Raw genomic sequence first — 115,343 nt, 5'->3', positions numbered from 1 at the left:
GCTGCAGGCGTCACAGCTTTCATCTTCGCTGAGCATGGTTTCCGCGGGCGGCGGATTCGCGCTGGTGCCAAAATCGATGGCGGCCATTTCTCCACCGAATGTCACCTATCATGCGTTGAACTCACCGGAACTTTATACCGATATCGCGCTCTGCTGGCGTCGGTTTGAGCGTTCGCGGACGGTGAAGCGGTTTTTGACGATGATGAGTGAGGGGTAGCGGCAGCGCGGCTGTGCCCGGCGGCGCTGCGCTTGCACGGGCCTACGGTTCGTGTCGGGGTGGGGTATTTTGGTTTTTGGTTTTGTAGGCCGGGTAAGGCGTAGCCGCCACCCGGCAATGCCCTTCTGGAAGCCGCCTCGCAAACCTGCAAGCAACCTTATGTAATTCATGGGCATCCCCTTTTCATCCCTTCTTCACGGTCGTAAAGTGCCTGCGTTGCGGCACATCCGTAACCGGGCGTAGGAACCCGTTAGCATAACATGACGTTTTTTTGCACATAGAGGATGCTAAATGGCGACTACCCCTGGATTTTCTTATGCGCTTTCTGAAGAAAGTGTTGTTCATCATCTCATCAATAACCCAATTCCCGATTCTGTGGATCTTTTCGCACTGGCAGATGCTTGTGCCGCCTATGTGAGCGTGCTTGTTGAAACTGACGACTCGGTAACGTTTGCCACGCTCTGTAAGCGATTGCTGGCTGCGCTTAAGCAACTACGGGAATGCTGTGAAGCTGAACTTCCAACGTATCTCGTTGAACAGTTGATTGCGGGAGAAAAGATTAACTCCTGCGTGCCGGACTGCTGGCAGGAGACGACGCTACAGGTGGACTATGCCGTGGCGTTAACGCTGGCGGTTATGGGTGGGACGTTGCCTGCGAACGTGGCGAAAGAACTCACAGGGCTACTGCATGATATGGTCTGGCTGCTGGCGGAGTTTGTGAAAGAGCCTTATATTACGGCGCACTGAGGCAGGTGATGAAGGGCCGGGTTCTGCTTGATGAAAAACAGGATGTCGTCCTTACGCAAAATGCAATTTTGTTTGTTGAATGTCTGATAAGAGCGAGGAGCGGATATAACTGTCAATGTATTCGCCAGTTACTCCCACGTAAAGTGTGCTTAAATCAAAAGGATCCATCTAATAAAGCATATTGATGGCATGATTCGTTAGGAGATAAAGTTGATAATTCAAACAAATCGATTGTACCTTCGGCCTGTAATCTCATCAGATGTAAACGATCTATTCAAAATTTACGGTGATCCCGCTACTAACACGTTTAATCCTGCGGGACCATATCCGGACATTGGTCATGCACAAATGGTTATGAATCGCTGGCTCGACCATTGGCAAGCTCATGGGTTTGGAAACTGGGCAATTTCACTTCTTACTAATCCTGATCAAATTATCGGTTTTGGCGGGCTGGGGATTCGTAATTATGACGATATTGTTATCAATAATCTTGGATATCGCTTATCTACAGAGGCTTGGGGTAAAGGCCTGGCCACAGAATTTGCCCTATACGCGATAAAATTTGGATTTGATAGTATTAAATTAACCGAGATTTCAGCTGTTGTTCGAGAGAATCATATGGCGTCACAGAAAGTGCTCCAGAAGTCGGGGTTAAAATATGTCAAAGAGATTCATGATGTTAAAGATGCACCTCCAAGCCTTCTGTATTCGATATCAGTGAATGAGTGGTTAAGACACTCAGAAGTGAACGCATCCGTTTAACATTCACTTTCTGATGCATTAGAGGATTTAACATACAGATATGGACTTGTCCGCTTCTGGCACAAAGCGGGCATATCTTTCACAGTCACCTCATACTGTGTTTGTACTCACGCCACCAGACAATTTCCAAATCAAGCAGTCGCCGCAAACGATCTTTATCGGGTACTAAAAATGGAGCACTACCGACACCAGACTATATGCGAAAGCGCTTCTCCAACCTGGACAGGATGAAGTATCGGGAAAACGGGCAGGTCATCGATATAGGTGGCTGGCCTTTACGGATAATGTTTTTGCTGATTTTGAGCGGGGAAAGATCGTCATCAAACACATCAGCACACACGCAGAGTGTGACAAGCTCACGGACCTCTACCGCAGAACGAAAGAATGAATTATGCAGCAGCCATCAAAGCGGCAAATGATCTGACAAACGAGCTCCCTTTCCTGGGATCAAGCCCGTCGCGACAAGATTATGAGGATGCGCTGACACTTGTGGAGTATCTAATTGAGCATGACCCCGATAGCCCGCTGGTAGAATTGCTCACCGCCAAAATCGATAAATACAAAAACGAGTCTGCGGAGTTTGCAGAATTTAACGCGCGCTTTGCCAGCATTCCATCTGGAGTTGCACTGCTGAGAACGCTGATGGATCAGTACCAACTCACTCAGAGCGACTTTGAGAATGAGATTGGCAAGAAGTCTTTGGTGAGTCGGATCCTCAACGGACAGCGCACGTTAACGCTGGATCATATGCGCGCGCTGGCGAAGCGTTTTGGATTGCCAGTGAGTGCGTTTGTGGGGAATTGAGCGAAAGCAGGTTAAGGTGACAGGGAATTAATGATGACATCGTAACGCTTTCCCCACTCCCTTTTCCTGGTAATTGTCTACGGCACACCATCTGTTGCTCTGGCTGAACTCAAGGAATGACAAGGATAAGAGATGCTGAACCCAGGATTCGTTACCCGCAAAGCGCTTGCTAACTGGCAGGATGTTCCCGCTTTTCTCCCCCAGTTCCAGTTTCATGAAAAACACCAAACGGTCATCCACACTTCCCACCCTGAAAATATTCTGCCGTTGATTGCAAACTTTGACATCCGTCAGGATGCCGTGATTCGGCGGTTAATGTCTTTGCGGCAAATACCGAAAAAATTATTACGGAATAAACAGGCCGGGTCGATGAGCAACTTTGGGTTGCACAGTTTTACCCTTTTGACCCAATCAGCGTCAGAGATCTGTTACGGGTTAAGAGGACAATTCTGGCGTACAGATTTCAACCTTGAAAACATGCCAGATGCCAGCGCTTTTCAGACGCCAGTCGCTGCGGGTAAAGCAAAGCTGCTGCTGCGCTATCAGGTAACGGAACGCGCACCAGGCCATCATGAGCTCTCCACGGAAACCTTTGTTTATTGTCCCGACAGAAGCACTCAGCTAAAAATGACAGCTTACTGGCTGGTCATTCGGGCAGGCAGCGGCTGGATCCGTAAAAGAACGCTGAAGGCAGTTAAGTCGAATATTGAAGGGCTGGAGTGAGATGCTAACGAAAACGTTACAGCGTTAATCAGCAACGCTAATGCCATTTGGTCTCAAACCGCCAGCTGATTGTAAATAACCTTCTTATACGTTGAGCTCATCACAGATGGCATGTATCGTTTGCGCCTTAAGCCAATTGTGTACAATACGTTATGGAAGATACTGATAATGGATTTTAGATTTAGATTAATTACAGCAGAAGATCGCCCTTTTATGGTGCAGATGCTTTATGAGGCAACGATAGCCTCTGAACAAACATTTGACATAGATAATATTGAAAATTTTCCCCATTCATATGCATATATAGAAAATTTCCCTGAGGCGGGCGAGGTGGGTATTATTGCGGAATTCACAGACGGAACTCCAGCAGGGGCTGCCTGGCTCAGGAATTTCCCCGAAGGGGACAAACCTGGGATTTCGGGTCCTGAGTTAACGATTGCTATTGCTCCGTCATATCGCCGACAACACCTGGCTAAACGTATAATGGCGCAACTTTATCAGGCAGCCAATGCGTTAAATATTAAAACGCTGAAGCTGGGTGTTTATCAAAAAAATGTGCCTGCCTTTGCGTTTTATAAAAACGATGGCTGGGAGCCAGATGTTATCTTTGGCGATTACGTGATGATGAAGCGCGCTATTTAATCGGCGCTTATTAAAAAGAATTCCGTCGAGGTAATGCCCACTGTCGAGCACGACCCCGACATTAACGCTGGAGCATATGCGCGAGCTGGCGAAGCGTTTTGGAGTGCCGGTAGGGACATTTGTGGGGAATTGATTAGGATGGAATTCAACCAGGTGTTAAGTAAAAAAGTGACGCAGCTATTCTGTTCGCCGTTGAAGTTGGCTCAACAATTGTGCCCTCTGCACGAAACGGCTCTGCATAACCATAAATAATATTAGGTTATGCATCAGTTCTTTGAGGCAAAGCTGTTATCGGATATGAAAATTTAATAGTTACCATACCCTATTAATAAAGCCGGCATCATCCGGGTTATAAATCTAGAAACTCTTAAATTAATGACTGAACTTAAATATTTAAGCCAGACTCTGACTTTGAGCTTTCAAAAAGACAACCTCACCACCGATAATTTTAGAAACAGCCTCTTTACTTTCATGCAAATAATTCTTCTAAAATTCCGAGAACGAATCAGCGACCAACTCAACCTCTTTATCATCCATCAGAAAAATAAACACCTTCCCTAATGAATCATCAGATTTGAGAGATAATAGAAAAGTGTTCCCACCGTCATCATAAGCAAAAGGAACCATATTCTTTAACTCGCCAAACGACTCGATAAGATCATGATAGAGTTGCTCAATTGGCAGGTCACCATATTTTATAGGGTTAAAACCGCCAAGCATAAAAGGATTACCCTCTTCATTATCATGAGGATACCCACCATTATTTTTAAGATAAAAATCAAGAAATGATGCGGGAAGATGGTGATCAAAGTACGCATTGAACGCGTTTATTTCGTCTACAGTCAGTTTATTTTCTGAATCAGTAAGATACATTAGCATTTTCCTCCAACGGTTCTGCGGGCACGGTTTCTAGCTGGATGAGTATAGGCATTTCCAGTGGCAGCCTTGTACTGACTAACGCCACCAGTATGCGAAATTCCCTGATGAGCACTTTGTTTAACCAACTGCATAGTCCCTTTGTTAGTTTCAGGATTATAATCATCAAGATGGTGCCAGACATAAACACTTGGCGTAGTTTTTTGATTCAATCCAGCCTCTATATTTCCAACATGGAAATCTTGCAAATAATCTCCGGTATATTCAATAGAAACAACAGGATTAATGCCAGCTTTATTATACAAGTCATTACTTCCCGAATAATCCAACCCACCTGTAGGGATTTGATCAACAGTACTGTATCCACGCTCACTAAGCTTAGCGATTGGATCGATGGCAAGACCCAGCAGCTCAATCCATCCCCACGGATTAGCCGCATAATGATAAAGGTTTCAACCACCATTCAACCAAAACTGATCCTGTACAATAAACCGACCGCCCTGTAGGTCATAGCAGCGAAACAGGTTATAGTACGGTCCAGATTCACCGTCAGCTTATAGCCCGGCATAGCGAAACGGCTGATGTGTTTCACAATCCGTGAAAATCCTTTGCTCTGATGATGTACCTCGCAGCATTCGCCAGTTATCACGAAATCGATTTGGCCTCTTAGGGAAGTAAGAGGTTGAAAAGAGTTGTAGTTACAGCGTGATTCTAAGATGAATATTGATTTTATCTGGAATCGGTCTTTTCATCCTTTAGTTATGCGTCTATTCACTATGTCATTCACATAATGTTCAATCGAAATATTGTGCTCCCGATTAATCTGAGAAATGAATGCGCTAAGATGCTCTTGCGATGCATGAAGGGTAGTGGCAATAAGGTTATCAAAATCGTTCTGAGTAAATCGTTTGTGTCCCTTCAACGTCGAGTGCTGAAGCAGAGTGTGTGCGGTCACTTCCATGACGGCCCGCCGGTAATGATCGGACAGCAGGACGTCAAGATCGGTCTGACGAATATCAAACTCAAAATAAAAGCTGACAAATCCAGATTCAACAGGTAATGAATAAATCAGTTTGTCGCCTAATTGCTCAACGTAAGGTTCATATCCTTCTCCCATTACTCGCGTAGTCTGCATAGAATCCCTCTCCTTTCATTCATGATGATTAATTCAATTAAATAAATACACAGCATAACCATTTTAATTCTTGCATAAAATATCTGTAAGAATCAGAGAGAGCACCCCTTTGAAAAAAAATAATATTATCGCTGACTCTCTTTTGAACGAAAACAATTTACCCATAAAAATAATTATAAAACGCATTAAAACTTTCATTACCGATAAGAGGCACAATTCTTTTCCGCAACTCATCAATAAAATCATCTTTTACTTCGTCATTATCATCTGCTATATCAAAGATATCATATTGACCATATACCAAATCAATAAGCTCAGCCAATGAAAATATAAATCCAGAGAGACTACAAGCTATTTTAAATGGTTCAATTACATCATAACTTGCATAAATAGGGGTATTCCCTTCATCGACAACCGCAATTATAGGTTTACCTCCACCTAAATCATCACCAATAACAAGGTAATTTTTTAGTAAGTACTCATAACCATTTTGAGCCTTTAAGAGCTCACTGACTGAGTGAAGCTTAATTGGCGCGAAGCCTGTTTCAATCTTTAATTTTTCAGGATTATAATTTTCATATAAAAATTCCACCTCTGTCGAACGAGGTAAGTTGGACGGGAAGGCATTGTCCAGATCATTGACGGTTCTGAAACTCCCTGACAGCGAGTATTTATTGCAAATGACAATAAGTTGTTTAAATGCTTTTTCAATCTCATCCACCATTGTCTCAAACGCACAATCTTTGAGGTTTATTTTTTATACTTTGCAAAGCAAGTAGTTAATGATAAAATAATATATCCCATTGAACTTTAATTTAAATGAATTATTATAATCCGGGAAAATATTTCCCCGGACCATTTTGGCTAATTTAAATCATACTCACATTAATAAATAGGGTCTGCAAAATCTATTCCTTTCACATTACTCTTAGAAAGGAACTCTTTAAATTCATTTGAAATAATTATGCAAGATTTATATTCACTACATCTTGCCATACTAAAATCTTCAATAACATTTTCTTTGAAGACTATTTTACTAAACTTCCTTGGACCATGAGGTAAATAACTTAATATAGGTTGACTTTCTGAAGCTTCCATATCAATGCATGAAACCTCTCTTAGTATATTAATTATTTTATACCCTTGATATTGGGTTTCATTTATAGATACAGTTGCGTCAATAAGTTGAACATCAGTCCGAAAAACATCGTGGCAAGAAATTAGTGATGCTAGTCTGGGTGATATGAATATAGGCCCATCACTATAATAAAAATCATATGCAAGCAGTGCCTTCTCACTCACCTTAGATTTTAATTTAAAAAAATACCCCTCGTTAATTTCAATTGATTTACATTGCGAGAAAGCACTTCCAGATATGTCAGGGTGCTGGTATTCAAACCAATAACTATTGGGGTAATCAGAAGCAATTCGTAGTTCATACATACTTAGCACCTCGCTTTTCTAACCGAGTTTTTGTTAAGAATAGTTTTTCCACCGCGTAAATCGGCACGTTCATTTTTTATAATTTCACTAACAGCTTGTTTATACTCTGCTTGTTTCCAGCCGTTTTCCTTCCCATATTCATATATAGCATCCATCTGGTCACCTATATTTTTTGTATAAACAGGGTGAGACCCACTATGGATTGTTCTTGTCGGATGGTAATCAGCTGACTTAGGTAAATAAATAACATTTTTAATATCATGGATATTAAAATCAGCCGCTTTTATTAAATCATGGCCTTTTAACTGTTGTGGAATAATATGATGCTTTTGGAAACCAGTAATACTCGGCATCGTGTTATAGGTCAGCAATCCCAGCGGATCGATCCACCCCAACGGATTCGGCGCATACTGATAAAGGTTCCACCCGCCATTCAGCCCAATCGGATCCTGCACAATAAACCGCCCGACCTGCGGGTCGTAGTAGCGGAACAGGTTATAATGCAGCCCCGTTTCACCGTCAGCATACTGCCCGGCATAGCGAAGCGGCTGATGCGCCATCGCCGTGCGATTCACAAGCCGTGAGAACCCTTCGCTCTGATGACGTACCTCGCCAAAGCTGCCGTACTGGCCGCTCCAGCGCACCGCGCCGCGCTCGTCGGTCACTTCCAGCGGCGCGCCGTTCAGGTCGGTGTTGAACCAGTAAATCTCACCGCTGTTCTGGTCACGAAGATGATCCACCCGCGCCAGCGGGCTCCAGGCTTCATTCGGGTCGTAGATATAGGTGTTACACAGCCCGCTCTCCTGCTGCTCCTGCAGCAGGCGGTAGCCCTGCCACAGGAAGCGCGTTTCGGTGGTGCCGTGCGTCGTAGTGACGATTTTACGCGTGCGGCGGCCCAGCGCGTCGTAGTGATAGCGCGCCTCAAACCGCCCTTCCGGGCCGGTTCCGCGGGCGGATACCAACCGGTTCTCGGCGTCATACGCATAATGGTGTTCATACAGCCCGTTGCGGCGGCTGACCAGGTTGCCCCAGTGGTCGTATTTCATAAACAGCGCCTGCCAGTGCTGCAGGCGGTTATCCGTGACCGGTACCGCATCATCATTGGCGGCGAGGTTATCCGCGGCGTCATAGCTGAACTGCGCGCGGCTGTGCCCCTGTCGGGCCTCGTAGTGCTTCAGCAGACGACCTTCGGCGTCGTAGCCGTAATCTACCTCACCGCGCAGGGTGTCGCTGACGCCGGAAAGCTCACCGCGCGCGGTGTAGCGATACAGCCGTTCCAGGAGCGCCTTCTCCGGCAGGGTCACGTCCGTGTTCAGCTCACTGCGCTGAAGGGTCCGTCTGCCGAGGCTGTCATACTGACGGAGCTGCTCGCGCGCGCCCTGGGTGCGGCGCACCTCGCGGTGCAGGCGGTCGCGGGTGAACTCGGTCACCAGCTGCTGCCCGAAGCGGATGGCGCTGACGTGGCCGGATCCGTAGTGCAACCAGGCCAGCTTTTGCTCGCCGGGCAGCGTCAGGCCGGTCAGGTTGCTCAGGGCATCCCATTCGTAGCCCACCGCGCCGTTAATACCGGATTCGCTCAGCACGCGCCCGTTGGCGTCATGCCGGTAAACAATCTCATCGCTTTCGATACCCAGGGCAACGCCTTCTGCGGTTGGCGTGCGGCGGATGCGGGTAATCTGGCCGCTCAGGTCGCGGAAGTAGCGGTACTCCGCGTGGCGCTGAGTGCGCCCGATCAGCAGCCCGCTGTCGTCATAGCTGAACTGCTGGACGCGACGGGCGATGCCGCCGTCGGCGGCAGGCCGGCCGTTCTCTTCAAGCGCGCAGAGGAACCCTCGCGCGTCCCATTCCATATGGCGCACGGTATCGTCCGGGCGCGTTTCGCTGAGCGGGCGGCCCACGGCGTCGTAGGTGAAGCGGTATTCCGCCCCGTTGCCGTTATCGAGTCGCAAAAGGTTACCGCGCGGGTCATAGCGCCACTGGCGCACGCGGCCAATTCGGTCGGTAAGGCTGACCGGGAGGCCGAGTGCGTTATAGACCCAGCTCACTTCGCTTTCCAGCGGGTCGCGCCAGCCCGTGAGCTGGCCGCGTTCGTTCCACACCAGCGACTCACGGCTGCCGTCCGGGTGGATCACGGCGCTCAGCAGCCCGGCACGGCTCCATTCCCGGCGCGTAATATTCCCTTCCGCATCCTCGCTGGCAATCAGCTGCCCGAATCGGTCGTAGGTAAAGCGGGTCACGCTGCCGGAGCAATCGGTGCGCTGCGTCAGTAGCCCCTGGTGGTTCCAGACCAGACGCACCACGCCGCCAATGGCGTCGGTGATGCTCTCCGGCAGGTTTTCTTGATCGTCGGGATAGTCATACGCGGTGGCGTTACCGGCCGGATCCGTTTCCGACAGCAGGCGACCGCGAAGGTCGTACATGGCCTGCGATGAGGTACCGTCCGGATACACTGTCCGGGTGATGCGGTCGGTCAGGCGATACCAGTGATACTCCGTACGGCGGCCCGCCGGGTCCGTCTCGCTGGTCATGCGGCCGTATTTGTCCCACGTGCTGCGGCGCATCGCGCCGCCGGGGAGAATGACGTCGCAGAGTTCGCCGTCGCGGTAAACAAACGTCGTCTGACGACCGTCGTAATCCATGAAGCGCGCAACGTTGTCGTCGTCGTCCACCAGCCAGTGCGCCTGCGCGCCGTCATCGCGGGTCGCACGGCGGGTGCCGTTATCAAAATCGTATTCGAACGTCAGCTGTTCGCCGCCGCTGTGGCGGAAGCCGACCACGCGCGGCAGGCCATCAATCTCCTGCCAGCGGTATTCGCTCAGCAGGCCGTTGGCGTCCTCATGGGCGCTCATCAGCCCGTCCTGCCAGCGGAAGCGTCGGCGCACGCTACCGCCCCGGCCGGTCACACAGACCAGCTGGCGCTGTTCATCATAAGCGTAACTGACCAGGCAGATCTCGTCATCCAGCCAGGCACCGGCAAGCCTGTCATTGTCGTAGCGACAGACTACGCGCTGGCCCGCGCTGTCGGTCAGGGCATGCAGGGTATTATTCGCATTCCACTCGAAGAGGATAGCGTTGCCGCAGGGTTCAGAGATGCGCTGGAGCAGCGACGGGGCATCATCCTTAAGCGGCGCATAGTGCCAGCGCTCGCCGCTGACGTCATAGACCGACCAGCTGTCGTCAGAGTGGTGCTCAAGCCAGTTTTTTTCGCTTTCGCAGTAGGTGCGCATCCCTTTCGGGACATTCGGGAAGGCGATGTAATCACCGGACGGCGCACGCCACACCAGCCCGTCCTGATACGGCTCCAGGCGGCTTTCCCAGAACAGGCTCCACCCGCGGCCCAGAACGCTGTCGCCGGGGTTGCCGCTGCGCCAGTAGCGCTGCCAGCGCACCGGCAGACGGGAAGGCAGGACGAAGTCCAGCTCATCATTCCCGCTGAGAAACTTCTGGCCGCTGACGATATCCACCGGGCGGGCGATGATCCCCGCGGCGGCAACGCCGGTCATCAGCGTGCCGGCGCGGCAGGCGATACGGGCCAGCTTATTGATACCGGGAATTTTCCCAAGCAGCTTAGACAGCGCCCCAACTTTGCCAGCGGCACCGCCCCACCCGCCGAGCAGGCCGGCGAACAGCAGGGTAAGATCGGAGACTTTATACAGCCACTCGGGGACTTCAGACTGAATGGGCAGGGTTTGCTGCGGGTCGCCGCCGATGATGACGTTGTCCGAACCGGTCATCACCTTCGCGTCGCAGGTGGTACGATCCCCGATGCGGGACGCAGGCTGGCTGTTAATGAAGACTCGCTTAGAGCCTTCGGCCATCTGCTGCGAGCCGTCGTCAGAACAGTCGACGGTGCTATCGGTGGCAAGCGCGGCGGGTTTACCGTTGATAAACACATTGGGCGAGCCGGAAGTGATGACGCCTTTCTTCGTCATACTGGATGCCCCGGCGTCCGCGATGCTGTCGCGGGCGGCGGTCGCCAGCTCCCCGGTGTAGTACCCCACGGCCAGGCTCGCGCCGACAAGCAGGACGCCCACGCCCAGGCAGGATGCGCCAAGTCCGGCAATAAACATCGCCCCCGCCAGAATGCCCCCGGCGGCGGCAATCAGGCCGCCGACAATCGTTCCGGCAATCATCCCGGCAAGCGCACCGGAGTGGCCGATATCATCACCTACGCGTGCAGCTTCAAACATAACAACGGTCCCTGATGTTAATGGTGGAAGCGAAAGCTCCTGAGAAGATCGCCAAACAGCGCGCGATCAGCATCGCCCGGCGCGCGGGTGCAGGTCATGGTGAAGACCAGAATTTTATTGCCGTCGACGTTAAACACGGCCTGCTGCTGCCAGATGCGTTTGCCGTCGCGCAGGTAGCTGGCATGGACGGTTTCACCCTGTGAAAGGCCGTCACCCAGCGTAGCGGCGCTACGCTCCCCCTGCTTCCATCCCTTGATGTGTTTTTCCATCAGGGCGAGCTGGCGATCGATGTACGCGGCAAGCGCTTCGCCAGCGTTGAGGGCATCACGGGAGAGGTTGAACGCTGGCGCGTCCGCTGCGGGCGGCGCGAAGACGTTGACGGTACGATCCTGATAACCTTCAGGAAAATCGATCAGACCTTCACTGAAAAGGCACTGCGAAGTTGGTTCTGACATTGAGCGGGTCCCACCACATATTTTCAGAAGCGGTAAGTTTCGCATATGTGTTTAAGGCTGACTATCCCCAGATTTTCGCCCCACCGCCACGCTCGCCGACAGCCCCGCCACCAGCTCAACCCCCTCCGGCAACCTGTCGATATGAATACGCACCGGCACGCGCTGTGCCAGCCGCACCCAGCTAAAGGTGGGTTCGACGTCGGGCAGCCCCAGCCCGCCCGTTTCGTCGTTGCTGTCCCCGATCCCACGCCCGATGCTCTCCACGTGCCCCGTGATGACCGGATCGTATCCCATCAGCACTATCTGCGCGGCATCCCCGACGCGAATATGGCGCAGTTTAGTCTCCTCAAAATACCCCACCACCCAGAAGCTGTGGGCATCGACGATGGCGACCTTTGTCTCCCCCGCCGTCGCGTAGTCTCCGGGTCGAAGCCGCAGGTGCGTAACGTACCCCGAGACCGGCGCACGCACGGTGGCGTGCGCCAGATTCAGCTCTGCCAGATCCAGCGCGGCCAGCGCGCCGTGATAATTGGCCGCCGCGACGTTCGCCGCGCTGCCGGTTTGCTGCACATCCTCGCTCGAAATGGCGTTTTTAATCAGCGTGCGGCGATGGGCCGCGTCCTGGCGCATCAGCATCTCATGGCGTTTCGATTCCACATCCGCCTGCGCGCTGGCCACCGCCAGCCTGAGCCAGCGCGGATCGATGGCGTAGAGCACATCGCCCCGGTTCACCCACTGGTTGTCCCGCACGGCCACGCTGATGACGGGCCCGGAGACGTCCGGCGCAATCTGCACCACGTCCGCCCGCACGCGGCCGTCGCGGGTCCACGGCGTTTGCGCGTAGTGTTTCCACATCATAAACGCCAGCAGCGTGGCCGCTGCGACGGCGCTTAACGTCAGCGCATAGCGAGCCAGTAAAGAGAGCAGTGATTTCATGACAATAACCCCAACGCGATCAGGCCCTGCATCAGCAGGTAAAAGATGACAATCCAGATTGAAACATCCATCAGCGGGCGAAACGGCAAGCGCCGGTAGACCCTGCTGAGAGAGAAAAGCGCGACGAGGCTCAGCGTGCAGACCAGCGTCGCGAGGGCGGCCATCAGCAGCCCCGGAATAAAAACGCCGCCGATATTAATATCGTTAACCATGGTCTGGCCCCCGTAATGCACAGTGAAGATCCACCAGCCTGAAGACAAACTGGCGCGTAGGTTCATCTGCGGCAGGCAGGTTTTGCTCGATGATGGCGGTAATGCGTTCGCCTAAGGCGTGGCGGTCCGCGGCGTTTATCCGATGAAATAGCGCGTCAACCTCCCTGCCGGGCGGTGTGTCACTGCGGCGTATATGCATGACTGAAAGCCCCAGGCGCAGCGCGTGCAAAAGCCTTTCAAGCGCCTGCTCTGGCGCACGCTCGCTGCGCTGCAAACGCGGCAGCAACAGGGCGGTTCGGTCCATCATCAGGTTGATCCAGTGCGTTTCGTCGACCCGCAGCGTGCCTTTCACGCTGCGGCGAATGTCGCGCTGGCAGAGGTTCAGCAGACGCGTGATGGCGGCGTCCGCCTGCACGGTTTGCATCAGGCTCATGCTGATGACGGCAAAGCCGGTCGCTGCAAAGAGCGCGATGGCGGTGTTAGCCGCAACGGCGAAGTCGCCGCTGTAGTGCGCGCCCAGCTCGCACAGAATGGGCAGCGTCAGGGTGATGCCCATCGCCATAAACGTGGTAGGCGGGCGCGCCTGAAGCGACCCGGCCAGCAGATACGCCGGAGCAAGCACCGCCACCAGCACCGGGAAATCGCTTACCTGCGGCAGCAGCGCAAAGCTGTAGAGCAGGCTAATCACCACGCCCCAGAACGAGCCAATGATGTATTTCACGATGTGGGGCGCCGGCGTGTCGAAACTGCCAAACAGCGTGCAGCAGACGCCAAGGATAGAGACCGCCGTACCGCCATCCGGCCACGCAGAGAAAATCCAGACCAGACAACCGCTCATAATGATGACGAAAGCCCCCAGCGCCGTGCGGGCGGCGGTAAGCGGATCGCGGTGGAAAACGTAGCCTTTTGCCGCGCGGGTTTGCATCTCCCCAAACGCAGGTTTTGCGTGGTGGATAGCCCCGGAAAGACGCTCGCACTGCTCCAGAAGCGCGATAGCCTCTGAGAGGTAGCGAATAAAACTGACCTGCAGCGCGTCGTCAATCGTCTGCGCATGCGCGGCATACCGATCGATAAGAAGCGTACAGCGGAGCCGCAACGCCTCAGCCGCGCTGCTGGCCCCCGCGTCTTCAGCGGCAAGCCAGGCCTGAACATCCTCCCGCAATGCCTGCATGTCGGCGGGCAGAATTCCGGGCGTCAGCAAGCGATCGTGTAGTTCACAGTTGACGATCGCGAGCCGTGCCAGCCGATCGTGAATCGCTTTTCTGGCCTGCCGCACCGGAGCGGACAGGGCAAAATCATACGGAACATGGTGGCTTATCCCCTGCAGGAACTGCAGCGCCAGGGCCAGATGCAGGGGGCCGGAAGCCGCGCCGGGTTTACCCGCCAGGGTGTCCGCCACCCGACCGCGCGCGGCCTGTAGCGTCTGGGATAATTTCGCGTTGAATAGCCCTGATACGCGTGCGGGCAGCACGTAGCGGTGAATCAGCCCCGCACAGAAAATCCCAATTGCGATCTCCTGCACGCGGACGAGGGCAACGTTAAAAATGCCACCCGGATCGGATACCGCGGGAAAACCAATCAGGCTCGCGGTGTAACCGGCCAGCACGAAGGCATATGCCCGGGGCGTGCGCTCCAGCAGGGAGAGCCACAGGCAGAACGTGATCCAGCCCGTCAGCACCACGCTGCACAGGATCGGCATATTCGCGAAGATGGGCACGATCACAACGGTCGCGCTGGCCCCCGCCACGGTCCCGGCCAGCCGGTAGAGGCTCCTGCTCAGCGACGCCCCGACCGACGTCTGCGATACGATGTAAACCGTAATAATGGCCCATGAGGGACGTTCGAGACCTATCGACAGCGCGAGGTAGTAAGCCAGCATCGCCGCGGCAAAACTCTTCGCGGAGTAGATCAGCGCGCCCGCATCGTTTCGCAATGTGGCGGGGAGACGCACGTGATGAGAGAAGATTTTATTCATGCCGGGATTATTACCGGCTTGCAGACCCGCTTAAATACTCTATTCTGTCAAAAAATACCTAAATGTTGCCAGAATCATGAAGCCGCAATCCGCTAATACGCTGTATGACCCTGACTCTACCGCCTCTCCTGCCGTGGCGCGTCATCTGGACTTTGTGGACTACGCTGCGGAAGTGCCGGTGCATACCCATCGCAAGGGCCAGCTGATTATTGCCCGTTACGGCGCGGTCAGCTGTTACGCGGAGAATGACATCTGGATCGTGCCGCCAGACTGCGCAGTCTGGATCCCCGGCGGGATCCCGCACAGCGCGAAAGCGACGTGGAACGCGCATCTGAACTATTTGTTTATTGAGCCCGGCGCGGCGGCGCTGCCGGAGAGGTGCTGCACCCTGGCGATCTCGCCGTTGATTACGGAGCTGGTAGACCGCCTGACGCGCGAAGGCGTGGATTATCCTCCCGACAGCCACGCCGCCAGACTGACCCGGGTCACGCTGGATGAGCTCGCCAGCATGCCGCAGCAGAAGCTCAGCCTGCCGGTCTCGACCGACCCGAAAATTCGCGCCATGGCCGACGCGCTGGTCAGCCGCCCTGAGGACAGAAGCACCCTGAAAGACTGGGCGAAACGGCTCGCCCTCAGCGAGCGCTCGTTTGCGCGCCTGATGCAACGCGAGACCGGGTTGAGCTTCGGACGTTGGCGCCAGCAGCTGCATTTGATTATTGCCCTGCGGGAGCTGGCCAGCGGCGTACCTGTCCAGAACGTGGCGGCAACGCTTGGGTATGAATCCGTGAATGCGTTTATCACCATGTTCAGAAAAGCGATGGGCAGCACACCCGCGCATTATTTTGCCGAACGGAAAAACAGCGGCCGTTAACCCGGCCCCTCGCTCCCCGCTGCCAGCAGCGGCACCACCACGTCGCTGATGGGCACCGCAATCCCGTGTTTGCGGCCATAACGCGGGATCACGCCGTTGCGGATATCCCACTCCATTGGACGGTTGGCCTGACGATCGGCCAGGATCGACGTGCCCAGGTCTTCAGGCGCACGCTGAAAGTTCGCCAGGATCTCCCCGGCCACCGCATCGTCAAGCTTCGCCCCCTCGGCGCGGGCAACGGTAAGCCCCTCGCGCAGATAGGCCAGCGCAAGTTCGCTGATGTCCTCACGCCTGAACATCCCGGCGCGGCGGTTAGCCAGCACCATCAGCCCGGCGACCGCGTTTTGCAGCAGCTTGCGCCAGGCGACCGTGGCGAAATCTGCCGAGAGTTCCACTTCACAGCGCGTACCGCGAAGCGCATCCACCACCCGCTGCGCCTGCGGCACCTCCGGCAGCGTCAGGCGCGGTTTGGCACGCAGCCACACGGAGGCATCCGGCTCGCGCTGTGCCGGGAACCAGACCACCGACGGCAGCACCGTTGCGCCGTTGACCCACGGCTCAAGCTGGGCTTTCTGCTCCACGCCGTTTTGCAGGGCGCAGACCACGGTGTTTTCATCGCACAGCGCGTGCAGCCATCCGGCGCTGTCGGCATTTTGCGTCGTTTTTACCGCGATAAAAACCAGATCGGCGGGACGCGTAATGACGGCAGGATCGGTTAAGACCGGACCGGGTACCACCGTTTCGCCCTCGTCATAACGCAGGCGTAATTCCGGATGTGCGGTACGTCCGCACAACACCGGCGTGCGGCCCACATCATGCAGCACCGCGGCAATGGTGGTCCCAATCGCACCGGGACCTATCAGCGCAATCACTGGATTGTCAGACATGATTAACTCCCCTTTTCGCTAAGCCTGCTAACAGTTATACCACCCTGAAAAGTGAGCGCCACGTCGTTGTCTATACTCAACACACAACTGACAACGGAGTGCGCCATGCCTTTACCCGATTTCACGTCCTCTGAACCGTTCACCCTCGGCATCGAACTCGAACTGCAGGTGGTTAATCCGCCCGGGTACGATCTGAGCCAGGACTCTTCCGCGCTGATCGCCGCCGTCAAAGACGACATCAAAGGCGGAGAAGTGAAGCACGACATCACCGAAAGCATGCTCGAAATCGCCACCGGCGTATGCCAGACCATCGACCAGGCAGCGGCCCAGTTCTCGGTGATGCAACAGAGTATTCTGCGCGCGGCGGCGGAGCAGCATATCCAGATCTGCGGCGGCGGGACGCATCCGTTCCAGAAATGGCAGCGCCAGGAGGTGTGCGATGACGAGCGCTATAACGTCACGCTGGAGCGCTTTGGCTACCTGATATTGCAGGCCACGGTGTTCGGCCAGCACGTACACGTCGGCTGTCGGACCGGGGACGATGCCATTTACCTGCTGCACGGTCTGTCGCGCTTTGTGCCGCACTTTATCGCCCTCGCCGCCGCGTCACCCTACATGCAGGGCACGGACACGAAGTTCGCCTCATCGCGTCTGAATATTTTTTCGGGATTTCCGGATAACGGCCAGATGCCGTGGGTCAACAACTGGCAGGCGTTCGAGGGGCTGTTCCGCCGCCTGAGCGCCACCAGCATGATCGACAGCATTAAAGACCTGCACTGGGACATTCGCCCCAGCCCGCACTTTGGTACCGTGGAAGTGCGGGTGATGGATACGCCGCTGACGCTCGGCCACGCGATAAACATTGCCGGGCTGATCCAGGCAACCTCCCACTGGCTGCTGACCACGCGGCCCTATAAGCATCAGGAGAAGGATTTTCTGCTGTACCGATTTAACCGTTTTCAGGCCTGTCGCTACGGGCTGGAGGGGATTCTGACGGACGTGCATACCGGCGAACAGAAAACCGTGGCGGAAGATATCGCCTGGCTGCTGGAACAGGTTGCGCCATCGGCCGAGAAGCTCGGCGCGACAAGCGCAATCACTGAAATTGCCCTGCTGTTAAAGCAGGGCAAGAGCGAGGCGCAGCGCATGCGGGACTTTATTGCCGACGGCGGCTCGCTTATTTCTCTGGTTCAGAAGCACTGCGAGCTGTGGGCGACGAGTCCGTAAGGCCGTGGCCCCACTCACGCAGACGCTGGAATAGCACGAACAGCGCGGGGATGAACACGATCCCCACGACGGTCGCCACCAGCATACCGCTGAACACCGTGGTGCCAATGATGCGACGGCTCTGGGCACCCGCCCCGGTCGCCAGCATCATTGGCATGACGCCGATAATAAACGACACGGCGGTCATCATCACCGCGCGGAAGCGGCGCGATGCCCCTTCCCTCGCCGCATCGACAATCGTCATTCCGTCCATGCGCCGGGCGCGGGCGAACTCCACGATAAGAATCGCGTTTTTGGCCGCCAGCGCGATCAGCAATACCAGACCAATTTGCACGTAGACATCGTTGGCGTAGCCCGCCATCCACAGCCAGACCAGCGCCCCGCCGAGGGCGAAGAGCACCGAGAGCATCACGCTCGCCGGGAGCGTCCAGCTCTCATACTGGGCGACGAGAAACAGCCACGCCATCACCACCGCCGCCAGCACAATCCATATCGCCTGATTGCCGGTCTGCTGCTCCTGATACGACATGCCGCTCCAGGCATAGTCGTATCCGGCAGGCAGGATCTCTGCCAGAATTTCGCTCATCACCGCCATCGCGGTGCTGCTGCTCACCCCTTCCGCCGCCGAGCCGCTCACCGACACGGACGGAAACTGGTTGTACTGCTGCAGGAACGGCGCGCCAATGCCCGGCGTGATGGTGACGAGGTTGCTCAGGCGCACCCGCTCGCCGCTGTTGCTGCGCACAAACAGCTCGCTGATTTGCTCAGCGCGCTCGCGCCACTGCATTTCGTTCTGCATGACAACGTGGTAGACGCGGTTGTTGATGCTGAAATCCCCGGCGCGCGTGCCGCCAAAGGCGGTTTGCAGGCTACTGAAGATGCGCGATACCGGCACGTCGAGACGGGCCGCACGCTCGCGATCGACGGTCAGCGTCAGCTGCGGGACGTTGCTGCTCCAGGTGGTGAACACACGGCTTAGCTGCGGGTGCTGATTGGCTTTCATCAGCACCCCGCTCGTCACGCGCTCCAGCTCCGCCGGGCTTTGCCCCGTCTGCGCCTGTATGCGCAGATCGAAGCCGGAGGCGTTGCCCAGCCCCGGCAGGGTCGGCGGCGCGAAGGTCATGATGGTCGCTTCCGGCAGGGCCAGCAGCTGACGCTGCAGGGTAGCCATCACCTCGTCCAGCGGCGGGCGCTCGCTCCAGTCTTTGAGCATGATGGAGATAAACCCGCCGTTGGAAGCGCTGGTGCCGTTAAGAATGTTAAAGCCGGAGACCTGAATCACGTCTTCCACCGCCGGATTTTTAGCGATTAATTCGCGTGCGGTGGTCATTACCGCTTCGGTGCGCTCCAGCGAGGCGGCTTCCGGCAGCTGAACGCTGGCAAAGAAGTAGCCCTGGTCCTCCTGTGGCAGGAAGCCTTTTGGCATCGACGTAAAGCTGAACGCCACCACGGCCGCCGCGACTGCGGTGGCCAGCAGCGCCAGCCACGGGCGCAGGGTAAATACGCTTACGATCCGGGTATAGCGATTGCGCGTGGCATCCAGCCCGCGGTTGAATCCGCGAAAAATCGCAGCGGGCTGTGCCGGACGCGGGCGCAGCAGCATTGCACAGAGCGCGGGCGTCAGGGTCAGCGCCACCAGGCTTGAGAGCGTGACCGCCGTGGAAAGCGTGACCGCGAACTGGCGGTAAAGCTCACCGACAATCCCCGGCAGCAGCGCCACCGGCACAAATACCGCCAGCAGCACCAGCGTCGTGGCTATCACCGGCCCGGCAATCTGGCGCAGCGCCAGCGCGGTCGCCGCCGTGCGGCTCTGCCCTTCGGCCATCAGCGTTTCGACGCTCTCCACCACCACGATGGCATCATCCACCACCATCGTCAGCGCCAGAATGATGGCGAACAGGCTGAGCGTGTTGGCGGAGTAGCCCAGCATGTACAGCACCGCAAACGTGCCCACCAGCGACACCGGAATGGCGAGCGCAACAATCAGCGTCGCGCGCCAGCTTTGCAGGAACAGGGATACAACAACAACGACCGCCAGCATCGTCAGCGCCAGCGAGACGCCGATCTCCTTGATGGTGGCGGCCACAAAGGAGGTGGTATCGAATTTCACCTCGTAGACCAGGTCGTCCGGGAAGCGCGACGCGAGGCGCTCCAGCTCGGCGCGCACCGCGTCGGCCACGCGCAGGGCGTTGGCGGACGGTGTCGGGTAGATGCCGAGGTAGGCGGAGTCGTGTCCGTTCAGCTGCGCGCCGGAGCTGTAGCTACGCGAGCCAAGCTCGATGGTGGCGACGTCCTTCAGGCGCACCAGTTGGCCCATCTCGCCGGCGCGGATAATGATGTCAGCAAAATCATCAGCCTGGTTCAGGCGCCCCAGCCCGTTGATGGTCAGGGTCTGCTGCTGGCCGTTAAACACCGGCGGCGTGCCGACCTGGCCCGCCGCTCCCTGCACGTTCTGCTCGCGCAGCGCCTGCGCCACGTCGTCCGTGGTAACGTTCAGGGCGTTCATGCGGTCCGGACGCAGCCAGATGCGCATGCTGTAGTCGCGCGCGCCAAACATCTGCACCTGACCGACGCCCGGCAGGCGCGACAGCGCCTCACGCACCTGGGTGCTGGCGTAGTTACTGACGAACAGCGGCGTGTGGGTATTGTCAGGTGAGTAAAGACTTACCCCCATCATCAGATTGGTGGCGCGTTTGCGCACCTGCACGCCGTTTTGCTGCGCCTCCGCTGGCAGTTGCGCCACGGCCTGCGCCACGCGGTTTTGCACGTCGATGGCGGCTAAATCCGGATCGGTCCCCGCGGCAAAGGTGATGTTAAGGCTGTAGGTGCCTTCATCCGAACTCGTGGACTCCATGTACAGCATGTGATCCACGCCGTTAAGCTGCGTCTCCAGCGGCGTGGCGATAGCCTCCGCCACGTCAGCCGAACTGGCCCCCGGCCAGCTGGCAGAGACATTCACCACCGGCGGCGTGATCTGCGGATACTGCTCCACCGGGATAATCTTCAGCGCGATGGCCCCCAGCAGGGTAATGACCAGCGCTATCACCATCGCAAAGCGCGGGCGTTTGATGAAAAACGTCAGCATGATGGCTCCTTAATTCAGTATCTGGACGGCAGCACCGGGCTGTACACGCTGTGCACCGTCAGTGATCGCTCGCTCACCAGGCTTAACACCGGAAGCAATCTGGAACTGCTGCCCAACCTGCCCGGCAATTTTTAGCGGGCGTTTTTCGGCGTTTCCGTCGGCACTCACCACCCAGGCAAAGAATCCATCGCCATTCTGCTGGACCGCAGCGGCAGGGAGCGTCAGTACCGGCTGCTCGCTGGCCGGGCGCAGCGTCACATTTACGTTGCCGCCGGGCAACAGCTGATGGCGCGGGTTGGCAAACCCGGCGCGCAGCATCACGCTGGCGGTGCGCGGGTCGATGCGGTTATCCACCGAGGTCAGTTCACCCCGGATACGCTGTCCGTTGCTGTCAATGAATACCTGCCACGCCTGTTTCATGGCGCTGATATCTGCATGCTGTCCGGCTTTGGTGGCAAAGGCGCCCTCTTCCAGCGCAAAAGCGATGCGGATCGGATCAAGCTGTACTACCTCCACCAGCACGCCGCTTGCGGGGTTGACCAGGCTACCTGCGTGGAAGTTGCTGTGCCCCACGCGACCGTCAATCGGCGAGGTGATGCGGGTGTAGTTCAGGGTGACGTTGCGTGCGTCGAGCCGGGCTTTGGCCTGCTCCAGCGCGGCGCGGGCGACGTCGCGCTGCATACGCGCGTTGTCCACGTCATGACGGCTGATGGCCTTGCTGCTGCCCAGGCTTTCAAAGCGGGAAAGCTGCTGCTGCGCCTGGCGCAGCGTGGCTTCAGCGCTGTTGACTTCGGCCTGCGCCAGACGCACGGCGGCACGCGGCTCGGCATCGTCCAGCTCAAACAGCACATCCCCTTTTTTCACATACTGCCCGTCGCGAAAGTGGATTTTAGTGATAACACCTTCCGTGCGGGCGCGCAGCTCAACGGTGTGGATGGCTTCAATGCGCCCCGGGATCTGACGCTCGGCGGCATGGGCGGTCTGCTCCACGGTGGCGACGCGCACGGGAGTGGCGGCGAAGACGGGTTGCAGGGTGCAGGCAAGGAGTGCGAACAGGAGTGGGAATTTCATGGAAGTACCTCAGCGTGATTTCCCCCTCACCCCGCCCCTCTCCCCAAAGGGGCGAGGGAGAAAACCGAGCGCCCCTTCCCCCTCAAAGCCGAGGGAGAAAACCGGACGGTCCCCTCTCCCCTATGGGGAGAGGGTTAGGGTGAGGGGTAAGGTTTCAGTTATGCAGCCTTACGGAACCTGCGGGTCAGTCGCTTCTCGATTTCGACGACGAAGAACATTCCCATTGCAACCGCCAGCGTCACAAACCAGTAGCGGAGCGGCAGCGCTTCGGTGCCAAACAGCATCTGCATAAACGGCAGGTAGATGATGGCGGCCTGGAGCAGGAACAGCACGCCCGTGACCAGCCAGATGCCCTTATTCGCCAGCAGACCACGGTTCAGGGAGAACCCTTCAGTGTTGCGGCAGTTAATCATGTACACCCACTGGGCGCAGACCAGCATCTGCAGCAGCACGGTGCGGATGAACTCCGCGCTGTGGCCGCGCGGGGCCAGCCAGGCCTCCAGCGCAAAGGCGGCAATGGCAATCATGGTGCCGACAAAGGCCACGCGCCACACCGCGTAGGCGTCCATCACGTGCTGCCCGGTCTGACGTGGTGGACGGCGCATGATATTGCGCTCGGCGGCTTCAAAGGCCAGACCGAAGGAGAGTGTGGCAGAGGTCGCCATGTTCATCCACAGAATCAGCACCGGCGTCAGCGGAATGATGTTCCCCGCCAGCAGCGCAATCACAATCAGCAGCCCCTGCGCCAGGTTGGTCGGCATGATGAACAGGATGGTCTTCTTCAGGTTGTCGTAAACGCGACGCCCCTCTTTCACCGCGCTGGCGATGGTGGCGAAGTTATCGTCCGTCAGGACCATGTCCGCCGCCTCTTTGGTCACTTCCGTGCCTTTGATGCCCATTGCGATGCCGACATCCGCCTGACGCAGCGCCGGGGCATCGTTCACGCCGTCGCCGGTCATACCGACGATTTCACCTTTCTCCTGCAGCGCTTTCACCAGGCGCAGCTTATGCTCCGGGCTGGTACGGGCGAAGATGTCATAGGTCACCGCCGCATCCGCCAGCTCGGCATCATTCATCTTCTCAAGCTGATAGCCGGTCACCGCCTGCTCGCTGTTGGTGATCCCCAGCATCTGGCCGATGCTCATCGCCGTCTGCGGGTGATCCCCGGTGATCATCTTCACGCGGATCCCCGCCTGCTGACAGGCGTTAATGGCATCAATCGCTTCCGGGCGCGGCGGATCCATCATCCCGGCGATGCCGAGGAAGATTAGGCCGTGGCTCAGATCGTCGTGCGTGAGCGCCGTTTCGCCATTGGCTGGCTTAAACGCCGCCGCAACCATGCGCAGTCCCTGACGCGCATAGCGCTCCATCTCGTTTTCCCAGTACGCGCGGTTGAAGGCGTCTGCACCGTGGCGGGTTTGCTGCTGCGCGCACAGGGCGAAAATGACGTCCGGCGCGCCGGTGATCAGGATCTGCTCCTCGCAGCCAATCTGGTAGTGGGTGCTCATGTACTTGTACTGCGAGTCAAACGGGATCTTGTTAACCAGCGTGGTTGTTACCGGCGCGAGGTTGGCTTTCGCCGCCAGCACCTTCAGCGCGCCCTCGGTTGGCCCCCCGGTGATGCCCCACAGGCCGCGCTCGTCCTGAATCAGCTGGCTGTCGTTACAGAGGTCAATAGTGCGCAGGTACTGCTCCAGCACGGTGCCCGGCTGGATCTGCACTGGCTCATCGCTGCCTTCCAGATAAATGTTGCCCACCGGCTCATAGCTGTTGCCGTCCACGCGGTAGCAGGTGTCGGCGGTGATGATGGCTTTGACCGTCATCTCGTTCATGGTCAGGGTGCCGGTTTTATCCGAGCAGACCACGGTCATCGCGCCCAGGGTTTCAACCGTCGGCAGCTTGCGGATGATCGCCCGCTTGCGCGCCATCGCCTGCACGCCCAGGGAGAGGATAATGGAGATAATTGCAGGCAGACCTTCCGGTACGGAGGCGACCGCCAGGCTGATGAGGGAGAGCAGCAGCTCGCCCATTGGGATCTCGCGGAATGCCAGGCTGAAGACAAACAGCGCGGCCATCATCGCCAGAATAATGGCGAAGATCGCCTTACCCAGCTTGTCCATCTGCACCAGCAGCGGCGTGCGGTGTTTTTCAATGCCCGCCATCATCTGATTGATATGGCCAAGCTCGGTCTCCTGCCCGGTGGCAATAACCACGCCCACGCCACCGCCCGCGCTCACGGTAGTGCCGGAGAAGACCAGGTTGGTGCGATCGCCCAGCGGCAGCTCACCGTTCAGCGGCTGAGTATGTTTATCCACCACGGTGGATTCACCGGTCAGAATCGCCTCTTCCACGCGTAAATTATGCGCCTCAATTAAACGCATATCCGCCGGAATACGATCCCCGGCGCGTAATACAATAATATCGCCCGGGACTATTTCAGTTGTGGGGAGCGTTTCATGATTGCCATTACGAATGACGCGCGCTTCGCTGGAGAGCATATTACGAATACTCTTCAGGGATTTTTCCGCGTTGCTTTCCTGAATATGACCAATTAAGGCATTGATGACCGCCACGCCTAAAATAACCAGCGTATCAACCCAATGCCCCATGACTGCCGTTAATACTGCGGCGGCAAGCAGGACGTAAATCAGTACATCGTTAAAATGCGCGAGAAAGCGCAGCCAGCCCGGCTTGCCTTTTCTCTCCGGCAATGCATTCGGGCCATGTTTTTGCAGACGCGCCTGCGCCTCTGCGCGGTCCAGACCGCTCACCTGGCTCTGCGTATGAGCCAGCACCTGCTCTACGGTCTGCTGGTATGCCAGCCCGCCGGAAGGCGGCATGTTTGGAGATAATTTTTTTTCGGTCATCGTATTTTTCCTTCAATATCCGGTGAACAGAAGCCTGAATTCCTTTCGGGCTTTAATTTATTCATTTTTAAGTCTTGCGGCTAAAATTGATCTACCGCAATATATTTACCGCTGGGTTATTCAAAATTAACTACGTTTATTTCGATAAACTGATTTTTACAAAATATTTCTAAACCAACGCTAAACGAGGGGGAAGCATGTTTGGTATTTATCGCGGACGACGCCTGGCGTTATACATTGTCGCAGCCATTGTTATTGCGACGTTAATTGGATATAGCACATATAGTTTTGTAAAATTATTTTCATGATGCAGACATTTATTTACACGGCACAATATTAATTTAATCACCACGATTAAATTATTCGCCTTTCGCATTTTATTTACCGGAGAAGTTCATTATTTCATAAAAAAAGCCCAGGCAGGTTGATATTGCTTTACGTTAAAGGATGCCGGACAATGACATTTTTAACTGACGATTAACATTACGATGAAACACCCGTTAGAATCGCTGCTGACTGCCGGGGGCATTTTATTACTGGCGCTGATCTCTTGCCTGCTGTTACCCGCGCCGTCGCTGGGTTTGGTGCTGGCGCAGAAGCTGATGACGACCTTTCACATGGTCGATCTGAACCAGCTTTACACTATTCTGTTTTGCGTGTGGTTTTTACTGCTTGGCGCTATCGAATTCTTCGTGCTGCGTTTCGTCTGGCGCCGCTGGTTTTCACTGGCGCCATGAATACATAAAAAAAGCCGGGTAGCGGCTTCGCCTTACCCGGCCTGCGTGTTGTCAGTTTCAGTGCGTCCGACTGTGGTTTTCCTTGCGGTACGCCCCTGGCGGCTGATGGAAGGTGCGGGTAAAGATGCGCGTGAACGTCTGCTGCGATTCAAACCCGTAGCGCAGGCAGATCTCATAAACGCGCTCGTCCGATTCACGCAGATCCCGTGCCGCCAGCAGCAGCTTGCGTTCGCGAATATAGCGCCCCAGGCTTTCACCTTTATACTGCATAAACAGCCGCTGCAAATGCCATTTGGAGTAACCCGCATGGCGGGCAATGTCTTCAATGCGTAACGGCTGGTGCAGGTTGTCGTCGATCCATTCGACGATCGTATCAATGACTTGAGCGGAAATGGTCATACTGCTCTCCCCTTCTGCTTCTTGCTTAAACATTATTCCCACCACTGACGAAAAGTTTGTGTGGTATCACTCACCCGAACGGGCTCGCCCAGTTCCGGCGTGAGCAGTCGATAGTTTTTATCCTTGCTGGCTTTTGCCAGCTGGATCAGTGGGTCGTTCCAGGCGTGTTTCGCCAGCACAAAACGACCGTTATGCCCCGGCACCACCGCCTTTGCATTCAGGTCGACCGACGCCTGAGCCGTCTCCTCTGGCAGCATGTGGATGTACTTCCAGTCCTGGTCATACTGGCCGTTTTCCATGATGGCTAAATCCACATCACCAAACTGCTCGCCGATTGCCTTAAAGTGCGGGCCGTAACCAGAATCTCCGCTGTAGTAGATCTTCTGCTCTGGGGTGACAAACATAAAGCTGCCCCACAGCGTCTGGTCACGTTTAATGCCTCGCCCGGAGAAGTGACGCGCGGGCAACAGGTGAACCGTCAGCGCATCGCTGATGTGCACCGACTGGTTCCAGTCGCGTTCGTCGATAATCTCTGGCTTCATCCCCCAGTAGCGCAGGTGTGACCCTACCCCGAGCGGCGTCACTACGCGTTTCACCTTCGGCAATAACGCCCTGATGGTGGCGTAATCCAGGTGGTCGTAGTGATCGTGAGAGATAATCAGCAGGTCGATCTCCGGCATGCTCGCCGCGCGCCACGGATACTCCCCCGCAAAGGCTTTATTGAGAAACGAAAACGGCGCGGCATAGTTACCAAGGACCGGGTCGATCAGGATGCGTTTTCCCGCCAGCTGCAGATACCAGGAGGAGTGGCCGAGCCACACCAGCGTGTCCTGCTCCAGCGGCAGGCTCGCCAGATCGGTTTTCACCAGCGGCAGCGGCTGAGCCGGGCGGGCGTTTTCGGTTTTACGGGTCAGAAATTGCCACCACGCCACCAGCATATTTTGTTGGCCGGTAAAGCCCGGCGTCGGGAGCGTATTGTGGAATTTCCCCTCGTAGTAGTGCGGAGATGCTTCCACTTCCGTGAGCTGCGCACCCTGCGGTGGCTGGCCAAAACCGGCATTCAGAACAAACGGTAAACTCGCAGCTGAAGCAATAATCATGACGAACACCACGCAGATGAAGAGAGTTTTTTTCATATCCTGACCCGAAAACGCGAGCCATCCGATGGTTTGCGTGGGGTAAACTTGATTATGAGTGAGTAAGCACTCATTATAGATATGATGAGAAAGTCGTCAAGACGTTTTCGATCTTTGACATTCCGCGTTGCAGCGTGTCAAAGCACGTGTTTCAATCGGGGTTTTTATCAGTGAAAGGGGGAAAAATTTAGTGGCACGTCCGAAGAGTGAAGATAAAAAACAGGCCTTACTGGACGCCGCAACGGCGGCATTTGCACAGTCAGGTATTGCCGCCTCAACGGCGCTCATTGCCCGTAAGGCGGGCGTCGCCGAAGGCACCCTGTTCCGCTACTTTGCTACCAAAGACGATCTGCTGAATGCCCTCTATCTGCACCTGAAGCAGGATCTCTGCCAGACCATGCTGGCGAACCTCGATCGCACCATCACGCTGCCGAAAGAACATACCCGCAATATCTGGAACAGCTATGTGGACTGGGGGATTCGTAACCCCGTGGCGCATGCGGCTATTCGCCAGATTGGGGTCAGTGAAAAGCTGAGCGCCGAAACGGAAATGGCGGTGAAAGAGATGTTCCCGGAACTGCATGAACTATGCCGTCGTTCGGTGCGCCCGGTGTTTATGTCGGATGAATTCAAAACGTTTGGCGATGCGCTGTTTTTATCGCTGGCCGAAAGCACGATGGAGTTTGCCACCCGCGATCCGTCCCGCGCCGTCGATTTTAAAGCCCTGGGTTTTGAAGTCATGTGGCGCGGACTGGCTCAGGAGGAGAGCGATGGACAGTAAATCCTTGCAGGAACACGCGAAGCGCGTCGCGCTGGAGATGCCTTTTACCGAACACTGCTGGCCGTTCGGCCCAGAGTACGACGTCTTCAAGGTCGGCGGGAAAATTTTCATGCTGATGGCAACCGCACACGGACGGCCGCACGTTAGCCTGAAATCCGATCCGGAAACGTCGCTGTTAAATCAGCAGATCTACCGGGGCGTTGAGCCTGGTTACCATCTGAATAAAAAACACTGGATTTCCCTTTACGGCACCGAGGACATCACCCCGGAACTGGTTGCCGACCTGATTGCAGATTCCTGGAATCTGGTCGTTGATAAACTGCCGAAGAAAGACCAGAAGTGGATACGCCCTGCCTGATTGTTCGTCTGAGACGAACAGATTAAGCGCTCGAAATGCACTTATCTTTTGCCGCTTTGCGCGGTAATCTGCTCTCCTTTCGCGCCCGCGTACGGGCGAATTTCATTACCAGGAGTAGTTATGGATATCATTTCTGTCGCCCTGAAACGCCACTCCACCAAGGCGTTCGACCCGACTAAAAAACTGACCGCTGAAGAAGCAGAAAAAATCAAAACCCTGCTGCAGTACAGCCCGTCCAGCACCAACTCCCAGCCGTGGCACTTTATTGTGGCCAGCACCGAGGAAGGTAAAGCGCGCGTGGCGAAATCCGCCGCAGGGACCTATGTGTTCAACGAACGCAAAATGCTGGACGCCTCTCACGTGGTGGTGTTCTGCGCGAAAACCGCGATGGACGATGCCTGGCTTGAGCGCGTCGTGGATCAGGAAGAAGCCGATGGTCGTTTTAACACGCCAGAAGCCAAAGCCGCGAACCATAAGGGCCGGACTTACTTCGCCGATATGCACCGTGTGGATCTGAAAGATGATGACCAGTGGATGGCGAAACAGGTTTACCTGAACGTCGGTAATTTCCTGCTGGGCGTGGGTGCCATGGGTCTGGATGCAGTGCCAATCGAAGGTTTCGATGCCGCGATCCTCGACGAAGAGTTTGGCCTGAAAGAGAAAGGCTTCACCAGCGTAGTGGTGGTGCCGGTTGGCCATCACAGCGTGGAAGATTTCAACGCCACGCTGCCGAAGTCTCGCCTGCCGCTGAGCACGATTGTGACCGAGTGCTAATCCCGACGGGCCGCCGCGCGCGGCCCGTTACGTTTTACTGATGACCAGTCTGCGATGCGGATGGACATCACGATCGTTTCCCCAGGCAAAAGCAATCCAGCGTTCTTCCAGTTCAGCGTATGAACTCACTGGTGTTAATTCCCACTCTGCGCCTACCGTACCGTCCGCCACGCTTATCTGGTAATTCATGCTGAACGCCCAGTCTATCATCCGCAACCAAAACCGCTGCCCGTCTCCCGTTTGCTCGCTGTCTGAGACCACGATATCGTATTCTCTGAGCACCCACTGAAAGAAAAGTTGTGGCAACCCGCTGATAACGGATTGATGGACCGCGCGGGGCGTACGCCAGACCATCACTTGCGTGGCGGCACCGTGAGGAAAGGTAATTTCTTTATGAAACGTCAGCTTCACGGCATATGCCGTATAAGGCTTACCGTCGTCGGTAGTCACGAGACGGTATTCATCGCTATAGCGCGACTTCAGAAGCCGATACCCCACAGGCAACAAAAAACCTGGCAGATGAAAATCCACCGTGCCCCGCAACAGAAACGCTTCGGTATGTTCAACGTTTTGAGTGATAAGCCCAAGTTTTTGGCTAAATTCTGCGGAATCAATCATCAGTGGCGACATCGGTGGTTTCTCATCGCGTAAGTATAGTCCACTTCACTACTCATCTAAATGATGTAGATTCAGCAGGTTGGTCTCATTCAGACCTTATCTTACGCAATGTGAACCGACACGGCAGGATCCGTGCTGACTCCCTGAAAACGCCTCGCAAAAAAATTATTTAGCCTGTTCAGCCAGCCATGCCATCGCCCTCTCCCCCGCCTCGTCCACCGGTAAATAGACCAGCAGCCGCGACCCGTTTCGCGGTGCGGAGTACCAGTACATCTGCTGCAGCGTAAAATCCCCCAGCTCGGGATGGGTAAACAGCTTGAGCTGGTTCTCCACGCCGCGCACGTCGTTGCGCTGGTGCCACAGCGTTTTGAACTCCTCAGACACCGCAAAGAAGCGCGCGAGTTTGGCTTCCCACAGCGGGTCGCCACGGTGCTCGGCCATCGCCGCGCGGAAATAGGAGACAAAAATCGGCAGCACATCATCGCGTCTGCCGAGCCGCGCGCGCCACGCGGGATGGGTGAGAAACAGGTAAATACAGTTGCGGTCCTCCGGCGGGATTTCATTGAAATCAACGCCCATCAGATGCCCAAAACTGTCGTTCCACGCCACGATATCGAAATTGGGTTTCTGGATGCTGGCAGGTTTTGGCATCAGCGTATCCAGCAGGCGACGCGTGCCTTCGCTGATCCCCTCGCAGCAGACCGCCTGCGGTGCTTCGCCCGGCGGCAAACCGGCGAGCACGAAAAGATGCCGGGCTTCGGTCGGAGTACACTGCAGGGCTTTCGCTATGGCTGCCATCACCGCGCTGGACGGATTGACGTCCCTGCCTTGCTCAAGCCAGGTATACCAGGTCACACCCACGTCGGCGAGCATCGCCACCTCTTCGCGGCGCAGACCCGGCGTGCGGCGGCGTCCGCTGCGCGGCAAACCGAGACGTTGCGGATCGAGGCTTTCACGCCGGGCGCGTAAAAATGCGCCCAGCTGTTTTCGCGTGTCATCCTGAAGTGAGGCGACGGGTTCAGACATCAACGCCATAAATCCCCCTGCATGGTAGTGCCAGTACCAGTATAAGCAAGAACTGGTACCCGTTTATCAGATGGTTGATGCTACGACCATCTGATGAATGACGCAATGGAGTTACCATGAATACGTCAGTTGTTTCACCGGGTCGCGCAGGCCTGATATTGCTTTTAACCGGCCAGATGCTACCCATGATTGATACCTCAATCACTAACGTGGCGCTGGACGCCATTACCCATTCACTGCACGCTACCGCCACCGAGCTGGAGCTGATTGTTGCGCTTTATGGCGTGGCGTTTGCCGTCTGCCTCGCACTCGGCAGCAAGCTGGGAGATAATCTTGGCCGCCGTCGCCTGTTTATGTGGGGTGTGGCAATCTTTGGCCTGGCCTCGCTGCTGTGCGGAATGGCGGGGAACATTGAACAACTGCTGGCCGCACGTATTGTTCAGGGGGCGGGTGCCGCCCTGATCATGCCGCAAATTCTTGCCACGCTGCACGTCACGTTAAAAGGCACCGCTCACGCGAAGGCGATTAGCCTGTTCGGCGGCATTGGGGGGATTGCGTTTATCGTCGGCCAGATGGGCGGCGGCTGGCTGGTATCGGCGGATATCGCCGGACTGGGCTGGCGTAACGCCTTCTTTATTAACGTCCCCATCTGCCTGGTGGTGCTGGCGCTGAGCCGTCGCTACGTGCCGGAAACCCGCCGTGAAACGCCGTCGCGCATCGACTGGGCAGGGACCGTCTTGCTGGCCATCATGCTTTGCTGTCTGCTGTTCCCGATGGCGCTCGGCCCACAGTGGCACTGGCCGTGGTCGCTAAAGGTTATGCTTCTCGCCATTATTCCGCTGGCCTGGCTGATGGCACAGAATGCGCGCAAAAAAGAGCGTGGAAATGCCCATCCGCTGATCCCACCGCGTCTGCTTCAGCTACGCAGCGTTCGCTTTGGCATCGTTATTGCGCTGCTCTTTTTCAGCGTCTGGTCCGGGTTTATGTTCTGTATGGCGCTGACCATGCAAACCGGTCTGGGGATGGCGCCGTGGCAGTCCGGGAACAGTTTTATCGCCCTCGGGGTGACCTATTTTATCTCCGCGTGGTTCGCGCCGCGGCTGATTGCGCGCTACAGCACCAGCACGATTCTGCTCACCGGCCTGGCAATCCAGATAATCGGCCTGCTGGCGCTGATCGCCACGTTCCGCTACTGGGGAGTGCAAAATACGGCGCTGACGCTGGCGCCAGCCACCGGGCTGGTAGGCTACGGTCAGGCGCTGATTGTGAACAGCTTCTACCGCATCGGGATGTGCGATATTCAGCCTGATGACGCAGGGGCCGCCAGCGCCATCTTAAGCACCCTGCAGCAGGCCGCGCTGGGGCTTGGCCCGGCCATTTTCGGGGCGATTTTGCTGCACGGGCTGCAACATCATCACGGGGATTACGCCCAGGCGATTAACCTTTTCCTGACGGTGGAAACCGGCCTGATGGTCATCCTGGCGCTGGCAACGCTGCGCATCCGTCATCGGCTATGTTTACCCGTCGTGAAGGTCTGCCAGGCAAGCAAATAAGCCTGAGGTATTTGCATAATAGATCCGCAGCCGCCATTATGGGGCTGCATCAATACAGGAGACGTTATGCAGGAATTAATTGCTCAGGTTGAAGAGTTAGGCATTGAAATTAATCACACCACCTCTTTAGTGATTATCTTTGGTATTATTTTTCTTACTGCCATCATCGTTCATTTTATTCTGCACAAAGTCGTGCTGCGCGCATTCGAGAAACGCGCCCGGGCCAGCAGCCATTTATGGTTGCAGATCATTACCCAGAATAAATTATTTCACCGTCTGGCATTTACCCTTCAGGGGATAATCGTCAACGTTCAGGCCGTTCTCTGGCTGCAAAAAGGGAGCGAAGCGGCAGAAATGCTCACCACCTGCGCGAAGCTGTGGGTGATGGTGTATGCCCTGCTCTCCTTCTTCTCGCTGCTGGACGTCATTTTCAATCTGTCGCAGAAAATGGCGACCGCCTCACAGCTGCCGCTGAAAGGGATCTTCCAGGGCATCAAGCTGGTGAGCGCGATTCTGGTGGGGATCTTAATTATCTCTCTGCTGATCGGTCAGTCACCGGCCATTTTGATTAGCGGCCTGGGTGCTATGGCCGCCGTTCTGATGCTGGTCTTTAAAGACCCGATACTGGGACTGGTCGCCGGGATCCAGCTTTCCGCCAACGACATGCTCAAGCTTGGCGACTGGCTGGAGATGCCGAAATACGGTGCCAACGGCACGGTTACGGACATCGGCCTGACCACCGTTAAAGTGCGCAACTTCGATAACACCATCACCACGATCCCAACGTGGGCGCTGGTCTCTGACGCCTTTATCAACTGGAGCGGCATGTCGGCCTCCGGCGGCCGACGCATTAAGCGCAGCCTGAATATCGATACCACCAGCATTCACTTCCTGGACGAGCAGGAGCAGCAGAAGCTGATTCAGGCGAAACTGCTCAAGCCGTATCTGGCCGCGCGACATGAGGAAATTAGCCTGTGGAATCAGAAAAATGGCGAAGGTGAATCGGTATTAGACCTGCGCAAAATGACCAATATTGGTACCTTCCGCGCCTACCTGAATGAATATCTGCGTAACCACCCGCGCATTCGCAAAGATATGACGTTAATGGTGCGTCAGCTGGCACCGGATGCCAACGGCCTGCCGATTGAAATATACGCTTTCACCAACACGGTGATCTGGGCAGAATATGAGGAGATTCAGGCTGACATCTTCGATCATATTTTTGCGGTGGTGGAAGAGTTTGGTTTGCGTATTCATCAGTCACCTACCGGGAACGATATTCGCTCCCTGGCAGGGGTTATAGCGCAATAATCAGGTACTGGCGCGGGAAATAAAGCGCCAGTCCATCATCACTCTTTCCGTGGGCGCCTCGGGGTTGTCGATTTTATTTAAGAGCAGGTCGACCGCCTTGCGCCCGATATCCCGCGACGGCTGTTCGATGGTGGTCAGCGAAATCATGTCCGCCAGCTCGGTGCCGTCAAATCCCACAACAGCAATATCCTCCGGCACCCGCAGCCCGGCCTGCTGAATGGCGCGCAGCGCGCCCGCCGCCAGCGTATCAGAGACGGCAAACACCGCATCCGGTGGATTATCCTGCAACAGATTTTGCATCGCCACCATCCCGGCGCGGAAGCTGAGATCGCTGGCGTATTCAACCGCCTGATACTCCAGATCTTTCAGGTGGATCACGCTCTTATAGCCGCGCTCGCGCAGACGGGCATATTTATAGCTCAGATCGTGGTTGATCATCGCGATGCGTTTGCGTCCACCGTCGGCAAGCTGGCTGACGGCATGCTGCGACGCATCAACGTCGTTAATCCCCACGCAGGAAACCGCGCCGGCATCGGCATATTCGGCACACTGCACCCACGGTGCGGAGCCAATCAGCGCGGCCAGTTCCGGCAGCTTTGAGAAAGCGTCCATGGTGATAATGCCGTCGACGATTTTGCCCGACAGCAGGCTTAAGCCCGAACGGGAACGTTCGATGTCCGACCCGGAGTTACACAGCAGGATCCGATAGCCGTTTTTCTCCGCCTCTTCTTCAATGCCCTTCACCACTTCGGCGCAGAACGGGTTGGCAATGTTTGAGACCATCACCAGGATCATATAGCTCCGGGCAGTACGTAACTGACGGGCCAGTAAATTAGGCTGGTAGTTGCTCTCTTTGATGGCCTGCAGGACGCGCTCGCGGTTTTTTGCCTTCACGGTGTCGCTGTTATTGAGCACGCGGGAGACCGTTGCCACGGAGACCCCGGCCAGCTGAGCGATTTTCTGAATTGACATAGCAACGACACATCCTGCGGTTAGCGTTTTGTGCAGGCTACCATAAATTTGTTGCCCGGCGAACCGGGCAACACGTCATTGCGCCACGCGTACCCAACGCTGCTGCTGATGACTTTTCACTATGGCATCAATGATATACATCACGTTTGCGCCATCGTGGAAGGTCGCAAACTGCGGCGCCTCCGGCATCGCTCCCGCCTGCACGGCGCGGTAGAACTGCATCATCATATTTTTAAAGGCGTCAGGCCAGCCTTCGATGTGCCCGCCGGGGAAGTGTGCGCTGCTGGCCACGTCAGGGTTCATCAGGCCTGGATCGTCGGTGAGCGTCTGATTTGCCAGCGCGCGATGGCCGATCCACAGCTGTTGCGGCACCTCCTGATCCCACGCCACTGACTGCTCGCTGCCGTTAATCTCAAACGTCAGGCGATTTTTACGCCCGGCGCTCACCTGCGAGACGCTAAAGCAACCTTTGCTGCCATCGTCAAAGCGGAACAGCACTGAGCCAAAGTCTTCGGTACTGACCGGTGTGTTGGTATACGCCGCCGCCTCATCGTGGGAGAAAGTCTGATGACCGCCCATGCTGGCCTTACGCGTCGGCCAGACGATGGAGAGATCGGCCATGACCTCGGTAATGCGCCTGCCGGTCACAAATTGCACCGTATCGCACCAGTGGGAGCCGATATCCGCCACCGCGCGCGAAGCCCCGCCAAGCGCGGCATCCACCCGCCAGTTGTAGTCGGTTTCCAGCAGCATCCAGTCCTGTAAATAACTGCCGTGTGAGGCGAATAGCCGCCCGAGGCTACCCGCGCGCATCATGCTTTCCGCCTGGCGCACCATCGCAAACTGGCGATAGACAAAGCTCACGCCGTGCACCACGCCAGCCTGCTCCGCCCGCGCCACCAGGTCACGCGCCTCGTCCGACGTCATGCAGAGCGGTTTTTCAGAAAAGACATGTTTTCCCGCGCGCAGGATCTGACGGTTAATCTCCGCATGCAGATGATTGGGCGTGCAGTTGTGCACCACGTGCAGGTCAGGAAGTGCGAGGAGTTCCGCCACGCTGGCGCAGGCGTGGGGCACGTTAAGCTGGCGTGCTTTTTCCTGCGCGTTGGCAAGCGTGCCGTCGCAGAGCGCCACCACCTGCACAAACCCGAGACGCCGCAGCGCCTCGATATGCGCCGGGCCGATAAACCCGCTGCCGACAATCCCGACGTTAATCATGGCTGCCCCCTGCCGCGAAGTCATCAAACGCACGCCCGGATACCGGGATGATGTGGCGGCGGATAAACTCGCTTCCCTCACTTGCGCCGGTATCACCGTCTTTCAGGCAGCACTCCCACTCCAGCACCGCCCAGCCGTCATAATCGTACTGGGTCAGCTTGCTGAAAATGCCTTTGAAGTCGATCTGTCCGTCGCCGAGCGAACGGAAGCGCCCGGCGCGGTTGATCCACGGCTGGTAACCACCGTACACGCCGCTGCGCCCATTAGGACGGAACTCGGCATCTTTGACGTGGAAGGCTTTGATGCGCGCGTGGTAAATGTCGATGAAGGTCAGGTAATCCATCTGCTGTAACAGCATGTGGCTCGGGTCGTAAAGGATATTGCAGCGCGGGTGATTATCCAGATGCGCCAGAAAACGCTCGAAGCTCACGCCGTCGTGCAAGTCTTCGCCCGGATGCAACTCAAAACAGACGTCCACGCCCTGTTCGTCAAAGGTATCCAGAATCGGTCGCCAGCGATTTGCCAGCTCCTCGAATGCCGCCTGAAAACGCTGCTCGTTATGCGGCGGCCATGGATAGAAAAACGGCCACGCCAGCGAGCCGGAGAAGGTGGCGTGCGCTTTCAGGCCGAGTCTGGCCGAGGCGACTGCCGCCTGCTTTAGCTTTTCCGTTGCCCATGCCCGACGAGCCGTATCATTACCGCGCACAGCGGCGGGGGCGAAGTGGTCAAACGCCTCGCTGTAAACAGGGTTCACCGCCACAAGCTGGCCTTCCAGATGAGTCGAGAGCTCGCTGATCGCAAGCCCATGCCTGGCCAGCTTATCGATGACCTCATCGCAGTAGGCCTGACTCTCAGCGGCTTTTTCCACATCAAAAACAGGCGGATGGTTGCAGGGGATCTGCACCGCTTTGTAACCCTTCGCCGCCGCCCAGCCTGCCAGTCCGTCGAGCGTGTTGAACGGCGCTTTCTCGCCAATAAATTGCGACAGAAAAATGCCCGGTCCTTTCATCGTCCTCATAACCCCTCCTGAACATTACGCCTTGTCATCGTCATACCTGAACGTGAGAAGGAAAATCAGCGCGATCGCCGCGGCAGCCACCGCCGGGATCCACCAGAATGTCACCCATGCCTGCGGCACGGTCTGACCGGCCACCAGACGGTTATAAAGCGCGCCTGAAATCTGAGAGCCCAGCAGCATGCCGATGCCGTAGGTGAACATGACAATCATGCTTTGCGCCTGTCCTTTCACCTTTTCACCCGCCACGCGGTCGGTGTAGATAAAGCCGACGACGAAGAAGAAATCGTAGCAGACGCCGTGCAGCAGGATCCCCAGGTACAACAGGATGCGTCCTTCCTCGCTAACGCCCAGCGCGAACATGGCATAACGCACGAACCACGCCAGCATGCCGATCAGCAGCATGACTTTCACCCCCAGACGGCGGAACAGCAGCGGAATGACCAGCATGAAGAAGATCTCTGACATCTGCCCGAAGGACATGGCGGTGCTGACGTCTGCAATACCGGCATCCGCCAGATACGAGGCGGTATAGGCGTAATAGGTGCCAAGCGGGACGGAGATCAGCATCGCGCAGACGGAGAAGACAAAGAAATGGCGGGTTTTGAGTAGCGCAAAGGCATCGGCACAAAAGAGATCGCGCACCTGCACCGGTAGCCCTTTCGCTGGCGCTGGCGTGTGCGGCAGCGTCAGGCTGTAGAGTGCGAGCAGCAGGGAGCTGGCTGCCGCCACCTGAAAAATGGTGACGCTGGACGCCACGCCGGTCACGCCGATGAAAATTCCCGCCACGATCCAGCCGATGGTGCCGAACACGCGCACCACCGGGAAAGTTTTATCCACGTTCGCCAGGCTGTGAAATGCGATGTTGTTGGTCAGCGCCAGCGTTGGCATATAGCAGAGCGTGTAACCAAACAGCAGGCCAATCAGCAGCGCGCCGTTTTCGGCAATCAGCGCCCCCGGCACAAACCAGAGGATTGCCGCGCCCGCCAGGTGCATCACCGCCATCACCTTCTGCGAGGCAAAGAAACGATCCACCAGCATGCCGAGCACAAACGGCGAGAGAATGGAGGCGATGGGCCCGGCGGAGAACGCATCGCCAATTAACAGAGACATGTTGTGCCGGGTCATCACCAGGCCAAGCGTGACTGACCAGCTACCCCAGATGAAAAACTGCAGAAACATCATCAACGACAGACGCGGCACCAGCAGCCGGTGCTGTGTTATCGCCTTTTCTCTACTTTCAGTTGACACCATGATAAGCCTCACCCGGAAAAAGTAATCGATTACAAATGACAGCAAATAAAAAGTAATCGATTACAAAATAAAGATCCTGTGGATCGAAACAGAATTGGGAGGGGGGTCACGATAAAGGTCGATGTATGACAAAACGAGGCGTTCTGATTGTCACTATAGCCTACAGGCTATAAAATAATATAGCGAGGAAGCTAAAGGAGAAACGATGTGGAATGTCGAGACAACGGACAGATTTGATCAATGGTACTTCGAACAAACAACAGCATTGAAAGAAGATGTGCTAGCGATGATGCATATTCTTGCTGAGTTTGGCCCAACGCTTGGGCGGCCATACGTAGATACCGTGAAGGCTTCAGCCTATGCGAACATGAAGGAATTACGGATTCAACATGCGGGAAATCCCATCAGAGCTTTTTTTGCTTTTGATCCTGACCGTAAGGCAATTGTGCTCTGTGCTGGAAACAAAACCGGTTGCAATCAAAAACGGTTTTATAACGAAATGATTACGCTGGCTGACGTTGAGTACAGCAGACATCTGGCGGATAAGGAGGCCATATGGCAACGCTAAAAGAACTCATGGCACAACAGAGCGCGGAAAGTCAGGAGCGTATTGCGGCTAAAGTTGATGTAATACGCAGAATTGTTGCCCTGAACCAACTGCGGGAAGAGCTCAATATTTCGCAGACAGAACTGGCCGCGGCAATGGGGGTAAAACAACCAACTGTGGCAAAAATCGAACAGCCGGGAAACGATCCCCGGCTTTCAACACTCAAACGCTATGTCAGTGCGCTCGGCGGTGAAATGAGCATTGATGTGACGTTACCGAATGGGAAACGAATAGCGTTTCAGATTTGATATCGCACATTCAAAGCCGGGTGGCGGCTTCGCCTGACCCGGCCTACAAAATAATAATGGCCCCGGACATGTAGGCCCGGTAAGCGAAGCGCCACCGGGCGAAAAACGTGCTACTTTTTACGGGATAATTTAAACGCAATAAACAGGAACACCACCCACACTGGCAGCAGCATCGCTGAGAGACGCATCTCATCCATCGTGCACATCAGCACCAGAATCAGCCCCAGGAACGCGATACAGATATAGTTTCCTGCCGGGTAGAGCAGCGCTTTAAACTGCGTCTCGCGTCCCTTGCGTCGCATCGCTGCACGGAAGCGCAGGTGCGCCAGGCAGATCATGATCCAGTTCAGCAGCAGCGTGGCGACAACCAGCGCCATCAGCAGGCCAAATGCCGCTTTCGGCAGCAGGTAGTTGATCAGCACCACTAATGACGTAATCGCGCCGGAAAGGAACAAGGAATTAATCGGCACACCGCGACGGCTGACGCGGGTCAGGAACTTCGGCGCGTTCCCCTGTACGGAAAGGCCAAACAGCATACGGCTGTTGGAGTAAACGCCACTGTTATAGACCGAAAGCGACGCCACCAGAATGACGAAGTTCAGCGCCGACGCCACCACATTGCTGTTCAGATCGTGGAAAATCATCACGAACGGACTGCTGTCAGATTTCACTTCCACCCATGGATAGAGCGCCAGCAGAACCACCAGCGAGCCGATGTAAAACAGCAGAATACGGTACACCACCTGGTTGACCGCTTTTGGGATACTTTTATGCGGGTCGCGCGCTTCGGCAGCGGTAATACCAATCAGCTCCAGCCCGCCGAAGGAGAACATGATCACCGCCAGAGAGAGAACCAGTCCTTTCCAGCCGGTTGCCAGAAAGCCGCCGTGCTGCCAGAGGTTATCAATGGTTGCCCGCTCGCCGCCGTGACCGGAGAACAGCAGCCACAGGCCAAAGCCGATCATCCCGATAATCGCCAGTACCTTGATCAGCGCAAACCAGAACTCGGTTTCGCCATACAGGCGCACATTGACGAGGTTAACGGCATTAATGATGATGAAAAAGGCCGCCGCCCAGATCCACGTCGGGACATCCGGGAGCCAGTACTGCATGTAGATGCCTGCGGCGGTCAGTTCGGCCATCCCCACCAGCACGAACATCACCCAGTAGTTCCAGCCGGAGAGGAAGCCTGCAAACGGGCCCCAGTATTTGTAAGCAAAGTGTGCGAAGGAGCCTGACACCGGCTCTTCAACGACCATTTCGCCGAGCTGGCGCATGATCAGGAAGGCGATAATCCCGGCGATGCCGTATCCCAGCAGTACCGCAGGACCAGCCATTTGAATGGCGGGGCCGATGCCGAGAAACAACCCGGTACCAATCGCGCCGCCGAGGGCAATTAACTGAATATGTCGATTTTGCAAACCACGTTGCAGCGTCGGATTCTGATCCGACGAGGCTTCAGCGCTACCATGGCCTGAAGCGGATGACGCGTCTTTCACGCCCTACCCCTGTCTCTTTTTTAGAAGGGGCACGTTTTAACACTTCATGCTGGTGGTAGCAAGTTTAACGCCGGGCCAGCGCATGCGCCCGGCGGATTAACGTCACGACCCGATGATCCCGCCGTCCGCTTTGACGATCACCACCGTCGACGAACGCGGGCGTCCGTTCGGGCTGGCGTCTGGCCAGTTAGAGACGGCACGCGGATTGGCCGGGTCGGTAATATCATCCCCGCCCTCTCCCGGATGCTGAATATTGATAAACAGCGTCCGGTTGTCCGGCGTAAACGCAATACCGGTGATTTCACACCCACGCGGGCCCGTCAGGAAACGACGAAACTCATTGCTGCCCGGAATGGTGGCCACCATCTGGTTATTGCCCATCCCCTCATACGCTTTTTTGTTGATCGTGCTGGAAGAGACGTCGGTCTGGATCCACAGAACGCCCTGATGATCGAACGACAGACCATCCGGGCTGCCGAATGCCGCGCCCTGCATAGAGCCTTTGGCCTTCGGATCGTCGCTGTCTGTGCGCCCGCCCATGACCAGAATATCCCATGTAAAGCGTGCGGCGGCAGGATCGGCCCCCTCTTCGTGCCAGTGCATAATATGACCAAACACGTTATTAGCACGCGGGTTGGCGGCATCGACCGGGGCTTTCCCCTCTTTACCGCGATCGCTGTTGTTGGTGAGCGTACAGTAGACGCTGCCGCTGGCGTGCGGATCGACGGCTATCCACTCCGGGCGATCCATTTTCGTCGCCCCCACCACGTCAGCCGCCAGGCGGGTTTTAATCAGCAGATCGCCCTGGTTTTCAAAACCGTGGCTTTTATCCAGGCCATTCTGCCCGAAGATCAGCGGCAGCCAGTCGCCGCTTCCCTCTTCATTGAACCTGGCAACATACAGCGTACCCGAGGTCAGCAGCTGCATATTGGCCTCACGGTTCGCAGGATCGTATTTTTTGTCAGAGACGAATTTATAAATGTACTCAAACTTCTGATCGTCCCCCATATAGACCACCACGCGATTATCGGCGGCGAGCGTAACGGCGGCCCCCTCGTGCTTGAAGCGGCCAAGTGCGGTGTGCTTGCGCGGTGTGGAGGTCGGGTCGTAGGGGTCAATCTCTACCACCCAGCCGAACCGGTTAGGCTCGTTAGGCGTTTTATCGACGCTAAACCGCTCATCCACCTCGTTCCAGCGGTAGGACTCATCGCTGTCGCTGATGCCGTAGCGTTTTTCCAGCGGATTGAGATCGGCTTTTTTGACAAAAATATCCGACCAGTTCTCCTCGCAGGTGAGGTAGGTGCCCCACGGCGTGTGGCCGTTGGCGCAGTTTTGCATGGTGCCCAGCACGCGCTCCCCCTGCGGGTCGGCGGCGGTTTTCATTAAGTCCTGATGCCGCGCCGGGCCGGTAAGCTGCATCGGCGTATTGACGGTGATACGGCGGGCATAAGAAGACGGGCGAACCACCTGCCAGTCACTGCCCGTTTTTTTCACTTCCACCACCGACACGCCCATCGCGTTCTGTCCCTTACGGGCTTTGTCGAGGTTCCAGTTCCCCATACCGTCCGTAAACAGCATCCCGTTGTCGATGTATTCATGGTTCAGCGCCAGCAGACCATGTTCCGGGTTTTGCTCCCCCTGCGGCAGGCTAAACCACGCCATACCGTCGTGGTGCATCCCCGCCTGCACGGCCTGTTCGTCGGTCGTGTTGCTGGCATCTGGCTTAAATGCCGGCATGTGGTCTTTGATGCCCGTCGGGTCACCCCAGCGATAAAACGGGCGGGCAATATAACCTTCCGGCACCCTCACCGTATCGTCCGTGGAAACGGGAATACTGGTAAACCCAAGCGACACCGCTTTTGCCAGCGCGGACGGCTTCGATACCGCGGCAATGGCGCTATCAGGTTTGATCAAAAAGGGAAAGGAAACGGCAGCACCCGCCACGGCGCCCATCTGGAGAAAACGACGGCGGGAGAGGAAAACCTCTGCAACCTCGGAGAAAACCGGGTTAGCGCTGCGGTTAGTGATGTCGTCGCGATGTTCTTTTTTAAAAACGGATTTGAGGGGTCTGCCCATAGCGGCTTCCTGTCATTGGCCAAGAGGTAAGGAGTTGGCGAACAGTGTAAGAAGCTTTTGTTACAATTTTATAACAGGATAACGGCGGGATTGGGGCGTCCCTGCCCCGGATAACGAGGTGGAACGCTTAGAACTCGTAGCCCACCGAGACCTTAAAGGTTCGCGGTTCGCCCTGAGTGATGTAGGTACCGGAATCGTCCACGCTGGCCCAGTAGTTTTCATTGGTCACGTTGTCGATGCCTGCGCGCACGGTCATCTGGTTTGCATTGTGGTTTAGCGCGAAGCGGTAGCGCATGCCCAGATCCAGCGTGGTATAGCTGTCCAGCTTTTTGCTGTTCGCGAGATCGGCATACTGCGTGCCCGAGTGGTTCACGCGTGCGGTGGCGGTCAGGCCGTCAACTGGCTTGATGTCGTACTCTGCCCCCAGCACGGCATAGAAGTTCGGCACGCCAATCGCATCGTTGCCTTGATTCACGCCGTTTTTGGTTTTGGTCAGCTCGGCCTGCAGCCAGGTGGCGCTGGCGTTCAGGCGCATCCCGAGCATGGGCTCGCCAAAAACGTTGAGCTCTACGCCACGGTTACGCTGTTCAGCGTCCAGGCCGTAGTGATTGTCGTCGTCGAGGATCGCCGACGGCATTTTGATCTCAAACAGCGCCAGAGAGCCGCCCACGCGTCCAAAGTCTGCCTTCATGCCGACTTCATTCTGTTTAGAGTGAACAATACCGGTGCTTTGACCGTAGTTGGTGGCGGTGTCCGGCGCGGTTTTTCCCGGCTGCAGAGCTTCGGTGTGGTTGGCGTAAAGGGAAATCTGCTCCCACGGTTTATAAACCACGCCGTAGGTTGGCATCCAGCGGCTACCGTCGAAGCCGTCCGCGTCGTTTTCCGCACCGGTAATTTTGTTATACCCGCGGATGACCACTTTCTGATGACGCGCCCCCGCGGTGAACAGCAGCTTGTCGTCCAGGACGCCCAGCGTATCGCTCAGCAGCCAGCCCTGAGTACGGGTGCGCCCGCTGGTTAGCGGATCGCTGTATTTGCCACCTGATCCATTGAAGTTGGAGCTGTCCGGCATATCAACGCCGGTGTTGTGGTAGATGTTGGTGGTCGGGTTATCCTTCGTCGCCGACATTTTCCACGCGATTTTTTCGTTTTTGGTCGTCGCCGAGTACCCGACGTTCACCTTGTGCGACACAAAGCCGGTATTGAAATTCCCGCGAATGCCCGCCATGCCGCTAACGGAATCGCTAATGCGGTTAGTATCCAGACGGCTGACCGTGGCTTTGCCGCTTTTGTCCAGCAGCTTCGGCGCGCTGTAGATCCCTTCTTCGTGCGCGTGCTGCGCGCCCAGGCCGGTATAGGCGGTCCAGTTATCGGTGATGTCGTATTCGCTGCGCCACATCCCAAATTCGTTTTCGATGTTGCTGTAGGCCCACTTCTGCGAAAAGTTACGATCGTTTTTCGGCGGTTCAGGCACGAAATCCACCGCCGAGATGTTGACGCTGGTCGGGCTGCCGTGGAAGGTTTTCTTCTGATAGCCCAGGTCCAGCGAGGTGCGGACGTTGTCGCCGTTGTAATCAAGACCGGTGGAGAGCAGCGTGGTGCGGCGACGGTCGTTTGGTACGCCGGTTTCCCCTTCACGGTGGACCAGGTTCACGCGCGCGCCGAACTGGTCGCTGTCGCCAAAGCGACGGCCTGCATCCAGCGTGGTGCCAAACTGCGAATCTGAGGTGTAATCCACGCCCACTTTTGCCTGTGGGATATCGCCCGCATGTTTCGGCTCAAGATTGATCATCCCGCCCACGCCAGAGCTTGCCGCACCGTTCATCAGCGCGTTGGCGCCTTTGAAGATCTCAATACGGTCAACCATCTGCGCATCCACCACCTGACGCGGCAGTACGCCGGACAGCCCGCCAAACGTCATGTCGTCGCCGTCAAACTTCAGGCCACGAATGCGGTAGGTCTCCGCGCTGTTACCGTATCCCTGAACGTACTGCACGCCCGCATCGTTGGCGACCACGTCAGCGATGGTTTTCGCCTGCTGATCTTCCACCAGCTTCGAGGTGTAGCTGATGATGTTGAACGGCACGTCCATGGCGTTCTGCTGGCCCAGCATCCCCATGCGCCCGCCGTTCGCCACCTGCCCGTCAAGAAAGGCCGGTACCAGCTGGTCGCCGCCGGGTTTAAAGTCGCTGGCAGGTGCAGCCTGCACAACAAGCGTATCTTCTTTTTTATCATCCGCCGCCTGGACGGAATGTGTCACCGCCCCAATGGCGAGCGCCAGCAGCGTTTTGTGTATTTTGGTGTTGTCCATCGTTAACTCATTTGAAAGTGCGCGAAAAAATGACCCGTTGTCGGGCCTTAGAATGTATTAACTGCAATGCAAATGAGAACTATACGCATTATCCATGCATTGGCAAGCGTCACGCGTTCATGAAGGGAGGTAATGAGGACGATGGGGAACCACCACCCCGTTTTGGGGTGGTTATGATTATAAAACGCGCGCAGTGCCCGTCACATCAATGCGTACCGCCGCGCCCGGGTGCCAGCCCGGCTGACTGACGGTCCTGAGGATAACGGGCTGTTCATGCCCCGCTAATCCCAGCGTCAGCGTAGACAGCTGACCGGTGAAGTCGACATCAAGAATGGAGACCGGGCTTTCATGAGGCGCACATGCCGTCACGCGCAATTGTTCAGGACGCATCATTACCCGGCCCTCTCCTGTTGCATGCGGATTGTCCGTCGGCACCTCGCCCAGTGCACACACGGCGTAACCGCCAGCGAGCTGAGCAGGCAGGATCACGGCATCGCCAAGAAACAGCGCCGTCTCTTCGTCAACGGGACGGGTATAGACGTCATAAGGCGTTCCCACCTGCGTGAAGCGGCCAGAACGCATCACGGCAACCTGCGTGGCAAAAGACAACGCTTCGTTCTGATCGTGGGTGACCAGAATTGAGGCCACGCCCGCTTCCGCCAGCAGATCGGCCGTTGCTTTACGCGTCATGGCGCGCAAGCCGGTATCCAGCGCCGAGAACGGTTCATCCAGCAGCATCAGGGAAGGACGCTGAGCCAGCGCACGGGCAAGCGCCACGCGCTGCTGCTGTCCGCCGGAAATCTCATGGGGCCAGTGCGTCGCGAGCTGCCTGTCGAGAGAGACCATCTCCATCAGCACCTCAACGCGCTGGCGCTTCTCGTGGCGGGTACCGTCCAGCCCCCAGGCAATGTTATCTGCCACGTTGAGATGGGGGAACAGCGCGCCCTCCTGAGGCACATAACCGATCCCGCGCAGGTGAGCAGGAACAACATGATTTTCATCAAACAGCGTTTTTCCCTGCATGACGATGCGGCCGGTATCCGGCGTCTCAAACCCGGCGAGAATACGCAGCAGCGTGGTTTTCCCCGACCCGGAGGGGCCGACAATCGCCGTGCGGCTCCCTGGCGCAACGCTCAGGTTTAGGCTGTCGAGCACCTGCACGTCCGAAAACGATTTTGAAATGGCGGTTAATTCAAGCATGTCATAGCCCTGCAATTTTTTTCGACTGCATATAGAGAATGGCGGTCAGCGGGAGTGAGATCAGGATCATCAGCATCGCGTAGGGCGCGGCGGCCACATAATCAATTTCACTGGTCAGCGCCCAGAATCCGGTGGAGAGCGTGCGGGTTCCCAGCGGCGAGAGCAGCAGCGTGGCGGTCAATTCGTTGCTGACGCCAAGGAATACCAGCGCGGCGCCTGCCGCAGCGCCCGGTGCGGCCAGCCGCAGGGTAACGCTCCAGAGCGCTTTCGCAGGCGTGCTGCCCAGGCTGCGCGCCACGTTTTCCAGCTCAACCGGCGCCTGGGCAATCCCTGCCCGCAGGTTAATGAGCGCGCGGGGCATAAACATCAGCAGATAGGCCAGGAACAGGGTGATTTCCGTCTGATAAATGGGGCGAGCGTAATGAATAGTGACCGTGACCAGCGCCAGCGCGGTGACAATGCCCGGCAGCGAACTGGTGATGTAGATGCACCCTTCCAGCATCCGGAAAATACGGTGCGGGTAGCGGATCCCAAGCCACGCGATGGGGATGACGCACGCCGTCGTCAGGAGCGCTCCGCCCACGCCGAGCATCAGCGTCTGGCGCAGGGAGTGCCAGAGATCGGCGTTCATCCAGTTTTGTACGCCGCCGAGCCAAATCCAGCGGCACAGGACAAGTAACGGCACGCCCAGCGCCAGCATGACCAGCGCGAGGAAAAACAGCTGTCCCAGCGCAGCCGCCGCAGGCTTCAGCGGCCAGCGTTTCTGTTCACGTGCCGCGCCAGCGCCAATGCGTGCATAGCGCGCTTTCCCGCGCGTCACGCCTTCCAGCACTAAGATCGCCAGGCAGCATAAGGCCAATACGCCCGCCAGCATGTTCGCTGCCGGGCCGCTGAAGGTGGACTGAAACTGGTCATAGATGGCCGTTGTGAAGGTATCAAAACGGATCATCACGTACAGACCGTATTCCGCCAGCAGGTGCAGCGCCACCAGCAGCGCGCCGCCGCAGATAGCCAGTTTTAGCTGCGGCAGCACCACGCGGAAAAAGACCCGCCACGGCGGGGTGCCGAGCGAGGCGGCCACATCTTCCAGCGTCGGGTCAAGACGACGCAGCACCGCCGCAACCGGCATATAAATAAACGGATAGTAAGCTAAAACGGAGAGGAACACGCCCGCGGAAAGGCCATGCATCGAGGGAACCACGCTCACCCAGGCATAGCTTTGCACAAACGCGGGGATCGCCAGAGGGGCGACCGCCAGCGCGGACCAGATCCCTCGCCCGGCAAGCTGCGTGCGCTCCGTGAGCCAGGCGATCGCCACGCCCGTCACGATACACAGCGGTAACGCCAGCGCCGTGAGCCACAGCGTGTTACTGAGCAGTTCAGCAACACGTGGGCGAAATACCAGCGCCCTAATCGTTTCCCAGCCCGTCTCAACGCCTATGGCAATGATAAAACCCAGGGGCAGAAGTGCCAGTAAAGAAAAAAGGACAGCTAACGCTACCATCGGCAGTGCAGGACGCCTGCGGCCAGGCTCCCGCACGCTGTTTTTGCCGAGGTCGAGACTCAGACCAGACATAAGACCTTCACTTCACTCTCAGGATCACAGCAGACCGGCTTGCGTCATCAGCTCGATAACTTTTTTACTGTTGAGCGTTGAAGGTTCAACTTTCGGTGCATCCAGATCGTTCAGCGGGACCAGTTTCGGGTTAGAGGCCGCGTTCACGCCCACCGCATATTCAAAGGCATTGTTGGTGCGCAGGCTTTCCTGGCCCTCTTTACCGGTAATGTATTTGATGAACGCCTGGGCCTGCGCTTTGTGTTTGCTGGACGCCAGAACGCCACCACCGGAAAGGCTGACGAACGCGCCCGGATCCTGGTGTTTGAAGTAGTAGAGTTTGGTGTTTTTGCTGTTCTCACCCGTTTTGGACTGATCGACAAAACGGTAGTAGTGATAAATCACCCCGCCATCAATCTGGCCGGCGTTGACGGCTTTCATCACGGTGCTGTTGCCTTTATAGGCCACGAAATTCGCTTTCATCGCCTTCAGCCATTCCAGCGTGGCTTTTTCGCCTTTAAGCGCCAGCATTGCGCTCACGATGGCCTGGAAATCCGCGCCTGACGGTGATGCCGCCCAGCGGCCTTTCCACTCGGGTTTGGCCAGATCCATCAGCGACTTAGGCAGCTGCTGTTCGCTCAGTTTTGCCGGGTTATAGACGAATACGGTGCTGCGGGCGGCAATGCCGATCCAGCGGCCATGCGCCGGGCGGTACTCTGCCGGTACCTGCTTCAGGGTGTCTGCATCCAGCGGGGCAAACAGGTTGGCGTTATCCACCAGTACCATGGACGGTGAGTTTTCCGTCAGAAATACGTCTGCAGGTGATGCGCTGCCTTCCTGAACCAGCTGGTTACCCAGCTCGCTGTCATCGCCGTTACGCAGCGTGACCTTAATGCCGGTCTCTTTGGTAAAACCGTCAACCCACGACTTCACCAGGTTTTCATGCTGCGCGTTGTATACCACAATGCCTTCGCTGTTATCGGCGGCAACGGATTGTGTGGAAAGGAAAAGCGATGATGACAACAAGGCAAGCGAGAAGCAGGACAGCAGGCGAGAATTCATGAACATATCCTTAATAGAGCAACGGGAATAATGACGCATAGCGTTGTGGGACAGGATTAAAGCATACAAAAACGCTAATGATAATTAGTATCAATCCAGTTTAAGCGTAAAAGTGTAAAATTTCTTTTTTGCGGGGAGTGAAGTGATAAAAATCCAGATTTAAAAAACGGATTAATTAAAGATTAAGAAAACCTTAAGACAACACACTACAAAATATCATTAGCCTTCTATTTATTACGTCGTTATTTATCTGACAATTTAAGAATAAAAAACGTTCACCACTTCCGCCGTGAAAATATGATTCCCTTCATAGCGTTGTCCTTATTATTACCTCAGGTAATTTTTACCGGCAGCGTCTCCAGAGTTCTCAGAATCAGGCTTCGCGTCGACCATTTAGCCTCACCGTCGAGAGAGAGCGTCCCGCGCTCGCATAAAGCCATGGCAAGGGTTTCAGCCTGACACTGCGCCAGCAGTTGTCCAATACACTGGTGCACGCCTGCGCCAAATCCCAGCTGACGTTGGGCATTCTTGCGGCCAGGAATAAAACGCCACGCCTCTTCAAATACGCTTTCATCGCGATTTGCAGAACCAAGGCATACTAAGATGTTATCCCCCGCTTTAAGTTCGCGTCCCAGAAATTGCACGGGAGCCACTACCTTTCGCCTGCCCATCTGCAACGGAGACTCAAAGCGCATGGTTTCACTGACGACATCTTTCATCCGCAGCGTGTTATTTCTGACGCACGCCTGTAATTCAGGATGTTGTGCCAGCATATACACCAGGTTTCCGGTTAACGCTTCGCTGGTTTCACTCCCGCCGATCAGCATAGTGACGCAGTCTGTGCTAAACCGCGTTGCAAGCGCATCCCGATCGCCGCCATATCCTTTCAGGAGGCTGCGATAAAAAAGCGAGTCGTAACCCTGGCTGTGTGCCTGCGCGAGTTGGCGAAAACTGTCATCCAGACGGGAAAGCGCCACGATCAGCCGCTGTAATCCCTCTCGATCAATTGCGCTGGGGTCCAGCAACAGCCTGATGGCACTTTTCTCTTGTTCAACCACCTCCTGCTGCGCTTCCGGCAGGTTGAGCCAGGCGGTGAACAGCTTCCCCCAGAGCGGGGCAGCAATCTGGCGAATGCCGTCAAACGTGCCGGTGGTGGTTAACTCTGCCACCAACGTATGTGACTCGTCAGAAATCAACTGGGTTAACGCAGCCCAGGATTCGCCGGTAAACAGAGCTTGCAGCGCCTGACGGTGCGCGCGATGCACATTCCCGTCTTCAAACAGCACAATGCCGTAGAGAAGATCGCGTATGGGGGGCGAGAGGCTGAAGCACTCTTTTTCCATTTCGCTATGCACATCTTCAGGTATACCCGAGGAGACGAATGCTCGCTCTTTAAGCGTCTGATAAACATCCTGATAGCGGGTAAGCACCCACGTTTTGCCGATTCGCGCTACAGGCTGGTGGTTTCGCATGTGGTGGTAGACGTTATGAAGATTTTCCTGAAAGACAGGTGAGGCAGGATTAAACCGAAGTGCTTTTTCAACATATGCCACGGGTGAGCCCTCATCGCAGGATTAATCACCTTTCAGTAAAGCAGGGATATGTTGCAGTTCAAATATAGAAAAAAGGGGGGATCATTGGCACGCCCTGTAGGATTCTAGCCTACTACATATGGTTTAGAAGAACGCACGGTTCGATTTAACTCAATGTTATATAATTATCTTTGCTGCATTCGCGCCGTTTTTTTGTCATTAAGTGTCGTTACATGTTTCTGCGTTGCGTTATGGTTCATCAATGCATGACACATTTATTAAACAGAGGGTACACAGTATGCCTCATGGCATAGCTGTGTAATTTGATTCCTGCATCACCGGGTAACCTTCAAACTCACCTGTTCGTGTATCGTTGGTGAGATACGTTATCACTCCGAATACCCCATCCAGACTCGTTCCGTCATCGTGAACCGGAATCTCATCACGTCTACCCGCCTGCAAATCCTCCAGGTGCGGTTTTGGCGATTTGCGGTATCGCTTTATCCTCAACTCACCTGCCATGCTTTGTACCAACAATGATCCGTCGCACACTCAATGAGATATCCACTTCCAGAACAACTCCGCTCAAGCCTCCTTCGCAGTGATGCGTTGCACCAGCTCTCATCAGATATGTCGATGACGATCTGGTTATGATGCGCTTGTCGAACGACATGCGCTTCTCTGCATAGTCTTGCGCTGGCGGTGGAAGCCCCATGATACGCCTCCAATAATTACTGGATGCATGAACAGAATGAATGATTGATGCAGTTGAGCAAGCGTTGAGATGAGAGGAATCCCCAAGTCATGCTAGATTCAAAAAAATTTAGTTTTTAAGCTCCACCTTAATCGATGTCACCAACTAGACAGCAAGAAAACGCCATGACCGTCGATTTCAGACTCTCTCAATGCTAGACTCTTCGCCATTCTAAAGTTCAAATGACTTTGAAGTGACATGGCGAATAATAGATTAATAGTTGATATTATAAAGGTATATAAATAATGGACGTCACTTACACAATTAGCATGGCGCTTTTTAGCCTTATTATTGCGCTTTTAATTTTCAGTCTCCCTGTTTTCAGGTTTATTGATGAAGAAACCGAAGCGGTTCGTTCCAATAGTCTTGATGGCATGCGGTTTTTATTGGCATCATTTGTTATTCTCCATCATCTTGATTGTTTGCATTCTTATATTACAAAGGGCATGTGGTCACCAAGTTCTTTATGGCTCACATACATGGGTAAATACGGCGTTGCGCTTTTTTTCATGACTACGGCATATCTCTTTTGGGGAAAGGTGAGAAATAAGGAAACCGTAGACTGGGTAGACCTTTATAAGAAGAGATTTTTAAGAATCGTTCCGCTAGCAACTGCATGCTCTTTTGCTGGATTGGTTTTGTTGTTTTCATTAACAGATCATGACCCTATTACATTGGATACAGTTTCAAAAACAATGTCATGGTTCGATGGTGGCCTCTGGAATAGCAAGCCTAATGTGACTGACTTTAATAAATAATGGATGGCACTGGCTGGTGTAACGTGGACGTTGAGGTGGGAATGGATGTTCTACTTTTCACTGCCTTTACTTTTTATTCTTAAAAAGTGGTCTATGGAGTTAACCATAGTCCTTTTTGCGTTTTCTGTATATTTATTGCCTGGCTTTACAAGAGATGCATATCTATGGTCATATTTTTTCGCCGGGATGCTTTGCAGGGAACTTAAGGACAAAATAATTATCTCCAGACTGCATGCAAACATACTTTTAGTGGCTACAGTTCTGATTACTGGCTTTGCACAGCCAGACCTGTTCAGGTCTCCGGAAAAGTTTTTTTTATGCGTAATATTTTTCTCTGTAATCTCCGGTGCCGACATATTCGGGTTACTGGCAACTAAGGCTGCAAAGAGACTTGGTGCTGTTAGCTATAGCCTGTACTTAACCCAGGGATTGATACTTTTCCCTTTAAGTCAAGTAATTAGTAAGGATGATGTTTCGCATACTGACTACAAGGTCATCACATTATTTGTTTCAGCATACATATCAATTTGCCTGCTATCCTCTTTGACCTACCATTTTGTGGAGAGGCCATTCATCAAATCGAAAAAAGCATCATTATACAAAACTAATACTGCTTCATAATTTATGGCGACCTGATGCGGTCGCCTTTTTTATTCTCTCGTAATGCCAAACTCGCTCTATCTGCAGACATTGCCATATTGACAGCCCAACCTTTGACGTTCCAAATAACCGGTAGTTGCCATCAATCCCGCATAGAAGATCGATAGTTAACCCCCTGTTCCTAATACTCCATGACTGGTGAGGAAAAGCCCCTTCAGAAAAACCTCACCATGTTATGCATGATCCAGTAACTGTTATCGCTTTAGTCTGTTGTCTTATCGGCCAAGTCGGGAGAGGGGGTAACGCTCTATCCAAGACTTAGCTCCGCTGCAGGTAAAATGCCAGTTGAACTCCCGTAACTGTTCAATGACGCGGTCTGAACTCAAGTAACTATGGGTGAGATGAATGCGCGCAACGAAAGAGGTGCTCACCTCTGCTGTGCGTGGCATGAATATCATACAAACAACTGTATCCATACACAGCCTCACTAAATAATAGGGTCGATCATGCTTCGCAGTGGTGTTAAAATCCTCGCCTTTCAGAATTAACTGATTTCTAAAATGGTAAAACTGTTTACTCGCTATGTTTCAGTGGGCGTGGTCAACACTGCTCTTCACTGGTTGTGTTTCGGTGCGCTTATGCATTTCCTCGATGCTAACCAGACCGTTGCGAACGTCGTTGCTTTCTGTATTGCGGTAACTTTCAGTTTTTTTGCGAATGCAAAATGGACGTTCAAGGCTCAGGCCACTTCTGCGCGTTACATCGCGTTCATCGTTTTCATGGGCGTTATGGCTGGCGTGACAGGATATATCGCGGATTTAATCGGCGCTCCACCTGTCGTTACCCTTGTCGCCTTTTCCGGATTCAGTCTTGTAGCCGGTTTTTTATACTCACGGTTCATTGTCTTTAGGGATGCGAAATGAAAATTTCTCTGGTCGTTCCTGTATTTAATGAAGAGGAAGCAATTCCGATCTTCTATAAAACAGTGCGCGAATTTGAAGATCTGCAACAACACGAAGTCGAGATAGTCTTTATCAATGACGGCAGTAAAGACGCCACAGAATCAATCATAAACGCGCTTGCTGTAGCTGACCCGCTTGTAATACCACTTTCCTTCACCCGCAACTTTGGAAAAGAGCCTGCGTTATTTGCGGGTCTTGACCATGCGACCGGTGACGCGATTATCCCGATTGACGTGGACTTGCAAGACCCGATTGAGGTTATTCCATACCTGATAGAGAAATGGCAAGCAGGGGCAGATATGGTTTTGGCTAAGAGAACAGACCGCTCTGCGGATGGACGACTCAAGCGCAAGACTGCTGAATGGTTCTATAAACTGCACAACAAAATAAGCAATCCGCAGATCGAGGAAAACGTTGGCGACTACCGTCTGATGTCTCGAGATGTAGTTGAAAACATTAAGCAAATGCAAGAACGCAATCTTTTCATGAAAGGCATTTTGAGCTGGGTTGGCGGCCGCACTGATGTTGTTGAATATGCTCGTGCTGAACGTGTTGCTGGGGATTCTAAGTTCAATGGTTGGAAGCTGTGGAATCTTGCATTGGAGGGTATAACCAGTTTCTCAACTTTCCCTCTGCGCATGTGGACTTACATTGGTTTATTCGTTGCTGGTATGGCCTTCATCTATGGCGCATGTATGATCGTCGACACGTTAGCATTCGGCAATCCGGTTCGCGGCTATCCATCAATGCTGGTTTCAATACTTTTCCTGGGCGGAATTCAGTTGATAGGTATAGGCGTACTTGGCGAGTATATCGGCAGGATATATGTTGAAGTTAAGGGAAGACCTCGTTACATCATCAAAAACGAACTTAAGGATAATCGGAAGGACGATAAATGATTAGTCATGCTTTGGAAAAAAAAACTCATTTTGAATGGATGCTATTCACATTTGTTTTCGCTGTAGTGGCTGTGTTTTTTACGGTTATCCATCCGGTGACAATCATCTCAGGTGATGAGTGGATTAACCTTTCTTCCGGTAGGCAGGCATATCCGCAATGGGGAGGTTTTAATCCGATTAAGGTTGTGCCTGAAGTAGCTTTCCCTCTCTTTGGTAACATAGCCTCATCGCTCCTAATGCCACTTGGATTTACTTTCCTTGAAGCTATTGCCTATTTTACAGCGATGTTAGTTGCAATTCTTGTTGTGGCGTTCCTTTATCAATTCTACCTTATGATGAGAGAGGCTGTAGGCCTGTCAACATATACAAGCTCAGCGATGGTGATATTCTATTTACTGTGCATGTTTGGCCTATTCAGAACTCTTAACAATAATAACAGCCCATACCTGTTATGGGAGCAAAACCTTACTTGTTATTATCACTACATTATCCCAGCGCTTATAAACGGAACTCTAGCACTTTACGTTTTGCGAATGTCGCCCTCATTAAAGTCTTTCTTTTACGAAAAAGCTATATTTTCTGGGATATTGATATTTGCCATTTATCTGTGTGTGTTTTCGAATATATTCGCTAGTATTGTGCTTGCTGTCATGTGCGGAGTTATACTTCTGCTGAAACTTATTAACAACAGATTCAAAATTGTTGAGACAGTTAAGGCTTACCCTTTCCACTGTATCACTTTGATAATGTGGGTCATTTCTGCTGTGTTTGAAATGAACGGAGGAAGAGCAGATCGCATGTCAAAAGATCACCTAGATATTTCAGGTACGGTCAACTCGTTTTACTCACTACTTAAACTAATAGACCGAACATTTTTCGTTGTTCTGGCTGTTGGATTGGTTTGCGGCGTAGTGTTCTTGCTGAGAAAAAAATCATGTGAAGGGAAACGATATGCTTTCTGTGTATCAGTAATTACTGGAGCTATTACCACATTAGCCCTTATTTTGGTGTGCGCAAAAGCTAGCGCAAACTACGCGACTCGACCAGTAGCAATGTGGGGTACATTTATGTACTTAATAGTGGCAGCTAGCATAGGACTTGGATACATCATCGATCGCTTTGAGGCTGTTCAATATATTGTCCCAATAATTTTACTGTGCTTGGTTAATAAGGCTACAGATCAATCACATTCTTTGCGCGAGTCTCACAATGGAAACATTCCTTTCTCCGTGGCAAATGCAATTGGACAAGATATGATTGATCAGATTCAGAGAGCTGTTGAAAGCAATCAGAGGACGATGACATTGCATGTCCCTAAGGGTGACAATAATGATAACTGGCCTTTCCCCGTGACCAGAGGAAAAGCAATCTCTGAGACGCTGAAGTCAAATGGATTAATACCTCGTAATATCGAGATAAAAATCCAACCTGACAGAGAAATGAACGCTAAATATGGTATGCCGATCTGATAACTCCCCCTCCTATGAGGGGGATATTAATGCTTTATCTACAATGGTGATAGTAAAAAGCTCAAGGTAGGTATTAGTTCACCCCAAGCTATCAACGCGGCATTAAAAATTTGACTCCGGTAATACGCAAAATGCCAGTGGACGACAATAGCGCCTAGCGCATTGGCTGGATAAAGCGGGCATTGAGGACTTGCGATTTCACGATCTGCGGCATACCTGGGCGAGCGGGTTAATTCAGCCCAGCGTGCCGCTGTCCTTTTTCAGGAAATGGGGGGCTGGGGGTCGATCGAAATGGTCCCTCGAAATGCCCACCTTGCACCTAACCATTTATGCGAACATGCACGGAAAATAGCTGCCAATTTTAGCGACCATGACACAAATACGACACAAGGAGAAAATCAGGCTGGCTCGAAACTGGCTTAGCTTACTAATATCGAATGGCACGCCCTGTAGGATTCGAACCTACGACCTACGGCTTAGAAGGCCGTTGCTCTATCCAACTGAGCTAAGGGCGCACTGAGAAGAGTGAACTTCGCGGCGGTGAAACGCGAAGAATTATACGGTCAATGGCAGGTGAGTCAATGCCTTTTCCGCTTTCAGAGGCAATTACCGCTAGCCGATTGTAAATACGGCTATTTTCTCAACATTTCTCGCTGTTTCACCTTAAAATTTAGCGCTGCGAAAAGGCTTAGTTGCATTTAAGTAACGCCTGCTGTTTTCCTGAACGTCAGCTCGTCACACTAGAGCGAGGTATCCCGGCCGCCTGGAGGCTGACATACAACAGGACAATGGAGTGACAGCGCAAAACCCGTTCGATACGCCCCCCCGATTACAGTCTATTTCTCAGGACATCGTCGGCATCAAACTGGAGCCTATCGTCGCCCTCAACGCCCGGCGCCGGGTCGGCGTGGAGGTCCTGAGCGTCTTGTCCGACACCGAGCATAGCGAGGACTTCTTCCGCCATCAGTCGGCAGACGCCTCTTTGACGCTGCTTGAAGCGCAGCTGGCCGCATTAAAAAATACCCCGCATGGCAATAATCTTTTTATTAATCTGCCGATAACCGTGTTGACAGCACCTGCGCCTTTTGCGCGGCTCATCAATATGAAAACCGCGCCGCTGAATATTGAGATTGTCGACCTCCCTCTCTTTCTGGCGTTCTCCGCCGCACAGAAGCAGAGCGTCGTTAACAACCTGCGGCAACTTCAGGAACGGGGACACACTATCTGGCTGGATGATATCGACGAAACTATCATTCAGCCGTTTTTATTTTGTCGATTACCGTTGAACGGCATCAAAATCGATAAGAACGCATTCTGGCGTTTACGCGCCACACCTGCACTGAGGAAACTGGTTTCACTTTGCTTTCAGCTGGCCGGAAGCGTACTCATCGAAGGTATTGAGACTGAACGCGATCGTATCTGGGCACTGCAGGCAGGTGCCGATCTCGGCCAGGGATATTACTGGCCGTCCTGGACATGGCCGGAGGATTAACACGCCATTTCCAGGAGGGAGGCCATGCGAATGACAGTGCGCCGTTACCGGCGGCGGCGTACAGGAAGTGATGCACTGGGATTTACGCACTCACCTTTTGCCCCCCCCTTTTTCGACCGACTCGAGTTTTTGAGCCAGTCCATCAACCAGCCCCGAAAAACCGATGCCCCGTTTATCATCCTGGTAACGGAGGACAATTTTTTGCGCTCCGGTTTTCTCAATGGGCAGTTTCCGCTAAGCAGCTGTTGCGACTTCACTTCGCTGGACGATGCGCTGGGTGCGCAGAGCCAATGGCCCTCGGCCCGTCTGGTAGTGGATATTGAAAGCCGTTCCACGGGGCTGATTGATCAGCTGGATCAGTTAAGAAGACATAGCCTGTATCCCCCCTTCCTGACGCCGTGGCTGCTGATCCGGGCTGATAATTATGACGCACGTCTCTTCTGCAAAGCGGCAGGTCCTTTTCATGTGCTCGAACGTCAGATGAACGCAGCAGGGCTTCAGCACAGCCTGATGGAACCCCGCCCCCTTCAGGGCTCCGATAGAGACTGGTTCTCGCGCAACGAATGGCCCATTTTGCAGGAGCTTGCCCGTGGCAAGACGTTACGACAGATTGCCCTTCTGCAGAATCGTCCCTATAGCCGCATTATCTATCGCCTCAGCTGCATCCTGATGAAGCTCGGGCTGAGCCATCGCCAGGAATTGTTACACCTTCTTAATAACCTCTCAGACTGCTCGTTTTAACTTACGTCCTAACCCCTTATTTCCTAAAGCGCTTTAAGAATTTACTTACCCATTATGTTAATTTAATGTTAAATATTAACAATAAAGTCGATTTTATAACTATTCCTAATTTATGGCCTTGAACCATGTGAAATGTCACAGATTGAATCAACTGCAGCACTTTCCTCCATCCGTTAAGTGAATGCAGAAGGCGTTAACGAGATGATAATGATGTAAAAACAAGCAGCTTCCCTTTACGCACCAGGAGCGGGAAGCGAAGCTGGCAGCACGTTCTCCTGTACGATGATGGAGCGACGTTGATATCGCTTAAGGACTTTCAGATGAAGGTCTGAGGCCCTGAGAGGGCACTTTTTCGCCTCCTCTTCTCAAGATCCTGCCTGAAATCGAGACGCCATTTCATTAACATTTTTGCAACATAAAGAGACATCTGTTATTTTTTGTTATTACATAAAGATGAAAAGATGCGGTAAATGGGATACCAGGATAATTCCGCTAAATTTAAAAAGGAGGCCATTCAGATCCAGAAGATAATACAAACCAATAAGCGGAACGTAATTTACAGGGTTTTCGGAAAAAACTTACCCTGTATAATAAGATGCGTATCAAAATTGAATAAGAAAAACCTTTTTGCCAACACCAGCCAAATGAGACGACCGCGCTGAGGCAGAGTTCTTTTCATTACGTAAACAGGGATGCTTTCGCTCTTTCCAGGGAAATACTACGGTATAGGGATCTGCTCATTATATCCTTCCGGCATTTCGAGAGTTTTACAAAACTCTACATAACGCTTTTAACAATCTGAGGCATTAAAAATGAAACCGGCATCCGTTATCATTATGGACGAACATCCTATCGTCAGAATGTCGATAGAAGTCCTGCTACAGAAAAATAAGAATATCATCGTCAAGCTTAAGTCTGGCGATAGCCATGAAGTTCTTGACTGCATCCGCAATCACCCTATCGATTTGGTGATCCTTGACATTGAACTTACGGGCACAGATGCCTTTGCTTTACTTAAGAGAATCAAAAACTTAAATAAAGACATTAAGGTTCTTTTCTTATCATCTAAATCAGAACTGTTTTACGCCGGACGTGCCATTCGCGCCGGGGCCAACGGCTTTGTCAGTAAACGAAAAGATTTGGGTGAGATCTACAACGCCGTAGAGATGATCCTGATGGGCTATTCTTTTTTCCCGTCGGAGACGCTGAATTTTATAAACCATATGGGGTCGGGAAAGGGAGAGCTGGCAGATATGCCGTTATCGAATCGCGAGGTTACGGTATTACGTTATCTGGCGAATGGGCTGTCCAATAAGGAAATTGCGGAGCAATTGCTATTAAGCAACAAGACCATTAGTGCGCACAAATCCAATATTTATTCCAAGCTGGGGGTGCAAAGCATCGTGGAATTAATTGATTACGCTAAAGCACACGAACTGCTATAACCTGAATTCACTCCCTGCAGTTTATCTGAGCTGCAGGGAGTGCGGTCAGTGCTAATTATAATTAATCATGAAGGTCGCATCAGCATCAGCCTTTCCGGGCTGAGGGTTATCGGCAGTAGCAATATAATTGGCATAAAATGACAGTGTCGCATTCCCCTGCGCATCGACCGTGACCGGCTGGCTGGCCTGCTGGAGATCCAGACGCGATTTATCCGCATCCCTGATCTCGACGGCGACGCGGCTTGCCGTGCTGGCGTCGTTCAGTGCCAGCAACCCGTTGTTGCTCCCGTCAGCTTTACCGGAAAACGTAATGGACGCGGCCCCTGGCGGACAGCCGGTCAGTTTCAGCGTAAAAGGCATGGGCTGCGTGCGGCTCCCGGTAGTGCTGAGCTGCTTCGTGGGCCAGGTGCCCAGCGTGACGGTTTTGTCACTGTCGTTCCCCTCGGCTACGCAGGTAAAATCGACGATATTGCCGTAGAGCTGAATGTTAATTTCGCCCAACGCGGTTTCCGCCTGAGCCTGTGTGCAAAGCGCAAAGAGCGCTACGGTGATAAAACGGATCCCGTTTCGCATATCGGCTCCTTAGTCGTAATCCACACGCAAATACCCGCGCGAGGTAAAGCGCCCTTCCGCGGGCTTATTGCCCGTCACGCTCACTGGCCAGACCCGGATCCCCACCTGCGCCTGCGCGCTGTCGTCCAGACGGAACGGAATTTTGCTCGTCAGGTTGTTAGGCGTTAACGGCGTACCACTCTCGTTGGCAATGATGAACCCCACATCCGGGTTATCCGATACCAGTGCATTACTGGAGACCTTTTCAGCCTCAACGCGCATCGTCAGCATGGCATTCGCCTCTACGTTAGTGCATTTAATCGCGATGGTTTTACTCTGCGATGAAACCCCTTCCGGCTTGTTACCCGCGCCCGCTTTGCTGAACAAGGAGGCGCCAATGTCCCCGAAATCAAACTCAACCACATTACCGGCATTGATTGCGCAGCTTTGCGGTACCTGAATGGTTCCGCTGTAGCTGATGGTATAGACCGGTGTGGTTAACGGGTCAGAGGCGGTCGTAGTCACGTAAACACGGAACATCGTGGCACGCGGGATCACCACCATGTTGATAAAACGCCGGGTCACCTTAAGACGGAAAACCAGGTTGGAATCCTTAACGCCAAACGGTTTGTTTTTTGAGACGTTCGGATGGCTCCCCATCTGGATATAGTTTTGCGGGGGGTAAAACTCGCCAGCATAGCTGTCCGTGATTTTCATGGCCCCATCCAGATAGTCGTTAAGCTTCAGATACTGGTAGCGATCGCTGGTCCCGGTGATCGGGTAATCCGTGACGTAGCTGCGTCTGGTGGTATTGCCGGTCGTGCCCTTCGGGCAGACGGCATTCACCCCCACCCATTGCGATTTTTCGCTGAGGGTCACAATCTGACCCACCTGGTTATTCGAGCTGTTGAATTTATCCGTCAGGTCGTAGTACACCTCTGTCGGCACGCCATTTTCGTTGACGCACACGGTCGCCAGTGCGTCTGACGCGGGCAGTAAAGCCAGAAGTGATAAAGCAAAAATGTGGATTTTAATCACAGCGGATCCCCTTAAGTGTGATTGCCTGTTGCAGGCTCTTTTCAGGCAAGCTGTAAGGCGCACGGCACTGGGACTGTGCCCCGTTCCCCACTGGATCAGCAGTTCGCCTTCGAGCGGCAGCCCACTCAGGTAAATTTGCCCGTCATCCCCCACCATGCTGGTCACGCCACTCTGGGTTTCACGCACCACGGCGCCGAACGGCACGGGCTGGTTACCACGTGTGACGGTCAGCAGGGCACGCACGCCAATACGGGTGTCAAAGCTGGCGCGCACCAGTGCGCCTTTGGTCGGCACCACGCTGCTCACGTTATTTTCGATATCGGTGTTGTTGCTCATGGTATTGGTATCCAGCGCCACGCGGTTATAGCGATAGACGGTGGCATACGGCATCACCGCATAGCCGCGCCAGTCGGTCTTCACGCCGGTCTGGTTTTCCACGCTGACGCCTGATGCCCCCGGGGCTTTGATCAGCACGTTGGTGTCGCCCAGCGGCTGGCTAAAGGTCACGCCATCAGCATGGCCGACCACCCCGCCGGAGAGCTGCCAGTTGAAATCGTGCTGATCGCGGGAATAGTTGTAGCCCACCCCCAGCGTGCCGTAGGTTGCCTGCCAGTTGGCGCTGGCGCTTCCGCTTGAGCCGTTGGTGCTGGCGTGTCCCTGGGTCACGCTGTAGTTCAGGTTGCGGTCCTCCAGCAGCGTGCCGCTGACGCCGGTTTGCCAGCTGGTATCACCCTCACTGTTTCGGCTGGCGGATGCCGTGGCGTAGGCGCGGTCAATCGCGCTGTCCCGGCGATAGCCCTGACGGGTAAACAAGCTAAACGGCACGGAGACGTTGAACGACGCGATCCGGTCAGTCCCGTCGATACCGACGGATTTGTTCCACGACCACGAGACGGAATAGTTGATCCCCTTCACGCCCCCCGCGTAACCCAGCTGATACCAGAGGTTCGTTTCGTCCGTCCCCCAGTAGGTTTGCTCACTCCCGGAAATATAGACCGAGCCGTAATCCCCCAGTGACTGAGAGACGTTGAGCTGAAAGCGGCCTTTTTTGTTCCACGTCAGGTTGTGATAACTCTGTACGTCAGGCACATCGTTACCGTCCTGATTATCGGCATACTGATAGCCTTCCATTGAGCGCCAGGCGACATCATCCAGGGTGTAAAACCCTTTGGTGGAGTAGCGGTAGCCCAGCAGCTGGAAGTTGGTGCCGAAGCCGTTGAGCGATTTGGCATAAAGAAAACGCAGCGACTGCCCTTCGTGCTTGCTGTCGTCCGCGAGCTGGCTGCGGGCATGAGTGATATCGACCGATACCGCGCCCCAGTCACCGAGGTTTTTCCCGGCCCCGACGGCCAGCGCGGTATAGCGTGACGCCAGCTGCGTACCGCCATACAGGGTAAAGCCGTTGGCAAGACCGGTCACCAGAGTGCCCTGGGTGAAGAACGGCGTATCCTGGTCGCTGTTACCGCTGCGATAGTCCCCCGCCACGAGATCGTATTTCCAGCGCCCTTCTCGCTGCAGCAGCGGGACGGTGGAATACGGCACGGTGTAGCGCTGCTGGCTGCCGTCTTTCTCTTCCACCGTCACCTCCAGGTCACCGCTTGAGGAGGTCGGGTTAAGATCGGTGATGGCAAAGGCACCAGGCTGAACGTAGCTTTGATAGATAACGTAGCCGTTTTGACGCACCACGACTTTGGCTGGCGTCCTGGCAATACCGCGCACGGTCGGGGCGTAGCCCTGCAGGCTGTCCGGGTACATGCTGTCGGACGAATAGAGTCGTCCGCCGCGAAAACCGACGCTGTCGAAAACATCATTCCCGGTATTGCTGTCGCCCAGCACCAGTTCGCTTTTGAGCGGGATAACGGTGCGCTGCGCCCAGGTGCCAATATTCTCCCACTCACTGTGCCGCTGCCCGTTATTCTGGGTGTAACGCCATGCGCCGTTGTTACGTAAACGCCAGGCACCATAGTTCAGCCCGCTCTGCAGGTTGAGATAGTAGCTATCGTCTTCGCTTCCCCGGTTGCCCGTGAAGCTGTAGTTCACCAGGGCGGCGGGAATACCTTCATCCCACTGTTCGGGCGGGATGTAGCCGCGCGCACTGTTTTGCATCGCCACCTGCGGCAGGCTGACGTTCAGACGCTGTGAGGCAAAGTTAAATACCGTTTCGCTGCCGGGAATGGCCGTGGTCAACGGAACGCAGGTTTCGCCCTGCACGTTAGCCAGTTCGGGAAACGCCGCAACGTTGACGCCAAAGCGATCGAGCATCGCGCGCGTAATGCACGGGGTCAGACCGCCCGCCACCGGTGGCGTGTTCTCAGCCTGCTCAAAACGCACGTCCTGAGTGCCGATAAACTCATCGTTACGCCAGATATCCACGCGATAAACGCCGGGTGCCTGCTGGTGTCCTTGTTCAAAACGCGACAAATCCGCCACGCTGGCAGTATCGTCAGACAAGAAGGCCGGGTTGAAGTAGCTTTCGCTCCAGCTAGCCTGGGGCCAGAGCGCGGCCATCAGCGCCAGCGCAACCGGGCAGTAACGTCCCTGATGGTTTTTCATCGCCCTGTCTCTGCTCACAGGTTGACGCTACGCGCCGGTGTAATGGCACCGTAGTCGTTCACGCTCTGCCATGAGAGCGTACCGCTGGCACCGGCTGGCAGCACCTGCTGAGCCGAGTTTTTCGGTGCCACCATCAGGTTTTCCAGCGTCTGACCGCCCAGCTTCAGGTTGACCAGGGTGATGTAGTAAGGAGACGCATTGCTGACCTTGAGATGGTTACCAACGCGCTCAAAACGCAGTTGAGAGAGTGCCTCTTCTGGCTGCATCGCCAGATTATTCGGGCGTACAAACAGTTTGATACGCGAAAGGATCGCCAGCTGCAGCACGTTATTGTTTTCTGTTTTTGCTTTGTTCACTGACGGGATCGCCTTCACGTTCATGTAAAAGAGCGACTCGCGATCGGCGGGCAGCGCTGGCCCGGCGTAAATAATACGCAGCGTGTTTTCACTGTCCGGCTCGCTAACAAACAGCGGCGGCGTGACGGCAAAGGTTTTCTCCTTCTGCCCGTTTGCATTTTCGATCCACGCGTTAATTAAATAGCGTTCTTGTTTATTGCTGTTGGTGATCGCCAGCGACGTTTGCTTCGCATCCGCCGGGTAAATAACGCGTGTGGCCCCCAGCGCAATACCGCCGGAAGCATTCGCGCAAGTAGAAACCATCATTAAAATAAACGATAACATCAGTCCTGGTTTAATTAGCATATTCATCAAAACCGTACCTTTAATAATGTGTTCGCAGGTGTTATGGATAAATCAACGTAAACCAGACATCCGACTGAATATTGCCTGGCACGAGGTGTTCGGAAATAGCGCGATAGCGGGCGCTAAAATGAAATGCGAGCTCGCTGGTATTCACCGGCAACCAGCTGACGGCCGTTGCATTTGGGATAATCTGATGCTGCTGTTCATCAAAAAGCGCCAACCCCACGCCGCTGCTGACAGGTGTTTCGCCTGGCCGCGATGTCGCCAGAAAAACCTGCGGATCTTCCTCTGGTGTAACACCCTGAAACTGGATCCCTACGGTGCGCGAGACATCCACGCTGCAATCCAGCAGTCGCACGGTGAAGGGCACGTTAACCGTTGAGAAACTGCCCACACCGGAAAATGAATTGGTTCGGTACTGCCCCATGTCGATGCGCATATTCTGGCTGTCGGGCGCCACGGCGCAGCCGCCGTTTACCAGCTCCCCGCGAAGATGCACTTTGCCACCGTCGATCACCACGGTATGTGCCGATGCCGGGCCAGCCATCGCAAGGGTTAACAGCAGTAGTGTTCCAGTCCTTGTCATCCTTCATTCCTGGCATTTGCGTATGACGGCCTCATCCCTGAGGCCTGAACATCCTTGTGCGAGGGAATTATTCGTATTTCATTACGAAGGTGGCGTCAGCGTTCGCCTGGCCTGGCTCGGTGGTCGCAGCCGTTGATTTATAACGCGCGGTGAATTTCAGGGTGTTAGTCCCTTCAATCAGCGTCTGAGCGGCAGAGAAGGTCGCACCGTCTGGAGTCAGCACGCTGGATTTGCTGTCGAGGATCTCGATACCCACGCCTTTTGCGGTGTTGTCGTTGTTACCGGACGTCACGGCCAGCAGGGTTTTGTCGGTTGGGTCGATCTGACCGGTGAAGGCAACCGCAGCGGTTTTAGCTACCAGCGGATCGCAGTCATTCAGCTCAATGTTGAATGGAATATTAGAGGTGGTGTCGCCCACTTTGGTGAATTTCGCGGTACGATACTGACCGAGATTAACGGTCTGCTCGGAAGAATCAGTATTTACTGAACAAGCAGCATTAACCAGTTCACCTTTAAAATGCACGGTACCGCCATTTACGGTTACCGGCGTGGCTGGGTCTTCAGCATGAGCGGCACCCGCGACCAGGGCCAGTGTAGCAATAACAGTAGAAGCAATGTTGCTGAGTTTCATGTCTATTCCTTTAAAATGTAAATAACCCTTCCCGCGAAAATCGGGAATAAGAAATACGTTCAATTGATTAATTGAAAGCTTATTTCGGAGGAGACAAAGTAGCGCAGGAATAGGTTTTTAAATATGTCAAAACGCTGCCATTTCGCCAGGTCACATCCTAATACTGCCTAAGAAATTGACCACCCACTAAGAAGGGTTTTTGCGTCTCGCTGATAAAAACGCGTAAAGGGTGACTGACAGCGGCGCTCGCTTCTGACAAAATACAGGCAATCCCCCCTTTCAAACGTTACAGACGGAATCATCTCTCTGATGGCAGCAAAGATAATTGACGGTAAAACGATTGCGCAGCAGGTGCGCTCTGAGGTCGCGGAAAAAGTGAAGGCGCGTAAAGTTGCCGGAAAACGCGCTCCCGGGCTCGCCGTTGTGCTGGTTGGTAGCAACCCGGCATCGCAGATTTATGTCGGTAGCAAGCGCAAAGCGTGTGAAGAGGTGGGGTTCGTCTCCCGCTCTTACGATTTGCCTGAAACCACCAGCGAAGCGGAACTGCTGGAACTGATTGACACCCTGAACGCCGATAAAGAGATCGACGGTATTCTGGTTCAATTGCCGCTGCCAGCAGGCATCGACAACGTGAAGGTGCTGGAGCGTATCGCTCCGGATAAAGACGTTGACGGTTTCCATCCGTACAACGTGGGTCGTCTGTGCCAGCGCGCGCCGCGTCTGCGCCCATGTACCCCGCGAGGTATCGTGACGCTGCTGGAGCGCTATAACATCGACACTTACGGTCTTAACGCCGTTGTCATCGGTGCGTCCAACATCGTGGGCCGCCCGATGAGCATGGAGCTGCTGCTGGCTGGCTGCACGACCACCGTGACCCACCGCTTCACCAAAAACCTGCGACACCACGTCGAGAACGCCGATCTGCTGATCGTGGCGGTTGGCAAGCCGGGCTTTATTCCTGGAGAGTGGATCAAAGAAGGCGCAATTGTCGTGGACGTCGGTATTAACCGTCTGGAAAACGGCAAAGTGGTCGGCGACGTGGTATATGAAGATGCGGCGGCACGCGCCTCTTACATCACGCCAGTACCGGGCGGCGTAGGCCCAATGACCGTAGCAACACTGATTCAGAATACGTTGCAGGCATGCGAAGAGTATCACGACGTAGAGGACGCGTAAGATGGCGACATTTTCATTAGGTAAACACCCGCACGTAGAGCTGTGCGATCTGCTGAAGCTGGAAGGCTGGAGCGAAAGCGGCGCGCAGGCCAAAATCGCCATTGCCGATGGACTGGTAAAAGTCGACGGCGCGGTGGAAACCCGTAAGCGCTGCAAAATTGTCGCGGGCCAGACCGTGAGTTTTGAAGGACAGAGCGTGACGGTTACGGCCTGAGCCGTCTGATGCCCGGTGGCGCTGCGCTTACCGGGCCTACGTACTGTCTCCATTTGTAGGCCGGGTAAGGCGAAGCCGCACCTGGCAATTTCTCTCACCATCCCCCCACAATCATCACGGTTAATTATCGATCAACTTCAAATAATCACTATTTCATCTGTTGAAAGGTGAGAATTCAGTTGCGCGTTTTTCATGCTTTCTCCACGATAAGTAGAACGTTCTACTAAAACGTTCTACTTACAATAACAGCGCCAAAAAAAGCGCTACTCGGGGGAAATCAGCATGGGTCTGATATCAGGGTTTGTTAAATCGCTGTCTAAGTTATCGATGATTGGTCGCGCCTTAATGCTGCCAATTTCACTGCTTCCCGCTGCGGGCCTGCTGCTGGCCTTCGGCGACAAGTTCCATCTGCCGCTGATGATGAACGCGGGCGGGGTGATTTTTGACAACCTGCCGATGCTGTTCGCCATTGGCTCCGCCGTGGGCCTGGCGTCAGAGTCCGGTATTGCGGCGCTCTCTGCGGCGGTCTCGGTGTTTGTCACCAACATCACCATCAGCACCGTGCTGAGCATCACGCCGGAAATGGCCTCGCAGGGCGGGAAATACGCCATGGTGGTCGGCATACCAACGCTGCAGATGGGCGTCTTCGGCGGTCTGATCTGCGGTATCCTTGCGGCCTGGTGTTTTAACCGCTTCCACACCATGCAGCTGCCGGAGTTCCTTGGCTTCTTCTCCGGTAAGCGCTTCGTGGCGATTGCCACCGCGTTTCTGTCATTCCTGATGGGTCTGCTGCTGCCGTACGTCTGGCAGCATATCCAGGCCGGTATCGACGCCCTCTCCGTGGTAGTTAACGGCGATAATCAGGCGGCCTCGACCTTTATCTTCGGCCTGGTGGAGCGTGCGCTAATCCCCCTCGGTCTGCACCATATCTGGTATCCGTCGTTCTGGTATTCGTTTGGGGATTACACAACTCAGGCAGGCCAGGTGATTCATGGCGACCAGACCATCTGGTTCAAGATGCTGGAAGAAGGGGTGAAATCCTTCAGCAGCGACACCTACCAGAACGCCGGTAAATTCATGCAGGGTGAATTCCCGCTGATGCTGTTCGCGCTGCCTGCGGCGTGCCTGGCGATGTATCACGAAGCCCACACGAAAAACAAAAAGATTGCGGCCGGTATTCTGTTCTCGGCAGCGCTCACCTGCTTCCTGACGGGGATCACCGAACCGGTAGAGTTTACCTTTATCTTCGTGGCGCCGATTCTCTACGTCTTTAATGCCATCATGGCGGGCCTGGCCTACATGACCATGTACCTGTTGCATGCGCATATTGCCAAATCGTTCTCGGCGGGCTTTATCGACTACCTGTCGTTTGGGATCCTGCCGTCCTTTAACGGTTACAAGACCAACTTCCTGAATGCCATTATCATCGGCATTCCAATGGGGCTGATTTACTACTTTACGTTCCGCTTCGTGATCCGTCGCTTCGACGTCAAAACCCCGGGTCGTACCGATGTCACTGCCAATGCAAATGACAAGTCCGATTCCGAACTTGCCACAGAGATTATCAGCCTGCTGGGCGGCGCGCAGAATATCGATTCCGTTGGCTCCTGCATTACCCGCCTGCGTCTGGAAGTGGCGAAAAGCGAGGCAGTGGATAAAGACGGGCTGAACGGACTCGGCGCCCGCGGCGTGGTCTTCGTTGGCGACAACGGTATTCAGGTGATTTTCGGTGCCAGAGCACAGTTTATCGCCCAGACCATGTCCACCATGATTGGCAAATAATAAGATGCCGGCGTGATGCGTCTCCTGTACGCTGGGGGACGCATTACTTTATCTGGCTGATAATCGGTTAATTTCAGGGAGCGGTTTTGAAGAAAGTCAGCATTATTGATGTCGCAAAGCACGCGGGCGTCTCGGTCTCGACCGTTTCACTGGTGCTGCGCCAGAAAGGGAAAATCTCAGAGGCAACGATCGGGAAGGTCAACGCCGCCATCACGACGCTGGGCTATGTTCATAACGTCGCCGCTGCCAACCTTCGCGCCAACACCTCTAATTTAATTGGCCTGATCCTGAGGGACTTCAGCGACAGCTTTTCCATCAAGGTGATGGCGAGCATTGTTCAGGAGCTGGAGAAGCAAGGCTATATGGTGTTTCTCGGTCAGCCACTGAATGACCGTGAGCATCTTGAACGCACCCTGCTCTCGTTTAAGCAGCAGGGCGTGGCGGGTGTCATCTATCTGGCGTCCGACACCCGCACCGCAACGCTGCCGGAACACATTCGCCACTGCCCGCTGCCGTTGGTGGTCGTTTCCCAGTCGTTGCTGGATGAAAAATGTAACCTGGTCATGCGCGATAACCGCCAGGCCGCGAACCTGGCCGCGCGCTATCTTATCGAGCGCGGACATCGCAACATTGCCTACATTGGCGGGCGCGACGGCTGTCTTCTCCGCGAGCAACGTCTGCTCGGTTTTCGCAGTGCCATGACGCAAAGCGGGCTGGTCTGGCGTGACGAATATTCTCCCGCCTGCCCCGATGATACCCAGGCGGCGGCGATGGCAACGCGCCAGTTGCTTGAGAAGAACAACACCATCACCGCCCTGCTCTGCCACTCCCCGGATGCCATGCTCGGCTCCATCTCAGGCATTCACCAGGTGGGGCGTACGGTGGGTAAAGATGTGTTCCTGACGCAGCAGGTCGCGCTGGTCGGTTTTGAAGATATGCTTCACGTTAACCTTACCTCACCGTCGTTGACCTATGTCTCCTCAGCGAGCGATGAAACCGGGCGTCAGGCGGCAGGGCTGATTATCCGTAAGCTGAAAGAGCCAGATCTGCAAACGCAACGCATCACCCTCTCCGGGCAGCTTATCGCACGCGAGTCGGCGTAAAATCAGAATATAGCACAGCGTATTTTCCGCCATTACCCTGCTATATTTCCATGATTTGCCATGGATAAATGCAATGCCTACCGTTATCACTCACGCAGCTGTTCCCCTTTGCCTGGGCTTAGGCCTGGGAAGTAAAGTCATCCCTCCCCGCCTGTTATTTGCCGGAATTGTCCTCGCCATGCTGCCGGACGCCGACGTGCTGGCGTTTAAGTTCGGCGTTGCTTACGGCAATGTTTTCGGCCATCGCGGCTTTACCCATTCCCTGCTGTTTGCCTTTGTGGTGCCGATATTTTGCGTGCTGATTGGCCGACGATGGTTCAAAACTCCTCTGACGCGCTGCTGGCTTTTTTTGACCGTGTCACTGCTGTCTCACAGCCTGCTGGATTCCGTGACGACCGGCGGAAAAGGGGTCGGCTGGCTGTGGCCGTGGTCAGATGAACGCTTCTTTGCCCCGTGGCAGGTGATAAAAGTCGCGCCGTTTGCCCTGTCGCGCTATACCACGCCGTACGGACATCAGGTGATCATTTCAGAGTTGCTGTGGGTCTGGCTGCCGGGAGTGGTGCTGATTGGGTTGCTGTGGTGGAGAAAACGTGCGCGCTGATGCCCTCACCCCGGCCCTCTCCCACAGGGAGAGGGAGAAAACCTAACAATTCCCTCTCCCTGTGGGAGAGGGTTAGGGTGAGGGGTAAATTACTTACGACGCCAGGTGGTGCCCTGCGGGCCGTCTTCCAGAATAATCCCCATCTCGGTCAGACGGTTACGTGCCGCATCTGCCGCCGCCCAGTCTTTCGCCTGACGCGCTTCCAGACGTGCCTTGATCAAGGCTTCAATTTCCGCCACTTCGCCGTCGTCCGCCTGCGCACCGCTCTGCAGGAAGGCGTCTGGCTCCTGCTCCAGCAGGCCGAGCACGGAAGAGAGCTTACGCAGATGAGAGGCCAGCGCATTCGCCGCCGCCATATCTTCTGACTTCAGACGGTTCACTTCGCGCGCCATATCGAACAGCACGGAGTAGGCTTCCGGAGTATTGAAGTCGTCGTTCATCACCTCAACAAAGCGGGCTTCGAAGGCGTCGCCGCCTGCGGCAGGAACAGACTTGTCGGTACCGCGCAGCGCGGTATACAGACGTTCCAGCGCCGAACGCGCCTGCTTCAGGTTCTCTTCGCTGTAGTTCAGCTGGCTGCGATAGTGGCCGGACATCAGGAAGTAACGCACGGTTTCCGCATCGTAATACTTGAGCACGTCGCGCACGGTAAAGAAGTTGCCCAGCGATTTTGACATCTTCTCGCGGTCAACCATCACCATTCCGGAGTGCATCCAGTAGTTCACGTACTCGCCGCCGTGGGCACAGGTGGACTGCGCAATTTCGTTTTCGTGGTGCGGGAACATCAGATCCGAACCGCCGCCGTGAATGTCGAAGTGTTTGCCCAGCTGTTTGCAGTTCATCGCGGAACATTCAATGTGCCAGCCCGGACGCCCTTCACCCCACGGAGATGGCCAGCTTGGCTCACCCTCTTTGGACATCTTCCACAGCACGAAGTCCATCGGATTACGCTTAACGTCGACCACGTCCACGCGGGCCCCAGCCTGCAGCTGATCCAGATCCTGACGGGAAAGCGCACCGTAGGTCGGGTCCGTTGGCACGGAGAACATCACGTCGCCGTTATCCGCCACATAGGCGTGACCGCGTGCGATCAGCTTCTCGGTGATCTCAATGATTTCGTGAATATGGTGAGTTGCACGCGGCTCGCTGTCTGGACGCTGAATGTTTAAAGCGTCGAAATCTTTGTGCATCTCGACAATCATGCGATCCACCAGCGCAACAAAACTCTCGCCGTTTTCATTCGCGCGTTTGATGATTTTGTCGTCGATGTCGGTGATATTGCGGACGTACTTCAGGTTGTAGCCTAAAAAACGTAGGTAACGTGACACCACGTCGAAGGCAACGAAGGTGCGCCCATGGCCGATGTGACAGAGATCGTAAACGGTAATACCACACACGTACATGCCGACTTCCCCGGCATGAATAGGTTTAAATTCCTCTTTTTGGCGCGTCATTGTATTAAAGATTTTTAACATCGAAGATTCCATGTAAACACGTGTGTGGGTTGTTTGTTCCCTATAATACCTATAATTCGGAATAGGATCAGCACACAATGCAAGGTGATCGCGTCCTGTGGTTATGCTATAACAAGCCCCTATATGTGACCCGAACGCGGGTCGACGTACCACAATAACGGAACAGGATGCAAAAATGGTTACTTTCCACACTAATCATGGCGATATCGTAATCAAAACCTTTGATGACAAAGCGCCTGAAACAGTTAAAAACTTCCTGGACTACTGCCGCGAAGGTTTCTACGACAACACCATTTTCCACCGCGTGATCAACGGCTTTATGATCCAGGGTGGCGGTTTTGAACCGGGTATGAAGCAGAAAGCGACGAAAGAAGCGATCAAAAACGAAGCCAACAACGGCCTGGAAAACACCCGTGGCACGCTGGCAATGGCCCGTACCCAGGCGCCTCACTCCGCGACCGCGCAGTTCTTCATCAACGTGGCTGATAACGACTTCCTGAACTTCTCCGGCGAAAGCCTGCAGGGTTGGGGCTACTGCGTGTTCGCAGAAGTGGTTGAAGGTATGGACGTGGTCGATAAGATCAAAGCCGTCTCTACTGGCCGCAGCGGCATGCACCAGGACGTTCCTAAAGAAGACGTTGTGATTACAAGCGTGACCGTCAGCGAGTAATTCGTGGCGACACTCTTTATTGCGGATCTGCATCTGCAAACAGAAGAACCGGCGATCACCGCCGGTTTTCTGCGTTTTTTACGCGGTGAAGCGAAAAGCGCCGATGCGCTGTACATCCTGGGCGACCTGTTTGAAGCCTGGATTGGCGACGATGATCCTGACCCGCTGCATCGTGAAATCGCCTCCGCCATTAAGGCGCTGGTTGATTCCGGTGTCCCCTGCTATTTCATTCACGGCAACCGTGATTTTCTGCTCGGCAAGCGCTACGCCCGCGAAAGCGGCATGACGCTGCTGCCGGAAGAACAGGTGCTCGACCTCTATGGCCGCAGGCTGCTGATTATGCACGGCGATACGCTCTGCACGGACGATACCGGCTATCAGGCGTTTCGCGCCAAAGTTCACACCCCCTGGATCCAGACGCTGTTTCTTGCCCTGCCGCTCTTTGTCCGTAAACGCATCGCAGCCAGAATGCGTGCGGGCAGTAAAGCCGCTAACAGCAGTAAATCCATGACCATCATGGACGTCAATCCGCAGGCCGTAGTGAGCGTAATGGAAAAACATGGGGTTCAGTGGTTAATCCACGGTCATACCCACCGCCCTGACGTTCATTCCCTTCTTGCCAACGGCGAACCGGCCCATCGCGTTGTACTGGGTGCCTGGCACAGCGAAGGTTCCATGGTCAAAGTGACGCCTGAGGGTGTTGAGCTGATTGCGTTTCCGTTTTAACCCTCACACTATCATTCTATTTTTTTGAACAATATCGGCAAATTGTTTCGATTTTAATCAGCCCGTGGTCGGCCTATTATTTATCACATCAGGGCAACACGCCCTATCACAGATAAAATACTTAAGGAATACGACCATGAAATCCATCAAAACTTTCGTTGCAGTTGCCGCTCTTTCCCTGGTTTCTTTCGGTTCTTTCGCTCAAAGTGTGAGCGCAACCGCCTCTACCCTTGACCGTGCAGAAGCGAAAATTGCCGCGCAGGCTGCTGAACAAGGCGCGTCTTACAAAATCACGAGCGCCCAGTTCAACAACCGCGTACACATGACGGCAGAACTGACTAAATAATGATTGCCCATCGACGAAAACAGACCGCCAGATGCGGTCTGTTTTGTTATGCCTTACGGCCTACAACGGCTCAAGATTTAACCGCGCAACCGTTTTCCTTGCCCGTATAACATGCTATTCTCTGTGCCCTCGAAAGCAGTGTGTTTCGCACCACAGGAGTTTTAAGACGCATGTCTTCCCGCAATAATCCGGCGCGTGTCGCCATCGTGATGGGGTCCAAAAGCGACTGGGCTACCATGCAGTTCGCCGCCGAAATCTTTGAAATCCTGAATGTTCCGCACCACGTTGAAGTGGTCTCCGCGCACCGTACACCGGACAAACTGTTCAGCTTCGCCGAAAGCGCCGAAGAGAATGGCTATGAGGTGATCATTGCCGGTGCGGGCGGCGCAGCACATCTGCCCGGCATGATTGCCGCTAAAACCCTGGTACCGGTTCTCGGTGTCCCGGTCCAAAGCGCCGCGTTAAGCGGTGTGGATAGCCTCTACTCCATCGTCCAGATGCCGCGCGGTATCCCTGTCGGCACGCTGGCGATTGGTAAAGCGGGTGCGGCTAATGCCGCCCTGCTGGCGGCGCAAATTCTTGCGACGCACGATAAAGCATTACACCAGCGTCTGGCGGAGTGGCGTAAAGCCCAGACCGATGAGGTGCTGGATAATCCAGACCCGCGGGGTGCGGCATGAAGCAGGTTTGCGTCCTCGGTAACGGCCAGTTAGGCCGCATGCTGCGCCAGGCCGGTGAACCGCTGGGTATTGCCGTCTGGCCTGTCGGGCTGGATGCCGAACCGGAAGCGGTACCGTTCCACCAGAGCGTGATCACCGCCGAGATCGAACGCTGGCCGGAAACCGCGCTGACCCGCGAGCTGGCCCGCCATAACGCCTTCGTTAACCGCGACGTGTTTCCGATCATTGCCGACCGTCTGACGCAAAAGCAGCTGTTCGACAAGCTCGGTCTGGCGACCGCGCCGTGGCAGCTGTTGTCCGATAAAGGCGAGTGGAATGACGTGTTCGCGATGCTGGGCGAGCTGGCGATCGTGAAGCGCCGCGTCGGCGGCTACGACGGCCGCGGCCAGTGGCGTCTGCGTGCGCACGAAACCGCGGAGCTGCCGGACGACTGCTACGGCGAGTGTATCGTTGAGCAGGGCATCAACTTTAGCGGCGAAGTGTCCCTGGTTGGCGCACGCGGGCATGACGGACACACCGTCTTTTATCCGCTGACGCATAACCTGCATCAGGACGGCATTCTGCGCACCAGCGTCGCCTTCCCTCAGGCAAACGCCGACCAGCAGGCGCAGGCGGAAGACATGCTCTCAGCCATAATGCACGAGCTGGGTTACGTGGGCGTGATGGCGATGGAGTGTTTTGTTACCCCATCCGGCCTGCTGATCAACGAGCTGGCGCCGCGCGTGCATAACAGCGGCCACTGGACGCAAAACGGTGCCTCCATCAGCCAGTTCGAGCTCCACCTGCGTGCCATCACCGATTTGCCACTGCCGCAGCCGGTCGTGAACAGCCCGTCGGTAATGATCAACCTGATCGGGACCGATCTGAACTACGACTGGCTCAAGCTGCCGCTGGTGCATCTGCACTGGTATGACAAAGAGGTCCGCCAGGGTCGTAAAGTGGGTCACCTGAACCTGAACGATAGCGACACGGGCCGCCTGAGCGCCACCCTGGAAGCCATGATCCCTCTCCTGCCGCCGGAATACGCGAGCGGCATTGTCTGGGCTCAGTCAAAGCTTAAATAAGCGATAAGTGCCGGGGAGTTGATCTTCCCCTTCCCCGGCCTCTCCTCTCGCGCGTAAAATCCCCGCCATTGCTGGTTTTATTTCTGGAATACCCATGAACGATGGAACGGACTATCGCGCGATCCTCGCGTCTGATACCCCTTTAATCGACGTTCGCGCGCCGATAGAATTTGCCCAGGGCGCGATGCCCGCCGCCCTTAACCTGCCGCTGATGAACGACGACGAACGCGCCGCCGTGGGCACCTGCTATAAACGTCAGGGCCCCGAGGCCGCACTGGCGCTCGGCCACAGTCTGGTCAACGGCGAGACGCGTGAGGCGCGCATTAACGCCTGGCGTGAAGCCAGCCTTGCTCACCCTGAAGGTTATCTCTGCTGCGCGCGCGGGGGCCAGCGTTCACATATCTCACAGGCCTGGCTGAAAGAGGCCGGTGTCGATTACCCGCTGATCCGCGGCGGCTATAAAGCCCTGCGCCAGACGGCGATTCAGGTGACGATTGAGCAGTCGCAAAAGCCGATGGTGCTTATCGGCGGCTGTACCGGAAACGGGAAAACCCTGCTGGTGAAGCAGCATGCGCAGGGTATCGATCTGGAAGGGCTGGCGCACCACCGCGGTTCGTCCTTTGGCCGCACGCTCACTCCGCAACTGTCCCAGGCCAGCTTTGAAAATCATCTTGCCGTCGAGCTGTTAAAAAAAGATGCCGCACGCTGGGTGCTGGAAGATGAAGGTCGAATGATTGGCTCCAACCACCTGCCGGAGTGCCTGCGCGACCGCATGAATGAAGCGCCCATCGCGGTTGTCGAGGATCCGTTTGATATTCGTCTTGAGCGTCTGCGCGAAGAGTACTTCGACCACATGTGGGCGGATTTTTCTGCCGCTTATGGTGAAGAGGCCGGCTGGAAAGAGTACAGCGCGTATCTGCACCACGGACTGTTCGCCATTCGCCGCCGTCTGGGGCTACAGCGTTTTGCGGAATTTACAGCGCTGCTGGATTCTGCACTTATTGAGCAACAACGCTCTGGCAATACCGACGCGCACTTTAGCTGGCTTGTGCCGCTTCTGAAGGAGTATTACGACCCGATGTACGGCTATCAGCTTGAGAAAAAAGCGGAGAAGATTGTTTTCCGAGGGACGTATAACGAGGTCGCTGACTGGCTTAATCGCTGAAAAATAAAGCCGGGTGGCGGCTACGCCTTACCCGGCCTACGCGTGCTTTTGTAGCCCCGGTAAGCGCAGCGCCACCGGGGAAAAGACGACTTAGAAGTCGTAACGCAGACGCACCAGGTTCATGTCGCCCAGGTTGTCGGTGCTGGAGGTGAACACGTGTTCGTAATCCACGCGGAAACCGTAATCCAGCTGGAAGCTGATACCCACGCCATTGTCGATGCGCTGGTAGTTACGGCCATTCACATACTCAATGCGGTCGCCCATGAAGTAAGGCTGGATGGATTTCACCGCATACTGGCCGATCGGGAATTTATACCCTGCGAAGTATTCAATACCCCACGCGTCGCCCGCAAAGTAGTCGTTAACAGACACTTTTTTGGTGGTCAGGAAGTTCTGATACCAGCCGCCGCCTGCGGAGAAGGTCCAGTTGTCCGGCGTCCAGCTCAGCGCGGTACCGAGGATGTTCTGGTCGTAGGTTTTGCTGTCGCCGTTGTCCGGGTTACGCATGTCCGCACGGGTGTAGTTCCACGCTGCGCCCCAGGTCAGGTCGGTGGTCAGGTGGTAATCCAGGCCCAGTGAACCGCCGCCTTTACGCTTATAGCGCAGGCCGTTACCCGGCAGGTATTCGCTGTCTTCAAACAGGTAAGATGCATAGATGTCGGCATCACCCACGGTTTTCTTGTATTTCAGCATCTGGCGTGAACGGTAAGAACCGTCGTAGTCGCCGTTGATCCCGTTACCTGGTGCCTGAGCAATCATGTCGTAGTCCCAGATATCGGTTTTCGCGCCCACCACATCATAGTAAACGCTGTTCTGTTGACCGAAGGTCAGCGTACCCCAGGTATCGCTCTTCAGGCCGGTGTAGAGCATACGGCGAGTGGTATCGTGTGCGCCGTCTGCATAGTGATGATCCCAGTTAAACTGGGCAGGGATGTTCACACCCAGTTCGTAGTAGCTTATCCAGCTAATATCATCAAACAGGTAGTAATCAGCCGCGAAACGGAAACGGGTACCACCGTCAAAACCGTTACGTTTATAGCTGTTTTTACCGTCGTCGCCGGTCATGTTCTGGAACTGAGGACGAATGCTGCCGCCAACGGTAAAGTTCAGACGGCTCAGCGGGTTACCCGCCTGCGGATCCTGTTTAAGAACGGTGATTTCCGCCTGAGAAGCGAAGGTCGTTAATGCCACTGCCGCGCCAATCGTTACCGCCAGCGCTGATTTTTTTATAGTCATTATTTTTCCTTAATAGACACGCTGCTAAATATTTAGCGGGTGAATATTAACTGGAAATAATCGGGCTGTGTGGACGGGTTTTTAATGTTTTGTGCTACTAAATACGTGGGTATTATCACTTTGTGCTTTTAAAATATTGCACACCGGCATAAAAACCGGCGTGCAATTATCACGGAGCTGGATTACCCCATAAACTGCCGGAACAGCGCTTTGCCCCTTAACAGGCGCGTTCCGAGCCAGCCCCCGCAGAGGGAGAGCAGCACCGCGCCGCAGAGAGGCAGAATCAGCCAGAGACGCCAGTCAGGCTCCCACGGGAAGTCGAAGACACGTGTCTGCAACACCGCCAGCGCCGTCTCGGCGCCAATCGCGGCCACCAGACCTGCCACCAGCCCCAGCAGCGCAAACTCGCTCCAGAGCGTCATCCGCAGCAACCGCTTCCCGGCCCCCAGCGTGCGGTAGACCACCAGCTCCTGATGGCGCTGACGCATGCCCACCTGCACCTGGGCCAGCAGCAACAGCACGCCGCAGATGGTCACCAGCACCACCATGACCTCCAGCGCGCGGCTCACCTGCTCCAGTACCTGTCCCACCTGCTTCAGGATCGCCCCAATATCCAGCAGGCTGACCGTCGGGAATTCCCGGTTAAGCTGCGTCAGCATGCCGTTGCCATTTTCCCAGCGGAAGCTGGTCAGCCAGCTTTGCGGCTGTCCATCCAGCGCCCCCGGCGGGAAGATAAAGAAGAAGTTGGGCCGCAGGCTTTCCCAGTCCACCTTTCGCAGGCTGGTGACTTTGGCGGTAAAGTCCTGGGTATCGCCGGTGAAGGTCACGCTGTCCCCGAGCTTCACGTTCAGGCGCACCGCCAGCCCTTCCTCCATTGATACCTCCCCCACTTTCGGCGGCCAGGTGCCTGCCGTGATCGGGTTATGGTCGGGCCGTTTCTCCTGCCAGGTCAGGTTAAGTTCGCGGTTCAGCGACTCGTCCTTGTTCCCCTCCGTCGACTGCCCGTTGATTTGCGTCAGACGGGCGCGAACAATCGGATAAAATGACTCCGGGACAATATGATGCTCAGAGAGGAAACCCTTCAGCGGCGTAACCTGCTCAGGCGCGATATTGATCAGAAAATAGTTCGGACTTTCCGGGGGAAGCTGCTGCTGCCAGCGATCCAGCAGATCGCCCCGCAGCACCAGCAACAGGGCCAGCAGCATAAACGACAGTGAAAACGCCGACAGCTGGCTGAGCGTAGACCAGGGCTGATGCAGCAGACGATTAACGGCCAGGCGCACGGGCAGCGATTTCACCGTCAGCCTCTTCAGAACGTTGAGCATTATCCAGCCCAGTACGCCGCACAGCAGCGCCAGCACAACCGCACCGGCCAGCACTGCCCACAGCAGCGTGCTGCCGCCCATCAGCCAGGCCAGCAGCCCCACCGCGACCGCAATAATCACCGGAAGGTAGAACTTCAGCGGCCAGACGTTCGCCACCACATCATTACGCAGCACGCGCAGCGGCTGCGTCGCGAGCAGCAGCCGGTAGGGCCGCAGCCCCACCAGCACCGAGATCACGACCATCGCGCCAATCGCCCACAGCCACGGCCAGAAGCTGGCGGGTGGCAATGCGGACGGAAGCACCGGTTTTAACATCACCATCAGCAGTTTTTCAAACAGCAGCCCTATGATTCCGCCAGTGAACACCGACAAAACCAGCAGCATTAGCCACTGGCCGACGATCAGCTTGCGCAGCTGCGCCCGTCCCGCGCCGAGGGTTTTAAGGATCGCCACCCGATCGTAGCGGCTGCGGCAGTAATGCCCCATCGCCACCGCCACTGCCGCTACCGCCAGCAGCAGGGTTAAGAGCGCCGAAAGCAGCAGGAACTGCTGAGAGCGCTCCAGAGATTTACCGAGCGCCCCCTCGTCCTGCTCCAGCCCGTACCAGCGGTGCTCCGGTTTAAGCTGCGGGAGTAGCCATTTTTCATACCCATCAAGCTGGGCTGGCGTGCCGCCGAACTTGTAGCGCCAGGTGACGCGGCTGCCCGGCTGGACAGCATGGGTTGCCGGAACATCCGCCGTGTTCATCAGCAGGCGTGGCGCAAGCTGGAAGGGGTTAAAGCCGGAGTCGGGCTCCTGCACCACCTCCCCGGCAATTTTCAGCGTGGCATCACCCACGTCAATACTGTCACCGGCTTTCAGGTTCAGAAGCGCCATTAAACGCGATGCCAGCAGCACCGTGCCGGGCGTTGGTTTTAACCCCGGCGGACTGGTTTGTAAGTCACCGTACATCGGGTAGACATCATCCACGGCTTTCACGCTGGCGAGCTGCGGCGTGTCTCCCGCAAAGGTCATGGTCTGGAAGGTGATTTGCTCCCCCACCTTCAACCCTGCTTTGTGCGCTTCCTCAATCCAGCCCGGCGGAACAGGACGCGAGCTTTGCAGCGCCCGGTCCCCGGCCATAAACTCCCGGCTCTGCTGGCTGAGCCCTTTTTCCATACGGTCGCTGACGCTGCCGAGCGCCAGCACGCAGGCCACCGCCAGGCTTAACGCCAGCCAGACAATCAGCAGCGAGGGCGAGCGCCACTCGCGCCAGAACCAGCGGGCAATCATGCTTCCTCCTGAAGCGTACCGTTGACCAGCCGCAGACGCCGGTCGCAGCGGGCGGCCAGCTGCGGATCGTGGGTCACGAGGATCAGCGTGGTACCGTGTTCACGGTTAAGCGAGAACAACAGATCCGCGATTTTGTCGCCGGTTTTACGGTCAAGGTTGCCGGTGGGTTCATCAGCAAACAGCACTTCCGGGCGGCCATTAAAGGCGCGCGCCAGCGCCACACGCTGTTGCTCCCCGCCGGAAAGCTGTGCGGGAAGATGGCTGAGGCGCTTGCCCAGACCGAGCTGTTCCAGCAACGCCTTCGCATGGGCGCGGCTTTCGCGACTCTTTTCACCGCGCAACAGCGCCGGGAGTTCGACGTTCTCCAGCGCGTTCAGCGTGGGGATCAGCATAAAAGACTGAAAGACAAACCCGATGTGGCGCGCACGCAGCGCAGCACGCGCCTCTTCATCAAGCTGGTGCAGCGGCTGCCCGACAAGATGAACCTCGCCGCTGCTCCCGTCGTCCAGACCGGCCAGAATCGCCAGCAGCGTGGACTTGCCGGAACCGGATTCGCCAATCAGCGCGATGGTTTCAGCGCGTTTGACAACGAGTTCAACTCCAGTAAGGATGGAAAGCTCGTGTTCCCCCTGACCGACGGACTTCTTAAGACGATGAACTTCAACACTGTTTTCCGCTGGCATTTGCCCTTCCTGTTCTTGATTCTGATGACCTTCCGCGCGGCGGCAGCGGACACGTTACTGATTCTCGGCGACAGCCTGAGCGCGGGCTATCGCATGGCGGCCAGCGCAGCCTGGCCCGCTCTGCTCAACGATAAATGGCAGAGCAAGACGACGGTTATCAACGGCAGCATCAGCGGCGATACCTCGCAGCAGGGCCTGTCGCGCCTGCCAGCGCTACTCAAACAGCATCAGCCGCGCTGGGTGCTGGTTGAGCTTGGCGGCAACGATGGATTACGCGGTTTCCAGCCTCAGCAGACGGAACAGACGCTGCGCACCATTTTGCAGGACATCAAGGCGGCAAACGCCCAGCCGCTGCTGATGCAAATTCGCCTGCCCGCTAACTACGGTCGTCGGTATAATGAAGCCTTTAGCGCGATCTACCCTAAGCTTGCCAAAGAGTTTGATATTCCGCTGCTGCCATTTTTCATGGAAGAGGTCTATCTCAAACCCCAGTGGATGCAAGACGACGGGATCCACCCCAATCGCGATGCGCAGCCGTTTATTGCCGACTGGATGGCAACGCGGCTGGCTCCTTTAGTTAAACATGACTCCTGATTAAGCGGAGATCCTGACAGGTAAAGTTATGCAAAAATCGGTCTTAATTACAGGATGTTCCAGCGGAATCGGTCTTGAAAGCGCGCTCGAATTAAAGCGTCAGGGATTTCGGGTGCTGGCGGCCTGCCGCAAACCCGACGATGTCGAACGCATGAACGGGCTGGGCTTTACCGGCGTGCTGCTGGATATGGACTCCCCGGAAAGCGTCGAACGCGCCGCCGATGAGGTGATAGCCCTGACCGACAATCGTCTGTACGGGCTTTTTAATAATGCCGGTTACGGCGTGTATGGCCCGCTGGATACGCTCTCGCGCGAAACGCTGGAAAAGCAGTTTTCAACCAACTTCTTTGGTGTCCACCAGCTCACCATGCGTCTGCTCCCCGCCATGCTGCCGCACGGCGAGGGGCGCATCGTGATGACATCGTCAGTTATGGGTCTGATATCAACGCCCGGCCGCGGCGCCTACGCCGCCAGCAAATATGCGCTGGAGGCCTGGTCCGACGCCCTGCGCATGGAGTTACGTCACAGCGGCATTAAGGTCAGCCTGATTGAACCCGGCCCGATCCGCACCCGCTTTACCGAAAACGTTAACCAGACGCAGGCGGATAAACCGGTCGAAAACCCCGGCATTGCCGCACGATTTACGCTCGGGCCCGAAGCGGTGGTTGCTAAAGTGCGCCATGCTTTTGAGAGTGAACATCCCAAAATGCGCTACCCGGTAACGCTGGTCACCCATGCCGTTGGCTGGTTAAAACGTCTGCTACCGGGCCGGATGATGGACAAAATTTTACACGGTTGAGTTGAAGCGACAGCGCTCACCCCCATGTAAATAACAAACCGATAAAAGAGAAGGCCGCATGTCCGTACAGAATATCGTCAATATTACTGAAGCAAACCTGCAACAGATCCTCGAACAGTCGATGGCAAAACCCGTGCTGTTCTACTTCTGGTCTGAACGCAGCCAGCACTGTTTACAGCTGACGCCGGTGCTGGAAAGCCTTGCCGCGCAGTACAACGGTCAGTTCATTCTTGCCAAACTGGACTGTGACGCAGAACCGATGGTGGCGTCTCAGTTTGGTCTGCGCGCCATTCCTACCGTCTACCTGTTCCAGAACGGTCAGCCTGTCGATGGCTTCCAGGGGCCACAGCCGGAAGAGGCCATTCGCGCCCTGCTGGATAAAGTCCTCCCGCGCGAAGAAGAGCTGAAAGCGCAGGAAGCCATGGCGCTGATGCAGGAAGGCAAATACGACGAGGCGCTGCCGCTGCTTAAAGACGCGTGGCAGCTCTCGAATCAGAACAGTCAGATTGGCCTGCTGCTGGCGGAAACGCAGATTGCCCTGCACCGTTCAGAAGACGCCGAAGCCGTGCTCAAAACGGTTCCCCTGCAGGATCAGGACACCCGTTATCAGGGGCTGGTCGCGCAGATTGAACTGCTGAAACAGGCGGCAGATACGCCGGAAATTCAGCAACTGCAGCAGCAGGTCGCTGACAACCCGGCCGATGCGGCTCTGGCAAGCCAGCTGGCGCTGCAGCTGCATCAGGTGGGGCGTAACGAAGAAGCGCTTGAGTTGCTGTTTAGCCATCTGCAAAAAGACCTCGCTGCCGCAGACGGTCAGGCGCGCAAAATGTTCCAGGAGATCCTGGCCGCGCTGGGCACCGGCGATGCGTTGGCGTCGAAGTATCGTCGTCAGCTGTACGCGTTGCTCTACTAACAAAAAAATGCCCGGTGGCGCTTCGCTTACCGGGCCTGGAAAAGTGCGGATCGTAGGCCGGGCAAAGGCAGTGCCGCCCGGCATAATCACCGCACGTTTTTCAACTGCGTCACCACCAGCTGATGGCGCGCGTTGTAAAACTTCCGATAGGTCAGGTAACAGGCAATGATGGTGGACAGGCTTGCCGTTGAGAGCAGCATAAACGTCACCATAATCTGATACTTAATCGCTTTTACCGGATCGATACCGGCAAAAATCAGCCCCGACATCATGCCCGGCAGGCTCACCAGCCCGACCGTTTTGGCTGAATCTACCGTGGGGATCAGCGATGAGCGAATGCTCTCACGAATCAGCCGCGCGGAGGCCACTTTAGGCGTCGCTCCCAGGCTTAATTTCTCCTGTAGCTGCTGCTGTTCACTGCTGAAGCGCTGGCCGAGATTGTTATAGCACAGCCCGACGGCCACCATGGCGTTACCGGCAATCATCCCTGAGATAGGGATAACCTGCATCGGCGTAAATTCAATTGAGCCAGAAAGCACCAGTACCGCCAGCGTTAATGCGGTTCCGGTGGTAATGGCGATAAACGACGAGACAAACGCCTTATCGATGTATTTACTGCGCTTTTGCGCGTTCCACGCCGCATTGAAGCAGATAAACAACACCATCAGCAGCGTCAGCACCGCGTGGTTGACGTTGAAAATATACTTCAGCACATAGCCGACAATAATGAGCTGAATCACCGCGCGGCAGATACTCCACACAATGTCCTTTTCCAGCCCCAGCTTTTCACGGTAGCTGACGACAATCGCGATCAGCACCAGCACCATCGAAAACGCCAGGGATTCGTTCGTAATATTGTGCTCACCCACGGTTTGCCTCCTGCATTTTTCCGCCATGCGGCTGGAGCGTCAGTACGTCATCCGCATGGGTAATTTCGTTAGCGTCATGCGTCACCCACAGCACGGCAATATTCTGCTCGCGGACGTAACGATGAATGATTTCATTGACGTTGCGCTTGTTGGCATCATCGAGCGCGCTGGTGATCTCATCGAGCAGTAACACCTTCGGTAAGAACTGCAGATTACGGATCAGCGAGACGCGCTGCTTTTCGCCGCCCGACAGTTCGGAAACGGACTTTGTCAGGGTGTCCGGCGGCAGATTGAAGCGTGCCAGGTCGGCGGAAAACCGTTCAGGATCGGGCGTCTTATGTCGGATCTGCCAGGGGAAAAGCAGGTTATCGTACACCGTGCTGTCGAACAGGCTAGGGGTTTGCACCGAATAAGAGACCTGCTGGCGGTAAGCCTCGGATGAAAGCGTTGAAATATCCTTCCCCTCAAAGAAGATCTTTCCCGACGTTGGCGTGAGCAGCGACGCAATGATTTTAAGCAGCGTACTTTTCCCGCAGCCTGAGGGGCCGGTAATCAGTCGAAACTCGCCCGGCAAGAGGCTAAAACTGACATTATTCAGAATGGTGGTACCGCCTGTGCGGTAGCCCACGTCCTCAATGGTTAATACCGCGCTGTTATCCTTCATGTGATCTTCTGCCTTTATCCCAATAATGAGCACTAGTTTACGGCGATGAGTGATAATAAAGCGACTTTCCTCGTATACTTAGGATCAACAAAAAGTGATTTCATTTCTGCCATAGCATGCAAAACAGGAGGTTTTTATGCTCATCGTTGTTCCTGTCCTTATCTTCGTTGCGCTGGTTATCGTCGGCGCAGGCGTCAAAATTGTCCCTCAGGGTTATCAGTGGACCGTCGAACGCTTCGGCCGCTATACCAACACGCTACAGCCTGGCTTGAGCCTGATTGTCCCGTTCATGGACCGCATCGGTCGCAAGATCAACATGATGGAACAGGTGCTGGATATCCCTTCTCAGGAAGTGATCTCCAAGGATAACGCCAACGTTACCATTGATGCCGTCTGCTTTATTCAGGTGATTGATGCGCCGAAAGCGGCCTATGAGGTGAGCAACCTGGAGCTGGCGATCGTTAACCTGACGATGACCAACATCCGTACCGTGCTTGGCTCGATGGAGCTGGACGAGATGCTCTCCCAGCGCGACAGCATCAATACCCGCCTGCTGCACATTGTCGATGAGGCCACGAACCCGTGGGGGATCAAAGTCACCCGTATCGAGATCCGCGACGTGCGCCCGCCGGCAGAACTGATCGCCTCCATGAACGCCCAGATGAAGGCTGAGCGAACCAAGCGTGCCTATATTCTGGAAGCCGAGGGGGTGCGTCAGGCCGAAATCCTCAAAGCGGAAGGGGAAAAACAGTCGCAGATCCTGAAAGCGGAAGGCGATCGTCAGTCCGCATTCTTACAGGCAGAAGCGCGTGAACGTTCTGCAGAGGCGGAAGCCCGCGCGACCCAGATGGTATCCGAGGCGATTGCCGCCGGTGATATCCAGGCCGTGAACTACTTCGTCGCGCAAAAATATACCGATGCACTGAAAGAGATCGGCTCCGCGAACAACAGCAAAGTGGTGATGATGCCGCTGGATGCCAGCAGCCTGATGGGCTCTATCGCAGGGATTGCCGAACTGATTAAAGACAGCGGAAACGAGCGTAAAAAATGATTGAACTGATCGTCGCACATCCTCATGCGTTCTGGCTAAGCCTCGGTGGCTTACTGCTGGCCGCCGAGATGCTGGGCGGCAACGGTTACCTGCTGTGGAGCGGTGTTGCCGCGGTCATTACCGGCCTGGTCGTCTGGCTTCTGCCGCTTGACTGGGCATGGCAGGGGGCGCTGTTTGCCGTGCTGACGCTGGTGGCCGCCTGGCTGTGGTGGCGCTGGCTGAACCGACAGGTAAGCGAACAGAAACCGCTGGATGCCCACCTTAACCAGCGCGGACAGCAGATCGTCGGCAAGCGTTTTACGCTCGACACCCCGCTGGTGAACGGGCGCGGGCATATGCGCGTAGGTGACAGCTCGTGGCCGGTGGTGGCCGACGACGACCTCAGCGCCGGAACACGGGTTGAGGTCATTGCGGTAGAAGGCATTACCCTGCGGGTAAAAGCCTGTTAAGCGTGGGTTTTGCGGTGGCAGCAGCCGGCAAGATTGTCGATAATCGGGCAGTCGGCGCTGTCATCACCCGGACAGGAATCCGCCAGCTGTAACAGCTGTTCACGCATCGACTGTAATTCGATGATATGGCGTTCGATCTCCGCCACTTTTTCCAGCGTGCGTTTTTTCACGTCGGCACTGTGGCGCTTCGGATCGTTAAACAGGTTTACCAGCTCGCCGCACTCTTCCAGGTTAAACCCCACCTGCCTTGCCTGGCGCAGTAACGTCAGTTCATCAAGATGCCGTTGCGTGTAGCTGCGGTAGCCGTTTTCACTGCGCAACGGCGGCGTTACCAGCCCTTTCTCTTCATAAAAGCGAATGGCTTTGCTGGTTAAGCCGGTTTTTTTTGCCACGTCACTGATATTCACATTTCCCCCTTGACCTTCCCCTTGATGGAAGGTTTAACCTTCATAACAGTTAGCGAAAAGCGTTACTCCGGTCAACAACTGACCAGTTCATTATACGGGAGTTTTGTTATGTCTCACACTATTGACCTGACGCTGGACGGCCTCTCCTGCGGCCACTGTGTCAAACGCGTTAAAGAAAGCCTGGAACAGCGTCCTGATGTTGAAAGCGCTGAGGTGACGATCGACCATGCCGCCGTGACCGGCAGCGCCAGCGCGGATGCGCTGATCGATACCATTAAACAAGCGGGTTATGGGGCGGAGCTGAGCCACCCAAAGGCTAAACCGCTGGCAGAGTCATCATCCCCGTCGGAAGCACTGACAGCGGCCACTCCTGAGCTTCCGGCAGCGGATGATATTGATGACAGCCAACAGCTGCTGATCAACGGTATGAGCTGCGCCAGCTGCGTCTCCCGGGTACAGAATGCCTTACAGGCGGTACCGGGCGTCGCACAGGCACGGGTAAACCTTGCGGAGCGTACTGCGCTGGTGATGGGCAGTGCCTCCGCCGCAGAGTTAGTGCAGGCCGTGGAGAAAGCGGGCTACGGCGCAGAGGCCATCGAAGATGATGTCGAACGCCGCGAGCGCCAGCAGGAAACGGCTATCGCCACCATGAAGCGCTTCCGCTGGCAGGCGATTGTCGCCCTGCTGGTGGGGATCCCGGTGATGGTGTGGGGCATGATGGGTGACAACATGATGGTCACCGCCGACAACCGCACGCTGTGGCTGGTGATTGGTTTGATTACCCTTGCGGTCATGGTGTTTGCAGGCGGCCATTTCTATACCAGCGCCTGGAAGAGCCTGAAAAACCGCACCGCGACGATGGATACGCTGGTCGCACTCGGTACCGGCGCGGCGTGGCTCTATTCAATGAGCGTTAACGTCTGGCCGCAGTGGTTCCCGATGGAAGCGCGTCATCTCTATTATGAAGCGAGCGCGATGATTATCGGCCTGATTAACTTAGGCCATATGCTGGAAGCCCGCGCCCGTCAGCGCTCCTCCAAAGCGCTGGAACGATTACTCGATTTAACCCCACCGACGGCCCGCGTGGTCACGGATGAGGGGGAAAAAAGCGTCCCGCTGGCGGAAGTGCAGCCCGGCATGACGCTGCGTTTGACCACCGGCGATCGCGTGCCCGTTGACGGCACGATAACCCAGGGTGAAGCCTGGCTGGATGAAGCGATGCTGACCGGGGAACCCATCCCTCAGCAGAAATCCGACGGCGATGCCGTCCATGCCGGCACGGTCGTTCAGGACGGCAGCGTGCTGTTCACCGCCAGTGCGGTTGGTAGCCATACTACGCTGTCGCGTATTATCCGAATGGTGCGCCAGGCCCAGAGCAGCAAGCCGGAGATTGGCCAGCTTGCTGACCGAATCTCGGCCATTTTTGTGCCGGTGGTGGTCGGTATTGCCCTGCTGAGCGCGGCGATCTGGTATTTCTTCGGCCCTGCGCCACAGATTGTCTACACCCTGGTGATTGCCACCACGGTGCTGATTATTGCCTGCCCATGCGCGCTTGGCCTGGCCACGCCGATGTCCATTATCTCCGGCGTAGGCCGTGCCGCCGAGTTTGGCGTGCTGGTCAGGGATGCGGACGCACTGCAGCGGGCCAGTACGCTGGATACGCTGGTGTTTGATAAAACCGGCACGCTGACCGAGGGGAAACCGCAGGTTGTGGCCGTGAACACCGCAGGCATCGCGCAGGAGGACGCGCTGCGTCTCGCCGCCGCGCTGGAGCAAGGCTCCAGCCACCCGCTGGCGCGCGCCATTCTCGAGAAAGCGAATGCTGCGGCCCTGCCGCAGGTCAGTAACTTCCGTACGCTGCGCGGGCTCGGTGTCAGCGGTGAAGCCGAGGGGCATACGCTGCTGCTGGGTAACCAGGCATTACTCAATGATAATGGTATTGATACCGCGGCGCTGGAAAGCGAACTGAAAGCGCAGGCATCTCAGGGGGCAACCCCGGTTCTGCTGGCGGTGGATGGCAAAACCGCTGCCCTGCTGGCCGTGCGCGATCCACTTCGTCAGGACAGCGTGGATGCCCTGGCGCGTCTGCACCGCGCGGGCTATCGCCTGGTGATGCTGACCGGGGACAACCCGACGACGGCAAACGCTATTGCGAAAGAAGCCGGTATTGATGAAGTCATTGCAGGCGTTCTGCCGGATGGCAAAGCGGATGCGATTAAGAACCTGCAACGCCAGGGACGTCAGGTGGCGATGGTGGGCGACGGCATCAACGATGCCCCGGCGCTGGCCCAGGCAGACGTCGGTATCGCCATGGGGGGCGGGAGCGATGTTGCCATTGAAACCGCCGCCATCACGTTGATGCGCCACAGCCTGATGGGCGTTGCCGATGCGCTGGCCATTTCGAAAGCCACGTTGCGCAACATGAAGCAGAACCTGCTGGGGGCATTTATCTATAACTCGCTCGGTATTCCAATTGCCGCCGGCATTTTGTGGCCGCTGACCGGCACGCTGCTTAACCCGGTGGTTGCAGGTGCGGCAATGGCGCTCTCCTCCATCACCGTGGTGAGTAATGCCAACCGCCTGTTGCGCTTTAAACCGAAAGATTGAACCTTGTTCTCGTACGCGCTAGCATGAACCTTTCCGTTTATGGAGCGCGTATGAGCCTGTTTAATCGTATAAAAACCTCGTTTCGCGCCCTCTTTCCCCGCCGTTATGCGTGGCCCGGCCTGGATATCTCCCTGCCCGGCGGTCAGCACCTGCATCTGGTCGGCAGCATCCATATGGGTACTCAGGATATGTCACCTCTGCCCCCCGGTCTGATAAAACGGCTGAAGCGCGCCGACGCGCTGGTCGTCGAGGCGGATATTTCGGGCCAGGAGTCACCATTTGCCGGGCTTGAAAGCGATCTGACCCTGGCGGAACGTCTGGACGAAGCCCAACTGGCGGAACTGACGCGCGTCGCCGAAGAAACCGGCGTGTCGCTCTCTATGATTGACGCCCTGCCACTCTGGCAAATTGCGATGGTGCTACAGGCCACGCAGGCGCAGCGACTGGGTCTGCGCGGTGACTACGGTATTGATTACCAACTGCTCAATCTGGCAAGAGCGCACAATCTGCCCATCATTGAACTGGAAGGAACGGACAGCCAAATTGCGCTCCTGCGTCAGCTTCCGGACGACGGCCGCATGCTGCTGGATGATACGCTGACCCACTGGCACACCAACGCACGTCTGCTGCAAACCATGATTGGCTGGTGGCTGGATGCGCCGCCAGCAGACGGAAAGCTGGCGCTGCCGTCAACGTTCAGCGAATCGCTGTATGATGTGCTGATGAATGCGCGCAACAATGCCTGGCGAGAGACGCTGCATGCATTACCTGCCGGGGAATACGTGGTTGCGGTCGGGGCGTTACATTTGTACGGAGAAGGGAATTTGCCGTCGCTGCTGAAATAAAAAAATGGCCAATATCTCTATTGGCCCGTCAAAGAGGAATTTCATCGTTTTTATTATGCCGAAGGAGACCTTCGGTTGAGCCGATTGTCGCTCAAAGTGACCATCACTGCCAATACTATTGCGCAAGATGGTGCTATTTTTTAGACAAACGTCAGGCGTATGCTGTTGGCATGATTTGTCTGTCGTAAGAAGGATAGCTATGACTCCCGCCGTTAAATTACTCGAAAAAAACAACATTTCTTTCCGGATCCACACTTACGATCACGATCCGAATGAAACCAACTTTGGCGACGAAGTGGTGCGCAAATTGGGGCTGAACGCTGACCAGGTCTATAAAACGCTGCTGGTTGCGGTGAACGGCGATATGAAACATCTCGCCGTGGCGGTCACGCCCGTCGCCGGACAGCTCGATCTCAAGAAAGTGGCGAAGGCGCTGGGGGCGAAAAAGGTGGATATGGCAGATCCGATGGTTGCGCAACGGACCACCGGCTACCTGGTGGGCGGGATTAGCCCGCTGGGGCAGAAAAAACGCCTGCCGACGCTGATTGATGCCCCTTCGCAGGAATTTGACACGATCTATATTTCAGGCGGCAAACGCGGGCTGGATATCGAGCTGGCGGCGGGCGATCTGGCGAAAATGCTGGACGCGAAGTTTGCGGATATTGCGCGCCGGGAGTGAAAGAAAAAGCCGGGTGGCGGCTACGAGGTAAAAGCAAAACGGTAACATGCGTTACCGTTTTTTGTGTTTGCGCCCTCTCCCGGTGGGAGAGGGTTGGGGTGAGGGCATCAGGCCGCACAACACTACTGCCAGCTCACCTCACCCTTCGGCTCATACGCGTTCACGTCAATCGGTGAATTCTGCTCGATGTACTGCTTCAGCACTTCCGCATCAATAAAGCCGGTATTCACATAGCCCGGTTTATTATCAATATGCGGATAACCGTCGCCGCCGGTGGCGTTAAAGCTCAACGTCGCCAGACGGTAGGTTTTTGCCGGGTCGACCGGTTCGCCTTTGATCTTCAGATCATTCAGCTTGCCGTCTTTTGCCACAAAACTGACGTTGGCAAACTGCGGATAGGCCCCGGAATCCGGCTTCATCTGCGCGACGGCGGTCAGGTAGTCAATCGCCTCTTTGCCGGTCATGTCGGCATAGACCACTACGTTACCAAACGGCTGCACCTTCAGGACATCCTTGTAGGTGATATTTCCGCCTTCAATAGAGTCACGAATGCCGCCCCCGCTCATCACGCCAAAATCAGCACCGGTGCGCGCCATTTGCGCCGCCAGCACCAGGTGTCCCATGTTGGTCTGCACGAAGCGGACTTTACTGCGGTCCCCCTCCAGACGACCATTCAGCGTGCCGATTTTCACGTCCAGCTGCGCTTTGCCTTTATTCTGGAACGGTGTCAGCAGGGAGAGCATCTGCGGGTTCTCAGCGATCTCTGGCGTGTAAAGTACGCGCTCACTTTTCCCGTCCGGGTAGGTCACTTTCTTCTTCAGGTTGACCGGAATGAGCTGGTAGTGCACCAGTTTCATCTCGCCGTTACGGAACTCAAAGTCAGCCCGGCCCACGTATTTACCCCATTCGTGGGCCTGCACAATCCAGATACCGTTCTGACGGTCCGGCGCACACGGCGTGCCCGGCACGTAATCCACCTGTTTTTTATTCTCGGATGCCATGCACACCGGATCCTGTGAGTGACCACCCACAATCATGGCCAGCGAGCCCGCAGGCAGGCTGCGCGCCATCTCCACGTCGCCGGGTGCATTGGAGCCGTGCTCACCGTTGTCGTAGTGCCCCATGTGCGTGGTGGCGATAATCACGTCCGGCTTTTCGTTCTGCTGCAGTTCCTGAATCACCAGCTTCGCTTCGTCTGCCGGTTTGCGGAATTCAATATCCGTAAAGAACTCGGGATTGCCGATTTTTGCCGTATCGTCGGTGGTTAAGCCAATGACTGCGATCTTCAAATCCTGACGCTTAAACAGCGCCCAGGGTTTGAACAGCCGTTCGCCGGTGCTTTTCTGGTAAATGTTGGCGGAGAGGAAGGGGAATTTGGCCCATTTTTCCTGCTGACGCAGCACCGTCAGCGGGTTATCAAACTCATGGTTACCGACGGCCATCGCGTCGTAGCCAATCAGATTCATGCCACGGAAATCCGGCTCGGCATCCTGTAAATCAGATTCCGGCACGCCGGTATTAATATCACCGCCTGAGAGCAACAGCACGCTGCCGCCCTGGGCTGCCACCTCTTTGCGAATGCCGTCCACCAGCGTTTTTTGCGCCGAGAGACCATATTCGCCATATTCACTGCGCCAGAAATGACCATGATGATCGTTGGTATGCAGAATGGTGATTTTATAGGTTTTATCTTTTTCATACGCCTGCGCGGGCAGGCTTACCAGACCCCATGCGGCGATGAGCGCCAGCGCGACGCCCCGCTTCATTAACTTCATCTTCTCTCTCCCTGACCAATAGACAAAGGCAAAAATTACAGTGACTCACAATAATAGACAAATAAGTTTTCAGAATTGCGACTTTCTTCAAATGTCCCGGGCGGGTATGTTAGTCGGATAATAATTACACCCTGCATCTCTAATAACAAAACAACGTGGTATTTATGGCAATCAGCGAATCAACCCCGGCGTCGCCGCCAAAATCGCGCACCTCTTTTAAGGTATTAGGCGCAATCAGTCTTTCGCACCTGCTCAACGACATGATCCAGTCGTTGATTCTGGCAATTTATCCGCTGCTGCAGTCCGAGTTTTCGTTAACTTTCGTGCAGATCGGGATGATCACCCTCACCTTCCAGCTGGCTTCCTCGCTGCTGCAACCGGTGGTGGGCTACTGGACGGACAAATACCCGATGCCGTGGTCGCTGCCGATTGGCATGTGCTTTACCCTGAGCGGTCTGGTATTGCTGGCGATGGCTGGCAGCTTTGAGGCGGTGTTGATTGCTGCCGCGCTGGTGGGTACCGGGTCGTCCGTCTTCCACCCTGAGTCCTCACGCGTGGCGCGTATGGCCTCCGGCGGCCGTCACGGGCTGGCGCAGTCACTTTTCCAGGTCGGCGGTAACTTTGGCAGCTCCCTCGGCCCCTTGCTGGCGGCGGTGATTATCGCCCCGTATGGCAAAGGGAACGTGGCGTGGTTTGTGCTGGCCGCACTGCTGGCGATTATCGTGCTGGCGCAGATCAGCCGCTGGTATGCCGCTCAGCATCGCGTAAATAAGGGGAAACCTAAAGCGAAGGTTATCAATCCCCTGCCCCGAAATAAGGTCATTCTGGCGGTTTCCGTACTGCTGGTGCTGATTTTCTCGAAATACTTCTACATGGCAAGCATCAGCAGCTATTACACCTTTTATCTGATGCAAAAATTCGGATTATCGGTACAAAATGCGCAAATCCACCTGTTCGCCTTCCTGTTCGCGGTTGCTGCCGGAACGGTTATTGGCGGGCCAGTGGGTGATAAGATTGGCCGAAAATATGTTATTTGGGGCTCTATCCTCGGTGTCGCGCCGTTTACCCTTATTTTGCCGTATGCCAGCCTCGAGTGGACGGGCATTTTAACCGTGATCATTGGTTTTATCCTCGCCTCGGCATTTTCCGCCATTCTGGTCTATGCGCAGGAGCTGTTACCGGGCCGTATCGGTATGGTTTCCGGACTCTTTTTCGGTTTCGCCTTCGGTATGGGTGGGCTTGGTGCAGCGGTGTTGGGGATGGTCGCGGATCACACCAGCATCTTCCTGGTTTATAAAATCTGCGCTTTCCTGCCACTTCTGGGGATGTTGACCATATTCCTGCCTGATAACCGTCACAAAGCGTGAATTACAGGTAGCCAAAGTAAAACTTTGGCTACCTGCCACCCTTATGCCATAAGGGTTTCCTCTCCACCCCTGACCTGAATTTATCAATATGCGCTTTTTTACGCGCATATTGCCGTTTTATTCAAACTTCAACAATTATTCATAAACATAAGGGCAAAAATTGTCATAAACTATTACCTGGTCTTTTGGTATTCACGCCAAAAATGGAACACTCACCGCGAAAGGAGACGGAATGCACCACGCCACACCGCTTATCACCACCATTGTTGGTGGACTTGTGCTCGCTTTTATCCTTGGCATGATTGCCAATAAACTGCGTATTTCTCCTCTTGTCGGCTATTTATTAGCGGGGGTTCTGGCGGGACCGTTTACGCCAGGTTTTGTCGCGGATACCAAGCTGGCGCCTGAGCTGGCGGAATTAGGCGTGATTCTGCTGATGTTTGGTGTTGGCCTGCACTTTTCCCTGAAGGACCTGATGGCGGTAAAGTCGATCGCCATACCTGGCGCGATCGCCCAGATAGGGGTGGCGACGCTGCTGGGGATGGCGCTTTCGGCCGTGCTGGGCTGGTCGTTGATGACCGGTATCGTATTTGGGCTGTGTCTCTCAACCGCCAGTACCGTGGTGCTGCTGCGCGCGCTTGAAGAGAGACAGCTGATAGACAGCCAGCGCGGGCAAATCGCGATAGGCTGGCTGATTGTGGAAGATCTGGTGATGGTGCTAACGCTGGTGCTGTTGCCTGCCGTCGCCGGAATGATGGAAAAAGACAACATCGGCTTCGCCTCGCTGGCGCTGGATATGAGTATCACCATCGGTAAAGTGGTGGCGTTTATCGCCATCATGATGCTGGTGGGCCGTCGTCTGGTGCCGTGGATCCTGTCCCGCAGCGCGGCGACCGGCTCCCGCGAGCTGTTTACGCTTTCCGTGCTGGCGCTGGCGCTGGGGATCGCGTTTGGCGCTGTTGAACTGTTCGACGTCTCCTTTGCCCTGGGCGCGTTCTTCGCCGGAATGGTGCTGAACGAGTCTGAGCTGAGCCACCGCGCCGCGCATGACACCCTGCCCCTGCGTGATGCCTTCGCCGTGCTGTTCTTTGTCTCCGTCGGCATGCTGTTTGATCCGATGATTCTGGTTCAGCAGCCGCTGGCCGTGCTGGGCACGCTGGCGATCATTATCTTCGGTAAGTCGCTCGCCGCCTTCTTCCTGGTGCGGATGTTCGGCCACTCCCCGCGTACGGCGCTGACGATTGCCGCCAGCCTGGCGCAGATTGGTGAGTTCGCCTTTATCCTCGCGGGTCTGGGTATGGCTCTGAACCTGCTGCCCCAGGCCGGGCAGAATCTGGTGCTGGCGGGGGCGATTCTGTCGATTATGCTAAACCCGGTCCTGTTTGCTCTGCTGGAAAAATACCTCGATAAAACCGAAACGCTGGAAGAGCAGACGCTGGAAGGAGCCATCGAAGAGGAGAAGCAGATCCCGGTGGATATCTGCAACCATGCGCTGCTGGTCGGCTTTGGTCGCGTGGGCAGCCTGCTCGGTGAGAAGCTGATGGCGCAGGGCATTCCGCTGGTGGTGATTGAAACCTCACGCACCCGCGTTGATGAACTGCGCGAGCGTGGTATTCGTGCGGTACTGGGCAATGCGGCCAACGAGGAGATTATGGCGCTGGCGCATCTGGACTGCGCGCGCTGGCTGCTGCTGACTATTCCGAATGGCTATGAAGCGGGCGAGATTGTAGCCACCGCGCGTGAGAAGTGCCCCAATATTGAGATTATCGCCCGGGCGCATTATGACGATGAGGTGGAGTACATCACCGAGCGCGGTGCGGATAAGGTAGTGATGGGCGAACGTGAGATTGCGAACACGATGCTGACGCTGCTGACGAAACCGCCGGTTGAAGAGGCTGTTACGGGGTAAGATTTTTGCGGTCTGATGCCCTCACCCTGACCCTCTCCCACAGGGAGAGGGAACAAACACTAAAAACGGCAACCGGGTTGCCGTTTTGCTTTTACCTGTCCCAATAAGCCTCTTCGAGGCTGTCTTCCCGTTCCGGCAGGCCACGCGTTAAGCGCGGTGAATGCTGGTTCAGCACCTGATAGCTCACGCGGTTCGCGTACTTACACACCTGCGCCAGCGACGAATAGGTCAGCCAGTTGAACTTGTGTTTGCTGGAGTTGGGTACGTTGGTTTTGTGGTAGGCATTGGCGGTAATGTCGTGCAGCAGTGCTGCCAGCGCGCCGTCACCCGCCCCGTTGGTGTTCATGATCTTCTCCGGTCCGCCCATATAAGGCGCAATGTGGGAGTAGATACGCAGCGGGTTGAGGCAATCTTTATGGCGCATACCGCGGCTGAACTCGTACTGGTTGAACTCGGCAATCGCGCCAGGGAGCAACGGGTGCTGGGTTTTGCGTTTGCTCTCTTCTTCCGTAAAGCCCGCCATATAGAGCCCGACGGGGCCGGCAGTGCAGAGCACCAGATCCACCCAGTCCAGCGCTTTGTCAGAGGCCAGCAGCGGATCGCTCTCACCGGTGAGCGCTTCGGCCTCTTCTTCGTTCATCGCCAGAATTGAGACGTGCTCTTTCAGGAACGCCTGCCACCACTCGGGGTTATCGGCAATCACGAATTTGGTGCCCAGCGTGAGAACCACCGGCACATCGTACTTTTTCGCGTACTCGATCGCTTTCATGGTCGCTTCCGGCATCGGCTCGCCCGGCTTGCAGCGTACCAGATAGGAGGTCAATACCAGCGCAGAGGCACCCGCAATCACTGCTTCCGGAATACTCTCGGCGCGCAGCTTATTCATATGACCCGGGCTGATGGCAAAAGTCCGTTCGCCAGATTCGCCGATCAGCGTAAAGCAGCGGCCAATCGGCCCGTTAACGCCCTGAAGATAGTTCAGATCGGTACGGCTGGAGGTGTTGCACAAATAGCGGTAGGCATAACCACCGATTTCAATGTTACTGCACATCACGCCGAGCAGTACCGAGCGGTCATCGGCCAGCACGGAGTAGTTGTGCATAGTGTTACCGATGGTCCCCCCGGCAAACTGATGGGTAATGAGAGTTTCACGCACCAGCTCCTGGTACAGCGCTTCGGCAACGTCGTCTTCGATCACCAGGGAATGACCGGCGCTCAGACCATAACGGGCGACAAACTCATCATCCACTTTCGCTTCAATGTCCACCAGCGTCTGGTCGATACCAACGACCCAGGCGGCGCTGGTTTCATTTTCAGGCTGGATTTGCTGCAGGAGCGGATCGCGCGCATCAACGGGAAAGTAGTGTTTGGATTTACGTTTACCGGGAAATTTCATGGTCTGAACTGTATGAAGAATATGGGCCGGGAATGGTAGCACAAACCCGGCCTGGAGTGCGATCAGCGGCTGTTCGTCACCAGCGAGACCATCATGTCAATATGTTCAGGCGAGTCGTTAAGCGCCGGAATGTACTCGTACTTTTCGCCGCCAGCCTCAAGGAAAAATTCCCGGTTTTGCACCGCGATCTCCTCCAGGGTTTCCAGGCAGTCCGCCGAGAACCCTGGCGACATCACCTGAATGTGCTTAACCCCCTTCTCGCCAAGCATTTTGAGGGTTTCATCGGTGTACGGTGTCAGCCACGGCTCGCGACCGAAGCGCGACTGGAAGGTCATCATCACTTTTTCCGGCGGCAGGCCGAGGGCGGAAACCAGCTCACGGGTGGTATCGCGGCAGCGCTGCGGATAATCATCCCCTTCGTTGGCGAAACGCTGTGGGATCCCATGATAGGAGAGCAGCAGCAGATCCGGCTCGCCGTGCTTTTCAAACGACGCGCGCGCGCTGTTGGCAAGCGCCTTGATGTAGAGATCGTTATCGGCGTAATCGCGAATAAAGGTCACGCCAGGAATGCGGCGACGGGTCGCCAGAATGCGCGCCAGCTCGTCCCAGACGGCGGCCACCGTCGAGCAGGAGTATTGCGGGTAGAGCGCCAGCACCACGATATGGTCTACACCCTGCGCCAGCAGTGATTCCACCGCGCTTTCCAGGGACGGTTTTCCGTAGCTCATGCCGAGCGCGACGGGCATATCCGGCAGGCGGGCGGCCAACGCTTTTTCCTGACGACGGCTGTAAACCATCAGCGGCGAGCCCTCCTCCATCCAGACGGACTGATAGAGTTTGGCGACGCGCGGAGAACGAATCGGCAGAATCACGCCACGCAGCAGCGGCCACCAAAGCAGTCTCGGGAAATCCACAACGCGCGTGTCGCTTAAAAATTGTCGCAGGTAGCGTTTTACCGCGTCTGATGTAGGTGCTTCTGGAGTGCCCAGATTGGCAAGCAGGATGCCGGTTTTCGCCTGACTCATTCACGCCTCTTAACCATTTGATAGGTTGTCAATTGTAGCGGAAATGCGTTTAAACGAAACCCATTGCTGTAATAGGTAAGGTGAGAATATTTCTCACCCGGGGACCCGGGTGAGAGACGCGCGATTAGCCGAGGATTTTTTCCAGCTCTGCACGTACGTCAGCCACGGCTTTGGTGCCGTCGACTTTGGTGTATTTGGTGTTACCCGCCTGCGCTTCTTTGGTGTAGTAGCCGATCAGCGGCGCGGTCATCTGATGGTATTCCACCAGGCGTTTACGCACGGTCTCTTCCTGATCGTCTTTACGGGTGGTCAGCTCTTCGCCGGTCACGTCGTCTTTACCTTCAACCTTAGGCGGGTTGAATTTGATGTGGTAAACGCGGCCAGAAGCAGCGTGTACGCGACGGCCAACGATACGGTCAACGATCAGCTCGTCCGGTACGTCGAACTCGAGAACGTAGTCCACGTTGATGCCCGCTTCTTTCATGGCGTCAGCCTGAGGAATGGTGCGTGGGAAGCCGTCCAGCAGGAAACCGTTACGGCAATCTTCCTGAGCAATGCGCTCTTTGACCAACGCAATAACCAGCTCGTCGGTTACCAGCTTGCCTGCGTCCATGATGTCTTTCGCTTGTTTACCCAGCTCGGAGCCAGATTTTACAGCGGCGCGCAGCATGTCACCGGTGGAGATTTGCGGAATACCGTATTTCTCCATGATGAACTGAGCCTGAGTTCCTTTACCCGCGCCCGGAGCGCCAAGCAGAATAATACGCATTGCGAAAATCCCCTCAAATGTCGTTTCAATTTTTCAAAAGCGCTAAACAATACCACCAGAACGGACATCGCTCAAGGAAGGCGGGAAGGCTGAAACGGTTAACGGGGGGAGATAATTTGGGTGAGTGCAGTCTGGGGCCCTCACCCCGGCCCTCTCCCACGGGGAGAGGGAGAAGACCAGGGGAGGCGTGGTCAGTTACGCCAGAAGCAGCGCATTCACACGTTTAATGAACAGGTTAGGGTCTTCCAGCGTGCCGCGCTCGGCCAGCAGGGACTGATCCAGCAGCAGCTCAACCCACTCGGCAAAGCGTGCTTCGTCCTGGGTATCCGCCGCGCGTTTCACCAGCGGATGATCCGGATTAAGCTCAAAGATATATTTCACTTCCGGCACCGCCTGGCCCGCCGCAGCGAACAGCTTCGCCATCTGAGTGCTCATTTCGTCGGCATCGGTCGTGACAATGGCCGGGGTATCGGTCAGACGGTGAGTGAAACGTACCTCTTTCACACGGTCACCCAGCAAGGTTTTCACGCGCTCAACGAACGGCTCCAGCGCCTTCTCGGCTTCTTTCGCGCTTTCATCTACCTCATCCGCCAGCTTGTCGATGGACTCATCGGCTTTTGCAACCGACTGGAACGCTTTACCGTCGAACTCGGTCAGGTAGTTCATCATCCACTCGTCGATGCGGTCAGACAGCAGCAGCACTTCGATGCCTTTCTTGCGCAACAGCTCAAGGTGCGGGCTGCTCTTCGCCGCCGCGTAGCTGTCGGCGGTGATGTAGTAGATCTTCTCCTGCCCTTCTTTCATGCGGGAGACATACTCTTCCAGCGACACGGTCTGCGCGGAGGAGTCGGTGTGCGTGGAGGCGAAGCGCAGCAGCTTAGCAATGGTTTCAACGTTTGCGGTGTCTTCTGCCGGGCCTTCCTTCAGCACCAGGCCAAACTGTTTCCAGAAGGTCTGGTATTTTTCCGCATCGTCTTTCGCCAGTTTTTCCAGCATCTGTAGCGCACGTTTGGTCAGGGCGTTGCGCAAGTTACGGGTGACGGTGCTGTCCTGCAGGATCTCGCGGGAGACGTTGAGCGGCAGATCGTTGGAATCGATCAGACCGCGCACGAAGCGCAGGTAGTTCGGCATGAACTGCTCGGCGTCGTCCATGATGAAGACGCGCTGCACGTACAGCTTCAGGCCGTGCTTGTGATCGCGGTTCCACATATCCCATGGGGCCTGCGCCGGGATGTACAGCAGGCTGGTGTACTCCTGCTTCCCTTCCACGCGGTTGTGGCTCCAGGTCAGCGGGTCGGTAAAGTCGTGGGCGATGTGCTTGTAGAACTCGTTATATTCGTCGTCTTTAATTTCAGACTTGTTGCGCGTCCACAGCGCCTGCGCCTTGTTGATTTTCTCCCAGGAAACCACGGTTTCGCCGTCTTTCTCTTCCTGTTTTTCAATCTCAACCGGCAGAGCGATGTGATCGGAATATTTGCTGATGATGGAGCGTACGCGCCAGTCGTTCAGGAAATCATCTTCCCCTTCACGCAGGTGCAGGGTGATTTCAGTCCCGCGGTCTGCTTTGGTGATGTCGTCAACGGTGTACTCACCTTCGCCTTTGGATTCCCAGAGCACGCCGTTCTCCGCGCTGTCGCCCGCCGCACGAGTACGCACGGTGACTTTGTCCGCCACGATGAACGCTGAGTAGAAGCCCACGCCGAACTGACCGATCAGCTGGCTGTCTTTCGCCTGGTCAGAGCCCATGGACTCAAGGAACGCTTTAGTGCCGGATTTGGCGATGGTGCCGAGGTGGTCGATCACCTCGTCGCGGTTCATCCCAATGCCGTTATCGGCGATGGTCAGGGTGCGGTTCTCTTTATTGAAAGAGACGCGCACGCGCAGCTCGCCGTCGCCTTCATACAGATCCGGGTTAGACAGCGCGCGGAAGCGCAGCTTGTCCGCCGCATCGGAGGCGTTGGAAATCAGCTCACGCAGGAAGATTTCTTTGTTGGAATACAGGGAATGGATCATCAGGTGCAGAAGCTGTTTTACTTCTGACTGGAAACCACGGGTTTCTTGTCCTTTCATCTAAGTCGACCTCAACAATGCCATTTAATGGGGTTGTAAAACGTTGAGTGAGAGATGGGGATAAGGGAGAGAAATTTCAAGCGGAGGCCGCGAACGCAGCCTCCGTTTGGTCAGAAAATAATCTTGTGACGCCCGGCCAGAGAGTGCGACAGCGTGGTGCCGTCCACCATCTCCAGCTCACCGCCCACCGGCACGCCGTGGGCGATGCGGCTGGCATCAACGCCGTACTGTGAGCACAGCTCGGCGATGTAGTTGGCGGTTGCTTCCCCTTCCACCGTTGGGTTGGTGGCGAGGATCACCTCTTTAATCGTTTCGGACTCAAGACGCTGTTCAAGGCGGTCAAGACCGATATCGTCCGGGCCGATACCATCCAGCGGGGAGAGATGCCCCATCAGCACGAAATAGCGGCCGGAAAACTGCCCGGTTTGTTCGATGGCATAGATGTCCGCCGGACTCTCCACCACGCAAATCTGACCGTTCTCCTGACGACGCGGATTCGAGCAGATGTTACACACATCCTGCTCGGTAAAGGTGCGGCAATCCGCACAGTGACCAATTTCTGACATCGCGCGGGTCAGAGCCTGCGCCAGGCGCATCCCGCCGCTGCGATCGCGCTGCAAAAGCGTGAACGCCATGCGCTGCGCCGACTTCGGGCCAACGCCCGGCAGGCAGCGCAGAGCTTCCATTAACTGCGTGAGCAGCGGACTGGTTTGCATCAGAATGGCATCTTAAAGCCCGGCGGCAGCTGCATACCGCTGGAAACAGAGGCCATTTTCTCTTTCTGGGTTTCGTCGATACGGCGCGCAGCATCGTTAAACGCGGCAGCAACCAGATCTTCCAGCATCTCTTTGTCGTCTTCGAGCAGGCTTGGGTCGATTTCAACGCGACGGCAGTTATGCGCACCGTTGATGGTCACCTTGACCAGACCGGCACCGGATTCACCCGTGACTTCCATCTGAGCGATCTCTTCCTGCATCTTCTGCATTTTTTCCTGCATCTGCTGAGCCTGCTTCATCAGGCCACCCAGACCGCCTTTTCCACCAAACATAGGCTTCTCTCTTCTTTCACGTTTAAGGATTACAACCGTAAGTCAGACTCACGATCAAATGGGGCGAATACTCTCTTCATCCAGATCGGCGTCGAAGAACCGGCGCAGGGTCTGAATGTTGTTATCCGCAATAATCGCCTCGCGCGCCTGCGCGAGTTTCTCTTCATAAATGGCCTGGCGCCACTCAAGCGGCGTTTTCACTGCCGGATTATCATCTTCAATGATAGTCAATTCAACCGGCGCACCCTGTAATGTGGCGAGCGCCTCGGCCAGCGCCTTTTGCGCGCATGGCGAATTCAGGTGTCGCTGACCAGGACGCAGGTGTAAACGCACCTGATTACCGTCCTGCTCTTTCCAGGCGTTCAGCGCAACCTGCTCGACCAGCTTCGGCAGCTGGAGTTTGCTGACCTCAGCGGCCCAGGCATCGCGGGCAATAGATTCTTCTGCGAGCTTCGCGGAAAGCTCCGGCGTTTTCTCATGCTCCAGCGCCTTTTTCAGCGCTTTCGGCGTAGCGACCTCTTCCTTTACCGTTTCGACAACGGTGGTCGCCTTCCAGCGGTATGCCTCTTCTTTCGCCGGGGCTTTCTGCTCGAGCGCGGACGGTGCCGGGCGCGACTGTACGCGCTCCGTTACCGAGGCCAGTCGTTCAAGCGCGGCGTTGTTCACCGGCCGCGCTCTTCCTGGCGCTGCCGGTTCACTCTTTTTTGGTTTGGTTACTCCCTGCGCACGCTGCAACTGACTGCGAGCGGCAAGCACCGAACTGGTGGCATCCGACAGCGGCACGTTTTGCGGCTGCGGTGGCGGTGTCGGCTGCGGTGGCACCTGCTGAGGTGACATCACCGCCGTTGGGGCGACCGGGGCAAAAGACTGCCGCGGCGCTTCCGGCTCCGGCAGCGGCATGCGCGGGTGGAACGCCAGCGCGCGCAGCAGCGTCATTTCTACGCCCATCCGGGGATCCGGCGCGTACGGCAGCTCTTTACGGCCAATAAGCAGGGTTTGGTAATAAAGCTGTACATCGGCAGGCGGCACGGTGCGGGCAAGTTCACGCATCCGCTGTTCAATGGCGGCCATATCTGCGCCAATTGCCGACGGAGAAAGCTGCAGCATCGCCACGCGGTGCAGCAGGCTGAGCATCTCAACCAGCAGCGCTTCCCATTCAATCCCCCGGCTAGCAGCAGCATTGACCAGCGTCATGACGCGCTCACCGTTGGCGGCAATCATCGCTTCGATGAGTGAAAGCGCCTGATCGTCATCCAGCGTACCGAGCATGGTGCTGACTGCTTCGGTAGAGAGCTTACCGTCACCGCTGGCAATTGCCTGGTCGGTCAGGCTTAACGCATCACGCAGGCTGCCGTCCGCTGCACGCGCCAGCAGTTGCAGGGCGCGCGGCTCATGGACGATCTTCTCTTCGTCGAGAATGTGTTCGAGCTGGGCGCGGATCTGTTCTACGTCCAGGGCCTTCAGGTGGAACTGCAGGCAGCGGGACAGAATGGTGACCGGCAGCTTTTGCGGATCGGTCGTCGCCAGCAGGAATTTCACGTGCGCAGGCGGCTCTTCCAGCGTTTTCAGCAGGGCGTTAAAGCTGTGGCGCGACAGCATGTGCACTTCATCGATCAGGTAGACCTTGAAGCGACCGCGCGCCGGGGCGTACTGCACGTTGTCCAGCAGATCGCGGGTATCTTCCACTTTCGTGCGCGAGGCGGCGTCGATCTCGATCAGATCGACAAAACGCCCCTGCTCGATCTCCCGGCAGTTATCACACACGCCGCACGGCGTGGCAGTGATCCCGGTTTCGCAGTTGAGACCTTTCGCCAGCAAACGGGCAATTGAGGTCTTACCGACGCCGCGGGTGCCGGAGAAAAGATAGGCGTGATGGATGCGACCTAGCGACAAGCCGTTCGCCAGGGCCGTCAGCACATGCTCCTGACCGACAACGTCAGCAAAGGTTTGTGGTCGCCATTTACGGGCTAACACCTGATAACTCATGGGCAGGCTCTGCAACGCTGGAAGGTGAATTTATGGAGGGGAATGCTATCACAACCTCACCCATTGAGCGAGGTTGTGAAAACCGGGATTAATGACCCGGGAATGGCACCAGGCTGTAGCTGGTAATGCCCTGTTTTTCCAGGCGCTGTTCGCCGCCGAGATCGAACAGGTTAATGATAAACGCCGCGTCGGTCACTTCACCACCCAGACGACGGATCAGCTTCACGGTCGCTTCGATGGTGCCGCCGGTCGCCAGCAGATCGTCCACCACCAGCACTTTGTCGCCAGGCTTGATCGCATCAACGTGGATTTCCAGCTGATCGGTGCCGTACTCCAGCTCGTAGCTCTCTGCGATGGTTTCACGCGGCAGTTTGCGCGGTTTACGCACCGGCACAAAACCCACGCCCATTGCCAGCGCAACCGGTGCGCCAAACAGGAAGCCACGGGCTTCGGTACCTACTACTTTGGTGATCCCGGCGTTTTTATAACGCTCGACCAGCAGTTCAATGCTGAGCGCGTACGCTTTCGGGTCTTCCAGCAAGCTGGTGACATCACGGAAAAGAATGCCAGGTTTTGGATAGTCCTGGATGCTTTTGATGCTGTTTTTCAGATATTCAAGCTGCTGTGCAGTTGCGGTCATCGGTTTGTGCCTAAATGAAACAGTGTTACTCACGACGCGCAACGGAGTGGGTAAAGGTAACAATCGTTTAACCTTTAACCAGGCGCGCCTGTGCTCGAAAACGGTCGAATTTACTGGCTGTACGCAATAATTGCAACAGCCATTATGAGGCTTCAGTGCTTTTGTTGCTTTTCATCAACCACGGGGATCCGCCACATGAAGATAAGCAGGCAGGTCAGAATGATCAGCAGCAGGATCCGCACCCACATCATTTTCACCAGCCATAATGAAATAGCAAAGGTAATGAGGATCACCGCGATCGCGCGCGGCTTCGCGCCGGGCGGCATGGCACGGTGTTTTTGCCAGTGGCGCAGGTAGCCACCAAACCATGAGCGATAAAGCAGCCAGTGGTGAAAACGCGGCGACGAGCGGGCGAAGCACCAGGCTGCCAGCAGGATAAACGGCGTGGTGGGCAGTAAGGGTAAAACCACACCCAGTGTACCCAGCACTACCGCGAGCCAGCCAATGATGATTAAAATAGTACGCTGCATAATGCGAATCGTTATCAAACTGAACGGCTACTTTACCACTGGAGAGCGTTTTGAAAACAGCCTTGCTTCTGGAGACGCTGCAAAAACAGTTGACCACCCTGCGAGCAGAGGCCACCCCTCTGCTGGGGCACGCCACGCTGAAGCCGCGCTTTGATCGGCAGCTTTTTCGTACCCGCAGTACGGTCATTCAGGATTACCTGGCTGAGGCGCAGACCCGCCTTGACGAGCTTTGCCATGCGGTTGAAAGTGAACAGCAGGAACAGGTGGCGTGGCTTGCAGAGCATCTCACTGAGCAAATCACCGCCCTGCATCGCGAAATTGCCGCCTGGCCGCTACGCGCCTGGGACAGCGGCTCGCCCGGACTCGGCAAATGGCAGCGCAAGCGGCTGGAGAATCAGGAGTTTGAACGCCGACTGTTTGAGATGAAACGTGAGCGCGAAGTGCGGCTGAATAACAGCGAAACGCTGGAAGAACAACAATTATTGATGCGCGAGATTAGCGCCCTGGAAGGCCGCATTGTGCGCTGCCGTCAGGCGCTGGATGAGATTGAACGCGTCATTGAACGTTTGACCCGCTAACAGGAGCCACACCCATGTCACTGGAAAATGCACCCGATGAGGTCAAGCTGGCCGTCGATTTAATTATGCTGCTGGAGAATCATGATATTCCCGCCGAAACGGTGCTGAAAGCGCTGGAGATTGTGCAGCGGGATTTCGAAGGAAAGGTGAAGGCCAGTAGCCCTCACCCTACCCCTCTCCCACAGGGAGAGGGAAAATAGATTAAGCCGGAGTGGGATCGTCACCTTTAATGTCGCGCTTCACTTCCGTATGCTCATCACCTTTTTCGTTACGCAGGTGAACTTCAAGCTGGTTGAAGGCGATATTAATATCGTTTTCACGGCACAGGCGATCGATAGACCGGTTAAGCTCATCTACCGTGTAGCTACGGTCACGCAGTTCACGCACGTATAAACGCAGTTCATGATCCAGCGTGCTTGGCCCGAAGGTGGTGAAGAACACCGCCGGAGCCGGATCGTGCATCACTTTCGGATGTTCTGAGGCTGCCTTCAGCAGCACCTCTTTCACCTTCTCCAGATCCGATCCATAGGCTACGCCCAGGCGGATCACCACGCGCGTCACCGTATCAGAGAGCGACCAGTTGATCAGACGCTCGGTCACGAACGCCTTGTTCGGGATGATCACCTCTTTGCGATCGAAATCGGTAATCGTGGTGGCACGAATGCGGATCTTGCTGACCGTACCGGAGAACGTCCCGATGGTGACGGTATCGCCAATTCGCACCGGACGTTCGAACAGGATGATCAGACCGGAGACAAAGTTACCGAAGATCTCCTGCAGGCCAAAACCCAGACCTACCGAGAGGGCGGCCGCCAGCCACTGGAGTTTATCCCACGAGACGCCCAGCGAGCCGAATACCGTCATCGCCCCGACAATAATAATGACGTAGTTCAGGATCGTAGTGATAGCGTACGACGCCCCCTGACGCAGGTTCAGCCGCGAGAGGACCAGCACTTCCAGCAGACCCGGCAGGTTGCGAATCAGCGCCCAGGCTACCACCGACGACACCAGCGCAAACAGCAGGCTGCCCATGGTGACGCTTTTCATCACCGCAGCGCCAGCTTCGGTGCCGTTGTACTGCCAGAGGGTGATGCTGTCGAGGTAGGCGAAAACGGTAATTAAATCAGACCAGATAGCCCAGAACATCACCGCAAACAGCGCGATCATCACCAGCATAGTGATACGCAGCGTCTGCTGGTTGACCTGCTCCAGCGCGATGGTCGGTTCTTCCTGTGGCTCCGCACCTTCGGCGCCCTCTTTCACCTGATGCTGACGACGCGCGATGGCACGACGGTAAGCAATACGGCGAGCCGCGACGCTTAACCCGCGCAGTACGGTTTGATAGAGCAGATTCCAGACGATCACCAGATAGACCGTTTCGATCCAACGCCCGGACAGACGCAGCGTGGTATAGAAGTAGCCCGTCGCCGTGAGCACCATCAGCGCCAGCGGAATGATCGCCAGTACCGTCACGGTGGCCAGACGAATATTGTGGGATTCTTTATCACGCCAGCTATCGCGGCACATCGGCCACATGAGGATGGCAATCAGCAGCAGGTTCAGCATAATCACCAGCTGACCCAGCACATCATCCATCAGATGCAGCGGAGACAGTTCAGAAACAACCGACCAGAAGTGAAGCGGCAGCAGCGCCAGGCTGACACGCACAATCTGACGACGCCAGTGGCTGGTCAGTTGGGCAGGCATGTTGAAATGACGGACCGCAACGCCGTCTTTTTCCAGGACCTTCCAGCACAGGCCAAACACCAGCCAGAACAGCGCCAGTTTTTTGCTGAATGCCCACAGCAGATCGCTGACGTTAAGCTGCATGGTGAGCAGAATCAGGCCTACCGCCAGAATAATCAGGCACACCGGCAGAGCGCGAATAAGGTCGATCAGAATCGCTTTTGGCGTATGGAGCTGGCTGTCGTTGCGCAGTTGCCCCACTTCCGAGGCCAGCTTCGCCTGGTACTGTTTAAGCCATTTCAAACGCCAGCGAATCAGACCGGCAATCAGCAGCAGGGGTAATCCCGCCAGGAAAGCAATCATTACCGCAGGCCAGGCTTTCTCCCAGTTCACGGTGATTTTCATGCTCTTGATCTGCGTTTTCAGCTGCTCAGGGAAGGACTTCACCCAGTCCCAGTCCATCGGCTTGTTGCTGTTCACCCAGAAAATTTGCTGCGTCAAAATCTCCTGCAGGCTTTTGGAAACGCTGACCAGCTGCTGCTGGTTGATCTGCAGGTTGATGGCCATCATCAGCTGGTTGCCCAGCTGTTTGTTGAGCTGATCCAATAGCTCACGGCGCATATCGACGACCTGGAGCAGCGCGTCATGCACTTCCGGGTTCACGTCGCTGGAATGACCCTCTTCAATTTTGGCGACGAAGTTATCGCTCTGGAAAAGGGCATCACGCTGCTGATTCACGTCAAATTGTTCCAGACGCAAATCCGCAATGCGGTTAGTCATGTCTTCCAGCTCGTCGGCGGACGGCAGCGTCTGCTGCTGCTGGTAGAGAATACGCGACAGCAGGAGGCTACCTTTCAGGACCGCGATCTGTTCTTTGATGTTGCGTTCCGCCTGCAGCGCCCGATCCAGCCAGTTTTTCACTTTAATGTTTTGCTGAACCAGCGAGTTGCCGTTTTCGGTCGCCAGAATCAGACGCTGACTCAGCTGATGGTTAGCCTCCAGCTCCTGTTTCACCAGCGGGTTGGCCTGAATACGGGCCGTTTCGTCCGGCGATACCGCCTCCTGGGCCGTTTTTTCCGTCAGGGTCAGACGCTTACTGTTTACCGCTTCCTGCAGCAGCTGAAGCTGGTGTTCCAGACGATTAATATTCGCCGTGACGTAATCACGCTGTTTCTGGAGCGTGTCCTGCAGCACCGTATTCCCTTCCAGGCTTTTACGCTGCTGTTCAATTTGCGCATTGAGTAATGACTGCTGAACCAGCAGCAGAGTTTGCTGAGTTGGGCGAAGCGTCCCTTCCCCCACCGTCGTACCGTTCAGGCGGTTGCGGATCTGCTGCAGCTGCTGAGACGCGGTATACATCGCATTTTGCACGCGCTCGGGCTGGGTTTGCAGAGAAACGAGCTGACTGTTGTAGGTCGCGAGGTCGGACTGCGCGGTTTGCAGATCGTCGAGCAGTTGGGCAACGCGCGACTCCAGCTGACGCAAAGAAAGCGTGGCGAGCGTCTTACGCGTTTCGTCGTCGTTATCGACGTCACTCAGCGCATTCAGCGCTTCCGTGGCCTTGCGCATGTTCTCAGGCGCCTGCGCCACCTTCTGACGAAGCTGGGTGGTTTCTGCTTTAACGCGCTCAATTTTATCAATGTTTTCCAGCGTCTCTGTCAGATCCTGCTGGGTGAGTTTCTCCTGCGGAGAGAGCTCTTTTTGTTTGTTCAGGGTGTCGAGTTGCGACTGAACATCACTGCGTGAAGGGATATCCGTACTGTTATCTGCGCGGGCCCACGAAAGCGGTCCGGTGGAGAAGAAAAACAGCATAGCAAAGAGCAATGCAAAAACAGGATGTTGCGAGCGATTGATGGGCAGCATAGTTGTGAATGATGTCAGCAGATGACCGATAATAGTCCGGCGTGAAGAATATCACGCTCGCCTGAAGCAGAATAGCGTGAACGTTATCCTCTAAGATAAATCCTGGAATGGCTCAGGCGGGTAACGAAGGGGAATCGCTGCGCAGCGTCGGGCAGAGCTGTAGCATTTCCAGTAAAATCGCCACGTAACTGCGGGCTTCCTCTTTGAGGTCAAAGGATTGCGGCGCAAACAGCCAGTTTTCCATCAACCCTGAAATGTAGCTGCGCATCAGAATAGCCGCCCGGCGGGTCAACAGGTTGGCCGGGAGCAGTTTTGCCTGCATACACAGATTCAGGTTCTGCTCAATACGGTCATAGCTCTCCAGGCTGAGACTACGCTGCGCCTGCTGCACTACTGCCATCTCCCCCACGAACTCGCATTTATGAAAAATAATTTCCATCATTAATCTGCGACGTTCTTCAACTACCGTAGCTTCAAGGATATATACTAATATCTCTCTTAATACTGAGAGTGGATCGTCAGGGAATTTTGCCCGATACTCACTCTCAAGATCGCTAATGCTGGACTCTGAAAGCTCCCAGATTTCACTGAACAGATCTGACTTATCTTTAAAATGCCAGTAAATCGCACCCCGAGTCACGCCAGCAGCCTGAGCAATTTGTGCCAACGAGGTTGATGAAACACCCTGCTGAGAGAACAAACGTATTGCCACATCAAGGATATGTTGTCGGGTTTCCAGCGCTTGTTGTTTAGTTTTTCGTGCCATAGGTGAGTGAATTTACAGGAGTCAGATTTACATACATTTGTGAATGTATGTACCATAGCATGACGATAATATAAACGCAGCAATGGGTTTTTGGACTCAGGACCATTGATCAATTTGAAATCGGACACTCGAGGTTTACATATGAACAAAAACAGAGGGTTAACGCCTCTGGCGGTCGTTCTGATGCTCTCAGGCAGCTTAGCGCTAACAGGATGTGACGACAAACCAGCTCAACAAGGAGCTCAGCAGGCGCCAGAAGTCGGCGTAGTGACACTCAAATCTGAACCTCTGCAGATCACCACCGAATTACCTGGCCGTACCAATGCCTATCGCATTGCGGAAGTTCGCCCTCAGGTGAGTGGCATTATCCTGAAACGTAACTTTACCGAAGGCGGTGATGTGAAAGCCGGTGAGTCTCTGTATCAGATTGATCCCGCGACCTATCAGGCCTCTTATGAAAGCGCCAAAGGCGACCTGGCAAAAGCGCAAGCCGCTGCCAAAATCGCCCAACTGACGCTGAACCGTTATCAAAAACTGCTCGGTACGAAGTACATCAGTCAACAGGATTATGATACCGCTCTGGCCGATGCCCAGCAGGCTAACGCCGCCGTGGTGGCCGCCAAAGCGGCCGTCGAAACCGCACGTATTAATCTGGCCTATACCAAAGTGACCTCCCCTATCAGCGGTCGTATTGGTAAATCTTCCGTCACGGAAGGGGCGCTGGTACAGAACGGACAAACCACTGCGCTGGCTACCGTGCAGCAGCTTGATCCGATCTACGTTGACGTAACCCAGTCCAGCAATGATTTCCTGCGCCTGAAACAGGAGCTGGCTAACGGCACCCTGAAACAGGAAAACGGCAAAGCCAAAGTGGAGCTAGTGACCAACGACGGTATCAAGTTCCCGCAGGAAGGGACTCTGGAGTTCTCCGATGTGACGGTCGACCAGACTACCGGTTCCATCACCTTACGGGCGATTTTCCCGAACCCTGACAAAAATCTGCTGCCAGGTATGTTCGTTCGCGCGCGTCTGGAAGAAGGCACCAATCCAACCGCACTTCTGGTTCCACAGCAGGGTGTGACCCGTACGCCACGTGGCGATGCGAGCGCGCTGGTTGTCGGGGCGGATGACAAAGTCGAAATGCGCAACATTACCGCCACTCAGGCGATTGGCGATAAATGGCTGGTGACGGAAGGTCTGAAAGATGGCGATCGCGTGATTGTTACTGGTTTGCAAAAAGTTCGTCCTGGTGCGCAGGTCAAAGCACAGGAAGTGAAATCTGACGATAAACAATCTGCTTCGGCCGCTGACCAGTCAGAACAAACCAAGTCTTAACTTAAACAGGAGCCGTTAAGACATGCCTAATTTCTTTATCGATCGCCCCATATTTGCGTGGGTGATCGCCATTATCATCATGTTGGCCGGGGGACTTGCGATCCTGAAGCTGCCTGTCGCGCAATATCCAACGATTGCGCCACCGGCGGTGACAATTTCCGCAACCTACCCGGGCGCTGATGCGAAAACGGTGCAGGACACCGTCACCCAGGTTATCGAACAGAACATGAACGGTATCGATAACCTGATGTACATGTCATCAAACAGTGACTCAACCGGTACAGTACAGATCACCCTGACCTTCGAGTCAGGTACCGATGCTGACATCGCGCAGGTTCAGGTGCAGAACAAACTGCAGCTGGCAATGCCGTTGCTGCCGCAGGAAGTACAACAGCAGGGCGTGAGCGTCGAGAAATCGTCCAGTAGCTTCCTGATGGTTGTTGGCGTTATCAACACCAACGGCACCATGACGCAGGAGGATATTTCCGACTACGTGGGCGCCAACATGAAGGATGCCATCAGCCGTACTTCCGGTGTGGGTGACGTTCAGCTGTTCGGTTCTCAGTACGCGATGCGTATCTGGATGGATCCGAACAAACTGAACAACTTCCAGCTGACGCCGGTTGACGTGATTAACGCGATTAAAGCGCAGAACGCCCAGGTGGCAGCCGGTCAGTTAGGCGGTACACCACCTGTGAAAGGCCAGCAGCTTAACGCGTCCATTATCGCGCAAACCCGTCTGACCTCCGCCGATGAGTTCAGCAAAATCCTGCTGAAAGTGAATCAGGACGGTTCGCAGGTTCGCCTGCGCGACGTAGCGAAAGTGGAGCTGGGTGGCGAAAACTACGACATCATTGCGAAGTTTAACGGTAAACCGGCTTCCGGTCTGGGTATTAAACTGGCGACCGGCGCTAACGCCCTGGACACCGCCACGGCGATCCGCGCAGAGTTGAAGAAGATGGAACCGTTCTTCCCGTCAGGTCTGAAAATCGTCTACCCGTACGACACGACGCCGTTCGTAAAAATTTCGATTCATGAAGTGGTTAAAACGCTGGTAGAAGCGATTATCCTGGTCTTCCTGGTGATGTATCTGTTCCTGCAAAACTTCCGCGCGACGCTGATCCCAACCATCGCCGTGCCGGTCGTTCTGCTGGGGACCTTTGCCATCCTTGCGGCCTTTGGATTCTCGATAAATACCCTGACGATGTTCGGGATGGTGCTTGCCATCGGCCTGTTGGTGGATGACGCCATCGTAGTGGTAGAGAACGTCGAGCGTGTCATGGCGGAAGAGGGTTTACCGCCGAAGGAAGCAACCCGTAAATCCATGGGCCAGATCCAGGGCGCGCTGGTCGGTATCGCGATGGTACTGTCGGCGGTATTTATCCCGATGGCCTTCTTCGGCGGCTCTACCGGTGCGATTTACCGCCAGTTCTCGATTACCATCGTTTCCGCGATGGCGCTGTCGGTGCTGGTCGCATTGATCCTGACGCCTGCGCTGTGTGCCACCATGCTGAAGCCCATTCAGAAAGGCGGTCATGGCGAGCATAAAGGGTTCTTTGGCTGGTTTAACCGCATGTTTGACAAGAGCACGCACCACTACACCGACAGCGTGGGCAACATCCTGCGTAGCACCGGTCGTTATCTGCTGCTCTATATCATCATTGTCGTCGGCATGGCCTATCTGTTCGTTCGTCTGCCAAGCTCGTTCCTGCCTGATGAAGACCAGGGCGTGTTCCTGACGATGGCGCAGCTTCCGGCGGGTGCATCGCAAGAGCGTACCCAGAAAGTGCTGGATGAAGTGACGGACTACTACCTCACCAAAGAGAAAGCGAACGTTGAGTCCGTGTTTGCGGTTAACGGCTTTGGCTTTGCGGGTCGTGGTCAGAACACCGGTATCGCCTTCGTCTCTCTGAAAGACTGGGCGGATCGTCCGGGCGAGGAGAACAAAGTTGAGGCCATCACTGGCCGTGCAATGGGGACCTTCTCGCAGATTAAGGATGCGATGGTCTTCGCCTTTAACCTGCCAGCGATTGTTGAACTGGGTACCGCGACCGGTTTCGACTTCCAGCTGATCGACCAGGGCGGTCTGGGTCACGAAAAACTGACGCAGGCACGTAACCAACTGTTCGGAGAGGTGGCGAAACACCCTGACCTGCTGGTTGGCGTGCGTCCAAACGGTCTGGAAGATACGCCGCAGTACAAGATCGATATCGACCAGGAGAAAGCACAGGCGCTGGGCGTGTCCATCAGCGACATCAATACCACACTGGGCGCGGCCTGGGGCGGTAGTTACGTGAACGACTTCATCGACCGTGGTCGTGTGAAGAAAGTGTACGTGATGTCAGAGGCGCAGTACCGTATGTTGCCGAACGATATTAATAACTGGTACGTTCGCGGCAGCAATGGTCAGATGGTTCCGTTCGCGGCGTTCTCAACGTCACGCTGGGAATATGGTTCACCACGTCTGGAACGTTACAACGGTCTGCCATCAATGGAGATCCTGGGTCAGGCCGCACCAGGCCGAAGCACCGGTGAAGCCATGAACCTGATGGAAGAGCTGGCGAGCAAATTGCCTTCGGGCATCGGCTATGACTGGACCGGTATGTCCTATCAGGAACGTCTGTCCGGTAACCAGGCCCCTGCCCTGTATGCCATTTCTTTGATTGTGGTATTCCTGTGTCTGGCGGCACTGTATGAGAGCTGGTCGATTCCGTTCTCCGTTATGCTGGTGGTTCCACTCGGGGTTATCGGTGCACTGCTGGCGGCGACGTTCCGTGGATTGACCAACGACGTGTACTTCCAGGTAGGCCTGCTGACAACCATTGGCTTGTCGGCGAAGAACGCGATACTTATCGTTGAATTCGCCAAAGACCTGATGGAGAAAGAAGGTAAAGGGCTTATCGAGGCGACGCTTGAAGCGGTACGTATGCGTCTGCGTCCTATTCTGATGACGTCACTGGCGTTTATCCTCGGCGTACTGCCGCTGGTTATCAGCTCTGGCGCGGGCTCCGGTGCGCAGAACGCGGTCGGTACTGGCGTGATGGGCGGTATGATCACCGCGACCGTGCTGGCTATCTTCTTCGTTCCGGTGTTCTTCGTGGTGGTTCGCCGCCGCTTCAGCCGCAAAAATGAAGATGTTGAGCACAGTCATTCGGTAGAACCGCACTGATACCGGTTTCACATCATAAAAAGGCCGCATTAGCGGCCTTTTTCATTTTAAGAAAAAATCATAAAATACGCTTATTGTGGTTTTATTTATTTTCTGCCAGCGTAACAGGACATATCATAAATAACGGATAACGTAATCCGAGAATACAGGATTTTTTTAAATTCATTTCTTCGGTCAGAGGGTTAGGAATATTCCTAATTAAAAGTTCGGAAAAACAGAACTCCGGATTTGAACTTTTTCTTCAGGCGCAAACCTAAGCTAATGAAACGTAAGGAAGCTAACAAAACAAGCGTTAATCTGGATAAAAATGTTCCGTTCCGGATGAACATTTGCGTAGAGTCTCGCAGCCTGCGGTTTTATTTGTAATTTTTCGTAATAGCGCGGTGAAATCCAGACAGGAGTGGCTTATAGTTAGGTTATCAGGAACACAGCACTCATGTAGCTAAGTCAGTTGTATCCATCCCGACAATGATGTTCGGTGAGTAATA

Annotated in this window: 100 protein-coding genes, 1 tRNA gene, 4 pseudogenes and 1 other annotated feature (1 of these 106 running past the window's edge); of the genes and pseudogenes, 50 read left to right on the top strand and 55 right to left on the bottom strand. The window is 55.3% G+C overall.

Annotation, left to right across the window (positions count from 1 at the left end):
• From ACMGGM_RS18985 to ACMGGM_RS18955, 7 genes and pseudogenes are all read left to right on the top strand, one after another.
• On the top strand, positions 1 to 217 hold the 3' end of the coding sequence (locus ACMGGM_RS18985; RefSeq protein ID WP_014882916.1) for a LysR family transcriptional regulator. 665 nt of this gene lie to the left of the window's left edge; 217 of the gene's 882 nt are visible here — the last part of the coding sequence; its start codon lies beyond the left edge, outside the window; the stop codon is at positions 215 to 217.
• A 291-nt stretch (positions 218 to 508) separates the two neighbouring features.
• The gene (locus tag ACMGGM_RS18980; RefSeq protein WP_023332323.1) at positions 509 to 964 is read left to right on the top strand and encodes a hypothetical protein; all 456 of its coding nucleotides are present in this window, start codon (positions 509 to 511) and stop codon (positions 962 to 964) included.
• A gap of 210 nt (positions 965 to 1,174) precedes the next feature.
• A complete protein-coding gene (locus ACMGGM_RS18975; RefSeq protein WP_071890814.1) occupies positions 1,175 to 1,726 on the top strand; it encodes a GNAT family N-acetyltransferase in 552 nt (183 codons plus the stop codon).
• A gap of 72 nt (positions 1,727 to 1,798) precedes the next feature.
• Positions 1,799 to 2,114: pseudogene (locus ACMGGM_RS18970) on the top strand (type II toxin-antitoxin system HigB family toxin).
• Complete coding sequence (locus tag ACMGGM_RS18965) at positions 2,111 to 2,530, top strand: helix-turn-helix domain-containing protein (RefSeq protein WP_250365978.1); 420 nt, start codon at positions 2,111 to 2,113, stop codon at positions 2,528 to 2,530. Before ACMGGM_RS18970 ends, ACMGGM_RS18965 begins: the two are co-directional and overlap by 4 nt.
• 132 nt (positions 2,531 to 2,662) lie before the next feature.
• Complete coding sequence (locus tag ACMGGM_RS18960; protein WP_213784109.1) at positions 2,663 to 3,253, top strand: hypothetical protein; 591 nt, start codon at positions 2,663 to 2,665, stop codon at positions 3,251 to 3,253.
• A gap of 168 nt (positions 3,254 to 3,421) precedes the next feature.
• On the top strand, positions 3,422 to 3,895 hold the full coding sequence (locus tag ACMGGM_RS18955; RefSeq protein WP_213784110.1) for a GNAT family N-acetyltransferase: 474 nt from the start codon (positions 3,422 to 3,424) through the stop codon (positions 3,893 to 3,895).
• Between the two features lie 486 nt (positions 3,896 to 4,381).
• Here the strand turns inward: ACMGGM_RS18955 and ACMGGM_RS18950 are convergent, their stop codons facing one another.
• The 10 genes from ACMGGM_RS18950 to ACMGGM_RS18905 form a co-directional block, all read right to left on the bottom strand.
• Positions 4,382 to 4,768: an SMI1/KNR4 family protein gene (locus ACMGGM_RS18950; protein WP_014882894.1), complete on the bottom strand. Its 387-nt coding sequence runs from the start codon at positions 4,766 to 4,768 to the stop codon at positions 4,382 to 4,384.
• A complete protein-coding gene (locus ACMGGM_RS18945; RefSeq protein ID WP_225990829.1) occupies positions 4,768 to 5,076 on the bottom strand; it encodes an HNH endonuclease in 309 nt (102 codons plus the stop codon). The genes ACMGGM_RS18950 and ACMGGM_RS18945 overlap by 1 nt, the downstream gene beginning before the upstream one ends.
• Before the next feature lie 443 nt (positions 5,077 to 5,519).
• Positions 5,520 to 5,906 (bottom strand): hypothetical protein, encoded by a 387-nt coding sequence (locus tag ACMGGM_RS18940; protein WP_014882892.1) that lies wholly within the window; start codon positions 5,904 to 5,906, stop codon positions 5,520 to 5,522.
• Positions 5,907 to 6,063: 157 nt separating this feature from the next.
• Positions 6,064 to 6,630: a hypothetical protein gene (locus tag ACMGGM_RS18935; RefSeq protein ID WP_023336865.1), complete on the bottom strand. Its 567-nt coding sequence runs from the start codon at positions 6,628 to 6,630 to the stop codon at positions 6,064 to 6,066.
• A 161-nt stretch (positions 6,631 to 6,791) separates the two neighbouring features.
• Positions 6,792 to 7,349 carry an imm11 family protein gene (locus ACMGGM_RS18930; protein WP_023336864.1) on the bottom strand — a complete coding sequence of 186 codons (558 nt, stop codon included), beginning with the start codon at positions 7,347 to 7,349 and terminating at the stop codon, positions 6,792 to 6,794.
• Between the two features lie 2 nt (positions 7,350 to 7,351).
• Positions 7,352 to 11,539, bottom strand: a complete 4,188-nt coding sequence (locus ACMGGM_RS18925) for an RHS repeat-associated core domain-containing protein (RefSeq protein ID WP_213784114.1) — start codon at positions 11,537 to 11,539, stop codon at positions 7,352 to 7,354.
• Between the two features lie 17 nt (positions 11,540 to 11,556).
• Positions 11,557 to 11,994 (bottom strand): DcrB-related protein, encoded by a 438-nt coding sequence (locus ACMGGM_RS18920; protein ID WP_023336862.1) that lies wholly within the window; start codon positions 11,992 to 11,994, stop codon positions 11,557 to 11,559.
• A 51-nt stretch (positions 11,995 to 12,045) separates the two neighbouring features.
• Positions 12,046 to 12,930 carry an HlyD family secretion protein gene (locus ACMGGM_RS18915; protein ID WP_023332311.1) on the bottom strand — a complete coding sequence of 295 codons (885 nt, stop codon included), beginning with the start codon at positions 12,928 to 12,930 and terminating at the stop codon, positions 12,046 to 12,048.
• Positions 12,927 to 13,142: a DUF1656 domain-containing protein gene (locus ACMGGM_RS18910; RefSeq protein WP_014882886.1), complete on the bottom strand. Its 216-nt coding sequence runs from the start codon at positions 13,140 to 13,142 to the stop codon at positions 12,927 to 12,929. Before ACMGGM_RS18910 ends, ACMGGM_RS18915 begins: the two co-directional genes overlap by 4 nt.
• Positions 13,135 to 15,117, bottom strand: a complete 1,983-nt coding sequence (locus ACMGGM_RS18905) for an FUSC family protein (RefSeq protein ID WP_248180574.1) — start codon at positions 15,115 to 15,117, stop codon at positions 13,135 to 13,137. Before ACMGGM_RS18905 ends, ACMGGM_RS18910 begins: the two co-directional genes overlap by 8 nt.
• Before the next feature lie 76 nt (positions 15,118 to 15,193).
• Between ACMGGM_RS18905 and ACMGGM_RS18900 the strand changes: the two genes are divergently transcribed.
• On the top strand, positions 15,194 to 15,988 hold the full coding sequence (locus tag ACMGGM_RS18900; RefSeq protein ID WP_014882884.1) for an AraC family transcriptional regulator: 795 nt from the start codon (positions 15,194 to 15,196) through the stop codon (positions 15,986 to 15,988).
• Here the strand turns inward: ACMGGM_RS18900 and ACMGGM_RS18895 are convergent.
• A complete protein-coding gene (locus ACMGGM_RS18895; RefSeq protein ID WP_063943391.1) occupies positions 15,985 to 16,875 on the bottom strand; it encodes an oxidoreductase in 891 nt (296 codons plus the stop codon). The two genes, ACMGGM_RS18900 and ACMGGM_RS18895, sit on opposite strands and share 4 nt — an antisense overlap.
• A gap of 105 nt (positions 16,876 to 16,980) precedes the next feature.
• Here ACMGGM_RS18895 and ACMGGM_RS18890 point away from each other — a divergent pair, with 105 nt between their 5' ends.
• On the top strand, positions 16,981 to 18,102 hold the full coding sequence (locus ACMGGM_RS18890) for a YbdK family carboxylate-amine ligase (RefSeq protein ID WP_014882882.1): 1,122 nt from the start codon (positions 16,981 to 16,983) through the stop codon (positions 18,100 to 18,102).
• On the opposite strand, the gene ACMGGM_RS18885 is transcribed toward ACMGGM_RS18890, so the two are convergent.
• The 3 genes from ACMGGM_RS18885 to ACMGGM_RS18875 form a co-directional block, all read right to left on the bottom strand.
• Complete coding sequence (locus ACMGGM_RS18885; RefSeq protein WP_063943389.1) at positions 18,053 to 21,187, bottom strand: efflux RND transporter permease subunit; 3,135 nt, start codon at positions 21,185 to 21,187, stop codon at positions 18,053 to 18,055. The genes ACMGGM_RS18890 and ACMGGM_RS18885 overlap by 50 nt on opposite strands.
• Before the next feature lie 9 nt (positions 21,188 to 21,196).
• Positions 21,197 to 22,258 (bottom strand): efflux RND transporter periplasmic adaptor subunit, encoded by a 1,062-nt coding sequence (locus ACMGGM_RS18880; RefSeq protein ID WP_063943387.1) that lies wholly within the window; start codon positions 22,256 to 22,258, stop codon positions 21,197 to 21,199.
• Between the two features lie 158 nt (positions 22,259 to 22,416).
• A complete protein-coding gene (locus ACMGGM_RS18875; protein ID WP_063943385.1) occupies positions 22,417 to 25,125 on the bottom strand; it encodes a cation-transporting P-type ATPase in 2,709 nt (902 codons plus the stop codon).
• 488 nt (positions 25,126 to 25,613) lie between these two features.
• Here ACMGGM_RS18875 and ACMGGM_RS18870 point away from each other — a divergent pair, with 488 nt between their 5' ends.
• The gene (locus ACMGGM_RS18870; RefSeq protein WP_063943383.1) at positions 25,614 to 25,862 is read left to right on the top strand and encodes a DUF1158 domain-containing protein; all 249 of its coding nucleotides are present in this window, start codon (positions 25,614 to 25,616) and stop codon (positions 25,860 to 25,862) included.
• Between the two features lie 57 nt (positions 25,863 to 25,919).
• Here ACMGGM_RS18870 and ACMGGM_RS18865 read toward each other — a convergent pair whose 3' ends face one another.
• A complete protein-coding gene (locus ACMGGM_RS18865) occupies positions 25,920 to 26,261 on the bottom strand; it encodes a RamA family antibiotic efflux transcriptional regulator (RefSeq protein ID WP_014882877.1) in 342 nt (113 codons plus the stop codon).
• Between the two features lie 32 nt (positions 26,262 to 26,293).
• Positions 26,294 to 27,397, bottom strand: coding sequence for a RomA family MBL fold metallo-hydrolase (locus ACMGGM_RS18860; protein WP_063943381.1), 1,104 nt, complete (start codon positions 27,395 to 27,397; stop codon positions 26,294 to 26,296).
• A 190-nt stretch (positions 27,398 to 27,587) separates the two neighbouring features.
• On the opposite strand from ACMGGM_RS18860, the gene ACMGGM_RS18855 reads away from it, so the two are divergent.
• The 3 genes from ACMGGM_RS18855 (at position 27,588) to nfsB (ending at position 29,310) form a co-directional block, all read left to right on the top strand.
• Positions 27,588 to 28,178, top strand: a complete 591-nt coding sequence (locus ACMGGM_RS18855; protein ID WP_014882875.1) for a TetR/AcrR family transcriptional regulator — start codon at positions 27,588 to 27,590, stop codon at positions 28,176 to 28,178.
• Positions 28,168 to 28,536: an MmcQ/YjbR family DNA-binding protein gene (locus ACMGGM_RS18850; protein ID WP_014882874.1), complete on the top strand. Its 369-nt coding sequence runs from the start codon at positions 28,168 to 28,170 to the stop codon at positions 28,534 to 28,536. The genes ACMGGM_RS18855 and ACMGGM_RS18850 overlap by 11 nt, the downstream gene beginning before the upstream one ends.
• Positions 28,537 to 28,656: 120 nt before the next feature.
• The gene (gene nfsB, locus ACMGGM_RS18845) at positions 28,657 to 29,310 is read left to right on the top strand and encodes an oxygen-insensitive NAD(P)H nitroreductase (protein ID WP_014882873.1); all 654 of its coding nucleotides are present in this window, start codon (positions 28,657 to 28,659) and stop codon (positions 29,308 to 29,310) included.
• A gap of 27 nt (positions 29,311 to 29,337) precedes the next feature.
• On the opposite strand, the gene ACMGGM_RS18840 is transcribed toward nfsB, so the two are convergent.
• Together ACMGGM_RS18840 and ACMGGM_RS18835 are read right to left on the bottom strand one after the other, a co-directional pair.
• Complete coding sequence (locus ACMGGM_RS18840) at positions 29,338 to 29,940, bottom strand: hypothetical protein (protein ID WP_014882872.1); 603 nt, start codon at positions 29,938 to 29,940, stop codon at positions 29,338 to 29,340.
• 153 nt (positions 29,941 to 30,093) lie between these two features.
• The gene (locus ACMGGM_RS18835) at positions 30,094 to 30,963 is read right to left on the bottom strand and encodes a helix-turn-helix transcriptional regulator (RefSeq protein WP_014882871.1); all 870 of its coding nucleotides are present in this window, start codon (positions 30,961 to 30,963) and stop codon (positions 30,094 to 30,096) included.
• 107 nt (positions 30,964 to 31,070) lie between these two features.
• Between ACMGGM_RS18835 and ACMGGM_RS18830 the strand changes: the two genes are divergently transcribed.
• Together ACMGGM_RS18830 and ACMGGM_RS18825 are read left to right on the top strand one after the other, a co-directional pair.
• Positions 31,071 to 32,507, top strand: a complete 1,437-nt coding sequence (locus ACMGGM_RS18830) for an MFS transporter (protein WP_047366049.1) — start codon at positions 31,071 to 31,073, stop codon at positions 32,505 to 32,507.
• Between the two features lie 66 nt (positions 32,508 to 32,573).
• On the top strand, positions 32,574 to 33,818 hold the full coding sequence (locus ACMGGM_RS18825) for a mechanosensitive ion channel family protein (RefSeq protein ID WP_014882869.1): 1,245 nt from the start codon (positions 32,574 to 32,576) through the stop codon (positions 33,816 to 33,818).
• On the opposite strand, the gene ACMGGM_RS18820 is transcribed toward ACMGGM_RS18825, so the two are convergent.
• The 4 genes from ACMGGM_RS18820 to ACMGGM_RS18805 all read right to left on the bottom strand — a co-directional run bounded on the left by ACMGGM_RS18820 (position 33,819) and on the right by ACMGGM_RS18805 (position 38,277).
• Positions 33,819 to 34,790, bottom strand: coding sequence for a LacI family DNA-binding transcriptional regulator (locus tag ACMGGM_RS18820; RefSeq protein ID WP_014882868.1), 972 nt, complete (start codon positions 34,788 to 34,790; stop codon positions 33,819 to 33,821).
• A gap of 75 nt (positions 34,791 to 34,865) precedes the next feature.
• Complete coding sequence (locus ACMGGM_RS18815; RefSeq protein ID WP_014882867.1) at positions 34,866 to 36,008, bottom strand: Gfo/Idh/MocA family protein; 1,143 nt, start codon at positions 36,006 to 36,008, stop codon at positions 34,866 to 34,868.
• Positions 36,001 to 37,026, bottom strand: a complete 1,026-nt coding sequence (locus ACMGGM_RS18810) for a sugar phosphate isomerase/epimerase family protein (protein ID WP_014882866.1) — start codon at positions 37,024 to 37,026, stop codon at positions 36,001 to 36,003. The genes ACMGGM_RS18815 and ACMGGM_RS18810 overlap by 8 nt, the downstream gene beginning before the upstream one ends.
• Positions 37,027 to 37,041: 15 nt before the next feature.
• Positions 37,042 to 38,277 (bottom strand): MFS transporter, encoded by a 1,236-nt coding sequence (locus ACMGGM_RS18805; RefSeq protein WP_014882865.1) that lies wholly within the window; start codon positions 38,275 to 38,277, stop codon positions 37,042 to 37,044.
• 205 nt (positions 38,278 to 38,482) lie between these two features.
• Here ACMGGM_RS18805 and ACMGGM_RS18800 point away from each other — a divergent pair, with 205 nt between their 5' ends.
• Positions 38,483 to 38,845, top strand: coding sequence for a type II toxin-antitoxin system RelE/ParE family toxin (locus ACMGGM_RS18800; RefSeq protein WP_014882864.1), 363 nt, complete (start codon positions 38,483 to 38,485; stop codon positions 38,843 to 38,845).
• Positions 38,833 to 39,132, top strand: a complete 300-nt coding sequence (locus ACMGGM_RS18795; protein ID WP_014882863.1) for a helix-turn-helix domain-containing protein — start codon at positions 38,833 to 38,835, stop codon at positions 39,130 to 39,132. The genes ACMGGM_RS18800 and ACMGGM_RS18795 overlap by 13 nt, the downstream gene beginning before the upstream one ends.
• A gap of 110 nt (positions 39,133 to 39,242) precedes the next feature.
• Here the strand turns inward: ACMGGM_RS18795 and pheP are convergent, their stop codons facing one another.
• The 7 genes from pheP to ACMGGM_RS18760 all read right to left on the bottom strand — a co-directional run bounded on the left by pheP (position 39,243) and on the right by ACMGGM_RS18760 (position 50,388).
• Complete coding sequence (gene pheP, locus ACMGGM_RS18790; RefSeq protein ID WP_014882862.1) at positions 39,243 to 40,631, bottom strand: phenylalanine transporter; 1,389 nt, start codon at positions 40,629 to 40,631, stop codon at positions 39,243 to 39,245.
• 102 nt (positions 40,632 to 40,733) lie between these two features.
• The gene (locus ACMGGM_RS18785; protein ID WP_063943379.1) at positions 40,734 to 42,707 is read right to left on the bottom strand and encodes a PhoX family protein; all 1,974 of its coding nucleotides are present in this window, start codon (positions 42,705 to 42,707) and stop codon (positions 40,734 to 40,736) included.
• Positions 42,708 to 42,834: 127 nt separating this feature from the next.
• Positions 42,835 to 45,018 (bottom strand): TonB-dependent receptor, encoded by a 2,184-nt coding sequence (locus tag ACMGGM_RS18780; protein ID WP_014882860.1) that lies wholly within the window; start codon positions 45,016 to 45,018, stop codon positions 42,835 to 42,837.
• 177 nt (positions 45,019 to 45,195) lie between these two features.
• Positions 45,196 to 46,218: an ABC transporter ATP-binding protein gene (locus tag ACMGGM_RS18775; RefSeq protein WP_014882859.1), complete on the bottom strand. Its 1,023-nt coding sequence runs from the start codon at positions 46,216 to 46,218 to the stop codon at positions 45,196 to 45,198.
• Position 46,219: 1 nt separating this feature from the next.
• Positions 46,220 to 47,794 carry an ABC transporter permease gene (locus tag ACMGGM_RS18770; RefSeq protein ID WP_014882858.1) on the bottom strand — a complete coding sequence of 525 codons (1,575 nt, stop codon included), beginning with the start codon at positions 47,792 to 47,794 and terminating at the stop codon, positions 46,220 to 46,222.
• A gap of 24 nt (positions 47,795 to 47,818) precedes the next feature.
• The gene (locus tag ACMGGM_RS18765) at positions 47,819 to 48,835 is read right to left on the bottom strand and encodes an iron ABC transporter substrate-binding protein (RefSeq protein ID WP_014882857.1); all 1,017 of its coding nucleotides are present in this window, start codon (positions 48,833 to 48,835) and stop codon (positions 47,819 to 47,821) included.
• A gap of 332 nt (positions 48,836 to 49,167) precedes the next feature.
• Complete coding sequence (locus tag ACMGGM_RS18760) at positions 49,168 to 50,388, bottom strand: cytochrome P450 (protein ID WP_023336848.1); 1,221 nt, start codon at positions 50,386 to 50,388, stop codon at positions 49,168 to 49,170.
• Between the two features lie 978 nt (positions 50,389 to 51,366).
• Between ACMGGM_RS18760 and ACMGGM_RS18755 the strand changes: the two are divergent.
• The 5 genes and pseudogenes from ACMGGM_RS18755 to ACMGGM_RS18735 all read left to right on the top strand — a co-directional run.
• Positions 51,367 to 52,500: pseudogene (locus tag ACMGGM_RS18755) on the top strand (acyltransferase family protein).
• Positions 52,501 to 53,039: 539 nt separating this feature from the next.
• The gene (locus ACMGGM_RS18750) at positions 53,040 to 53,402 is read left to right on the top strand and encodes a GtrA family protein (RefSeq protein ID WP_014882854.1); all 363 of its coding nucleotides are present in this window, start codon (positions 53,040 to 53,042) and stop codon (positions 53,400 to 53,402) included.
• Positions 53,399 to 54,340 carry a glycosyltransferase family 2 protein gene (locus tag ACMGGM_RS18745; protein WP_014882853.1) on the top strand — a complete coding sequence of 314 codons (942 nt, stop codon included), beginning with the start codon at positions 53,399 to 53,401 and terminating at the stop codon, positions 54,338 to 54,340. Before ACMGGM_RS18750 ends, ACMGGM_RS18745 begins: the two co-directional genes overlap by 4 nt.
• Complete coding sequence (locus tag ACMGGM_RS18740; protein WP_014882852.1) at positions 54,337 to 55,809, top strand: hypothetical protein; 1,473 nt, start codon at positions 54,337 to 54,339, stop codon at positions 55,807 to 55,809. Before ACMGGM_RS18745 ends, ACMGGM_RS18740 begins: the two co-directional genes overlap by 4 nt.
• 113 nt (positions 55,810 to 55,922) lie before the next feature.
• Positions 55,923 to 56,232, top strand: a pseudogene (locus ACMGGM_RS18735) (tyrosine-type recombinase/integrase); the annotation flags it as partial.
• A gap of 15 nt (positions 56,233 to 56,247) precedes the next feature.
• Here the strand turns inward: ACMGGM_RS18735 and ACMGGM_RS18730 are convergent.
• Positions 56,248 to 56,324: transfer RNA gene (locus ACMGGM_RS18730), tRNA-Arg, on the bottom strand.
• 278 nt (positions 56,325 to 56,602) lie between these two features.
• On the opposite strand from ACMGGM_RS18730, the gene ACMGGM_RS18725 reads away from it, so the two are divergent.
• The 3 genes from ACMGGM_RS18725 (at position 56,603) to fimZ (ending at position 59,487) form a co-directional block, all read left to right on the top strand.
• Positions 56,603 to 57,301: an EAL domain-containing protein gene (locus ACMGGM_RS18725; protein ID WP_014882851.1), complete on the top strand. Its 699-nt coding sequence runs from the start codon at positions 56,603 to 56,605 to the stop codon at positions 57,299 to 57,301.
• A 24-nt stretch (positions 57,302 to 57,325) separates the two neighbouring features.
• On the top strand, positions 57,326 to 58,042 hold the full coding sequence (locus ACMGGM_RS18720; RefSeq protein ID WP_014882850.1) for a helix-turn-helix transcriptional regulator: 717 nt from the start codon (positions 57,326 to 57,328) through the stop codon (positions 58,040 to 58,042).
• 812 nt (positions 58,043 to 58,854) lie between these two features.
• On the top strand, positions 58,855 to 59,487 hold the full coding sequence (fimZ, locus tag ACMGGM_RS18715) for a fimbria biosynthesis transcriptional regulator FimZ (protein ID WP_014882848.1): 633 nt from the start codon (positions 58,855 to 58,857) through the stop codon (positions 59,485 to 59,487).
• 51 nt (positions 59,488 to 59,538) lie between these two features.
• Here fimZ and sfmF read toward each other — a convergent pair whose 3' ends face one another.
• The 6 genes and pseudogenes from sfmF to fimA all read right to left on the bottom strand — a co-directional run bounded on the left by sfmF (position 59,539) and on the right by fimA (position 65,548).
• A complete protein-coding gene (gene sfmF, locus ACMGGM_RS18710) occupies positions 59,539 to 60,060 on the bottom strand; it encodes a fimbria assembly protein (protein WP_014882847.1) in 522 nt (173 codons plus the stop codon).
• A gap of 9 nt (positions 60,061 to 60,069) precedes the next feature.
• Complete coding sequence (fimH, locus tag ACMGGM_RS18705) at positions 60,070 to 61,008, bottom strand: type 1 fimbria D-mannose specific adhesin FimH (RefSeq protein ID WP_414149178.1); 939 nt, start codon at positions 61,006 to 61,008, stop codon at positions 60,070 to 60,072.
• Positions 61,009 to 61,069: 61 nt separating this feature from the next.
• A pseudogene (locus ACMGGM_RS18700) lies at positions 61,070 to 63,630 on the bottom strand (fimbrial biogenesis usher protein).
• Positions 63,631 to 63,644: 14 nt separating this feature from the next.
• Positions 63,645 to 64,337 carry a type 1 fimbria chaperone FimC gene (gene fimC / locus ACMGGM_RS18695; protein WP_014882844.1) on the bottom strand — a complete coding sequence of 231 codons (693 nt, stop codon included), beginning with the start codon at positions 64,335 to 64,337 and terminating at the stop codon, positions 63,645 to 63,647.
• A gap of 34 nt (positions 64,338 to 64,371) precedes the next feature.
• Positions 64,372 to 64,917 carry a type 1 fimbrial protein subunit FimI gene (gene fimI / locus ACMGGM_RS18690; protein ID WP_063943373.1) on the bottom strand — a complete coding sequence of 182 codons (546 nt, stop codon included), beginning with the start codon at positions 64,915 to 64,917 and terminating at the stop codon, positions 64,372 to 64,374.
• 67 nt (positions 64,918 to 64,984) lie between these two features.
• Positions 64,985 to 65,548, bottom strand: coding sequence for a type 1 fimbrial major subunit FimA (fimA, locus tag ACMGGM_RS18685; RefSeq protein ID WP_014882842.1), 564 nt, complete (start codon positions 65,546 to 65,548; stop codon positions 64,985 to 64,987).
• Between the two features lie 309 nt (positions 65,549 to 65,857).
• On the opposite strand from fimA, the gene folD reads away from it, so the two are divergent.
• The 5 genes from folD (at position 65,858) to ACMGGM_RS18660 (ending at position 70,424) form a co-directional block, all read left to right on the top strand.
• The gene (gene folD / locus ACMGGM_RS18680; RefSeq protein ID WP_014882841.1) at positions 65,858 to 66,724 is read left to right on the top strand and encodes a bifunctional methylenetetrahydrofolate dehydrogenase/methenyltetrahydrofolate cyclohydrolase FolD; all 867 of its coding nucleotides are present in this window, start codon (positions 65,858 to 65,860) and stop codon (positions 66,722 to 66,724) included.
• 1 nt (position 66,725) lies between these two features.
• Positions 66,726 to 66,938 (top strand): ribosome-associated protein YbcJ, encoded by a 213-nt coding sequence (ybcJ, locus tag ACMGGM_RS18675; protein ID WP_004143016.1) that lies wholly within the window; start codon positions 66,726 to 66,728, stop codon positions 66,936 to 66,938.
• Positions 66,939 to 67,220: 282 nt separating this feature from the next.
• Entirely contained in the window at positions 67,221 to 68,720 is a 1,500-nt protein-coding gene (locus ACMGGM_RS18670) for a PTS transporter subunit EIIC (RefSeq protein WP_023332270.1), read from the top strand.
• An 86-nt stretch (positions 68,721 to 68,806) separates the two neighbouring features.
• A complete protein-coding gene (gene malI, locus ACMGGM_RS18665) occupies positions 68,807 to 69,823 on the top strand; it encodes a Mal regulon transcriptional regulator MalI (protein ID WP_014882839.1) in 1,017 nt (338 codons plus the stop codon).
• 73 nt (positions 69,824 to 69,896) lie between these two features.
• Entirely contained in the window at positions 69,897 to 70,424 is a 528-nt protein-coding gene (locus tag ACMGGM_RS18660; RefSeq protein ID WP_063943371.1) for a metal-dependent hydrolase, read from the top strand.
• 89 nt (positions 70,425 to 70,513) lie between these two features.
• Here ACMGGM_RS18660 and cysS read toward each other — a convergent pair whose 3' ends face one another.
• Positions 70,514 to 71,899 carry a cysteine--tRNA ligase gene (gene cysS, locus ACMGGM_RS18655; RefSeq protein ID WP_014882837.1) on the bottom strand — a complete coding sequence of 462 codons (1,386 nt, stop codon included), beginning with the start codon at positions 71,897 to 71,899 and terminating at the stop codon, positions 70,514 to 70,516.
• Positions 71,900 to 72,074: 175 nt separating this feature from the next.
• Between cysS and ppiB the strand changes: the two genes are divergently transcribed.
• From ppiB to mnmH, 6 genes are all read left to right on the top strand, one after another.
• On the top strand, positions 72,075 to 72,569 hold the full coding sequence (gene ppiB, locus ACMGGM_RS18650) for a peptidylprolyl isomerase B (protein ID WP_063943369.1): 495 nt from the start codon (positions 72,075 to 72,077) through the stop codon (positions 72,567 to 72,569).
• Between the two features lie 3 nt (positions 72,570 to 72,572).
• A complete protein-coding gene (gene lpxH / locus ACMGGM_RS18645; RefSeq protein WP_023336838.1) occupies positions 72,573 to 73,295 on the top strand; it encodes a UDP-2,3-diacylglucosamine diphosphatase in 723 nt (240 codons plus the stop codon).
• Positions 73,296 to 73,431: 136 nt separating this feature from the next.
• A complete protein-coding gene (locus tag ACMGGM_RS18640; protein ID WP_023336837.1) occupies positions 73,432 to 73,641 on the top strand; it encodes a YdgH/BhsA/McbA-like domain containing protein in 210 nt (69 codons plus the stop codon).
• Positions 73,642 to 73,811: 170 nt separating this feature from the next.
• Positions 73,812 to 74,321, top strand: a complete 510-nt coding sequence (purE, locus tag ACMGGM_RS18635; RefSeq protein WP_014882834.1) for a 5-(carboxyamino)imidazole ribonucleotide mutase — start codon at positions 73,812 to 73,814, stop codon at positions 74,319 to 74,321.
• The gene (gene purK / locus ACMGGM_RS18630; protein WP_014882833.1) at positions 74,318 to 75,385 is read left to right on the top strand and encodes a 5-(carboxyamino)imidazole ribonucleotide synthase; all 1,068 of its coding nucleotides are present in this window, start codon (positions 74,318 to 74,320) and stop codon (positions 75,383 to 75,385) included. The genes purE and purK overlap by 4 nt, the downstream gene beginning before the upstream one ends.
• A 94-nt stretch (positions 75,386 to 75,479) precedes the next feature.
• Positions 75,480 to 76,550 carry a tRNA 2-selenouridine(34) synthase MnmH gene (gene mnmH, locus ACMGGM_RS18625; protein WP_014882832.1) on the top strand — a complete coding sequence of 357 codons (1,071 nt, stop codon included), beginning with the start codon at positions 75,480 to 75,482 and terminating at the stop codon, positions 76,548 to 76,550.
• Positions 76,551 to 76,640: 90 nt separating this feature from the next.
• Here the strand turns inward: mnmH and ACMGGM_RS18620 are convergent, their stop codons facing one another.
• From ACMGGM_RS18620 to ybbA, 3 genes are all read right to left on the bottom strand, one after another.
• Entirely contained in the window at positions 76,641 to 77,786 is a 1,146-nt protein-coding gene (locus ACMGGM_RS18620) for a porin (protein ID WP_014882831.1), read from the bottom strand.
• Between the two features lie 182 nt (positions 77,787 to 77,968).
• Positions 77,969 to 80,383: a putative ABC transporter permease subunit YbbP gene (ybbP, locus tag ACMGGM_RS18615; RefSeq protein WP_063943367.1), complete on the bottom strand. Its 2,415-nt coding sequence runs from the start codon at positions 80,381 to 80,383 to the stop codon at positions 77,969 to 77,971.
• Complete coding sequence (ybbA, locus tag ACMGGM_RS18610; protein WP_014882829.1) at positions 80,380 to 81,066, bottom strand: putative ABC transporter ATP-binding protein YbbA; 687 nt, start codon at positions 81,064 to 81,066, stop codon at positions 80,380 to 80,382. Before ybbA ends, ybbP begins: the two co-directional genes overlap by 4 nt.
• Here ybbA and tesA point away from each other — a divergent pair.
• The 3 genes from tesA to ACMGGM_RS18595 are packed head-to-tail and all read left to right on the top strand — an operon-like array spanning position 81,037 to position 83,372.
• Entirely contained in the window at positions 81,037 to 81,660 is a 624-nt protein-coding gene (gene tesA / locus ACMGGM_RS18605; protein WP_014882828.1) for a multifunctional acyl-CoA thioesterase I/protease I/lysophospholipase L1, read from the top strand. The two genes, ybbA and tesA, sit on opposite strands and share 30 nt — an antisense overlap.
• A 28-nt stretch (positions 81,661 to 81,688) precedes the next feature.
• Entirely contained in the window at positions 81,689 to 82,459 is a 771-nt protein-coding gene (locus ACMGGM_RS18600; RefSeq protein ID WP_014882827.1) for an SDR family oxidoreductase, read from the top strand.
• 58 nt (positions 82,460 to 82,517) lie between these two features.
• Positions 82,518 to 83,372: a co-chaperone YbbN gene (locus ACMGGM_RS18595; protein ID WP_014882826.1), complete on the top strand. Its 855-nt coding sequence runs from the start codon at positions 82,518 to 82,520 to the stop codon at positions 83,370 to 83,372.
• 86 nt (positions 83,373 to 83,458) lie between these two features.
• Here the strand turns inward: ACMGGM_RS18595 and fetB are convergent, their stop codons facing one another.
• Together fetB and fetA are read right to left on the bottom strand one after the other, a co-directional pair.
• Positions 83,459 to 84,241 (bottom strand): iron efflux ABC transporter permease subunit FetB, encoded by a 783-nt coding sequence (fetB, locus tag ACMGGM_RS18590; protein WP_023336832.1) that lies wholly within the window; start codon positions 84,239 to 84,241, stop codon positions 83,459 to 83,461.
• Complete coding sequence (fetA, locus tag ACMGGM_RS18585; protein ID WP_063943365.1) at positions 84,234 to 84,905, bottom strand: iron efflux ABC transporter ATP-binding subunit FetA; 672 nt, start codon at positions 84,903 to 84,905, stop codon at positions 84,234 to 84,236. Before fetA ends, fetB begins: the two co-directional genes overlap by 8 nt.
• Before the next feature lie 136 nt (positions 84,906 to 85,041).
• Between fetA and ACMGGM_RS18580 the strand changes: the two genes are divergently transcribed.
• On the top strand, positions 85,042 to 85,956 hold the full coding sequence (locus tag ACMGGM_RS18580; RefSeq protein WP_008499312.1) for an SPFH domain-containing protein: 915 nt from the start codon (positions 85,042 to 85,044) through the stop codon (positions 85,954 to 85,956).
• Positions 85,953 to 86,405 carry an NfeD family protein gene (locus tag ACMGGM_RS18575; RefSeq protein ID WP_023332259.1) on the top strand — a complete coding sequence of 151 codons (453 nt, stop codon included), beginning with the start codon at positions 85,953 to 85,955 and terminating at the stop codon, positions 86,403 to 86,405. Before ACMGGM_RS18580 ends, ACMGGM_RS18575 begins: the two co-directional genes overlap by 4 nt.
• On the opposite strand, the gene cueR is transcribed toward ACMGGM_RS18575, so the two are convergent.
• The gene (gene cueR, locus ACMGGM_RS18570; protein WP_014882822.1) at positions 86,402 to 86,812 is read right to left on the bottom strand and encodes a Cu(I)-responsive transcriptional regulator; all 411 of its coding nucleotides are present in this window, start codon (positions 86,810 to 86,812) and stop codon (positions 86,402 to 86,404) included. The two genes, ACMGGM_RS18575 and cueR, sit on opposite strands and share 4 nt — an antisense overlap.
• A gap of 108 nt (positions 86,813 to 86,920) precedes the next feature.
• On the opposite strand from cueR, the gene copA reads away from it, so the two are divergent.
• From copA to ybaK, 3 genes are all read left to right on the top strand, one after another.
• On the top strand, positions 86,921 to 89,419 hold the full coding sequence (gene copA / locus ACMGGM_RS18565) for a copper-exporting P-type ATPase CopA (RefSeq protein WP_063943363.1): 2,499 nt from the start codon (positions 86,921 to 86,923) through the stop codon (positions 89,417 to 89,419).
• A gap of 50 nt (positions 89,420 to 89,469) precedes the next feature.
• Complete coding sequence (locus ACMGGM_RS18560; protein ID WP_063943361.1) at positions 89,470 to 90,264, top strand: TraB/GumN family protein; 795 nt, start codon at positions 89,470 to 89,472, stop codon at positions 90,262 to 90,264.
• A 199-nt stretch (positions 90,265 to 90,463) separates the two neighbouring features.
• A complete protein-coding gene (gene ybaK / locus ACMGGM_RS18555) occupies positions 90,464 to 90,943 on the top strand; it encodes a Cys-tRNA(Pro)/Cys-tRNA(Cys) deacylase YbaK (protein ID WP_023332257.1) in 480 nt (159 codons plus the stop codon).
• A 122-nt stretch (positions 90,944 to 91,065) separates the two neighbouring features.
• Here the strand turns inward: ybaK and ushA are convergent, their stop codons facing one another.
• Complete coding sequence (gene ushA, locus ACMGGM_RS18550; protein WP_014882818.1) at positions 91,066 to 92,718, bottom strand: bifunctional UDP-sugar hydrolase/5'-nucleotidase UshA; 1,653 nt, start codon at positions 92,716 to 92,718, stop codon at positions 91,066 to 91,068.
• 164 nt (positions 92,719 to 92,882) lie between these two features.
• On the opposite strand from ushA, the gene ACMGGM_RS18545 reads away from it, so the two are divergent.
• Both ACMGGM_RS18545 and ybaL read left to right on the top strand, forming a co-directional pair.
• Entirely contained in the window at positions 92,883 to 94,085 is a 1,203-nt protein-coding gene (locus tag ACMGGM_RS18545) for an MFS transporter (RefSeq protein WP_023332256.1), read from the top strand.
• A gap of 232 nt (positions 94,086 to 94,317) precedes the next feature.
• Complete coding sequence (ybaL, locus tag ACMGGM_RS18540) at positions 94,318 to 95,994, top strand: YbaL family putative K(+) efflux transporter (RefSeq protein WP_414149063.1); 1,677 nt, start codon at positions 94,318 to 94,320, stop codon at positions 95,992 to 95,994.
• Between the two features lie 91 nt (positions 95,995 to 96,085).
• Here ybaL and ACMGGM_RS18535 read toward each other — a convergent pair whose 3' ends face one another.
• From ACMGGM_RS18535 to ACMGGM_RS18495, 9 genes are all read right to left on the bottom strand, one after another.
• The gene (locus ACMGGM_RS18535; RefSeq protein ID WP_059372416.1) at positions 96,086 to 97,390 is read right to left on the bottom strand and encodes an inosine/guanosine kinase; all 1,305 of its coding nucleotides are present in this window, start codon (positions 97,388 to 97,390) and stop codon (positions 96,086 to 96,088) included.
• A 62-nt stretch (positions 97,391 to 97,452) separates the two neighbouring features.
• Positions 97,453 to 98,415 carry a ferrochelatase gene (hemH, locus tag ACMGGM_RS18530; protein ID WP_014882814.1) on the bottom strand — a complete coding sequence of 321 codons (963 nt, stop codon included), beginning with the start codon at positions 98,413 to 98,415 and terminating at the stop codon, positions 97,453 to 97,455.
• A gap of 124 nt (positions 98,416 to 98,539) precedes the next feature.
• A complete protein-coding gene (gene adk / locus ACMGGM_RS18525) occupies positions 98,540 to 99,184 on the bottom strand; it encodes an adenylate kinase (protein ID WP_414149062.1) in 645 nt (214 codons plus the stop codon).
• Positions 99,185 to 99,379: 195 nt separating this feature from the next.
• On the bottom strand, positions 99,380 to 101,254 hold the full coding sequence (gene htpG, locus ACMGGM_RS18520) for a molecular chaperone HtpG (protein WP_023332254.1): 1,875 nt from the start codon (positions 101,252 to 101,254) through the stop codon (positions 99,380 to 99,382).
• Positions 101,255 to 101,364: 110 nt separating this feature from the next.
• A complete protein-coding gene (gene recR / locus ACMGGM_RS18515) occupies positions 101,365 to 101,970 on the bottom strand; it encodes a recombination mediator RecR (RefSeq protein ID WP_014882812.1) in 606 nt (201 codons plus the stop codon).
• Positions 101,970 to 102,302: a YbaB/EbfC family nucleoid-associated protein gene (locus tag ACMGGM_RS18510; protein WP_014882811.1), complete on the bottom strand. Its 333-nt coding sequence runs from the start codon at positions 102,300 to 102,302 to the stop codon at positions 101,970 to 101,972. Before ACMGGM_RS18510 ends, recR begins: the two co-directional genes overlap by 1 nt.
• Positions 102,303 to 102,356: 54 nt before the next feature.
• Complete coding sequence (gene dnaX / locus ACMGGM_RS18505; protein WP_063943357.1) at positions 102,357 to 104,288, bottom strand: DNA polymerase III subunit gamma/tau; 1,932 nt, start codon at positions 104,286 to 104,288, stop codon at positions 102,357 to 102,359.
• Positions 102,963 to 103,027, bottom strand: a sequence feature (DnaX frameshifting element). (Overlaps the previous gene by 65 nt.)
• A gap of 88 nt (positions 104,289 to 104,376) precedes the next feature.
• Positions 104,377 to 104,928 (bottom strand): adenine phosphoribosyltransferase, encoded by a 552-nt coding sequence (gene apt / locus ACMGGM_RS18500; protein WP_000127359.1) that lies wholly within the window; start codon positions 104,926 to 104,928, stop codon positions 104,377 to 104,379.
• A gap of 152 nt (positions 104,929 to 105,080) precedes the next feature.
• Positions 105,081 to 105,458, bottom strand: a complete 378-nt coding sequence (locus ACMGGM_RS18495; RefSeq protein WP_023332251.1) for a DUF454 family protein — start codon at positions 105,456 to 105,458, stop codon at positions 105,081 to 105,083.
• A gap of 50 nt (positions 105,459 to 105,508) precedes the next feature.
• Between ACMGGM_RS18495 and priC the strand changes: the two genes are divergently transcribed.
• Positions 105,509 to 106,036, top strand: a complete 528-nt coding sequence (gene priC / locus ACMGGM_RS18490; protein WP_058690568.1) for a primosomal replication protein N'' — start codon at positions 105,509 to 105,511, stop codon at positions 106,034 to 106,036.
• Positions 106,037 to 106,050: 14 nt separating this feature from the next.
• The gene (gene rsmS / locus ACMGGM_RS18485; protein WP_023338125.1) at positions 106,051 to 106,236 is read left to right on the top strand and encodes a pleiotropic regulatory protein RsmS; all 186 of its coding nucleotides are present in this window, start codon (positions 106,051 to 106,053) and stop codon (positions 106,234 to 106,236) included.
• Position 106,237: 1 nt separating this feature from the next.
• Here the strand turns inward: rsmS and mscK are convergent, their stop codons facing one another.
• Positions 106,238 to 109,585 (bottom strand): mechanosensitive channel MscK, encoded by a 3,348-nt coding sequence (gene mscK, locus ACMGGM_RS18480; protein WP_032637303.1) that lies wholly within the window; start codon positions 109,583 to 109,585, stop codon positions 106,238 to 106,240.
• A gap of 112 nt (positions 109,586 to 109,697) precedes the next feature.
• Positions 109,698 to 110,351 carry a multidrug efflux transporter transcriptional repressor AcrR gene (gene acrR / locus ACMGGM_RS18475; RefSeq protein ID WP_047626878.1) on the bottom strand — a complete coding sequence of 218 codons (654 nt, stop codon included), beginning with the start codon at positions 110,349 to 110,351 and terminating at the stop codon, positions 109,698 to 109,700.
• 141 nt (positions 110,352 to 110,492) lie between these two features.
• Here acrR and acrA point away from each other — a divergent pair, with 141 nt between their 5' ends.
• Positions 110,493 to 111,686 (top strand): multidrug efflux RND transporter periplasmic adaptor subunit AcrA, encoded by a 1,194-nt coding sequence (gene acrA / locus ACMGGM_RS18470; RefSeq protein WP_014882804.1) that lies wholly within the window; start codon positions 110,493 to 110,495, stop codon positions 111,684 to 111,686.
• A gap of 22 nt (positions 111,687 to 111,708) precedes the next feature.
• Positions 111,709 to 114,855, top strand: coding sequence for a multidrug efflux RND transporter permease subunit AcrB (gene acrB, locus ACMGGM_RS18465; RefSeq protein ID WP_014882803.1), 3,147 nt, complete (start codon positions 111,709 to 111,711; stop codon positions 114,853 to 114,855).
• Positions 114,856 to 115,343 lie beyond the last annotated feature (488 nt).

Source organism: Enterobacter sp. BNK-14 (assembly GCF_047456095.1).
Classification (GTDB): Bacteria; Pseudomonadota; Gammaproteobacteria; order Enterobacterales; family Enterobacteriaceae; genus Enterobacter; species Enterobacter kobei.
The sequence above is the reverse complement of the archived record's forward strand: the minus strand, read 5'-3'. Positions and strand labels throughout refer to the sequence as shown.

What these genes read in the sequence shown, in the direction of transcription:
- ACMGGM_RS18545 (WP_023332256.1), top strand. Translation starts at nt 92,883, where the DNA reads ATGGCAATCAGCGAATCAACCCCGGCGTCGCCGCCAAAATCGCGCACC.
- ushA (WP_014882818.1), bottom strand. Translation starts at nt 92,718, where the DNA reads ATGAAGTTAATGAAGCGGGGCGTCGCGCTGGCGCTCATCGCCGCATGG.
- ACMGGM_RS18785 (WP_063943379.1), bottom strand. Translation starts at nt 42,707, where the DNA reads ATGGGCAGACCCCTCAAATCCGTTTTTAAAAAAGAACATCGCGACGAC.
- ACMGGM_RS18620 (WP_014882831.1), bottom strand. Translation starts at nt 77,786, where the DNA reads ATGACTATAAAAAAATCAGCGCTGGCGGTAACGATTGGCGCGGCAGTG.
- ACMGGM_RS18940 (WP_014882892.1), bottom strand. Translation starts at nt 5,906, where the DNA reads ATGCAGACTACGCGAGTAATGGGAGAAGGATATGAACCTTACGTTGAG.
- ACMGGM_RS18510 (WP_014882811.1), bottom strand. Translation starts at nt 102,302, where the DNA reads ATGTTTGGTGGAAAAGGCGGTCTGGGTGGCCTGATGAAGCAGGCTCAG.
- ACMGGM_RS18830 (WP_047366049.1), top strand. Translation starts at nt 31,071, where the DNA reads ATGAATACGTCAGTTGTTTCACCGGGTCGCGCAGGCCTGATATTGCTT.
- ACMGGM_RS18720 (WP_014882850.1), top strand. Translation starts at nt 57,326, where the DNA reads ATGCGAATGACAGTGCGCCGTTACCGGCGGCGGCGTACAGGAAGTGAT.
- ACMGGM_RS18890 (WP_014882882.1), top strand. Translation starts at nt 16,981, where the DNA reads ATGCCTTTACCCGATTTCACGTCCTCTGAACCGTTCACCCTCGGCATC.
- mscK (WP_032637303.1), bottom strand. Translation starts at nt 109,585, where the DNA reads ATGCTGCCCATCAATCGCTCGCAACATCCTGTTTTTGCATTGCTCTTT.
- purK (WP_014882833.1), top strand. Translation starts at nt 74,318, where the DNA reads ATGAAGCAGGTTTGCGTCCTCGGTAACGGCCAGTTAGGCCGCATGCTG.
- folD (WP_014882841.1), top strand. Translation starts at nt 65,858, where the DNA reads ATGGCAGCAAAGATAATTGACGGTAAAACGATTGCGCAGCAGGTGCGC.
- htpG (WP_023332254.1), bottom strand. Translation starts at nt 101,254, where the DNA reads ATGAAAGGACAAGAAACCCGTGGTTTCCAGTCAGAAGTAAAACAGCTT.
- hemH (WP_014882814.1), bottom strand. Translation starts at nt 98,415, where the DNA reads ATGAGTCAGGCGAAAACCGGCATCCTGCTTGCCAATCTGGGCACTCCA.
- fimZ (WP_014882848.1), top strand. Translation starts at nt 58,855, where the DNA reads ATGAAACCGGCATCCGTTATCATTATGGACGAACATCCTATCGTCAGA.
- ACMGGM_RS18640 (WP_023336837.1), top strand. Translation starts at nt 73,432, where the DNA reads ATGAAATCCATCAAAACTTTCGTTGCAGTTGCCGCTCTTTCCCTGGTT.
- ACMGGM_RS18955 (WP_213784110.1), top strand. Translation starts at nt 3,422, where the DNA reads ATGGATTTTAGATTTAGATTAATTACAGCAGAAGATCGCCCTTTTATG.
- ACMGGM_RS18815 (WP_014882867.1), bottom strand. Translation starts at nt 36,008, where the DNA reads ATGATTAACGTCGGGATTGTCGGCAGCGGGTTTATCGGCCCGGCGCAT.
- cysS (WP_014882837.1), bottom strand. Translation starts at nt 71,899, where the DNA reads ATGTTAAAAATCTTTAATACAATGACGCGCCAAAAAGAGGAATTTAAA.
- ACMGGM_RS18875 (WP_063943385.1), bottom strand. Translation starts at nt 25,125, where the DNA reads ATGACCGAAAAAAAATTATCTCCAAACATGCCGCCTTCCGGCGGGCTG.
- dnaX (WP_063943357.1), bottom strand. Translation starts at nt 104,288, where the DNA reads ATGAGTTATCAGGTGTTAGCCCGTAAATGGCGACCACAAACCTTTGCT.
- mnmH (WP_014882832.1), top strand. Translation starts at nt 75,480, where the DNA reads ATGAACGATGGAACGGACTATCGCGCGATCCTCGCGTCTGATACCCCT.
- ACMGGM_RS18660 (WP_063943371.1), top strand. Translation starts at nt 69,897, where the DNA reads ATGCCTACCGTTATCACTCACGCAGCTGTTCCCCTTTGCCTGGGCTTA.
- ACMGGM_RS18745 (WP_014882853.1), top strand. Translation starts at nt 53,399, where the DNA reads ATGAAAATTTCTCTGGTCGTTCCTGTATTTAATGAAGAGGAAGCAATT.
- adk (WP_414149062.1), bottom strand. Translation starts at nt 99,184, where the DNA reads ATGCGTATTATTCTGCTTGGCGCTCCGGGCGCGGGTAAAGGAACTCAG.
- ACMGGM_RS18915 (WP_023332311.1), bottom strand. Translation starts at nt 12,930, where the DNA reads ATGAAATCACTGCTCTCTTTACTGGCTCGCTATGCGCTGACGTTAAGC.
- recR (WP_014882812.1), bottom strand. Translation starts at nt 101,970, where the DNA reads ATGCAAACCAGTCCGCTGCTCACGCAGTTAATGGAAGCTCTGCGCTGC.
- apt (WP_000127359.1), bottom strand. Translation starts at nt 104,928, where the DNA reads ATGACCGCAACTGCACAGCAGCTTGAATATCTGAAAAACAGCATCAAA.
- fimA (WP_014882842.1), bottom strand. Translation starts at nt 65,548, where the DNA reads ATGAAACTCAGCAACATTGCTTCTACTGTTATTGCTACACTGGCCCTG.
- ACMGGM_RS18580 (WP_008499312.1), top strand. Translation starts at nt 85,042, where the DNA reads ATGCTCATCGTTGTTCCTGTCCTTATCTTCGTTGCGCTGGTTATCGTC.
- ACMGGM_RS18965 (WP_250365978.1), top strand. Translation starts at nt 2,111, where the DNA reads ATGAATTATGCAGCAGCCATCAAAGCGGCAAATGATCTGACAAACGAG.
- acrR (WP_047626878.1), bottom strand. Translation starts at nt 110,351, where the DNA reads ATGGCACGAAAAACTAAACAACAAGCGCTGGAAACCCGACAACATATC.
- ACMGGM_RS18935 (WP_023336865.1), bottom strand. Translation starts at nt 6,630, where the DNA reads ATGGTGGATGAGATTGAAAAAGCATTTAAACAACTTATTGTCATTTGC.
- ACMGGM_RS18825 (WP_014882869.1), top strand. Translation starts at nt 32,574, where the DNA reads ATGCAGGAATTAATTGCTCAGGTTGAAGAGTTAGGCATTGAAATTAAT.
- ACMGGM_RS18885 (WP_063943389.1), bottom strand. Translation starts at nt 21,187, where the DNA reads ATGCTGACGTTTTTCATCAAACGCCCGCGCTTTGCGATGGTGATAGCG.
- ACMGGM_RS18895 (WP_063943391.1), bottom strand. Translation starts at nt 16,875, where the DNA reads ATGTCTGACAATCCAGTGATTGCGCTGATAGGTCCCGGTGCGATTGGG.
- ACMGGM_RS18795 (WP_014882863.1), top strand. Translation starts at nt 38,833, where the DNA reads ATGGCAACGCTAAAAGAACTCATGGCACAACAGAGCGCGGAAAGTCAG.
- ACMGGM_RS18820 (WP_014882868.1), bottom strand. Translation starts at nt 34,790, where the DNA reads ATGTCAATTCAGAAAATCGCTCAGCTGGCCGGGGTCTCCGTGGCAACG.
- ACMGGM_RS18765 (WP_014882857.1), bottom strand. Translation starts at nt 48,835, where the DNA reads ATGAATTCTCGCCTGCTGTCCTGCTTCTCGCTTGCCTTGTTGTCATCA.
- copA (WP_063943363.1), top strand. Translation starts at nt 86,921, where the DNA reads ATGTCTCACACTATTGACCTGACGCTGGACGGCCTCTCCTGCGGCCAC.
- ybcJ (WP_004143016.1), top strand. Translation starts at nt 66,726, where the DNA reads ATGGCGACATTTTCATTAGGTAAACACCCGCACGTAGAGCTGTGCGAT.
- nfsB (WP_014882873.1), top strand. Translation starts at nt 28,657, where the DNA reads ATGGATATCATTTCTGTCGCCCTGAAACGCCACTCCACCAAGGCGTTC.
- ACMGGM_RS18880 (WP_063943387.1), bottom strand. Translation starts at nt 22,258, where the DNA reads ATGAAATTCCCACTCCTGTTCGCACTCCTTGCCTGCACCCTGCAACCC.
- ACMGGM_RS18800 (WP_014882864.1), top strand. Translation starts at nt 38,483, where the DNA reads ATGTGGAATGTCGAGACAACGGACAGATTTGATCAATGGTACTTCGAA.
- ACMGGM_RS18740 (WP_014882852.1), top strand. Translation starts at nt 54,337, where the DNA reads ATGATTAGTCATGCTTTGGAAAAAAAAACTCATTTTGAATGGATGCTA.
- ACMGGM_RS18595 (WP_014882826.1), top strand. Translation starts at nt 82,518, where the DNA reads ATGTCCGTACAGAATATCGTCAATATTACTGAAGCAAACCTGCAACAG.
- ACMGGM_RS18835 (WP_014882871.1), bottom strand. Translation starts at nt 30,963, where the DNA reads ATGGCGTTGATGTCTGAACCCGTCGCCTCACTTCAGGATGACACGCGA.
- ACMGGM_RS18950 (WP_014882894.1), bottom strand. Translation starts at nt 4,768, where the DNA reads ATGTATCTTACTGATTCAGAAAATAAACTGACTGTAGACGAAATAAAC.
- ybbP (WP_063943367.1), bottom strand. Translation starts at nt 80,383, where the DNA reads ATGATTGCCCGCTGGTTCTGGCGCGAGTGGCGCTCGCCCTCGCTGCTG.
- acrA (WP_014882804.1), top strand. Translation starts at nt 110,493, where the DNA reads ATGAACAAAAACAGAGGGTTAACGCCTCTGGCGGTCGTTCTGATGCTC.
- ACMGGM_RS18805 (WP_014882865.1), bottom strand. Translation starts at nt 38,277, where the DNA reads ATGGTGTCAACTGAAAGTAGAGAAAAGGCGATAACACAGCACCGGCTG.
- ACMGGM_RS18960 (WP_213784109.1), top strand. Translation starts at nt 2,663, where the DNA reads ATGCTGAACCCAGGATTCGTTACCCGCAAAGCGCTTGCTAACTGGCAG.
- ACMGGM_RS18575 (WP_023332259.1), top strand. Translation starts at nt 85,953, where the DNA reads ATGATTGAACTGATCGTCGCACATCCTCATGCGTTCTGGCTAAGCCTC.
- ACMGGM_RS18905 (WP_248180574.1), bottom strand. Translation starts at nt 15,117, where the DNA reads ATGAATAAAATCTTCTCTCATCACGTGCGTCTCCCCGCCACATTGCGA.
- ACMGGM_RS18495 (WP_023332251.1), bottom strand. Translation starts at nt 105,458, where the DNA reads ATGCAGCGTACTATTTTAATCATCATTGGCTGGCTCGCGGTAGTGCTG.
- ACMGGM_RS18870 (WP_063943383.1), top strand. Translation starts at nt 25,614, where the DNA reads ATGAAACACCCGTTAGAATCGCTGCTGACTGCCGGGGGCATTTTATTA.
- ACMGGM_RS18840 (WP_014882872.1), bottom strand. Translation starts at nt 29,940, where the DNA reads ATGTCGCCACTGATGATTGATTCCGCAGAATTTAGCCAAAAACTTGGG.
- ACMGGM_RS18775 (WP_014882859.1), bottom strand. Translation starts at nt 46,218, where the DNA reads ATGCTTGAATTAACCGCCATTTCAAAATCGTTTTCGGACGTGCAGGTG.
- ACMGGM_RS18980 (WP_023332323.1), top strand. Translation starts at nt 509, where the DNA reads ATGGCGACTACCCCTGGATTTTCTTATGCGCTTTCTGAAGAAAGTGTT.
- ACMGGM_RS18925 (WP_213784114.1), bottom strand. Translation starts at nt 11,539, where the DNA reads ATGTTTGAAGCTGCACGCGTAGGTGATGATATCGGCCACTCCGGTGCG.
- ACMGGM_RS18780 (WP_014882860.1), bottom strand. Translation starts at nt 45,018, where the DNA reads ATGGACAACACCAAAATACACAAAACGCTGCTGGCGCTCGCCATTGGG.
- ACMGGM_RS18770 (WP_014882858.1), bottom strand. Translation starts at nt 47,794, where the DNA reads ATGTCTGGTCTGAGTCTCGACCTCGGCAAAAACAGCGTGCGGGAGCCT.
- rsmS (WP_023338125.1), top strand. Translation starts at nt 106,051, where the DNA reads ATGTCACTGGAAAATGCACCCGATGAGGTCAAGCTGGCCGTCGATTTA.
- sfmF (WP_014882847.1), bottom strand. Translation starts at nt 60,060, where the DNA reads ATGCGAAACGGGATCCGTTTTATCACCGTAGCGCTCTTTGCGCTTTGC.
- ACMGGM_RS18560 (WP_063943361.1), top strand. Translation starts at nt 89,470, where the DNA reads ATGAGCCTGTTTAATCGTATAAAAACCTCGTTTCGCGCCCTCTTTCCC.
- ACMGGM_RS18750 (WP_014882854.1), top strand. Translation starts at nt 53,040, where the DNA reads ATGGTAAAACTGTTTACTCGCTATGTTTCAGTGGGCGTGGTCAACACT.
- fetA (WP_063943365.1), bottom strand. Translation starts at nt 84,905, where the DNA reads ATGAAGGATAACAGCGCGGTATTAACCATTGAGGACGTGGGCTACCGC.
- ACMGGM_RS18535 (WP_059372416.1), bottom strand. Translation starts at nt 97,390, where the DNA reads ATGAAATTTCCCGGTAAACGTAAATCCAAACACTACTTTCCCGTTGAT.
- ACMGGM_RS18930 (WP_023336864.1), bottom strand. Translation starts at nt 7,349, where the DNA reads ATGTATGAACTACGAATTGCTTCTGATTACCCCAATAGTTATTGGTTT.
- ACMGGM_RS18910 (WP_014882886.1), bottom strand. Translation starts at nt 13,142, where the DNA reads ATGGTTAACGATATTAATATCGGCGGCGTTTTTATTCCGGGGCTGCTG.
- ACMGGM_RS18850 (WP_014882874.1), top strand. Translation starts at nt 28,168, where the DNA reads ATGGACAGTAAATCCTTGCAGGAACACGCGAAGCGCGTCGCGCTGGAG.
- fimI (WP_063943373.1), bottom strand. Translation starts at nt 64,917, where the DNA reads ATGACAAGGACTGGAACACTACTGCTGTTAACCCTTGCGATGGCTGGC.
- ACMGGM_RS18600 (WP_014882827.1), top strand. Translation starts at nt 81,689, where the DNA reads ATGCAAAAATCGGTCTTAATTACAGGATGTTCCAGCGGAATCGGTCTT.
- ybaK (WP_023332257.1), top strand. Translation starts at nt 90,464, where the DNA reads ATGACTCCCGCCGTTAAATTACTCGAAAAAAACAACATTTCTTTCCGG.
- tesA (WP_014882828.1), top strand. Translation starts at nt 81,037, where the DNA reads ATGAACTTCAACACTGTTTTCCGCTGGCATTTGCCCTTCCTGTTCTTG.
- ppiB (WP_063943369.1), top strand. Translation starts at nt 72,075, where the DNA reads ATGGTTACTTTCCACACTAATCATGGCGATATCGTAATCAAAACCTTT.
- ACMGGM_RS18920 (WP_023336862.1), bottom strand. Translation starts at nt 11,994, where the DNA reads ATGTCAGAACCAACTTCGCAGTGCCTTTTCAGTGAAGGTCTGATCGAT.
- fimC (WP_014882844.1), bottom strand. Translation starts at nt 64,337, where the DNA reads ATGAATATGCTAATTAAACCAGGACTGATGTTATCGTTTATTTTAATG.
- purE (WP_014882834.1), top strand. Translation starts at nt 73,812, where the DNA reads ATGTCTTCCCGCAATAATCCGGCGCGTGTCGCCATCGTGATGGGGTCC.
- ybaL (WP_414149063.1), top strand. Translation starts at nt 94,318, where the DNA reads ATGCACCACGCCACACCGCTTATCACCACCATTGTTGGTGGACTTGTG.
- ACMGGM_RS18670 (WP_023332270.1), top strand. Translation starts at nt 67,221, where the DNA reads ATGGGTCTGATATCAGGGTTTGTTAAATCGCTGTCTAAGTTATCGATG.
- ACMGGM_RS18810 (WP_014882866.1), bottom strand. Translation starts at nt 37,026, where the DNA reads ATGAGGACGATGAAAGGACCGGGCATTTTTCTGTCGCAATTTATTGGC.
- ybbA (WP_014882829.1), bottom strand. Translation starts at nt 81,066, where the DNA reads ATGCCAGCGGAAAACAGTGTTGAAGTTCATCGTCTTAAGAAGTCCGTC.
- ACMGGM_RS18900 (WP_014882884.1), top strand. Translation starts at nt 15,194, where the DNA reads ATGAAGCCGCAATCCGCTAATACGCTGTATGACCCTGACTCTACCGCC.
- acrB (WP_014882803.1), top strand. Translation starts at nt 111,709, where the DNA reads ATGCCTAATTTCTTTATCGATCGCCCCATATTTGCGTGGGTGATCGCC.
- ACMGGM_RS18865 (WP_014882877.1), bottom strand. Translation starts at nt 26,261, where the DNA reads ATGACCATTTCCGCTCAAGTCATTGATACGATCGTCGAATGGATCGAC.
- ACMGGM_RS18860 (WP_063943381.1), bottom strand. Translation starts at nt 27,397, where the DNA reads ATGAAAAAAACTCTCTTCATCTGCGTGGTGTTCGTCATGATTATTGCT.